This window comes from Nostoc sp. ChiQUE02, assembly GCF_034531305.2.
In the GTDB taxonomy this organism is placed as follows: Bacteria; Cyanobacteriota; Cyanobacteriia; order Cyanobacteriales; family Nostocaceae; genus Nostoc.
Window position 1 is genome coordinate 1 of record NZ_JAVRBN020000009.1, and the last position, 115343, is coordinate 115343.

General features: G+C 41.4%; 85 protein-coding genes and 4 pseudogenes. 28 read left to right on the forward strand and 61 right to left on the reverse strand.

The genetic code is table 11. The features are described 5' to 3' along the window. The 4 genes and pseudogenes from RM347_RS11750 to RM347_RS11765 form a co-directional block, all read right to left on the reverse strand. Nucleotides 1–156, reverse strand: a pseudogene (locus RM347_RS11750) (IS701 family transposase); the annotation flags it as partial. 250 nt (nt 157–406) lie between these two features. Continuing rightward, nucleotides 407–5851: a trifunctional serine/threonine-protein kinase/ATP-binding protein/sensor histidine kinase gene (locus RM347_RS11755; RefSeq protein ID WP_322716444.1), complete on the reverse strand. Its 5445-nt coding sequence runs from the start codon at nt 5849–5851 to the stop codon at nt 407–409. Between the two features lie 609 nt (nt 5852–6460). Beyond that, nucleotides 6461–7162: an SDR family NAD(P)-dependent oxidoreductase gene (locus RM347_RS11760; RefSeq protein ID WP_322716445.1), complete on the reverse strand. Its 702-nt coding sequence runs from the start codon at nt 7160–7162 to the stop codon at nt 6461–6463. A gap of 511 nt (nt 7163–7673) precedes the next feature. Then, complete coding sequence (locus tag RM347_RS11765) at nt 7674–7910, reverse strand: hypothetical protein (protein ID WP_322716446.1); 237 nt, start codon at nt 7908–7910, stop codon at nt 7674–7676. A 285-nt stretch (nt 7911–8195) separates the two neighbouring features. On the opposite strand from RM347_RS11765, the pseudogene RM347_RS11770 reads away from it, so the two are divergent. After that, nucleotides 8196–8376, forward strand: a pseudogene (locus RM347_RS11770) (hypothetical protein); the annotation flags it as partial. A gap of 272 nt (nt 8377–8648) precedes the next feature. On the opposite strand, the gene RM347_RS11775 reads toward RM347_RS11770, so the two are convergent. The 20 genes and pseudogenes from RM347_RS11775 to RM347_RS11870 form a co-directional block, all read right to left on the reverse strand. Next, on the reverse strand, nt 8649–8813 hold the full coding sequence (locus RM347_RS11775; RefSeq protein WP_322716447.1) for a CopG family transcriptional regulator: 165 nt from the start codon (nt 8811–8813) through the stop codon (nt 8649–8651). A gap of 418 nt (nt 8814–9231) precedes the next feature. Then, a complete protein-coding gene (locus tag RM347_RS11780) occupies nt 9232–10533 on the reverse strand; it encodes a DUF4910 domain-containing protein (protein WP_322716448.1) in 1302 nt (433 codons plus the stop codon). Between the two features lie 2 nt (nt 10534–10535). Further along, nucleotides 10536–11096 carry a dTDP-4-dehydrorhamnose 3,5-epimerase gene (gene rfbC, locus RM347_RS11785; protein WP_322716449.1) on the reverse strand — a complete coding sequence of 187 codons (561 nt, stop codon included), beginning with the start codon at nt 11094–11096 and terminating at the stop codon, nt 10536–10538. A gap of 39 nt (nt 11097–11135) precedes the next feature. Beyond that, on the reverse strand, nt 11136–11789 hold the full coding sequence (locus tag RM347_RS11790) for a PIG-L deacetylase family protein (protein WP_322716450.1): 654 nt from the start codon (nt 11787–11789) through the stop codon (nt 11136–11138). After that, nucleotides 11786–12583, reverse strand: a complete 798-nt coding sequence (locus RM347_RS11795) for a sugar phosphate nucleotidyltransferase (RefSeq protein WP_322716451.1) — start codon at nt 12581–12583, stop codon at nt 11786–11788. Before RM347_RS11795 ends, RM347_RS11790 begins: the two co-directional genes overlap by 4 nt. A gap of 39 nt (nt 12584–12622) precedes the next feature. Further along, entirely contained in the window at nt 12623–13888 is a 1266-nt protein-coding gene (locus RM347_RS11800; protein WP_322716452.1) for a class I SAM-dependent methyltransferase, read from the reverse strand. Nucleotides 13889–13923: 35 nt separating this feature from the next. Further along, entirely contained in the window at nt 13924–14952 is a 1029-nt protein-coding gene (locus RM347_RS11805; RefSeq protein ID WP_322716453.1) for an NAD-dependent epimerase/dehydratase family protein, read from the reverse strand. 4 nt (nt 14953–14956) lie between these two features. Then, the gene (locus tag RM347_RS11810; protein WP_322716454.1) at nt 14957–17029 is read right to left on the reverse strand and encodes a tetratricopeptide repeat protein; all 2073 of its coding nucleotides are present in this window, start codon (nt 17027–17029) and stop codon (nt 14957–14959) included. 225 nt (nt 17030–17254) lie between these two features. Next, entirely contained in the window at nt 17255–18502 is a 1248-nt protein-coding gene (locus tag RM347_RS11815; RefSeq protein WP_322716455.1) for a calcium-binding protein, read from the reverse strand. 452 nt (nt 18503–18954) lie between these two features. Further along, on the reverse strand, nt 18955–19125 hold the full coding sequence (locus RM347_RS11820) for a hypothetical protein (RefSeq protein ID WP_322716456.1): 171 nt from the start codon (nt 19123–19125) through the stop codon (nt 18955–18957). Nucleotides 19126–19128: 3 nt separating this feature from the next. Next, nucleotides 19129–19734, reverse strand: a pseudogene (locus tag RM347_RS11825) (SPASM domain-containing protein); the annotation flags it as partial. 23 nt (nt 19735–19757) lie between these two features. Further along, complete coding sequence (locus RM347_RS11830) at nt 19758–20189, reverse strand: Nif11 family protein (RefSeq protein ID WP_322716457.1); 432 nt, start codon at nt 20187–20189, stop codon at nt 19758–19760. A 66-nt stretch (nt 20190–20255) separates the two neighbouring features. Then, nucleotides 20256–20702, reverse strand: a complete 447-nt coding sequence (locus tag RM347_RS11835; RefSeq protein ID WP_322716458.1) for a nitrogen fixation protein — start codon at nt 20700–20702, stop codon at nt 20256–20258. A gap of 42 nt (nt 20703–20744) precedes the next feature. Further along, nucleotides 20745–21026: a hypothetical protein gene (locus RM347_RS11840; protein WP_322716459.1), complete on the reverse strand. Its 282-nt coding sequence runs from the start codon at nt 21024–21026 to the stop codon at nt 20745–20747. Between the two features lie 110 nt (nt 21027–21136). Next, a complete protein-coding gene (locus tag RM347_RS11845; protein WP_322716460.1) occupies nt 21137–22246 on the reverse strand; it encodes a calcium-binding protein in 1110 nt (369 codons plus the stop codon). A 185-nt stretch (nt 22247–22431) separates the two neighbouring features. Further along, on the reverse strand, nt 22432–25416 hold the full coding sequence (locus RM347_RS11850; RefSeq protein WP_322716461.1) for a tetratricopeptide repeat protein: 2985 nt from the start codon (nt 25414–25416) through the stop codon (nt 22432–22434). A gap of 523 nt (nt 25417–25939) precedes the next feature. After that, nucleotides 25940–26224 carry a hypothetical protein gene (locus tag RM347_RS11855; protein WP_322716462.1) on the reverse strand — a complete coding sequence of 95 codons (285 nt, stop codon included), beginning with the start codon at nt 26222–26224 and terminating at the stop codon, nt 25940–25942. Nucleotides 26225–26659: 435 nt separating this feature from the next. After that, on the reverse strand, nt 26660–27457 hold the full coding sequence (locus RM347_RS11860) for a peptidylprolyl isomerase (protein WP_322716463.1): 798 nt from the start codon (nt 27455–27457) through the stop codon (nt 26660–26662). A 99-nt stretch (nt 27458–27556) separates the two neighbouring features. Next, a complete protein-coding gene (locus RM347_RS11865) occupies nt 27557–29104 on the reverse strand; it encodes an HlyD family efflux transporter periplasmic adaptor subunit (RefSeq protein WP_322716464.1) in 1548 nt (515 codons plus the stop codon). An 87-nt stretch (nt 29105–29191) separates the two neighbouring features. Continuing rightward, nucleotides 29192–32293, reverse strand: coding sequence for a peptidase domain-containing ABC transporter (locus RM347_RS11870; protein WP_322716465.1), 3102 nt, complete (start codon nt 32291–32293; stop codon nt 29192–29194). A gap of 2479 nt (nt 32294–34772) precedes the next feature. On the opposite strand from RM347_RS11870, the gene RM347_RS11875 reads away from it, so the two are divergent. Then, nucleotides 34773–35972: an acyl-CoA dehydrogenase family protein gene (locus RM347_RS11875; RefSeq protein WP_322716466.1), complete on the forward strand. Its 1200-nt coding sequence runs from the start codon at nt 34773–34775 to the stop codon at nt 35970–35972. Between the two features lie 105 nt (nt 35973–36077). On the opposite strand, the gene RM347_RS11880 is transcribed toward RM347_RS11875, so the two are convergent. The 6 genes from RM347_RS11880 to ssuD all read right to left on the reverse strand — a co-directional run bounded on the left by RM347_RS11880 (nt 36078) and on the right by ssuD (nt 41952). After that, complete coding sequence (locus RM347_RS11880) at nt 36078–37028, reverse strand: D-2-hydroxyacid dehydrogenase (RefSeq protein WP_322716467.1); 951 nt, start codon at nt 37026–37028, stop codon at nt 36078–36080. Between the two features lie 106 nt (nt 37029–37134). Continuing rightward, complete coding sequence (locus RM347_RS11885) at nt 37135–38082, reverse strand: D-2-hydroxyacid dehydrogenase (RefSeq protein WP_322716468.1); 948 nt, start codon at nt 38080–38082, stop codon at nt 37135–37137. Nucleotides 38083–38203: 121 nt separating this feature from the next. Further along, entirely contained in the window at nt 38204–38707 is a 504-nt protein-coding gene (locus RM347_RS11890; protein ID WP_322716469.1) for a GNAT family N-acetyltransferase, read from the reverse strand. 267 nt (nt 38708–38974) lie between these two features. Further along, entirely contained in the window at nt 38975–39745 is a 771-nt protein-coding gene (locus tag RM347_RS11895) for an ATP-binding cassette domain-containing protein (RefSeq protein WP_322716470.1), read from the reverse strand. 125 nt (nt 39746–39870) lie between these two features. Continuing rightward, nucleotides 39871–40698: an aliphatic sulfonate ABC transporter permease SsuC gene (gene ssuC / locus RM347_RS11900; RefSeq protein ID WP_322716471.1), complete on the reverse strand. Its 828-nt coding sequence runs from the start codon at nt 40696–40698 to the stop codon at nt 39871–39873. Between the two features lie 105 nt (nt 40699–40803). Further along, nucleotides 40804–41952: an FMNH2-dependent alkanesulfonate monooxygenase gene (ssuD, locus tag RM347_RS11905; protein ID WP_322716599.1), complete on the reverse strand. Its 1149-nt coding sequence runs from the start codon at nt 41950–41952 to the stop codon at nt 40804–40806. A 659-nt stretch (nt 41953–42611) separates the two neighbouring features. Between ssuD and RM347_RS11910 the strand changes: the two genes are divergently transcribed. Together RM347_RS11910 and RM347_RS11915 are read left to right on the forward strand one after the other, a co-directional pair. Beyond that, nucleotides 42612–43322 (forward strand): TVP38/TMEM64 family protein, encoded by a 711-nt coding sequence (locus RM347_RS11910; protein WP_322716472.1) that lies wholly within the window; start codon nt 42612–42614, stop codon nt 43320–43322. A gap of 107 nt (nt 43323–43429) precedes the next feature. Next, nucleotides 43430–44446, forward strand: coding sequence for a glycosyltransferase family 2 protein (locus RM347_RS11915; RefSeq protein ID WP_322716473.1), 1017 nt, complete (start codon nt 43430–43432; stop codon nt 44444–44446). Nucleotides 44447–44546: 100 nt separating this feature from the next. Here RM347_RS11915 and RM347_RS11920 read toward each other — a convergent pair whose 3' ends face one another. Then, nucleotides 44547–46265, reverse strand: coding sequence for an iron uptake porin (locus tag RM347_RS11920; protein WP_322716474.1), 1719 nt, complete (start codon nt 46263–46265; stop codon nt 44547–44549). Between the two features lie 964 nt (nt 46266–47229). Between RM347_RS11920 and RM347_RS11925 the strand changes: the two genes are divergently transcribed. The 10 genes from RM347_RS11925 (at nt 47230) to RM347_RS11970 (ending at nt 59185) form a co-directional block, all read left to right on the forward strand. Next, a complete protein-coding gene (locus RM347_RS11925; protein ID WP_322716475.1) occupies nt 47230–48855 on the forward strand; it encodes an FAD-binding protein in 1626 nt (541 codons plus the stop codon). Beyond that, on the forward strand, nt 48852–49181 hold the full coding sequence (locus RM347_RS11930) for a 4Fe-4S dicluster domain-containing protein (RefSeq protein ID WP_179073389.1): 330 nt from the start codon (nt 48852–48854) through the stop codon (nt 49179–49181). The genes RM347_RS11925 and RM347_RS11930 overlap by 4 nt, the downstream gene beginning before the upstream one ends. Nucleotides 49182–49504: 323 nt before the next feature. Then, entirely contained in the window at nt 49505–50563 is a 1059-nt protein-coding gene (locus RM347_RS11935; RefSeq protein ID WP_322716476.1) for an ABC transporter substrate-binding protein, read from the forward strand. Nucleotides 50564–50800: 237 nt separating this feature from the next. Further along, nucleotides 50801–52285 carry an amidohydrolase family protein gene (locus RM347_RS11940; protein ID WP_322716477.1) on the forward strand — a complete coding sequence of 495 codons (1485 nt, stop codon included), beginning with the start codon at nt 50801–50803 and terminating at the stop codon, nt 52283–52285. 112 nt (nt 52286–52397) lie between these two features. Further along, nucleotides 52398–53876 carry an amidohydrolase family protein gene (locus RM347_RS11945; RefSeq protein ID WP_322716478.1) on the forward strand — a complete coding sequence of 493 codons (1479 nt, stop codon included), beginning with the start codon at nt 52398–52400 and terminating at the stop codon, nt 53874–53876. Nucleotides 53877–54220: 344 nt separating this feature from the next. Next, a complete protein-coding gene (locus RM347_RS11950) occupies nt 54221–54469 on the forward strand; it encodes an acyl-CoA dehydrogenase family protein (protein ID WP_322716479.1) in 249 nt (82 codons plus the stop codon). Between the two features lie 87 nt (nt 54470–54556). Beyond that, a complete protein-coding gene (locus tag RM347_RS11955; protein ID WP_322716480.1) occupies nt 54557–55378 on the forward strand; it encodes a class I SAM-dependent methyltransferase in 822 nt (273 codons plus the stop codon). A gap of 313 nt (nt 55379–55691) precedes the next feature. Continuing rightward, entirely contained in the window at nt 55692–56798 is a 1107-nt protein-coding gene (locus RM347_RS11960; RefSeq protein ID WP_322716481.1) for an aliphatic sulfonate ABC transporter substrate-binding protein, read from the forward strand. A gap of 32 nt (nt 56799–56830) precedes the next feature. Beyond that, the gene (locus RM347_RS11965; RefSeq protein WP_322716482.1) at nt 56831–57694 is read left to right on the forward strand and encodes a TauD/TfdA dioxygenase family protein; all 864 of its coding nucleotides are present in this window, start codon (nt 56831–56833) and stop codon (nt 57692–57694) included. Between the two features lie 402 nt (nt 57695–58096). Continuing rightward, the gene (locus RM347_RS11970) at nt 58097–59185 is read left to right on the forward strand and encodes a sulfonate ABC transporter substrate-binding protein (RefSeq protein WP_322716483.1); all 1089 of its coding nucleotides are present in this window, start codon (nt 58097–58099) and stop codon (nt 59183–59185) included. 32 nt (nt 59186–59217) lie between these two features. On the opposite strand, the gene RM347_RS11975 is transcribed toward RM347_RS11970, so the two are convergent. Both RM347_RS11975 and RM347_RS11980 read right to left on the reverse strand, forming a co-directional pair. Continuing rightward, a complete protein-coding gene (locus RM347_RS11975) occupies nt 59218–63984 on the reverse strand; it encodes a PAS domain S-box protein (RefSeq protein WP_322716484.1) in 4767 nt (1588 codons plus the stop codon). Nucleotides 63985–63996: 12 nt separating this feature from the next. Next, nucleotides 63997–64230, reverse strand: a complete 234-nt coding sequence (locus tag RM347_RS11980) for a helix-turn-helix domain-containing protein (protein WP_322716485.1) — start codon at nt 64228–64230, stop codon at nt 63997–63999. Nucleotides 64231–64402: 172 nt separating this feature from the next. Between RM347_RS11980 and RM347_RS11985 the strand changes: the two genes are divergently transcribed. Continuing rightward, nucleotides 64403–64687 (forward strand): hypothetical protein, encoded by a 285-nt coding sequence (locus RM347_RS11985; protein WP_322716486.1) that lies wholly within the window; start codon nt 64403–64405, stop codon nt 64685–64687. Between the two features lie 180 nt (nt 64688–64867). Beyond that, a complete protein-coding gene (locus RM347_RS11990) occupies nt 64868–67066 on the forward strand; it encodes a CHASE2 domain-containing protein (RefSeq protein WP_322716487.1) in 2199 nt (732 codons plus the stop codon). Nucleotides 67067–67112: 46 nt separating this feature from the next. Here RM347_RS11990 and RM347_RS11995 read toward each other — a convergent pair whose 3' ends face one another. The 4 genes from RM347_RS11995 to RM347_RS12010 form a co-directional block, all read right to left on the reverse strand. Continuing rightward, nucleotides 67113–67559 (reverse strand): hypothetical protein, encoded by a 447-nt coding sequence (locus tag RM347_RS11995; RefSeq protein WP_428850546.1) that lies wholly within the window; start codon nt 67557–67559, stop codon nt 67113–67115. 126 nt (nt 67560–67685) lie between these two features. After that, nucleotides 67686–68435 carry a hypothetical protein gene (locus RM347_RS12000; RefSeq protein ID WP_322716489.1) on the reverse strand — a complete coding sequence of 250 codons (750 nt, stop codon included), beginning with the start codon at nt 68433–68435 and terminating at the stop codon, nt 67686–67688. Nucleotides 68436–68455: 20 nt separating this feature from the next. After that, nucleotides 68456–68683: a hypothetical protein gene (locus RM347_RS12005; protein ID WP_322716490.1), complete on the reverse strand. Its 228-nt coding sequence runs from the start codon at nt 68681–68683 to the stop codon at nt 68456–68458. A gap of 119 nt (nt 68684–68802) precedes the next feature. Beyond that, nucleotides 68803–69060, reverse strand: coding sequence for a hypothetical protein (locus RM347_RS12010; RefSeq protein WP_322716491.1), 258 nt, complete (start codon nt 69058–69060; stop codon nt 68803–68805). Between the two features lie 249 nt (nt 69061–69309). Between RM347_RS12010 and RM347_RS12015 the strand changes: the two genes are divergently transcribed. From RM347_RS12015 to RM347_RS12025, 3 genes are read left to right on the forward strand one after another with little or no spacing between them, the layout of a single operon-like run. After that, on the forward strand, nt 69310–72288 hold the full coding sequence (locus RM347_RS12015) for a CHAT domain-containing protein (RefSeq protein WP_322716492.1): 2979 nt from the start codon (nt 69310–69312) through the stop codon (nt 72286–72288). A gap of 60 nt (nt 72289–72348) precedes the next feature. After that, entirely contained in the window at nt 72349–72747 is a 399-nt protein-coding gene (locus tag RM347_RS12020; protein WP_322716493.1) for a hypothetical protein, read from the forward strand. After that, a complete protein-coding gene (locus RM347_RS12025; RefSeq protein WP_322716494.1) occupies nt 72740–74140 on the forward strand; it encodes a hypothetical protein in 1401 nt (466 codons plus the stop codon). Before RM347_RS12020 ends, RM347_RS12025 begins: the two co-directional genes overlap by 8 nt. An 86-nt stretch (nt 74141–74226) precedes the next feature. On the opposite strand, the gene RM347_RS12030 is transcribed toward RM347_RS12025, so the two are convergent. The 3 genes from RM347_RS12030 to RM347_RS12040 form a co-directional block, all read right to left on the reverse strand. Then, complete coding sequence (locus RM347_RS12030) at nt 74227–75210, reverse strand: RNA polymerase sigma factor, RpoD/SigA family (protein WP_322716495.1); 984 nt, start codon at nt 75208–75210, stop codon at nt 74227–74229. A gap of 602 nt (nt 75211–75812) precedes the next feature. Further along, entirely contained in the window at nt 75813–77543 is a 1731-nt protein-coding gene (locus RM347_RS12035; protein ID WP_322716496.1) for an ATP-binding protein, read from the reverse strand. A 176-nt stretch (nt 77544–77719) separates the two neighbouring features. Further along, nucleotides 77720–78514: a glutathione S-transferase family protein gene (locus RM347_RS12040; RefSeq protein ID WP_322716497.1), complete on the reverse strand. Its 795-nt coding sequence runs from the start codon at nt 78512–78514 to the stop codon at nt 77720–77722. A gap of 737 nt (nt 78515–79251) precedes the next feature. Here RM347_RS12040 and RM347_RS12045 point away from each other — a divergent pair. After that, nucleotides 79252–80070, forward strand: a complete 819-nt coding sequence (locus RM347_RS12045) for a fasciclin domain-containing protein (RefSeq protein ID WP_322716498.1) — start codon at nt 79252–79254, stop codon at nt 80068–80070. Nucleotides 80071–80146: 76 nt separating this feature from the next. Here the strand turns inward: RM347_RS12045 and RM347_RS12050 are convergent, their stop codons facing one another. Together RM347_RS12050 and hemL are read right to left on the reverse strand one after the other, a co-directional pair. Further along, nucleotides 80147–81067, reverse strand: a complete 921-nt coding sequence (locus RM347_RS12050) for a polysaccharide deacetylase family protein (RefSeq protein ID WP_322716499.1) — start codon at nt 81065–81067, stop codon at nt 80147–80149. Nucleotides 81068–81790: 723 nt separating this feature from the next. Further along, a complete protein-coding gene (hemL, locus tag RM347_RS12055) occupies nt 81791–83089 on the reverse strand; it encodes a glutamate-1-semialdehyde 2,1-aminomutase (protein ID WP_322716500.1) in 1299 nt (432 codons plus the stop codon). A gap of 106 nt (nt 83090–83195) precedes the next feature. Here hemL and RM347_RS12060 point away from each other — a divergent pair, with 106 nt between their 5' ends. After that, nucleotides 83196–83384 (forward strand): ChaB family protein, encoded by a 189-nt coding sequence (locus tag RM347_RS12060; protein ID WP_322716501.1) that lies wholly within the window; start codon nt 83196–83198, stop codon nt 83382–83384. A gap of 101 nt (nt 83385–83485) precedes the next feature. Next, nucleotides 83486–84136 carry a bifunctional phosphoribosyl-AMP cyclohydrolase/phosphoribosyl-ATP diphosphatase HisIE gene (hisIE, locus tag RM347_RS12065; protein WP_322716502.1) on the forward strand — a complete coding sequence of 217 codons (651 nt, stop codon included), beginning with the start codon at nt 83486–83488 and terminating at the stop codon, nt 84134–84136. Nucleotides 84137–84178: 42 nt separating this feature from the next. Here the strand turns inward: hisIE and RM347_RS12070 are convergent, their stop codons facing one another. Both RM347_RS12070 and RM347_RS12075 read right to left on the reverse strand, forming a co-directional pair. Beyond that, the gene (locus RM347_RS12070) at nt 84179–85438 is read right to left on the reverse strand and encodes an MFS transporter (RefSeq protein ID WP_322716503.1); all 1260 of its coding nucleotides are present in this window, start codon (nt 85436–85438) and stop codon (nt 84179–84181) included. Nucleotides 85439–85671: 233 nt separating this feature from the next. Beyond that, the gene (locus RM347_RS12075) at nt 85672–85926 is read right to left on the reverse strand and encodes a hypothetical protein (protein ID WP_322716504.1); all 255 of its coding nucleotides are present in this window, start codon (nt 85924–85926) and stop codon (nt 85672–85674) included. Between RM347_RS12075 and RM347_RS12080 the strand changes: the two are divergent. After that, nucleotides 85925–86116 (forward strand): annotated as a pseudogene (locus RM347_RS12080) (DUF2811 domain-containing protein); the annotation flags it as partial. The gene RM347_RS12075 and the pseudogene RM347_RS12080 overlap by 2 nt on opposite strands. A 721-nt stretch (nt 86117–86837) precedes the next feature. Here RM347_RS12080 and RM347_RS12085 read toward each other — a convergent pair. After that, on the reverse strand, nt 86838–87557 hold the full coding sequence (locus RM347_RS12085) for a response regulator transcription factor (RefSeq protein ID WP_322716505.1): 720 nt from the start codon (nt 87555–87557) through the stop codon (nt 86838–86840). A gap of 646 nt (nt 87558–88203) precedes the next feature. On the opposite strand from RM347_RS12085, the gene RM347_RS12090 reads away from it, so the two are divergent. Beyond that, nucleotides 88204–88830, forward strand: coding sequence for a CPP1-like family protein (locus tag RM347_RS12090; protein WP_322716506.1), 627 nt, complete (start codon nt 88204–88206; stop codon nt 88828–88830). 336 nt (nt 88831–89166) lie between these two features. On the opposite strand, the gene RM347_RS12095 is transcribed toward RM347_RS12090, so the two are convergent. From RM347_RS12095 to RM347_RS12140, 10 genes are all read right to left on the reverse strand, one after another. Further along, nucleotides 89167–89859, reverse strand: a complete 693-nt coding sequence (locus RM347_RS12095) for an HAD family hydrolase (protein ID WP_322716507.1) — start codon at nt 89857–89859, stop codon at nt 89167–89169. Nucleotides 89860–89938: 79 nt separating this feature from the next. Further along, on the reverse strand, nt 89939–90997 hold the full coding sequence (gene hppD, locus RM347_RS12100) for a 4-hydroxyphenylpyruvate dioxygenase (protein ID WP_322716508.1): 1059 nt from the start codon (nt 90995–90997) through the stop codon (nt 89939–89941). A 106-nt stretch (nt 90998–91103) separates the two neighbouring features. Further along, entirely contained in the window at nt 91104–91808 is a 705-nt protein-coding gene (locus tag RM347_RS12105; RefSeq protein ID WP_322716509.1) for an SDR family oxidoreductase, read from the reverse strand. Nucleotides 91809–91889: 81 nt separating this feature from the next. Next, nucleotides 91890–93182 (reverse strand): IS1/IS1595 family N-terminal zinc-binding domain-containing protein, encoded by a 1293-nt coding sequence (locus tag RM347_RS12110; protein ID WP_322716510.1) that lies wholly within the window; start codon nt 93180–93182, stop codon nt 91890–91892. Between the two features lie 185 nt (nt 93183–93367). Continuing rightward, a complete protein-coding gene (gene pstB / locus RM347_RS12115; RefSeq protein ID WP_322716511.1) occupies nt 93368–94147 on the reverse strand; it encodes a phosphate ABC transporter ATP-binding protein PstB in 780 nt (259 codons plus the stop codon). A gap of 434 nt (nt 94148–94581) precedes the next feature. Then, nucleotides 94582–95361 (reverse strand): phosphate ABC transporter ATP-binding protein PstB, encoded by a 780-nt coding sequence (pstB, locus tag RM347_RS12120; RefSeq protein WP_322716512.1) that lies wholly within the window; start codon nt 95359–95361, stop codon nt 94582–94584. 32 nt (nt 95362–95393) lie between these two features. Further along, the gene (gene pstA / locus RM347_RS12125; RefSeq protein ID WP_322716513.1) at nt 95394–96275 is read right to left on the reverse strand and encodes a phosphate ABC transporter permease PstA; all 882 of its coding nucleotides are present in this window, start codon (nt 96273–96275) and stop codon (nt 95394–95396) included. Nucleotides 96276–96430: 155 nt separating this feature from the next. Beyond that, nucleotides 96431–97432: a phosphate ABC transporter permease subunit PstC gene (pstC, locus tag RM347_RS12130; protein ID WP_322716514.1), complete on the reverse strand. Its 1002-nt coding sequence runs from the start codon at nt 97430–97432 to the stop codon at nt 96431–96433. 201 nt (nt 97433–97633) lie between these two features. Then, the gene (gene pstS, locus RM347_RS12135) at nt 97634–98677 is read right to left on the reverse strand and encodes a phosphate ABC transporter substrate-binding protein PstS (RefSeq protein WP_322716515.1); all 1044 of its coding nucleotides are present in this window, start codon (nt 98675–98677) and stop codon (nt 97634–97636) included. 384 nt (nt 98678–99061) lie between these two features. Further along, nucleotides 99062–100015, reverse strand: coding sequence for a stage II sporulation protein M (locus RM347_RS12140; RefSeq protein ID WP_322716516.1), 954 nt, complete (start codon nt 100013–100015; stop codon nt 99062–99064). A gap of 80 nt (nt 100016–100095) precedes the next feature. Between RM347_RS12140 and RM347_RS12145 the strand changes: the two genes are divergently transcribed. Further along, nucleotides 100096–100932 carry a hypothetical protein gene (locus RM347_RS12145; RefSeq protein ID WP_322716517.1) on the forward strand — a complete coding sequence of 279 codons (837 nt, stop codon included), beginning with the start codon at nt 100096–100098 and terminating at the stop codon, nt 100930–100932. 45 nt (nt 100933–100977) lie between these two features. Further along, nucleotides 100978–101763: an RDD family protein gene (locus RM347_RS12150; protein ID WP_322716518.1), complete on the forward strand. Its 786-nt coding sequence runs from the start codon at nt 100978–100980 to the stop codon at nt 101761–101763. A 262-nt stretch (nt 101764–102025) separates the two neighbouring features. Here RM347_RS12150 and RM347_RS12155 read toward each other — a convergent pair whose 3' ends face one another. Further along, nucleotides 102026–102814: a DUF1868 domain-containing protein gene (locus tag RM347_RS12155; protein WP_322716519.1), complete on the reverse strand. Its 789-nt coding sequence runs from the start codon at nt 102812–102814 to the stop codon at nt 102026–102028. Nucleotides 102815–103016: 202 nt separating this feature from the next. Between RM347_RS12155 and holA the strand changes: the two genes are divergently transcribed. After that, on the forward strand, nt 103017–104006 hold the full coding sequence (gene holA, locus RM347_RS12160; protein WP_322716520.1) for a DNA polymerase III subunit delta: 990 nt from the start codon (nt 103017–103019) through the stop codon (nt 104004–104006). A 109-nt stretch (nt 104007–104115) separates the two neighbouring features. After that, nucleotides 104116–104598, forward strand: a complete 483-nt coding sequence (locus tag RM347_RS12165) for a DUF4168 domain-containing protein (protein ID WP_322716521.1) — start codon at nt 104116–104118, stop codon at nt 104596–104598. 190 nt (nt 104599–104788) lie between these two features. On the opposite strand, the gene RM347_RS12170 is transcribed toward RM347_RS12165, so the two are convergent. The 5 genes from RM347_RS12170 to RM347_RS12190 form a co-directional block, all read right to left on the reverse strand. Further along, the gene (locus RM347_RS12170) at nt 104789–105400 is read right to left on the reverse strand and encodes a helix-turn-helix transcriptional regulator (protein WP_322716600.1); all 612 of its coding nucleotides are present in this window, start codon (nt 105398–105400) and stop codon (nt 104789–104791) included. Nucleotides 105401–106339: 939 nt separating this feature from the next. Further along, a complete protein-coding gene (locus RM347_RS12175; RefSeq protein ID WP_322716522.1) occupies nt 106340–110812 on the reverse strand; it encodes a hybrid sensor histidine kinase/response regulator in 4473 nt (1490 codons plus the stop codon). Between the two features lie 245 nt (nt 110813–111057). Further along, nucleotides 111058–113430: a glycoside hydrolase family 31 protein gene (locus tag RM347_RS12180; RefSeq protein ID WP_322716523.1), complete on the reverse strand. Its 2373-nt coding sequence runs from the start codon at nt 113428–113430 to the stop codon at nt 111058–111060. An 835-nt stretch (nt 113431–114265) separates the two neighbouring features. Then, entirely contained in the window at nt 114266–114403 is a 138-nt protein-coding gene (locus RM347_RS12185) for a hypothetical protein (RefSeq protein ID WP_322716524.1), read from the reverse strand. A 64-nt stretch (nt 114404–114467) separates the two neighbouring features. Beyond that, on the reverse strand, nt 114468–115340 hold the full coding sequence (locus RM347_RS12190; protein WP_322716525.1) for a D-alanyl-D-alanine carboxypeptidase family protein: 873 nt from the start codon (nt 115338–115340) through the stop codon (nt 114468–114470). Nucleotides 115341–115343 lie beyond the last annotated feature (3 nt).

Genomic DNA, 115343 nt, shown 5'->3' on the forward strand with positions numbered 1-115343 from the left:
TATTTCCCAGTAAGTTATGGTTCTTTTTTTACCATAAATTATTTCCCTAATGTATCTAGTCTCTGATTTTTGATTGCTAAATGTTCTCTCAAATTTACACCATTTATTTGCCCTAACACTTTGCCCTGCTGGTAACCAGACTCCATGATTACTTCTAGTTTACCAGCAAGCACCGTGGATCGAAGTCGAAGCCAAACAAAAAGAAAAAGCGATACCTTCGGCGAGCTTCGCTAACGCACACTTGCGCTCTTGGTGGCTGATGAAAAATAATTGTACCTAAATTAACACGAAAGTTTTTACCTGACGAAAGTGCGAAATCAGCAAAAATATGCTGAAGTAAGTTTGTTGGGTAGATATCAACGATTTTTGAGACTGATAGATAATTTCTGCTGTAATGATTAGACATTCAGGCTTCTAGCTTTGCCTGAAGGGGGATAGAAACAATAAATTCAGCCCCTTGTCCTAAAACGGATCGACACTCCAACTGTCCTCGATGCTTATTAGTGACAATCTGGTAACTAATAGATAGCCCTAAACCAGTGCCTTTACCAATAGCTTTGGTAGTAAAAAAGGGTGTGAAGAGTTGCCGCTGCACATTTTCGCTCATCCCACAACCGTTGTCAGCAATGCGAATGACGGCGACATCGCCTTCAACAGTAGTACGAATTGTAATGATACTTGGCTGACGGGCGATCTCGGCATAAGTCCGATGTTCGTTAAATTCCTCTAAAGAGTCGATCGCATTGGCGATCAGGTTCATAAATACCTGATTCAGTTGTCCAGGGTAGCACTCTACGGGTGGCAGGTTGCCGTACTCCTGTATTACCTGAATTCGCGGAGAGTCTGGTTCGGGTTTAAGCCGATTTTGCAAAATCATCAGGGTGCTATCAATGCCCTCATGGATATTAACAGCTTTGACTTCAGCTTCGTCTAGGCGGGAAAAGTTTCGTAAAGATAATACAATTTGACGAATGCGATCGGTTCCCACTTTCATGGAAGCTAACAGCTTAGGTAAGTCTTCCATCAAAAAATCTAAGTCAACCGCATCTATTTCATTCTGAACTTTAGATGATAAATTCTGGTTTTGTTGCTGATAAAGTTGTACTACACTCATCAAGTCTTTGAAATAATTATTGACGTAAGTAAGGTTGCCGTAGATAAAGCTGACTGGATTATTGATTTCGTGAGCAACGCCTGCCACCAACTGTCCCAGGCTAGACATTTTTTCACTTTGCACCATCTGGGACTGGGTGAGCTTCAATTCATCAAGTGTGTGCTCTAGCTGCTTTGCTTTCTCACGCGCTTGTGTTTCCGAAATTTCTAACTCCTGGGAGTATGTATGCAAATTTGTGTAGAGGCGAGCATTTTCTATAGAGATGGAAACTTGCGAAGTCAATAAGTTCAGTACCTCTAATCGATCTGCGGTAAAGGCTCCGGTGGTGAGGTTATTTTCCAGGTAAAGAACTCCAGTTAGCTTACCCTGATGAGCAAAAGGCGAACACAAAACTGATTTAGGTTGATTGGCAATAATATAGTTGTCACTCACAAAACGCTCTGTGTGGCTAGCATCGTCTAAAACCAAATTTTCTTTTGTTCTTTCAACATAGTTAATCAGTAAAACTGGCAATTTATGCTTTACTTGCACCAGACTGGACGATCGCACTGTCACTTGGTCTCGATCGGTATTTCCCTCGGCTTCAATTACCCACTGGTTATCCTGTTTTACAAGTAGATAACCCATTTGGGCACCAGCATTCTCGATCGCAATTGTCATCATCTTCTCCAGCAGCCGATTTAGCTCCATCTCGCTTGACAATGCTTGGGACGCTTTAATCGCTGTGCTGATATCTAGAGCTTGGGTTTTAGCTTCAGAAATATCCTGAATCTGCTTTGTAGCCGTACTCCGCCCATTTACCTCCCCGACTATATCTGTAAAAAGTTGGGAATATTGTTCGTCCAGTTGCCGAACTTTACCCGTAGCTTCCCACTTTAGATAGCGATAGCGGGCTTCTTTAAGATAAACTTTGGCAAAGTTTTTCCTACCCTTGGCTAAGTAAAATCGAAATGCCAGTTCGTTTGCTAAGGCTTCATTTTGTAAATAACCGTTTTCGGCAGCAGAAGCGATCGCTAGGTCGTACAGTTCCATTGCCTGATAATCTTGTTTATAAATCCGAGCAATTTCAGCTTGAATCAGCAAAAATTTGTGTTGATAATTGGTTGGGCAGTGCATTGCCCATTGCTGGAATTTTTCTAAGTTGGTATTTAGTTGATGTAGATAAATCACTTGAGTTGGGGTATCTGCCTCAGCATAAGCCCCAGCCAAGGCAATACTTTGGTGAAAGTAGAAAACAGGATTAATAAAAATTCCTCGCGATCCACCAACAAATTTTTCGGCATTTTCCGCATACTCAACAGCTTTGGTATACTCTCCATACCAGTTACTGAGCGCGAGTTTATAGATGTAAACTACAAATGCACTCAACATATCCGAAGATGCCAACGCAAACTCTAGCACTTGCCGTTCATCTGCCCAAGTTCCAACAAGTTGGTCAATCTTACCTGCTGGCTTAATCAGGTTAGCGATCGCTTCCCTAGCCAGCAGATGGTAGTTCAACATGTTTTTGTCAATCTTGCGGAGGGTAGGAATAAAATCTTCGGCTATCTCTGCGGTTTTTTCTAAAGATTCATTCCCAAATAAAGATTGCCATAAAAAATTAACTGAACAATAACCCGACCATTGATAAGAGCCTGTTTCTAAACCACTATTAAATCCCTTTAATAAATAAGGTTTTGCCTGGCTTATATGGTCTTTGTAATGACAGATTAAACCTCCCCACATATTCAAAATATTCGCTTCCAATTCCTTCGTTCTTAAAATTTCGTGCAACCGCAAAGATAGCTCACCAAACTCATAACCTGAATCTACCTCACCATATTGAAACACCAGATTGAAGGAATACAGCATGTAACCAAATACCGAAATTGGTGAGTTGCCATACTGAACTGAAAGTTGAGTTATATTCATAGATGTGATATGCAACGCTTTAGATCCTAAAAAGTAGGCAATAGGCCAGACTTCTTTTAAGATGCGTTGAGCCATTAACTTCTCTTCGTCTTGCATTGGTGGTAGTTCTGCGAGACTAAAAGTTGAGCGATCGCCAATAACTTCCTTGGTATAATTAAGTTTTTCCAACAGATATGCATCATCGGGATAAGCCGGAAACTCTAAGCCTAAAAGCTCTAAGGTGTTTAACCCAATTTCATAGGCGGAGTTTAAGTCATTCTCCATGCGATAACACATAATTCGATATTCATTCACGCAACACATATCAAGAGTAGTTTTAACTTTGCTGAAAGTCTGCTCAAAAATCAGCAAAGCTTGCTCATATTCACCATTTAAAAATTCTGCTTCTCCAGATTGTAAATATAAAGTTAGGGTGAGTTGATATTTATCTTGCCAGCTATTTTCAGGTAGATAGCTCATCCCTGTTTTCAGCAATTTTAATGCAGTTACAAACGCCGAAGATGATTTTGCTCTCTGACCTGCTTTCAGATTTAATTCTGCCAGTTCATATCTTTCTGCTGGTTCAACAATCAATGACTCTCCAGCATTGAGATGGTTGACAATATCAAAAAGATGCTCTTCCAACTGGGCTTTTTCAGTATTATGTAATAGTAATTTTCCCACCTTCAGGTGTACTTGCTGTTGCTGGTCAATTGGAATTAAAGAATAGGCAGCTTGCTGAACGCGATCGTGCAAAAACTTATAGTCAACTTGTACCGCAGCCTGACAGTATGTTGCTAATTCCGACTGATTCAATAACTGAGGAATTTTGTAAGTATCGCTCAAGGGGAGAATTAATCCCGCCCGCAAAGCTGACCATAAATCAATTGCTGTTGCTGATGGAGATTTTTCGTTGACTAGAGCTAGGATTTCTAAATTAAAACGGTTACCAACACAAGCAGCTAATTGTAAAACTTGCTGTGTTGGTTCTGACAGTCTCTGAATTTTATTCACCATTAAATCGACAACATTATCGGTAATGGTTTGTTCCTGAATTTTGTCGAGTTCCCACTGCCAGAAACCTGAACGATAATCAAACGTTAAGAGATCATCTTGATGCAGTACTTTTAGTAACTGAGTCAAGAAAAAGGGATTACCTTGGGTTTTTTGAAATAGCAAATCAGCTAAAGGTTCTGCCTGAGATGATTCGCAATTGAATGTGTCAGTCAGTAGTTGAGTAATATGAGGTGCTGCTAATGGCTTCAAGAGCAACTCTTCAACGGTTGCCCCAAATGCTTGAATTGTCTCTAGCATTAGCATCAGCGGATGGGTGGCACTAACTTCGTTATCTCGGTAAGCCCCAATCAGCAATAGATACTGACTTTCTGGGTCAGTCATCAGATTCTCGACCAGGTTCACAGAAGCAGCATCTGCCCATTGGAGATCATCTAAAAACAGTACTAAAGGATGCTCGGCGGCAGTAAAGGCATGGATAAATTGCTTAAACACCCGATTAAAACGGTTTTGAGACTCAGCAACCCCCAACTGCGGTACAGGCGCTTGCTGTCCAATAATCAGTTCTACTTCCGGGATGACATCAATAATAACTTGACCGTTAACTCCCAATGCTTGTAGTAATTTATTTTTCCAAACCTCTACTCTGGCTTGGCTTTCAGTTAACAGTTGTCGCATTAATTCTCGAAATGCTTGAATCAAAGAAGCATAAGGAATATCTCGCTTGAGTTGGTCAAATTTGCCACCAATGAAGTAACCTCGTTGCCGGACAATCGGTTTGTGAACTTCGTTAACTAGTGAGGATTTGCCAATACCTGAGTATCCTCCTACCAACACAACTTCGCTCGAACCAAGGCTAACTTTTTCAAAGGCAGCCATTAAAGCTGCCACTTCTACTTCCCGACCGTAAAGTTTTTGAGCTATTTGGAATTGATGCGAAAAATCTTGCTGGCCTAGGGTAAAAAGTTCAATGCTGCCTTTTGTTTGCAGTTGTATCGCTGCTTGCTCTAGGTCAGCCTTTAACCCATAAGCACTCTGATAGCGGTCTTCAGCAGTTTTGCTCAGAAGTTTCATGGCGATCGCAGAGATTGCCAGTGGTACATTAGGATTAATCTCGTGCGGAGCTACGGGAATTTTCGCAATGTGACAATGCACCAACTCCATTGGGTCTTGAGCATTCTGGAAGGGGAGCCGACCCGTCAGCATTTCATAGAAAATGACACCTAATGAGTAAAAATCTGTACGATAATCTAAAGTTCGATTGATGCGTCCAGTTTGCTCTGGCGACATATAAGCCAGCGTTCCTTCTAGAAGGTTGAGGCTACTAATTTCTGGACTTTCTTTTGACAGCAGCGAAGCGATGCTGAAGTCAATCAGTTTTATTTTTTCGGTATTGGAGTTATAAAGAATGTTTTCGGGTTTAAGATCCTTATGGATAATGTGGTGGGTATGTAACTCTCCCAAAGTTTCAGTAATTTGACTGGCGATGTTGAGGAATTTTGTAAGTTCAAACCCTGTATTAGATATTTGATATTTTAAAGATTCTCCACCAAAGTCTTCTAAAATGATTCCTAGACCATTACTGTAGCCATTATCATAATTAATTAATTCATGGGCTTTGATTACACCTGCAATGTTCAAGTTTTGGATAATTTCGTATTCGTGCTTGAGTTGAGCAATCTCTTTGATAGTGGGATACTCTGCTTTGAGCAGCTTGATGACAACTGAGTGTCCGTTAGCCTTGGAGTATGCTCGATAAATTACTGTGGCAGTAGCTTCATAAATTAAACTTGCAATATTATAGTCAGGGATACGAGCAATTAATTTAAACATTAATACTTGCCTGAATGTTGGTTTCTAATAGATTTTGGTAGTTCCTATGATAGTTCCCAGAATTCAAGTCAAGTTAACTCTTCAAATCCTAATTAAGGAAAGATCAGCGAGGCTAATCTTTTGATTCGCTTCTTTCAATGGATTATGTAGAATAAAATCACGATCTTCCTTGAGATGACAAAGTAGTGTAGATAAAAGAAAGGGATGCACTAAGGGACTTCCAATTAAAAAAATATCCCATCGCTTTGATGGCAGGGGAGTAGGGAGCCAGGGCGAACGCACAGTATTTCTGAAACCCTTGCTGGATAAGGATATTGACAAAAAAATAGGCTAAATTTAAAAACCCTGAAACCCTTGCTATTAAAGGATTTTTATACTTTAGATGCGTTTGCCCTAAGTAGGGAGCAGGCTTGCCGTGAGCGTAGCCGAACGGGAGCAGGGGGAGGGAAAGTTGTTTTGAAAGATTGAAATTGGATAATTTATTTTTTGGAGTTCCCTAATCTAGATCGCAGAATAATTAGGATTGTTAGGGTTTCAACACATTAACAAAGTAACAGTCTTTGTAACTGGTTTATTAACCGCAGCAAACGCTCACAGTAGAAAGGCTTGTTAAAAAGGAATTACTTTGCGATCGCGCAAAAACTTGCCGCTTATATTGCGTGGAGCATCAGTAGCCAACCAGATTGCAGTGTCGGCTCCTTGTTCTGGCTCTCGCGGTGCTGATGACCCACCCATATCTGTTTTGACCCACCCCGGACAAATCGAATTGACAACGATCCCAAAGGATTGCAAAGCTTGTGCCAGCATAATCGTTGCACCATTTAATGCTAGCTTCGATAGGCAGTAACTTGGGACATCATAAGACAAGTCTTCTAATGCTCCATACCCACTTGAAACATTGATAACTCTGGCATCGGGGGATTTTTCCAACAGGGGTAAAAATGCCTGCACCATCCGAATTGCGCCAAAGGTGTTGGCATTCATTGTGGAATCAAGTAACTCACGGTCAATGGTAAGAATATTTACATTCTTGTCTGGATACACGCCTGCATTATTGATCAAAACATCTAACCGATCAATCTTCTGGTGCAGGGTTTTTACTGCTTGATTGATAGAGCGATCGTCAGTGACATCCAATTCAATGGGAATTACCTTCCCTTGAAGTTTCTGGGCCGCAAGTTTTGCGTTATCAAGCGATCGCGAAGTGATAATTATCGAGTAGCCTTTTGCCAGTAGACCTTGAGCGATCGCAAACCCAATCCCTCGGTTCCCACCTGTGACTAATGCCCGTTTGTCTTGTGTGGATTCCATCTTATGTTCTACCTTGTGTGAAGAATGATCGCTTTTGTTAAATCAGTGAACAGCAACTCGTTAGTTTGTTTACCGTGATTAATTGAACAAGAGGCAAGGGAGATAGAAAAGAATAGGGATTCGACACAACTCTTGGAGAGGCTGCGCGTAGCTTGCTTCCACGTTCGCGTAGCGTGCCGTACGACAAAGCTACAACTCTTGGAGAGGCTGCGCCAACGACTGCGCTCAGTACAAGTCAGTGACCACCCCAACTGTTGCGTTAGCTCCCCGCTCTTGACGAGAACCACGCTTATTGAAGTGGCAACGAGCGCATGGAACAAACATTTAGCTATCTGAAAATTTTTACAACAATTTTTATGCTTAAAAATACTATCTAAAGGTTGACATTTAGTCCTTTACACCCTTTAACAGCAGGAGTGCCCAATATCAATTTAAATATTTAGGAAATTGAGTAAGAGGTGTCCAGTGTTTGTCTAGTATATTTTTTCCATACACTACCTGCTTAACGCCTTCAAGAATCTACAACAGATGTAATGATGCGTTTGTAGCGTTTACGCTCTGTTGACCACTTGTGACATGCTTGTGTAACTATTTGTCTGTCTTGGTGTGATAAAAGCTCATCTGGTTGACTGCGAGCTAAAATTTGTGCTGCTTTTCGAGCTTGTTCATATTCCACACCGTATTTGACTAGTTCTGTATGAAATATTTTTTCTTTTTCCTCGATTGAGATCAAAAAATTCTGCTGCATAAACTTAGGTTTAAAAGGTTGTTGTCAAATTACATCTAACCTCTTCTACAATCTCTGTTGCTCTTTCGCCGGAGTGATTCAACAACCAGAGCAAGATAACTTTTAATTTTAAATATTACAAATATTAAAGTTTTTTATCTCTACCTTAAGGATATCTTAAGAATTTGGTAAAGATACTAACAACAGCAGCCCCACAAATTAACCCATCTATTCCACCCAATTGGGCGCAGCTGACACCAGTTTGGTTTAGAAAATCAAGCAACTACTCAGGAACATTCTGAGATGGTTCTATATAAATTTTTACACGATCGCTCGCGTCCAGCAAGCTGCCTATTCACTCATTCCAGAAGCACAAAAACAGTCAACACACCTGCAAATTGGGCGATTGTTATTGCAGAATACACCTCCAGAGCAGCAAGAGTCAGGAATTTTTGCGATCGTTAACCAATTCAATTACGGACTGGAGTCATCTGCCAAACATTAAGAAAATGTTTGAAAATTCGCGCAAAATTCAATAACTCTATCAAGATAATTGCACGAGATCCAAGGGAAAAATCAGAGCAGAGACTTCCTCTGCTCTGTTAGCGCAGTGTTAGCGGCATAAGAGAGTGTCCTTATTTAAATCCCTTAACTTTAGTTATAGGGATTCACTGTTAGCTGATAACTGTTAAGCACAATATTTCCCTCACAAATTGAGATGTGCTTACCCTAGTTTGATTTTTTATACAGTGTGATTTACTAGGTTCCAGAAGCTTGTTCATCCTTAGGAGAAAGAGAGCGAATTAGCTCCCGAATTACATCAGTTGCTGGTCTCCCCGTTATTGAACAGTATTGTTCAAGCTTCTGTGCCTCGCCTGAGGTGAGATTGATTGTAAGTCGTTTAGCAGCCCATTTTTTATTCATGTATTAGACAAGCTATGTTTTTAAACTACTTCTCTAATATCAATCATCTAAACTGCTAATACAATGGTAGAAGTAATGACATTTAGTTCAAGTAATCATGAAGTTGGATAGGATATTTTTCCAAACAATAGTGAAGAGGTTAAGTACATTCTCAAGTATAAAGTTTAGCTAATAACAGGGCAGTAATTATAAACTTAATGTAAAAATAATATCAAATAATTTAACACTAAATAAGTATTTTTACAAGAAAATTGAGAACAATAATACACAAAAATTGTGCAATGTAATACCAACTTCCTTAGAAGCTGCACATTATCAGACAGTACAAAAGCATTTACTTTAAGGTTTTTATGAATTATGTAGTCGCTACGCTCACAGGCAAAATAAAGATGAATTCAGGATTTATTTTGATTTTCCCTTAGTTATTTTTACTTGCCAACAAGTCATGCGCTAATAATATATCAGCAGCATATTTAATCACATCAAATGATATTCCCGATCTTTCTGCAATATCTAGCAGAGTATGCTGACCATCAGATAAATTTAAAATCCACAAAATTGCCATTTGATTTAGTTTACTATCTTGATGACCATTGGGTGCCTGATATATACCCCTTCTCCCCAACTGTGGCTCACATTTGGGATTTTGGTTGTAGTAAATCTGATTGTTATTGAGGATATCTAATATTGAACTACATTGAAAGAATGACTCGGCAAGATATTGTGGTTGAACAAAATTTAAATCATCAGCTGAGGTGTGATATTCGGGAAAACAGTTATGAGGCGATCGCATCAAGCAACCTACAGCTAAATTAAATCCAGGTGAGCAATATTGTCGCTCATCATAGCCATAGGGGAAAAAATCTATAATTTCATAATCCTGTTTTGACTTTTTGAGTACATAAGCAGCAATGTTATCAATTTCAGTATCACCTCTACGGCTTTTTTTGTAAGTAAAATTGCCTGCATCTCCTAAACAAGTTAATACCAAACCATGTTTAATATTATTGACTTTTGCCTCATTCAGAGCCAACCATGTAATTGAACCAATGGTTCCTGGAATCCAGAGAAATCGATAGGAATATCTTGGTGTAGTTTGACTTAAATATTTAGCGATAAAAGTAGCGATCGCAATTCCCGAAAGATTATCATTACACAGTGAAGGATGACAAACATGGCAAGAAATTAAGACTTCATCAGTACTTTCTCCTGGAATATAATACTCTCCATAGCTCAGATGACCTGGTTCGAGGGAAGAATCAATAAATACTTCATATTCTTGATCATTTAGTTCCAAATATTGATTGTGACTCAGGCAAAATCCCCAAGTTTCTTGATAGTAGGAAGTGTGGTAGGGAATCCAATCAGGATAATCAACAAGTGTAAATAGATGTGCTTTTAGTTCTTCAAGGGATAGCTTTTGATCTACTGGAATACTATAGTTAACAATATGTAAATTCGAGTTAGCCAAATCTACAACTTTCTTACCCTGTGAGTTTTTAATATAGGCATCTTTAATATTCCATTCTTTCGGAACTGTCCAATCAAAAACATGAGTGCCAGTTGGAACTTCATGAACTGATAAAGGAATATGCTGATTAATAATTTTTAGAGTTTCTCTAACACCATTACCTGTAATACTGCGACATATAGGATATAGTTCAGTTACTAGCTGATATATATTTTGGGCAATATCATTTTTTGCAAAAGTGTGAATCATAACTAATTATCCAGGCTTGATCTCACTATCTTTCTCTGTACAAATAAATTCCAAGCCTTATCTTTATCAGATATTTCACTTATTGGTAATGGCCATTCAATACCAAAAGCTGGGTCATCATAACGATAGCCATCGGCATACTCTGGGGCGTAGAAATCACCCATTTGATAAGTCACTTCAGTTTCGTCGGTGAGCGTTTGAAACCCATGAGCACAACTATCTGGGATATAGAGAGCAAGGCGATTTTCAGCAGTTAGTTCTACACCAATATGAGATAAATAGCTTGGAGATTCTGGACGCAAATCGATAATTACATCATAAATAGCCCCCCGGATGCAACGCACCAATTTTGTTTCCTGAGAAGGAGGCTTTTGATAATGCATACCTCGTAACGTTCCTTTTGTATAGTTAAAAGATAAATTGCATTGGGCAATAGTAGGTTTTAAACCATGAGCTTTAAATTCTTGAGTACAGAAACTTCGAGCAAAAAAGCCCCGAATATCTCGTTGCAACTCTAAATCAACAATAAATGCCCCTTTTATTTTAGTTTCAGTGAATATCATGAACTTGCAAATTGGAGAGATAATTAAAAATCTAATTTTTTAGAAAAATATTTTTCGGCAGTAAAATGCTTCAGCATATTTACTCGGTGAATTTGATTCAATTCCGCGAATTCTGAGGAGCGAACGAAAAGTATCTTCTGTAAACCACTGTTTATTATTTTGAGTAGAAAATGCATCCAAGATATATTGAATTTTTCGGCGACAGAGTGCCTCATCTAAATGAACAAAGAAATTAGGAATATCCAAATCACCATCATATTTGGGAATTTCATATTCCAAAATTAAATGATTTCTAAAGGTATTCCAAGTTAACTCAGAAATTAAGCGGTGATCTTGGTGGCGATCGTCTCGCTGATGAGTAAAGATTATATCTGGTGAAAAATCCTGCTTCAACTGTTCAAAGCATTCCTTCACCTCTATGCCTTGGAAAGGTAGAAAGCCATCTCGAAAATTTTTGATGAGAATTTTCTTGGCTGGGATTTCTTTTAAGAAAAGACTGGCACTTGCTGTTGCTTCTTGTGCTCTTTGCTCATTGGAACTAAAGACAACCCAATAGATAACAACATCCTGGTAATTCTCTATCAGCTTTAAGATTGTGCCTCCACAACCAATTTCGATATCATCACAATGAGAACCTAGACAAAGGATTTTGTATTCAGATTCTTCTGTTTTGTTCAAACTAAGTTGGATCATACATGGCTTACTTGTAGTTGTTGATCTCCCCATACTTCCCAAGGTCTTTCGCCTTGAGCATACATATCATCTAACTGTTGCTTCTCTTTAAAGGTATCCATTACCCCAAAAAATCCAGTGTATTTGTACGCAAAAAGTTCTTCTTTGGTAATCAGCCTTTGAAAAGGCTCAAGAACAAGTTCTTCTCCATAATTAATATAGTTGAAAATTTCTTTTTTGAAGATAAAATATCCTCCATTGATCCAAATATCGCGTTGCTTAACATCTTTGATATCTTTCACTAAACCATTCTCATTCATATCAACTAGGTGAAAACTTTGGCTTGGTCTGACACACAAAAAACTACCAATTTTATCACGCTGATAAAAATTTTTGATATATGTTGGTAGATGCAAGTCTGTCAAACCATCACTGTAGTTAGCTAAAAAAACTTCTTCTCCTTCTAGATACTTTTCTACTGCCTTGAACCTTTGTCCAATGTTGGCAGTTAACCCTGTATCTACAAATGTGATATTCCAATCTTGAATATCCCGATTAAATAACTGAATTTTGCTCCCGTTGGAAAGACTAAAGTTATTAGAAAGCCATTCATTGTAATTTAAAAAATAGCTTTTAATTAAGTCAGCTTTGTAACCAAGACATAAGATAAAATCTTTGTGTCCATAGTGAGCATAGTATTTCATTACATGCCATAATATTGGTCTATAGCCAATATTAACCATTGGCTTAGGAATACTTTCGGAATATTCTCTCATTCTAGTTCCTAAACCACCACAAAATAAAACTACTTTCATATCATTCACCCCTTTTTGATAATAAAAAATATTAAATATTTAAGAGTAAAGATTAACTTCAGGAATTGGTACAACAAATTGACCTCCCCAATCCCGAATGTAAGCTATTTGTGCCATAATTTCATTTTTCAGATTCCAGGGCAAAATTAGTACATAGTCAGGCTTTGTTTCGGCAATTTTGTCTGGATGAAAAATCGGAATATGAGTTCCTGGTAAAAATTGACCCTGTTTATAAGGGTTACGGTCTACTGTGTAGTCAAGAAAATCTGTGCGGATACCACAATAGTTTAAGAGAGTATTTCCCTTACCTGGAGCGCCATAACCAACAATCGATTTTCCCTCTCGTTTAACTTTGATCAAGAAATCTAATAACTTGCGTTTGGTTTCTTTAACCTGTTCACCAAAGTAAAAATAGTATTCTAATTGTGTAAAGCCAGCTGCTTTTTCTCTGGATTTCAATTCTGATACTTGGTGGCTAATAGGTTTAGAATAGTCTTCATTGTGGCGGGCATAAATTCTCAAAGAACCACCATGAGTAGTTAATTCTTCTACATCAAAAATTGTCAGTCCATGAGCAGCAAATATCTTTTCTACGGTGAGGAAGGAAAAATAAGAAAAATGCTCATGGTAAATAGTATCAAACTGATTTTCCTCGATTAACCGCATCAAGTGGGGAAATTCCATAGTAATTACACCATGCGGTTTGAGGATAATTTTCATCCCTTTAACAAAATCATTAAGATAGGGTGTATGAGCAAGGACATTATTTCCTAGTAATAAATCTGCCTGTTTGCCCTTAGCAACCTGTTCTTGGGCTGTCTCCTGTCCAAAAAACTTGATAACTGTAGGAATAGCTTTTTTAATTGCTACTTCTGCAACATTTGCCGCTGGCTCTATTCCCAGCGATGGGATGTTTTTGGCAACAAAGTATTGCAGCAAGTAACCATCATTACTAGCAATTTCTATTACCTGACTTTCCTGGTTTAATTGGAAACGCTCTATTACCAAATCAACGTACTTTTTGGCATGTTGCAACCAGCTATCAGAGTAGGAAGAGAAATAAGCGTAGTCGCTAAAAATATTTTCCGGGCTAATGTATTCTTGGAGTTGAACTAAAAAACACTCCTCACAAACATAGACATGTAGAGGATAAAAAGGCTCTACTTCATTGAGTTGTTTAAGACTGCGATAGCTTTCGCAGGGAGGAGACATACCTAAATCTACGAAGGTATGGTGCAACCCTGTTCCACAGAACAGACAGTTACCAGTTGTTGGTTGATTATTTGTTGGTTTTGGTAAATTCATAATTTATATTTTTTTGCAAAAATCGGATTTCTAATTTAAACAGTCCGCCAGAAGAAATCTTGATCGATTTGCTGAGTACGAATGAGGTATTCCAGTTGTTTCAGGCGAGTAAAGCCTCTAGAGTCAAATGTTTCTTTATCCATGTCGATTTGCTGGAAGACATTATAAAGTTGTTGGGCACCACGCTGGGCATCCCATTCACATTTAAATCCTGGTAAATTTTGGTTAATTTTATTAAATAAAACCCGATAGCTGCGGTTGTCAGGATCGTGTTTACCAAAGCTCAATTGACAGCCTGTAAAGACATCTGCAACTATCTGAGCAATTTGTTTGACTTGATAGTTGCTATTTGTATCACCGACATTAAAAATTTGGTTGTGAATTAGATCGCGCGGAGCTTCTAAGGTACAGATAATTGCTTTGCAGATATCCAATAGATGCACTAGGGGTCGCCAAGGTGTACCATCGCTGTTCATCTTGATTTCTTTAATTGTCCATGCCCAACCTGCTAGATTATTCAAGACAATATCAAAGCGCATCCTGGGAGAAGCTCCGTAGGCTGTGGCATTTCTTAGAAAGGTGGGAGAAAAACCATCATCAGCAAGAAGTTTCACATCTTGTTCGACAAGTGCTTTGCATTTGGCATAAGCTGTTTGGGGATTGATGTTAGACTCTTCGCTAACGTAGTCTTGAGTGGCAAAGCCATAGACACTGCATGATGAAGTATAGACAAAGCGTCGGATTCCAGATGCTTTCGCCAACTTAGCCAAATATACTGAGCCTTTGTGGTTGATATCGTAAGTGATATCAGGGGCTAACTGACCTAAGGGGTCGTTGGAGAGTTCTGCCATGTGAACTACTGCTTCTACCCCTTGCAGGTCTTCTTTTGTGATGTGGCGGATGTCTTTGTTGAGGGTTTTGGCAGTTATCTTGGTGCCGTTATATAGCCAACCGACTTTATAAAAGCCAGTATCCAAACCAATAACTTCATGACCTTGTTGGATTAAGAGGGGAGCTAATAACGAGCCGATATAACCTTCAGTTCCAGTTACAAGTACTTTCATAATCCTAAGCTGCGATCGCAGTTGGTGAGGGTTTTAATTCAGTCGGAATATTGTCTACAGGTACAGATAGCAATTTCGCAATGATTTCTTCTCGTAGGGGAGCAGCTTCAGTTTGAGTCAACCAAGCAAATAACTTTACCGCCGCTTCAGGAGAGCGATCGAGTTTGAGGGTTTCTTGGATGATACGAAATGCACCAAAAATATCCCCAGCTTTGAGGGGAATTAAAGCGCTTTCTAGACATCCATCAAAGTATTGGCTACGAGCTTGTGCCGTGATTTCTGAACAAAATTCAGATGGAAGATAGCTCTCGGCTATTTCTATTGCTTGGCGAAAGGCTGTCGGTTGCTTGCTAGAACCCCAATATTCAGTTGATAGTCTTTGAAAATGCAAACGGTAACGAGCCAAAATTCCTGGCTCATACCACCAATCATAAAAAGAGGCAATACGTTTATTCATTTCCCAGTCGGCAATTTCAGGCAACTGTGGGTAATAACCCCCCAGTCGTTCAAATGTTTCCCGACGAATGACTACAGCTGGCAGCATCACTATACAAATCGTTCCTATCTTCCACAACCAATCGTGAGGGATGCCTCTCTGCTCTCCATATCCATATTCTTGCGAAGAAAGTACTTCCCCTTTCCCATTGATATATTCAAAACCTGTAAAACCTGCCCCAATAGAATCTGAACAATCTTCTAGACTTTGCTTAAGTCGGGCATAAAAACCAGGTAGAACACAGTCATCATCATGAAGTATATGAATCCACTTACCACGGCTGAGGGCAATACCTGCATTCATATTATTTACAGGTCCAATATTCTCTGGATTACGGTAACAGCGCACCACCCCTTTACCAATCCTGTTTACCATCTCTAATACGGGTGTCTCACTAGCATTGTCCATGAGCAGAATTTCCATCTCCTCTTCTCCTGGCCATTGTGCTAGTAGGCTAGTAAGACATTCGAGTAGATAATCTGTGCGGTTATATACAGTTACTACTACACTCCAGAAAGGTCGTGCCTTCTCGCTGTCTGGTACAAGTCCAATAGCGGGAAACTGATACGCTCCGACAGTGACATTTCCTTGAGAAATCTGCGGTGTTACTGACACTTCTTGGGCTATCTCAGAAGTTTGCTCAGATTCTATCACCTTGGTATAGTGGGGATTAATCAGCTTTAATCCTTGTCGATAGGCAGAAATCGCCTCTGTTAAATTGTTCTGCTCTTGGTAAATTTTGCCTAAGTTGAGGTAAATTTCTCCGTAGTTGGGATTAATTTTCAAGAGTTTTTTAGAAGATGCGTAGTTTACCGCCGTAGGTATCGCTTCTTCTAACTCGCTTTGTTCTTGCAGCGCCAGCCCCAAGTTATAATGAGCTTCTAGAAAATCTGGCTGTAGTGCGATCGCTTGCTTGTAATAAGTAACAGCAGTTTTCAAATCCCCTGCTTTTTTTCGGGCAACACCCAATTTATTATTCAATTGTGCATAGTGCAATTGTTGTTCGCTGGAGAGCTTACCTTGAGCGTGTAGTGCATTGCCCAAATTCGCCTCGGCTTCGATAAAGTCTGGCTTTAACTTTAGAGCTTTTTGATAGTACTTAATTGCTTCTTCAAATAGTCTTTGTTGTTGCAAAGCATAGCCCAAGTTGTTATAAATTGGCAATGAGTCAGGTACTAGGACTAGAGCTTGACGGTAAGCTTTCTCCGCTTCCAAAAACTGTTCTTGAACTAAACGCAAATTACCTAAACTAAACCAAGTTTTAGCAGAATCAGGTTGAATTTGTAAAGCCGCATTTAGCCACTGTTCAGCAGTTTGGGGTTGCCCCATCTGTTGCGCCAACATCCCTAAACTATATAAAGCTTCGTGATGGCCAGGTTGTTTTTCTAAAACTTGAGTATATAGTAGTTCAGCCTCCACTAAACGATTAGCTCGTTGATGTTGAAATGCTAGTTGGAAGATTTCAACCACTTCTGTTTTATATAGCAATTCAGCTTTATTCCCTTGGACTGACTGATGCTTCTGCACCGCGATTTGAGTGCGAGATTTAACTTTACATTCTGAAACTTTTGTAGGATTCATAGCTATATTAAGTTGATATTAAATTGTGACGGATTAGTATAGCCTTAGAGGATAGATGATAACTCCCAAGAAAATATTTTGCCTGTTTATGGCTCTGAAAAAGCAGGGCTATTTTATTCTATAAGAGAGGGATTTTATCAACGTCTTTTAGGGAATTCAACAGATCTGCTTTTTCAGGTGGAAATCATCCGAGATAAGAGTAGTTTGCCTGAAGAGTAATTAGCCCTAAGTAAAAAATATTGATTGAGAGTTAATCTGACTGGCACTCACACCTGAAACTAGTATTGTTTCTTGATTCAATAAAGAATTTAATGTGAGGACAGCACCATCTTGCGTATCTGTTATGCTACCTAGTTTTCCCCAGTCATCTAATACAATCTTATCAATACCAACCTGGAAATCTTGAATGACATCAAAGTCATTTCTAAATAAGGTATCACCACGTTTGAAAATAAATGTGTCATTACCATTGTCACCAACCAAGACATCATTACCACTACCACCAATCAGGACATCATTGCCGAAACCGCCATAGAGTGTATCATTGCCATCGCCACCATTTAGCAAATCATTACCTTGGCCTGCGTCGAGGATATCATTACCTTTGTTTGCATATAATTTGTCATCCCCCAAGCTGGCATAAATTTTGTCCGCACCCTTGGTTCCCGTCAGATTATCCTTCCAAATCGTGCCATAGATAACATCTTTACCCAAGTTGCCGATTAAAGTATCTCCTGCCAATTCAACGGTACTAGTATTAATTTCGACTATAGTTATGTTGGTATTGCGATTAAAATTCCGTTGATAAGTCCCAACAGCATTACCATTGAGGAAGTCACTACCATTGTTGCCATTAATATCAGAACTTTTATTACGACTGTTAATCGTAATATTGCGACTACGACCAAGGGTCAGTTTGCCGATTTTATCAGAGGAGATTAAGTTAACCTGGATGCCAAAATAATCTATAACTTTAGCCTTATTGGGATTTGTCGTGTCTAACACTAAAAAAGCAGTTTTAGACTGAGCTTTGTTATATTCAACTTTAGGATTTTCAATTTCTTTAGCTGTCAGTGCTAAATCTGCTGAAAACTCAAAAGAGAAGCTTTGATTAGCGCCAACTGTAAAACTAGCGAGTACCTTTGTTTCGCTATCGGAACTACTTGTAAACTGACCATCTAATCCAATTACACTAGTATCAGTGAAGAGTGATGAAAAAGTTGGGTCATCGTTAAAAAAAATCGCTTGAGCCTCAGCAATAGCAACACCCACGCCACCTTGAACTAATGTGTCTGTTTGGCTATCAGTCAAAGTTCCTGAAGGACTTTGATTATAGTTGAAATAAATAGTATTCCCTTGAGCGGTAGCGAAATTAGGTTTAGGATCGGGATTAGGATTGGGATTGAAATTGGGCTTGGGCTTGGGTTTTGGCTTGGAAATAATTAAGTCTGAAAGTATAGCTTTTGATGACATAAATCCTCTCTTGATGTTGGTAATTAATATTTTTCTGCCATCCCTATTAAAGGTTGTTTGAAAAGTGTTTTGCTGTGACTTTAGGCACTTTTAGATCCCCCCTAACCCACGCCAGTCGCTCCACTTGGTGAGGTAGTTCAAGTCTTCTCTGCGAGACGCTCCGCGAAGGCGGTTTCCGTCGAGTTGAAACTACCGAACCCGAAGGGGGAGACCCCAACTCTTGGAGACGCTACGCGAACGCGGAGCGTTCCGAAGGAAAGGCGCTAGCCTCTCACGAATGGGAGAAGACCGCGCTGGCTCCCCTTTTTAAGGGAGGAACCGGAATCAAATTCCCCCAATCGGGGAGCCACTGCGGTCTTGGGGGTTTCCCCCATAAGCAAGTGGCGTGGATTTAGAGGGATCTAGAACTTTTGATCCCGACAAGAGGACTTTTCAAACATCCTCTTAAACTCTCAGCTTTTATCTAAGACTTGTTTTGCTTTTAACAGCACTTTCAAATAGGTTAATTGACTATTCCAAGCTGAACGTGGAAGCAGAGGGATTTTCTTTAATTCTTCAGATGGTGATAACTCAAGGTCAGTTGTTTTCTCTGAAACTGTGGTAATTTGTGAATTTTCTGCCATAATTTATAACCTTGCTAGGGAGTGAGAAACTTCCAGTTCTTGCTGCCAACTTTCTGACCACTGAATGCTGTCAGCAGTAAAGTGTAATGGGTCGTTTGCTGGCAAAAGACTGTCTGTAGGCTCGACAATTAGCTCAAATTCACCATTATCAAAGGGTAAACCTTGTGCCTTCACTTTGAGAACTACACGCTCTCTCATACATTGTTCTGCATAAGTAAGAGCGCGATGATGGCAGTAAGGATTATTACCTCTTTTGTCAAAGAAAACATGGGCAGTCCAACTGCAACCCCCGCGACAAAGTTCAGCGTATTCGCAGGTTTTACAGAAACCCCACAGGTGTTTTGTGCCTCCAGGTGTTCCTGCTCCTAGATTGAAACGTAATTCTTCTGCATTTTCAATAATGTCATGCAGGGCATGGTCTCGAATATTACCACCTGTATAGGCAGTAGTCGGCAGTGAGGGACAACCTTTAATCGCTCCGTCAGCTTCAATTCCCAAGGTGGAGAGTCCTGCACCGCAACCTTGCCAAAATGAGAATTCATGCTCGTTTCCCCGTCCCCGCAACAGGCGTTCATAAGGGCCGTAGTAACCAATATTATTTCCCGTTTGACTTTTAAATTCTTAGGATTAAGCTATTGTAGTTCTTGTGGAATAACTACTCCGTACATTGCTTGTACAGGTGGATCAAGTGGGCCAATTACTATGCCATACATGGGCTGTGGATCAATAGGCCTTGGTTTCGGCCATGGTTTTGGATACTTTTCAGGAGGCCAGTAGATTACACCGTATAGTGGCTGAACAATTCTATCATTGTTCCTGATCAGACCACCAAAAGCTCCGACTAATTCCTCTTCGCTGAGATCCTGAAATTTGCCTAGTTCTTTCAATTCCAATATTTTGATAGCGGCTGTTTCAAATTCTGCTTGAGAAAAGTTATAGCCACCATTTTCTAAAGCTGTTTTCACTTCTTCAACTTTCTCGCTCATCAGTTGGCTGCGAAAAGTTTCGTCTTTGACTATTCTGATGAGGAACTCTTTAACTTTCTCGAAAATTGTTAAGGACATATTTTTTACTGTCTCCTTTGATATCGCTTTTGTGGTGTAAAAGTCAGCCAGTGTTTATAGTAATAATCAAGTCTGCAAATATATAGAAGGATCTGCTGCTTGACGTAACTGCTCAGATGAAGAATAGTTATCTGTGATGATTTGCGGACATCGCATACAAGCTGCCTTGTCTTCTTGCTGCCACCAACGACAATCTCGGCGGATAGAACAAGCTGGTAGTTGCTCCACTACTGCGGGTAATTTCTCAACAATTCCGATTGCTAAACGACAGTCTTTGCCATCAAAATGTTGACAACCCGATTCCGCGCAGGATGCTGCCGTCCGAAAAATTTCGGCAGGTGTAACTGGGCTAGCCTTTGCCAACAGTTCATCTGTGATGGGCAGAGGCTGTTTGAGATAAGCTATACGAGGTGCTGCTACCGTTCCACCAACTACGCCGAAGACAACAGCATCTACAGATTCGGGTCTAGCACTAGGGCAAAGGGTAGTCTGAGCATCGGTTATATCTTTCATGAATGGGCCCTCCACCGAAAGAATATCTTTAATACTTGAAGACTAGCTGGTAAGTTTACGGTCATCCGGTAGTGCAATTAGACCAACTATCAGCGGTGGGCAAATTGGCTTAATCGGCTGAATTGGCTTGAAACCTGCGATAATTTCTGGCTTAATGCTCACTGGAACTTTTGTTGCTTCCGCAGTCAGACCACCTGCAACTCTTGCCGCTTCCTCATCAGACAAAGTTTCTACTAACTCTCTGCGTGTTACTGCATTGACAATGGCATCATCAATAAGGTCATTGATTTCCATCTGGTGATTGTATTTTTTGTTTGCTGACATGTTTCAGTTCCTCTAAGATAAAATTCTCTAAAAATTCTGGTCTCGACTCGATTCAAATTCAATAATCTAACCCTTGAAATCTGGCAAAAGTTATGGCTGTGTGGCAAAAACTAAACAAACTGTATGGTAGGTGCAACTTCTGCTGCTGTTGCTCCAATTACAACCCCTATGATGTCTATATCAAGACCAAACGGAGTGAGATCAGCCGCAATTATGGTATCAGTTACCCCAGTCCCAAAAATATCTGCCTCGAAAAAATTATAATCAATCCCGTCTTCCAACTGGATGACATCGCCAGATGCAGGGTCAAAGTCGCGTTGCAACACGCCGTTATTATCCACGCCAATTAAAGCCGCATCACCAAGGGTAAAACCGGAGCCGAGGTAGTAGAATTGGTCATTACCTCCAAGTACAAACTTGTCTGCCCCAACTCCCCCACTCAAGATATCGGTTTCCCCAAAACCTAAGTCAGAATCTCCAAAAGAATTCTGGCTACCCCGACCCACACCGACGAGGATATCATTACCAGCACGTCCCAGGAGAACATCATCATTGCCGCCCCCTTCGAGAATGTCATTGCCGGTGTTGCCATCTACAGTATCCTGTCCAAGATCGCCGAACAACAAGTCATTGCCGATGTCTCCATCAAGCAAGTCGTTCCCATCGCCTCCTTCAAGGCGATCGTTTCCACCATCGCCGTCAAGGGTGTCATTGCCAATGCCGCCATAGAGTAAATCATTCTGACCAAACCCAAATATCTGATCGTTCCCATCACCCCCAAAAAGCGTATCTACGCCTCCCCCTGTGAAGTTACTACCACTGGCTCCTTGGATGAAGTCATTGCCAGTCCCCCCCTCAATCCGATTATTGCCACTGATGCCCAGAAGGCGATCGTTGCCAGCTCCGCCTTGAATTATGTCGTCACCTTGGCCGCCTTGAATAATATCATCACCATCGCCACCATCAAGACTGTCGTTGTCACTTCCTCCATCCAGGAAGTCATTACCTGCACCTCCCAATAAGATGTCACTACCAAGGCCACCGAAGAGGCGATCGCTGCCATCACCAGCATTTAAGAAATCGTCACCCTGGTCGCCCTGAAGAAAATCATCTCCCCCTAGCCCAAGTAGAGTATCGTTACCGAAACTTCCAAAGATTTGATCGGCTAAAGCAGTTCCTGTAAGTGAGTCATTACCGCTGGTTCCTTGTTTTAAAGCCATAAATACCTCTTTAATTTTAAAGTTTAAGTTTAGATTGATCGCAGTTGGCAATTTGGTGAGACGACCCGTTTAACGACAGATTTTTAGTGAGTCAAATTGTGTAAATTCGTGGTGTTGGGTTTGGTAAATCTGTCCTAAATTTATGTGGGCATTGAAATCCAAAGCTTTTCGATAGCAACCGATGTCTACGACGGGCTATTGAGCGTTGCTTCTACGATCTGTCCTTGTTCTTGCAGTACCACCCCCAAGTTATAATGAGCTTCTAGCAAATCGGGCTGTAGTGCGATCGCAGCTCGATAGTAAACAACAGCAGTTTGCCAATCAGCCGCTTGTTTGCGAACCATGCCCAGCGGGTAATTCAATTCAGCATAATAGGCTTGTTTCTCTGTTGAGAGCTTTCCTTGGGCAAAAAGCACATTCCCTAAACTGACTTCCGCTTCTGTGCAGTTGGGTTGAAATTCCAAAGCTTTTTGATAAGATGCGATCGCTTCTGACCACTTACCTTGTTGTTGCAAGGTGTAGCCCAAATTGTTGTAAATTGTCCCTGCATCGGGTCGCAAAGCAATAGCTTTTTTATAAGCGTCTTCAGCTTCTGGTAACTGTCCTTGGGCTTGACACAAATTGCCTAAACTAAACCAAATTTTCACAGAGTTAGGCTGAACTTGCGAAGCTGCATTCAAATACTTCTGGGCTTCCTGTAATGCACCTTTCTGCTGTGCCAGCATCCCGAAGCCGTATAATGCTTCTGAATAGTCTGGTTGTTTTTCTATCACCTGACGATATAGCTGTTCAGCTTCGTCTAGGCGATTAGCTCGATGATGTTGAACTGCAAGTTGAAAGAGTTCAGCAACTTCTTGGACATTAAATTGCCTTGGTTTATTAACCAGTTGCAAAAGAAAATCTTCCAGTGCTCTGACTGGTTTTAAATCGCCATATAATTTATGTTTATTTTCTGCCACTTGCTGGGAGATATATTGGCGATATTCAGCATTTTTTCCTAGACGAATGGCGATTTGCACGTATTCTGCTTTATTTGAGGCGATCGTCTCTTCTATACCCATCATCTTCAAAATTGCCAGAGAATGCCGTCCCCGCATCAATTCTCCTGGTAAAGTGACAACCGGAATATTATGGGCAATAGATTCTAAAGTAGAGTTACATCCAGACCAACCAATGCTATCCAAGAAGACATCTGCTAAGGCTGTAGTTCCAGCAAACTTTCTGTCATTCATCGGAGATAAAAATAAACAGTGCTTTTGATAATCCAACCCTAATGCTGCAAAAACATGGTTTAAGCGCTGGCGAAATATTTCTGTAATATCTTCACTTTCGTGTTTAATAAATACAAATTTAGAATTTTCTAACTCTTTAGCAATGGAAGGAAAAACATCATCATGATTGGGCAAATATTTATATAATGACTGGCAACACCAAAAGAAAATTTCATCCTCTATTAAACCTATATCTGGCTTCTTAATTTCTTCAGGTTGAACTGCTAAAGGTGTGTAGTGAATAGATAGATTTGGTAATCTAACTAATTTTTCTGTATAATGTTCTTGAGCATTTTCTGGTTCCATTAAGTCACTGCTCAAGTAATAGTCAATTGTCGGTAGTCCACTGGTATCGGGGTGTCCCCAAGATGTCATTTGAATTGGCGCTAATTTGAGACAACCCAGTTTGACTGTGATTGAGTCCATTCCAAATTCGGGGAAAATTAGGATGTGTAATTTATCTTCTGTTATTGCCTCACACCATTGTTCAATTGAGCGAACACCTTGAACAAATTTATCAAAAGCTTTGGCGGCACTTGTTGTTGAAGAATCTTTTGTCACCCCAGTGTGATAACCAAATAATTCAAATTCACTTCGATCGATATTTTCTACCCAACCTTTAATTGGAATTTTCCAATTAGAATGATTATAAAAAAATCTAGAAACAATACCAACCCGAATCTTTTCATTTTTATCTAAATTCGGAAGGACAAGCGGCTGGCAAGCTTGGGGATAGCGATCCGACATAATTTGGCAAATCATTTCCCCATAAGTTCGCTGCAAATTTCGGTCATTTAAGCCTTGATATGTCAAATAGAAAGGCTGTAATGTTCCCACAGCCTCAGCTGCTTTTGCCCGTTCTTCTTGATTAGTTAATTCATAACTTTTAGCTAAGTTTTGCAAATGCTGTTGATACTGATTTCGTCTGAATTCAATTTCATCAACACTAGAATAGATAATTGGCAGTTGGCTGATACAAATACCCAATTTAGCAGGAGCATAGTTTGGCGTAACTTTGACAGCTTGTTCAAATGCCTGTACTGCTGCTTCTATTCTGTTATGATCTTTAAGTATTGTTCCTAAGTTGTAATAAATGTAATCAATATCAGGTCGAATTTTGATAGCTTCCTGATAAGATTCTCTAGCGGCATCAAACTTATTTAATGCCTTCAGACTATTTCCCAAGTTGTTATGGGTGTCTGCCAAATCAGGTTTAATCTTTAAAGCTTTTTTGTAAGCTTCTATTGCTTCCTCAAATTTGCTTGTTTGATGTAAAAAATGCCCTAAGTTATGATAACTATAAGGATAGTCTGGTTTAATTTTTATAGCTTGTTGGTAAGACTTGAGGGCATCATTCAATCGCCCTTGCTTTTGGAATATCTCTCCTAAATTATTATAAGCCTGTACCAAATCTGGCTGCAATGCAATAGCCTGACGATAATATAACTCTGCAATCTTGAAATCGCCTACCTGTTGCCTACCTAAAGCAAACTTCTGATTTAAGTCTGCATAGTGGACTTGTTCTTCTGGTGACAGCTTTCCTTGGATGTGGAGAGCATTACCGAGATTAACTTGCACTTCTATGCAGTCGGGTAGAATTTTCAGTGCTTTTTCATAGCAGGCGATCGCTTCTTCTAGTTTACCCTGTTGTTGCAGAGTCAAGCCCAAGCTGTTGTGTATTGCCGCTGCTTCTGGCTGTAATTGCAAGGCTGATTGAAAAAATTGTTCTGCATTTTGATATTGTCCCTGCTGCTGCGCCAGCATACCTAACCCATATAGTGCCTCTAGCTGCTTAGGATTTACGTCTATAATTTGACGATAAACCTCTTCGGCTTGGATAAAGCGCTTGGCTCGGTAATGTTGAACAGCGAGTTGGAGAGCCTCAGGAATTGTGGTCATGTCGCTTCGCTCCGAATGCAAAATTCACGCATTACAATCCCCATAAATAAATTTAGGAGCTTGTATCCTTTTGTTTTTCGCTCACAATTTATACAATTATTTTTTAATATGTCTTTTATTCCGATATCTGCGAGGAACTCAAGTTTCTGAAACCTCTAACTGAATTCGGTTAAAATCGACTACGATGCTAATTTTAAATTTGTTAAAACGAATTTTACCCTTCTCTACCTTTCGAGGATCTAGGAGAAGCCTACAGCTACCGAAAAGTGTTTCACTTATGACTGTTAGCCCAGAGTTTTAATTCAGAGCGGGCAAACAGCACAAAACTGTAGCTAGGGTTTAGGACTAAATTTTGTAAAAATTTGTTGCGGAAACAGTTATTTGAGTTAAAATTATGTAATTTTTGTAAAAGCCGAAGGCTCAAATGAGCAAAGAGCCTTCAGCGATTTATGAATCTACTAGGCTTTCGAGCCGCTGACTCTACTTGCAGGAGTTAATACTCTTCGTAAGTAGAGTTTAATTATTAGCTACTAGCAGCTACGGCGAATGCGTTAGAGGAAGAAGAATAAGGATCGGCGTTCGCGAAACCGAAGGATTCAGCTAGGGTGTTGTTACCGAATGCAGTAGCGCCCGATTCAGCAGTAGCTACGTTGCCGGTGAGGCTAACGTAAGAGGTTATGTTTTTAGTGATGTTGATCTTTTCGTTAACGTTAACAACGATGTTTACGTTCTTATTAGCAGTAAAAGTAGCACCACCAATAACTTCTTCAGAGGTGTTTTCCAAGTAGTTCAGATCAGAAATAATCATTTGAGTTTCTCCCGAAGGTTGTAACTTTTTTTGGGCGTGTTTTGCGTAACCAACTTGTTTTAGTTGGCTATGTAATTACTATAGTTTATTCCTCAGAAAAGTCAATAGTTTTTTAAAAAGTTTTTGATTAAATAAACTAATATATTTGCACACCAAAAACATCATATATAGCAATAAGTAAAACCTTAAAAAACACATGTCAAATTTAGACAAAAATCAAAGTTATTCCTGCCCAGCATGGTTTATAAGAATTTAAATTACTTTTTATAGCGCCCCAAAATAGCATTTTGCGGATATATTTACAAAATACTAAAAACAAAGAACTATTAAATTTTTAAGCAAAAAAGCAAAACCCTTGTTATCTTTGAAACCTAAAAACATCTACCCTAAATAAAGGGAGATAGCTAGTTACAAAAATATTTGGATTTTAACAATCTATTTGTTTTTGGTGAATGACATATCTAGCAATTCCTCGTGCGATCGCACATTTGCATCTGAGTCTATCTGAGTAACTATTTTCATAGCGTTGATTTGTTGTTTTAACCAATCAGAAAATGATTCTGTAATGATTTTTTGGCGCAACTGTTCATCTAATTGGGGTTGAATCACTTCTTCCACCCAAATTAAATGCACTCCCTTAGGAGTCGTAATCGGTTTGAGAGCTTCTGGTGGTGCAGCAGCAAATACAGCCGCTGCAATCTCCGGACGAAAATCTTTGCGGTATCGAAGTCCTTGATATCCGTAAGCACGGCGGAGTTCTGGTTCTGGGATATATAGACGAGCAATTTCTGGAAAATTGATTTCGCCCTCTTCTAGAGCATAAAAAAGCTCTAAAGCCAAGTCTCGATCCTCGAAGACGACTTCGTAGGTGACGGCGGCGACATAATCTAGTTGGTGTTCATAAAAGTGCTTTTCGAGTTGGGTGGAAAATAGATGATTCGCTAACTTCTGCGAAAGGATATTGTTGTAGGCTAATTCTTCAAACTCATTCACAGACAGGTGGTGTTTTTCTAGCCATGTCCAGGTGTCTTTAGCTTTAACTAGTTTCTTGGCGAACCGTAAGTCATCTCCTTCTTGCTGTAGTTCTTCTGGTGTGACTGTAATTCCTGCCTCTTGAGCTGCTTCGGTAATGATGCTTTGCGATGCGATCGCCTCGACTACATCAGGTATCTGACAGGAGAGTTTGAGGCTGTGAATGATATCTGAACTGGAAATTGTCAGACTGTGGGGCATAACACGATATCTCCAATAACTAAGAGAATTGAGGATTGGAAAAGATTGATGACTGGGAAAGAGTTTTTCTGATCTCTAATTCCAGTGCGATCGCTCTGACTAAATCTCTAAACCGCCTTTTTGCAGTTTCTTGAACGGATCTAGAACAAAGTCAATCACTCGCCGTTGACGAATGATGACTTCAGCATCTGCTGTCTGACCGGCACTTAATGGAATACGTTTGTTGCCATTTTCGACATACTGCTGGTCTAAGGTGATTTCTAACTCATAGCTTTCAGTGTTTCCTTGGGGTGTTTGGCTAACTTTCGAGTCAGGAGAGATCCAAGTAACTTTCCCTTGCACGATGCCATACTCTTGGAAGGGATAAGCATCAAACTTGACTTTAACTGGCATTCCTAGCTTCAAGAAACCACTATCTTGATTAGGCATATTGGCTCTGAGTATGAAGTCTGCGTTATTGGGTGCAATTTGGGCAACCCTTTGACCGGCTTGTACTACTGCTCCTGGCTTAGTGGTGGGTAATTCAAAAATCACGCCATTAATTGGCGATCGCACCACTCGTTGCTGAATTTGAAGTCTTGTAGATATAATCTGGCTCTTAGTCTGAGCCACTTCTGATTGCACTGCTGTTATTTGTGTCTGTAGGTCTTTTAGCTGTTCCTGATTTTTCATTACAGCCAGTTCTCCGGCTTGCATGGCACTTTTATAGCTACTTTGTTCCTCTTGCAGCCGGAGTTTTGCTTGTTTGATATCCGACTCCAACATCTTGATAGTTACTTGATAACGATTTAGCTCTTCCGTTAAACGCAATTGAGCTTGTTTAATATCCGATACAGTCCTGTTATAGAGTCGTTTGCTTTCTTGTTGTTCTTTTTTGAGTTGATCGATTTGGGTTGCAGAAACCGCACCATCCTCAACGAGTTTGCTAAAGCGTCCAATTTGCCTAGAATCTATACCCAAAACGGTTTTAGCCGATTCCCGATCGTCGCGAGTCGTGTAAATCTGCTGCTCTGCTTGCTTAACTAATGCTTGTTTTTCTAACTTTTGCAGGTTATAGCTACTCAGTTTGGCATCCAGGTTTTGCTGCGCCTGGTTAACTTGAGCCATTTTTTCTAATTCTTGGGATTTATTTTGTTGCTCTAAAAGGCTAGTTGACATTAGAAGTTGATTTTTGAGCACTTCTAGTTGGGATTGCCGATTTTGTAACCCTTGCAATTTGCTCTGGACTTGTTGCAGTTCTGTTTGTAGTAGATCAGAGTCCAGTTCTAGTAGAACCTGACCGGCTCTGACTGTATCTCCTTCTTTGACCGTAACTGTTTTGACACTCCCACTAGCTTGAGAATCTAATTTTTGAGTTGCGCCTTTAGGTTCTATACGCCCTCTGGCGCTGCCAGTCTCATCTACTCGTGAGAGAGTTGCCCAAGGCAAGAATAGACCAGCAAAGCCGATGAGTACATACAACAAACTACGAGTCCAAATTCGAGGTAAGGCATTGAGCAATCCTTCAGTACCGTAGTACAAATCTTGACTGTCATTTTCTGCTTCGGTCTGCTCGTTAAACTCTCCAGATTCTTCTTGCTGTGTGTAACTTTGGTACTCATCCGGCTCATCTTGAGGAAATGGGGATGATCTATTGGGATTTGGCATGGTTTTATTTCCGATAAAGGTACATATATAGATGAGAGAGTAGGGGAAGAAAAACTATTAATTATTGCTCAATGCCCCATACCAATCTCAACTGACTTGAGCCAGTTGTTGTTGATTCAGGTAGTAATAATGACCTTTTTTAGCGATTAATTCGTCGTGGGTACCGCTTTCTACCAAAACGCCTTGATCTAAAACCAGGATCAAGTCAGCGTTGCGGACTGTAGAGAGGCGATGGGCAATAATTACACTTGTGCGCCCTTGAAGAATTGTTTTGAGGTTGTTTTGAATAATTCGTTCTGATTCTGAATCTAAGTGACTGGTGGCTTCATCAAACAGTAATAACCGAGGATTTCCGAGTAAAGCACGAGCGATCGCTAGGCGTTGGCGCTGTCCACCAGAGAGCATACCGCCGCCTTCACCAATTTGGGATTCGTAACCCATCGGTAGTTTTTGAATAAAATCATCGGCTCCGGCATATTTTGCTGCTTGGATAATTTCTTCTGAAGAAGCATCTGGATGAGCGATCGCAATGTTTTCCCGAATAGTGCCACCAAACAGAAAAGTATCTTGGTCTACAACGCCGATTTGAGAACGGAGCGATCGCATGGAAACACTAGTGATGTCGCGGCCATCAATGAGTATTTTGCCATCTGTCGGTGGGTATAAACCCAAAATCAACTTACTGAGGGTTGTTTTTCCAGAACCGCTGCGTCCTACTACTGCAACCATCTGTTCTGGCTGAATTTCAAAGTTGAGATTTTCTAAGACGTTAGTCTCACTTTCTAAGTGATAGCGAAAAGTGACATTATCAAAGCGAATGTTACCGTGGAGTTTACCCAACGGCTTCCGAGGTTTAGTTTCTAAGTCTTCTTCTGGTTCCGCCTCCAACACATCATTAATGCGTTCGGTAGAAATCACGATTTCCTGTAATTCATTCCACAGCATAGATAGCCGCTGGAAAGGACTCAAGACGTTACCCACCAGCATATTGAAAGCAACTAATTGTCCAATAGTCAGTTCGCCATTAATTACCTGGGAGGCTCCATACCACAGCAACGAAGTATTTACAAAGGTTTGGATAACGCCACTGATAACTTGCAGGCGATTACCAATTATTTGAGCATTAAAGGCTTTTTTGATTAAATCATTCAGCAGTTCCTCCCAACGCCAGCGCACTGTCTGTTCAATTGCTAATGAGCGGACGGTACGAATTCCGCTGATGGATTCTATGAGATAGCTTTGTTCTTTGGTACCTGCATTAAAAATCTCTCTGGAAATGCGGCGCAAAATATTTGTGCTAGCCAGCGCCAAGATAAAAAATGGCGGTACAGTACATAGTACGAATAATGCCATCCGCCAGCTATAGGAGAACATCAAGGCCAGATAAACCACCAATGTCAGCATATCCAACACGATGGAGAGTGTCTGACCGGTAAGGAAGTGCTGAATTTTCTGGTTTTCTTGGATGCGCGAGACTATATCCCCAACGTAACGCGACTCAAAATAAGAAAGGGGTAAGCGGAAGGTATGTTTGATAAAGCCTACGAGTAGAGCGATGCTAATGCGGTTAGCAGTATGAAATAGGAGATATTGGCGTACAGCGTTGACAGCGACACCAAACAACCCAAAAACAATCATTCCCAAACCAATGGCGTTTAAGGTTGTCACACTACGTTGCACAAGTACTCTGTCGAGCAACAACTGGGTGAATACTGGCGTTACTAGTCCAAATAATTGGATGACTACAGAAGCTATAAAGATTTCTAGCAGTGTCCGATAGTGAGGTTTGATTAACTCAAAAAATTTCCAGAAGCTTCGACTTTCGTCTTTATTATTTTTTAGTAGGGCTGTAGGTTGCAATAACAATGCATAACCACTCCAACCTGCTTGAAATTCAGCTTTTGTCAGGCTGCGTTGACCAATACCAGGGTCACATACAATCACCCGTTTTTTCGTGATTTCATAGACAACAATAAAGTGTTTGCCTTCCCAGTGGACAATTGCAGGTAAAGGTTGTTCTGCTAATTTATCAAGAGTCGCTTTCACCGGACGGGTGGCAAAACCCAGGTTTTCTGCTGTTGCTGCCATTGCCTTCAGGGATGCACCGTTGCGGCTAACGTTGGTCATATCCCGCAGGCGATTGATACTAAAATGCTTGCCCCAATAGTTACCAATCATTACCAAGCAAGCAGAGCCACAATCGGCAGCGCTTTGTTGGGCATAGAAGGGATAGCTCTTGGTGAGGCGTTTCCACCAATGCCCTATTTGCACTTTCGGACTGGGAAAGTAAAAACGTGATTTTTTGGGCTGTTGTTGTGACTGCTTCTCTCTTTGGGGAAAAGGAATAATTTTGGCTTTTGGAGATTGGAAAGTTTTTTCTCTAGTCCCCAGTCCCCAATCCTCAGCGATACACTGAGCTTGTCGTTCGCGGAGTGTCTCCAAGAGTTGTGTCCCCAATCCCCAGTTCCCCAACTCTGGGAAATATTCTAGTGCTGTTTGCATCTGCTCGTTTTTCAGAATGTAAGCAATCGTTGGTTGCGTTGCTTGCCAATCACCTTGTTCTGGTTGAGCAAAGATAGTGCCTGGTGTCAAAGAATGGCCTTGAGAATGCCGCAGTTGACCTCTGTACAATAGCCACAATTGCGAATCTTGAAATATTTGTGGACTTACAGAGCCAGTTTCTAACTGGTGTCGCTCAAACAGAGATAAAACTCTGAGCATTCCTGGAACTTGTGATGTATGGCACGGAAATTGTGAGATTTGGCGACATAACAATAGCAAATCCCAAAGTTCTGCACTGGCACATAGGCGATCGCGAATGGTAGGATACTTGTCTATTAACGTTTGCAATGCTTCTTGCCTGAAATAGCCAAGTTTTAAGCTTGTCGAAGCTCTGACTACATAAGGACTAAAGTTAGCTTCGGGAAACAGAGTCAATTCACCGAAAAAACACCATGCACCAAAGGTAGTGATTAAATTCTCAGAGCTATCTAACAGTCGGACTTTACCTGTAAGAATAATATAGATACCAGGATTCGTCTGTGCAGATTGCCAGAACTGCTTTGCTAGTGGTGGCTCCACAATCTCCATTTCTGCCAAGAAGTTTTGTAATTCTTTTTCTGAAAGCTTTGCACCCAAGGCGTACAACAGCCTTTCGCCCAGATGTTGCTCAGAAAGCACTGGTGGCATTTTCTCATCTCCACAACAGATTTTAGTTATCAGTCTGAATCAGATTCAAAAATTAATTAAAAATTTTCTGGAATCCCGTATTTTCACCGAGGAAATTCTAAGCCTCCTTATAGTAGTCTTGGGAAGAAAGAGCATGATAAAAACCATCTTTTGACATGCTATGTATTTTTGTTTGCTGGACAGCCCTACTCGTTGCACCAGATTATTGATATGACAATCACTAATGTGGAATGCCAAAATATCGAGCTAGAGGTTGATTTAGCCAGATTTAGGCTAAACATCAAACAATTGCATCAACAGAATCGACACGAATATGGCTCGCTCATTTTGATAATCAGCGACGTCCGTAATTGATGATTAAGAGTAATTATTTTCAGATCAAAATTTGGTAGATGCAGCGATGACTAAGCAAATTCTTCCAATTCTCAATCACCAACTCTCAAAATTTTTCCAGCTATTAATTGTCAAGAAGGTGTCCCGACTGAAAATTAGCTTTCAGGCTCTTGAATAAGATATAACTCGGAAGTAGCCTTAAAAGAATGATTTCAGACATCCCTAACTTTTTAACTGCCTTGTCTTGACTAAAATGGTGTGACATAATTGTATACAGTTGCGCTAAGTCGTAAATGATGGGCAAACGTAATCCATTGCAGTTGTGTGATCAAAGCCTGACAGCAAAAAGACCACAACTGCACATCAGATTAACCTTGCAGGGTTAATCTGAGGTTTAGACGATGTGCAATTAACGCCCGGTGTTATTCCCCTAGTGTTTTGCGAATCTAGGGGAGAGCCTCCGGGATAGCCTCAGTTTCAAGCGTGTAACCTCGATCGCTAAAAGGCTAGCTTTGGGTAGGCTACAGGAAGTAGAGGACTATTAAGAACTATAAAGCACATCATAAATTTTTGTTTAAGTGGGATTTTACTAATACAGCAAAATTCCACTTAAACAAATATTGCTTAAGTTTGCTTGAAAGGTTTCCCAGTGAATCCTTTGCCAGCAATGTTTAGTATCTTTAAGGGAACATCTAGCAAGCCATTTAACGTTTGTATTATACCTCCTATATTGTAATCAATGCAAGTCATTAAAAAAGATTTGTGCTCATGGTATTTACATAATTAGCTTACACTGCTCAACTTTAAATTTGAAGATTTTAGGACTTTCTTAATATAATTGTTTTCATAAATCACCTAATAGATAATTTTTAGCAAAAAAAATATATTTTAAAAGCATTTATATATTAAATCTTTAAACAGTTAAGGGACGTAGCATGGTGGAGTCATAACTGTATCTATATGTTTATTTAAGACGTATACTAAGTTGTTTGAATTAGCAGTGAGGTTAAACACGTTAATAGTGTGATCAAGCACACACCCTAGTAAATTCCCCCAACCATACTATTTTCACTATGCAAGGCTATGGTCGCAATACATATTACAGCTTGCTATTAAGTTGAGAAAGATCCGTCAGATAATGAGACTATAGTAAAAAAAATGACAAGAAGTCGCAAGTTCATTTTTTAAAACTCTAGGATTGCGATGTGAGCAAGTAAAATATTAGATGTATAAATTAATTAGTAGTTCTAGAGCCAGCGCACTGACCAAAATGTCACACCATAGATTTGGTTAAATGTGCGAAATCATCTAAAAGCAAACAGAGTTACTTTAATCTCGATCGGTAATGCTGTTGCTGCACATTTATCCCCAAAAACATCTATCTTGAGGTGAATATTATCTCTCTCTTATGTAGGAAATTTGGCGACTCGTTAAGCTGTGGAGCGATCGCTGAATCCTCTGGTTCGCTTGCTATCTGGAAGGTTTTTGTGTCATACTTGCAAAGCTTACTAATTACTATAACCCGATCGACTTTAAGTAGTATTTTTAACGACTACCAGAAATTCTGAGTTCGAGGTCAACAACTGACAAACAAAAGAAAGGAGGATTTAAGTTACAAGTAGTTGCGATCGCTCAACTGCGATGAAAGAATCTTAAGTTTGCAGGAACATCAATTTTTCGCGGGAGCAGATTAAGTAATAACCAAAGTAGCGGCTTATCAAACTCTGGGTGCATTATACACAGAAGTTAACATAATTATTTTGACTCCCTTGAATGCGTTGCACATATACACTAGGGAATCTAAAGAGATTCTGATTGTGAACTTTACCAATGATTTATATAACTCTCGATTGACTGTGTAATCAATAAGTTAAATTACAGCTTCTCCACAGGATAAGCAAGGATTTATACAAAACATCCTACTTTTCCCACTTTTCCCACCAACTTAATTTTTGTTTACTGGCGGTATCTAATTTCTTTCATCCTGAATTTGACCCCATTTGTCCCGCCAATTCCTCGTAAAGCCCCAAATTTAGAATTGCTGAGATTTTATTCTTTGCGTGACTATGCATGATATCTCAATGCGAAGCGCTAAGGTGACTAGCAATTTGGGTTAATAGTAAAGTCAGTTTTGAAGGAGTATTTTATGTCACAGTTGGAGCAAGCAGTGCCAGACACCTTTGTAGCCAAAGGCTTAGAAACTCTTCCCAATATTTTCGACCAAGTTGAGGCTCTGGCCAAAGACTTTGCCACCCGTGCAGGGGCACACGACAAAGATGGTTCCTTTCCATTCGAGAATTTTACAGCTTTACATGAGGCAGGATTACTCAGCCTCACCATTCCACGTGAATTCGGTGGTCAGGGTTTGGGGCTGCCAACTATCTGCCGAGTTATTGAAGGGATAGCGCGTGGCGACGCTTCGACCGCGCTAGTGCTGACAATGCACTATCTCCAACATGCTCATGCGGCTCGTGGCCGTCGCTGGCATCCAGAAGTATATAAGCGACTGTGTCGTGAATCAATCGAAGGCATTGCCCTACTCAATGCTGCCCGTGTTGAACCAGAGTTAGGAACGCCAGCTAGAGGCGGATTGCCTGCTACAATTGCTGAACGAACAATAGAGGGTTGGCGTTTAACAGGACATAAGCAGTACACCACAGGCAGTCCCATCCTCAGCTACTTTGTTGTTTGGGCACGGACAACTGAGGATGAACCACAAGTTGGAAGTTTTCTGGTTCCGCGCAATCTGCCCGGTTTGCGAATTGTCGAAACCTGGGATCACCTGGGGATGAGAGCTACGGGCAGCCACGACCTCATTTTAGAGAATGTATTAATTCCCTCAGAGTATGCTCTAAATATCAGCCCCATATCTGCTGCACCATCTTTTGATCCGCTGATTTCCACTTGGGGCAGTTTGACAGTAAGTGCTTTATATCTGGGTGTTGCTACTAGTGCGCGAGACTGGCTTGTTAAATATCTTTGGGAGCGATCGCCTTCTAATCTCAAAGAGCCACTGGCAACTCTGCCACGCTTCCAAACTGCTGTGGGTGAGATAGAAGCACTGCTGTTTGCTAACAATAGATTGATTTATAGCTTGGCTGAAGATATTGATAAGGGCGAGTATGAGCCTGACATAGGATTACAGGCACAAGCTGTTAAATACCTCACCACAAATAACTCGATTCGTGCTGTAGAGATTGCCTTAGAACTGACAGGTAATCCTGGTCTGTTAAAAAGGAATCCTCTAGAACGACACTACCGTGACGTTCTGTGCAGCCGTATCCATACACCGCAAAACGATGTTATTTGCCAGTCTTTAGGGAAGTCGGTGCTGAAAGTCAAGTGATTATGGACTGGGGACTCGTAAGAGCAGGGAGCAAGGGAGAAGAGTTTTCCCCTCTGCACCCTGCCCCCCTGCCTCTTCTGCCCAATGCCCAATATTTGGAATTGCTCAGTATCCTGCTTGCTTGTCTACGACATTCCGCAAGGGTTGACCAGTTTGGTAGCGTTTGAGATTGTCGATAAATAGTTGTGCTATACGCTCTCTCAGCCGTGGCGAAAGGGCTGAACAATGGGGTGTGATAAAAGCGTTTGGCAACGACCATAAGGGACTTTCTGGCGGCAGAGGTTCGGTAGCTACTGTATCTAATCCAGCACCCGCAATCCATCCCTCACGTAGTGCAGTGAGTAATGCGGCTTCATCCACGATCGCACCACGAGCAATGTTAATTAGGTAAGCAGACTGGCGCATAGAGCGCAATGCAGCTTCATCGATTAAGCCTTTCGTTTCTGGGGTTAGTGGTGTGGCAATAACTACATAGTCGGCTGCTGGTAGGAGCGATCGCCACTCATCAGCACCCACAATTTTGTCAAAATTCGGTAGGGGTTCGGGATGGCGGCGACTACCCCAAACTTTGACTCCAAAGGCTTTGGCGCGAGATGCGATCGCTTGACCAATATTCCCAGTGCCGAGAATTAGTAAAGTCGCATCTGCCAACTCTTCGAGAAACACTCCTCTTACCCAAGTGTGTTTATCCTGCAAAGTTTGCAATTTCCGCAGATTCTTGGCGTGATAGAGCATGAATGCCAGTACAAATTCCGAAATTGGAATTGCGTGAACCCCTGCGCCATTAGTAAGGATAATGTCCTTTTGCAAAAAAGTTGGCGTGAGGATGTGATTCACCCCAGCACTCGGTGACTGTTGCCAACGCAGCCTGGGTGCAGCTGTCAGCACTTTGTCAAGGGTAGAAGTTTTCAGGTAAAATCCGTTGACATAAACTTCTGCATCACTAACATCACCATCGAGATTGCCTTCACTATCCACCTCCACAACATCTATATCAGATGGTAGGTGTGGCTCAATATCAGCAATGAGATGATCGGGTAAAATTAGTTTCACCATTTGCTAGTCTCCCATTCCATTTTGAATTTTCAAAGGGACTGAGTATTAGGGCAAAAAGGCAGAAGATTAAAAGTTAAATTCTTTACCTATTCCCAATGCCCAATATTTAGTATCCTGCTTTTTTGTCTACTACATTTCGTAACGGCTGACCAGCTTGGTAACGCTTCAGATTGTCGATAAATAGTGCTATTGAACGCTGTTTACTTTTTGGTGAATGACCGGAAGTATGAGGTGTGATAAAGATGTTAGGAAGTGACCACAAAGGACTTTCTGGTGGTAGTGGTTCTGAGTTAACTGTGTCTAATGCTGCACCTGCAATCCAACCTTCTGTGAGTGCTTTGATTAATGCTGATTCATCAACTACACCACCACGAGCAATATTAATTAGGTATGCATGGTTTGGGAGCGATCGCAATACAGATTCATCAATAAATTCTTTGGTTTCTGGAGTTAGGGGTGTGGCAATAACTAGATAATCAACCCCTGGTAGGAGCGATCGCCATTCATCAGCACCCACTACTTTATCAAAATTTGGTAGCTCTTGGGGATGACGCCGACTGCCAAGAATTTTTAAACCAAAGGGTTTGGCACGAGCGGCAATTTCTTGACCAATACCACCAGCGCCAATAATTAGCAAGGTTGCATCTGTCAACTCTTCGATGGCAAAGCCTCTTTTCCAGTGATGTTCTGCCTGTAAAGCATATAATTCTGGCAGGTGTTTGGCATGAGCTAGTATATAAGTTATTACAAATTCTGCGATCGGAATTCCATGCACTCCGGCCCCATTTGTGAGAATAATATCTCTTTTCAAATAAGTTGGTGTCAGGATGTGATTCACCCCTGCATTTGGTGCATGATGCCAACGCAGTGCTGGTGCTGCTTCTAGTATTTTGTGCAGCGTCGGACTCCTGGATAAAAACCAACTGAAATAAACTTCAGCATCAGTAGCATCCCCATCTAAATTTCCTTCAACATCTACCGTGACAACCTCTGTATCAGGCGGTAGATAAGGCACAATGTCAGCAACGAGATCGAGCGGTAAAATCAGCTTCATTGTAGATTACCTCTTAATTTCTTTACAAAGTTATCTTTAGAAATTGTCTCTGTTTGATTAAAAAATAAATGCCTTTTTTCCTTAGTCAAAATTATGATATTTAAGAAGAATTAAGATATTTTTATTTAATCTGTAAACGCATCAACTCCAGATCAAAATATTGATGATTATATTTATATGCCATTTCCTCTATTCCATATATTTGAAAACCCAATGATAAATAAAGTTGTTTTGCTAAAAAATTATTTTTAACAATATCAAGTAATAATATTTCTACCTCATTAATAGCTTTTGCTTTTTCAATTAATTCATTTAGTAATAATTTACCTATGCCTTTTCCTCGATATTCTTGTTCAACATACATACTACTAATATATGCTTTATGCCTGAGTTTTATTCTTGATTCTTGTTGAAACGCGACTATTCCAATTAACTTTTTATCCTCAAAACAGCCCAAAATAAAGTTATTGTTATTTACTGGTATTCTATCCCGAAATTGTTCTATCGTCTTAATTGTTTCTTCATGATACGATGTACCAAATGAATCTGGATTTTTATATAAAGCTTCTAATCTGATCTGTCTATAATCTTCTGCATCATACTTTGTTAAATTTCTGATTATCATTAGATTAAATATAAATAATAGATATTGATGTTTATTTTCAATAAAGCTATATAAGTTAATAATTACTATCTTTTATTTTGTCTAGTTTGTGAATATGAAAAAATCACCCAGAACCGCAGAGAGGAGAGTTGAGAGTTATTTTAAGTATTCATAAATAATTTTCGATTCCTATAACTGCTTTTTAAGAGGAAGTTTTAATTCTCGAAGTAGCCTATTTTACCGCAGCTACCTCAAGTATTGTATTAATCAACTAACGAAAGCTAAATCTCAACTACTCAACTGCAACAATTGGTTATTTGGCTGACTACCTTCATTGCTCATTACTCGGTGGAGAACTGCTTCTCTGATATTGACAAACACTTCGCTACTTCTATCTCGCGGGCGTGAAAGTCTCACAGGTAGATCCAGAGAAATCTGTCCTTCTTCAATCACTATCACTCGGTCTGCCAACGCCACAGCCTCTTCCACATCATGAGTAACCAAAAACGCAGTAAATCTCCGCTCTTGCCATAAGTTTTCAATCAAATTCTGCATCTCTTGGCGAGTTAGAGCATCCAATGCTCCCAAAGGTTCATCTAGCAACAACAAACGGGGCTGACTGACTAATGCTCTTGCCAATGATACCCGTTGCCGTTGTCCACCAGATAAGACATACGGCCACTCATCAGCCCGATCTTTGAGTCCAACTTTATCGAGTGCCCACAAAGCTTTTTCACGCCAATTACCTTCCAATCCCAACCCCACATTCTGAACAACGCGCTTCCACGGCAGCAAACGGGGGTCTTGAAACATTACTGTTACGGAGCGACTGAGTCTACGCAGTGGTTCTCCATCCAATAGTATTCCGCCTGAAGTTGCTTTATCTAATCCTGACACAAGACGCAATAAGGTACTCTTACCACAACCACTTCGCCCGACAATAGCGACAAACTCACCTGCTTCAACTTCTAAATTCAGCGAGTTTAAAACAGTTTTCTTGCCAAAAGCCTTCGTCAAATCCAAAATACTTAGTTGCGTACCCTGTACATTTGAACTCACTTGCAAAACCTCCTTATTCTAGAACAATCGGGATTTAATTATTTGATGAGACGTTGAAGAAAACAAATCACACTCAAAAGTTTAAATCAATAATTTTCAACTTTTGACTTTGGTAACTTTGGCATTTATGACTTTTGATAATTGGGGTTCCAAGCCAAGAATTTTGTTTCTAATCCTCTGGCAACAGCATCTGCTAATTTACCCAGCAATGCATAGATCACAATACTCAAGACCACAACATCAGTTTGCATAAACTCACGGGCATTCATTGCCATATAACCAAGACCAGAATCTGCTGCGATCGTTTCTGCTACGATTAGTGTCAACCACATAATTCCCAAAGAAAAACGCACACCAACGAGAATCGAAGACAAAGCTCCTGGAAAAATAATTTCCCACAGAAGTTGTGGTGTTTTTAATCCATAGACTTTTCCCATTTCAATTAGTCCAGGGTCAACACTACGGATGCCATGAAATGTATTGAGATATAACGGGAAAAATACCCCCATAGACACCAGAAATAATCTAGCTTGGTCGCCGATACCAAACCAGAGAATCACTAGCGGAATTAATGCCAAATTAGGGATAGTACGGAGCATTTGTAAGGAACTATCCAATAACTTTTCTGCTATACGGGAAAAGCCATTGAGCAATCCTAAACCGAACCCAATACTGCCACCAACGATAAAACCAGATATCGCCCGCCCAGCACTAATTCCTATATGTTGAAACAGTTCTCCGGTGGAGGCTAGTTTAATGGCTGTAGCGATTACGCCACTGGGGGCTGGTAAAATTCTGGTTGAGAGTAAACCAGTTCTGGAAGAAAGTTCCCAAAGTACTAGTACTAGAACAGGCACAATCCAAGGAACTATTTTCTCGATTTGCGGGTTGTCTAACACCTCGCTCAGAGATATATTATTGTTGCTTTTGGTGCGTTTTAAGGTAATAGTCATGGAATTCTGGATTTTAGATTGTTCCAAAGGATGAATCTAGAAGCTTCGTAAACATAATTCGTAATTTGCTCTTTAATTACGAATTACGAATTACGAATTATTCGGTCATGAAGCACTCGTTAGTTGTTTAGCAAATTTTTCACTGGCCACTATTTCGCTAACAGTACTCAAGACTGGTGGCGTTAGTGGTGCAGTTTCCCTCTGCAAAGGTAGCCGTGGAAATAATAATTCGGCGGTGCGATATGCTTCTTCTAAATGGGGATATCCAGAGAACACGAAGGTTTCTATGCCCAAATTGTGATATTCCATCATCCTAGCGGCAACGGTATCGGGATCTCCAACTAGGGCCGTACCAGCACCGCCCCGCACCAATCCAATTCCTGTCCAGAGGTTGGGGCTAATCTCTAGGGTTTCTCGACTACCACTATGTAGTTGACTCATGCGCCGCTGTCCTTCAGAATCAGAACTAGCCAAGTCTTTCTGAGCTTTTGCGATCGCATCCTCATCTACATACTTAATTAGCTCATTGGCAGCATCCCAAGCAGCAGATTCGGTTTCTCGCACAATCACGTGCAAGCGAATCCCAAAACGAACTGTTCTACCTTGTTCAGCCGCCAATCTTCTAACTTCGGCAATCTTTTGGGCAACTTGTTGTGGTGGTTCACCCCAAGTCAGGTAAACATCTATATGTTTAGCAGCAACCCGCTTGGCAGCAGCAGATGAGCCACCAAACCACAAGGGTGGATAGGGTTTTTGAACTGGTGGGAATAAGAGTTTACCGCCTTTGATATCCAGATAGTTTCCCTGGAAATCGACTGTTTCCCCGCTGACGATACCCCGCCAAACTGTAAGAAATTCATCGGTTAAATCATAGCGATCGTCATGACTAAGATGCAAGCCATCCCCAGCGAGTTGTACCGGATCTCCACCTGTCACCACATTAATCAACAATCTTCCTTTAGAAATCCGGTCAAATGTTGCTGCCATCCGTGCAGCAGCACCTGGGGAAGTAATTCCAGGACGAATTGCTACGAGAAATTTCATTTGCTTGGTGACAGAGATGAAAGCGGCAGCGGTTATCCAAGCATCTTCACAAGAACTCCCTGTGGGTAACAATGCGCCTGTGTAGCCTAAACTATCCACAGCTTGGGCAATTTGCTGCAAATAATCAGGTGTGGCAACACGAGAGCCAATATCTGTGCCTAAATAGCGTCCGTCATGAGATCCAGTAGGAATAAACCAGAGAATTTCCATGTTTGTCAGGGTATGAGGTCTTAAATCTACGACAAGTCGACACAATTACCGTAGATTTTAATCAGCATTTTACAGGAAATTATTTAAAAAGCGAGTATTAGATTAACGATTCATAAAGAAGAACAGCCCACAAAATTTACTCTTTTGTGGATAATCCTGGTAATCATGACACTTTTGCCGCAACAATGGCTGTCGTGAAGAATACAAGTTTTGTGTTAATTACCCACATTTTTGCAACTCTAAACTGTGAGCTTCCAGTTTCATCGACAGAACCCTTGCTAGCTTGCGGTTTGTTGGTCTGTGCCTAAATAAAGGTTATGATCGCTGATAACTAGACTCTTTAATACAATATTTACTCTAGTACACTGTGACGAAAGGTTACCTACCTTTAACCAGTTGCTCAAGCCTCAAGTCTTGTTAATTGAGATGGTAGCTGGATTTCCGTCAAGCTGTACTAGTAGTCTGCCAAGCCAAAATTGCTGGGTTTAGATTGGGTAAAGGGGAAAGGTTAAAGGGTAAAGAGCCAAAAACCTTTTCCCTTTACCCCGTCAAGGGAACTTGGCGAACTACTAGTTTCCAGAAGCGAAGTTTTCAAGAATTAATTAAGGGAGAAATTTGAGAAAGATGGGTTGGGTTACAAAAAAAGTAGGAGTATTCTAGTGTGGAACTTGAAAGCTGGTATTTTGCTACTCACACTAAGTTGCATAATTGCGACCAGTATAGCAGTATATCTTCTTGGTGGCATTGAACCAGCACAAATTCAAGCTTTGCTGAAATCTTCTGGTATCTGGGCACCTATTATTTATATTGCTTTATACGTTGTGGCAACTATGTTAGTTTTGCCCTCAACGGTGCTAAATTTGACTGGAGGTGCAATTTTTGGGCCTTGGCTGGGTACTGTCTGGACTAGTGTTGGAGCAGTCATTGCGGCAATAATTGCCTTTATTTTTACTCGGACTATTGGACGCCAAACAGTTGCAAAACGATTAGCAGGACGCTGGCAAGCGATGGATGCTGAGGTGCGTCGTGGAGGGCTTTTTTATATGTTTGCCATCCGACTAGTACCAATCATGCCCTATGGCTTGGTCAATTTTGTCGCTGGACTGACTTCGATCAGCTTTAAAGATTATGTTCTAGGTACAACACTTGGTACTGTTCCTAGTGTCTTACCTTTTGTATTACTAGGTAGTTCTGGTCTGAAGGCAGTCAATACAGGCGATTTCTTGCCGCTAGTACTCGCCTTAGGCTTAACTGGAACGCTGGTAGGAGGGTCTACTTGGTATCGCCATCGTCGGACTTTTCCCAAAAAAGCTATAGAAAGACTTAAAGAATCAGACTCTTCAGATAACATCAACCCGAAGAATAAATAAATTATGAAAATCTAACTTGAGTCTTGCTAGGTATACTGAGAACCAAAACTTTACGATCGCAAGCAATCTGTCAGCTTGGCTGTTCAAAAATTAAACAAGATTCCTCGATGCTACCAAAGTATTCATTGATTGTTCCAATTTATAACGAAGAAGAAATTATTCCTGAACTATACCGCAGACTCTGTGCAGTAATGGATCGGATGGACGGTCTTGTCGAATTAATTTTAATCAATGATGGTAGCCGCGATCGCTCCTTACAACTACTACGAGACCTCCATCAAAAAGACCCGCGCATTTGCTATCTGAGTTTTGCTCGTAACTTTGGTCACCAAATTGCCGTTACTGCTGGTCTCAATTTTGTCCGGGGTCAAGTTATCATCATCCTTGATGCTGACTTACAAGATCCACCAGAACTAATCCCCGACATGGTTGAGAAATGGCGACAGGGCTATCAAGTCGTCTACGCTCAACGCACTCAACGCCTCAAAGAAGGATGGTTTAAGCGTTCTACTGCCTACTTCTTTTATCGCATCCTTAAGAAGCTTGCAGATGTAGACATTCCTACTGATACTGGTGATTTTTGTTTAATGGATCGGCAGATCGTAGATATTCTTAACTCTATGCCAGAACGCACCCGTTATATTCGTGGTCTGCGTTCTTGGGTTGGCTTTCGGCAAACAGCAATTCGGTTCGAGCGCAACCCCCGCTTTGCTGGGGAAGTTAAATACACTTTCAGCAAATCCTTGGCACTTGCCATCAATGGTCTAGTGTCTTTTTCAATAGTACCACTGCGGTTATCAACTTACTTAGGGTTAATAGCAGCGGCGGCAGCCATCTTCATGGCTTTATTAGTCTTGTATTGGCGTATTTTTGTCCCTCATTCGCCTTTAACGGGATTTACGATTATTTTGATGGCAATTTTCTTTCTCGGATCTGTGCAGTTAGTCAGTGTGGGCATCTTAGGCGAATATATCGGGCGCATATACGAAGAAGTTAAAGCCAGACCCCTCTATACTTTGGCAGAGGTAGGTGGTTTCTATGACAAATCCTCCAACTCAACCAATAATTCTGACAAACTAGATAATTTAGAAGATGTTAGTATTCAAAATCTAGATAAGTATTGACAGAAGAAAGGCAGGAGGTTTTAGAAAAAAAGAAAACAGGAAAACTCTTCGGCTTTGCTCATTTTGTGTTGGATCTTTCTTAAAGAAAAAAGTCTGTGGGTTAGAAAGTAAAGGTAGTGCGGAGAGCACCTACCCAAATCGGATCGTTGTTATCGTTATGTTCTGGTTTGGTAATCACATAAAAATCTGGAGTTACAGTGATGTTATCATTCACCCGATAAGTGTAGAAAGCCTCAATGTGTAAAGAGGTACTTGGATCTTCTCGAAGAATTCCAGCCCCATTTCTATAATCACTACTCGTGACTTTAGGCGGTATCCCAACGATAATCCCACCCACATTGCCTTTCTTCAACAAGTCTGGAAAACCAACAGTGAGGGCAGTATTAATGATCGTCGCGTCACTATCACCGCCTCTGTTTTGATGGGCGCGTGTATAGCCAAACCAACCACCCAAAGTTAAGCTCCGAGTGGTTCTCCAGTTAAATTGAAATCCGAAGTTATCGGTTGTAGTGGAGTTTTGTTCAAAAGGATTTCTGGCGAAAGCGCTACCTGTACCACCAGTAACGTTAAAAGCCGGGTCAGCACCAGTAGTGTTATCAGTATAGTATTTGCGGGTGTAAGTTAGACCAATATCTAGCTGGCGCGTGGGCGATATGGTTAACTGAGCAAGTGCCAAATTAGTACCATTGAAAAGTCCACGGGTAGGGTTAGGAGCCTGATTATTATCTGCTATGTAACCTAAGCTTAATTGCAACTTATCGCTAAACTTATACCCAAAAGCTAAACCCGCACCATCAAAACCTGGTCGATAAACAGTATGGTTGAATGTGGCAAACCGGGAAACAGCACCGTTTAGTCCACCAATCGCACCATTTAAGGTGGGAGTAAATACAGCTGGTTGAAGTGCTCTAGGACCTACCCACACAGTAGCTTTTGAGCCTAATGGGAAACGATATGTTAACTGACTCAGATACGTATCACCTCTCCCATCACCATCAATGGTAAAACGGGTCATCTGGGTTCCTGTAGTCGTCCCTAAGTTAGGAATGTTATTTCCTGCTGTTAAAAGAGTGGTTAGTTGATCTCTACCTGTAAAGCTCGTTTGAAAGTTAAGTCTGGCACGGTAAGCAAAGATGGTTTGAGTCCCATCATTTGTATCATCAGCAGCTGTATTATTGGCGCGATCGCCAAATGTATCTGCTACTAGAAATGTTGCGTCACCAACTAGTTTGGTAGTTGTAGAAAACTGATTGGCTTCCACCTTAGCTTGACGCGTCTCTAGAGCATCTACCCGTCCGCGCAGTGCGGCGAGTTCAGAGGCAAATTGTTCTTGCAGTTTTTGCAGAGTCGCTAAGTCTTCCTTTCGTACCAACTCTCCAGTGCTAGTAGCAATCAATTCGTTGAGGCGATCGAGGGCTGCATTCAAGCCAGCAGCAAATTCATAACGAGTCAGCCCCCGATTACCTTTAAATGTGCCATCTGGATATCCCGCAATCACACCATAGCGCTCAACTAGAGACTGCAACGCCTGAAAGGCCCAATCTGTAGGTTGAACATCAGAGAGTTGTGATACAGATGTAACTTGCTCTATGCGATCGCTACGATTACCCAAGGGTTCTGCATTCACAGGTGCTGGAGATGATTCAGATGAAGTCTTCTGAGCAATGCCAGTTGGGATAATCTTGTCAATTGGTACTACTTGCTGTGTCGGCTGTGCTGTCTTTTCCACTTCAGCAGCAAGTGCAGCTGAAGACAGGACTACGAGTCCACCGAACAAAGCTGGAATCACTAGCAAATAATTCCACAAAACTTTAGACATGGGTTGTTTGTTCCTCACACAATATCAACTAAATTCCGCTGCTCAATCTTTTTTGGTAGCTACAAGACCTTGTGGAAGAGCGAACATCCGTATATATAATTCTTGGAATTTCTTCGGCTTCAAGTATGGGCATACATCTGCACGCCCCGCAAAGATTTAGCGCTTCACCGCTACACATTTACTTTCAAAAAAGTAATTTTCACAGAAGACTTTTGGCAAAAACTTTTGAGATATCATACAATTCAGCTATAGAATTAGTCACTGAAGTCAGTTAAAACAGGCTAAATAACTAAAAACCCAGTCGGCTGTAACTAACTGTGAGCTTTAGTTATGGGCATTTTGTAACTTTCAGTCTTCTCTAGATTTTTGCCATGAGGCTATTCCCAGAAACCAGATATTTCCGATTCCTTCTGTGCCAATGCACCTCACCAATTTGTTACCCTCGCCAAGAACAGCTAGGATTTCGGAATTTGTAAACTTTAGACGCTAGACAGCCTATTAGCTACTTTCACTCTTGCTCGAACTCTAAAAAACATTGGTAGGTAAATGCCTTGAGCCGGAATAGGATTCCTTGCTCTTGTTTGGAAAAATTTATTAAACCACGGTAAGTCTATCGAAATTAAGTACTTTCTGTATTAACATTGGATATTTGCACAAAACACTATAAAAAGCAAGTCTCTGAAGAGAGATAATAAAGTTTATTTTACATAACTTTACGTTTGAATTTATTTGCTAAAATGCTTGCTTTTTGTCGAAAACTGTGAAAAGCTTTGTTATATTGCAAACTACGGTTTATCGATCAAGATAAAGTAGTTGTTTGTTGATCTGGTGGGAAAAAGAGCCAAAATTTATTAAGGCTACTAGTAAGCTGCCAAGTAGACAGGCAAGCAACTTTCTAAATATTTTGCAGCATCGATGGGGTGAAGACTTGATGCTTAAGACTTTATCGATGGGGAAATTATAGATGCTAAAGACGTTAACAACCGATTTTGAACTCGACTTAGAAGCGGATGTGCTGGTGATTGGGGGTGGCCCGGCTGGAACTTGGGCGGCATGGAGTGCTGCATCAAGTGGAGCTAAAGTTGTCCTGGTAGATAAAGGGTATTGTGGCACAACTGGATGCGCCGCTGCATCTGGTAATGGTGTGTGGTACGTGCCACCCGATCCAGAAGCACGGGAAACAGCGAAGGCAAGTCGGGAATCGTTGGGTGGGTTTTTATCCGATCGCAATTGGATGGATCGAGTACTTGATCAGACCTATGCAAACGTCAATCAGTTAGCAGAGTGGGGTTATCCCTTCCCTACCGACGATGAAGGCAAACCCTACCGGCGATCGCTGCAAGGGCCGGAGTATATGCGGCTGATGCGGCGGCAAATTCAACGCGCTGGAGTGAAGATTTTAGACAATAGCCCCGCCTTAGAACTACTGGTAGATGACGATGGTGCTGTTGCTGGTGCAACAGGTGTGAACCGTCAAACTGGTAGTAAATGGCTAGTGCGATCGCAGTCCACGATCATTGCTACAGGCGGCTGTGCGTTTCTAAGTAAAGCGTTAGGATGCAACGTCCTGACAGGGGATGGTTATCTAATGGCGGCAGAAGCAGGTGCCGAGATGTCGGGTATGGAATTTTCCAATGCCTATGGCATCTCCCCCGCCTTTTCTTCAGTCACCAAAACCCTGTTTTATAATTGGGCAACCTTCACCTACGAAGACGGTACTGTGATTCCGGGGGCCAGTTCTCATAGACGTTCAGTAATTGCCCAAACATTACTGCAACAGCCAGTTTACGCCATCATAGACAAAGCGGCTGAATCGATGCGGCCATCTATGCGTTTAGCACAGCCCAACTTCTTTTTACCCTTTGACCGTGCAGGTATCGATCCATTTACTCAACGTTTCCCTGTGACTCTGCGTTTAGAGGGAACTGTGCGCGGTACGGGAGGAATTCGGATTGTAGATGAGAGTTGTGCTAGTTCTGTGCGGGGACTTTACGCGGCTGGAGATGCCGCTACACGCGAACTGATTTGTGGTGGATTTACTGGCGGTGGTAGTCACAACGCGGCATGGGCAATATCTTCTGGCTATTGGTCGGGAAAATCGGCTGCCGAATATAGCCGTAGTTTGGGAGAATACAAAACTCAACGCCACGTTCATGGTGTTGGAGAGGTAGGATTACAGAGTGGGAGCGATCGCTCTCAAACCTTGGCAACTGATGAAATTATTCAAGCAGTCCAAGCCGAAGTATTCCCTTACGAAAAGAACTATTTCCGTACAGAACAAGGCTTAACCGAGTCTTTGGGTAAGCTAAATCATCTTTGGCAAGAACTCCGCAGTAGCCAGGTAACATCAGATAAAGAGCTAATCCGGGCGCGAGAAGCTACGGCAATGGTAGCCACAGCGCGATGGATGTACAGCAGTGCCATTGAACGCAAAGAAACTCGTGGTATGCACAAACATCAAGACTATCCAGAACTTGATGCTAACCAGCAACATCACCTGATTAGTGGCGGATTAGATCATGTTTGGGTGAAAAGTCAGCCTTTACATAGTACAGAAAAGTCACAATCCAAAATAGGAGCGTTAGTGTGATTGAGTTGGTCAGCGAGTCGCGGTGCATAAAATGTAATATCTGCGTGAACATTTGTCCAACCAACGTGTTTGACCGTGTACCTGATGCGCCGCCAACCATTGCTCGACAGAGTGACTGCCAAACCTGTTATATGTGCGAATTGTATTGTCCAGTTGATGCTCTTTATGTAGCACCAGAAAGCGATGTGACGGCTTCAGTCAATGAGGCAGAATTGGCAGAAGTTGGGCTACTGGGTAGTTATCGAGAAAACATCGGTTGGGGGCATAAACGCACTTCAACAGCAAAAGCGGATCAAACATTCCAAATCCTGAAGCAGATGAAATAGTAACGCGATGTGCAACTTATTCTTAGAACCCCGCTTCCATTCCTCTCCCCTACAGGGCTACGGTGTTACACAACTCGAATTACCCCCCTTAATCCCCCCTTGGAAAGGGGGGAAAGAATATCTAGTTCCCTCCCCTTTCCAAGGGGAGGGTTAGGGTGGGGTAAAATCCAGATTCATCAGGTATTTCAGACTTGTGTATACACCGCAGTCCCCACAGGTAGAGAGGCTTTGATTCCTGCTCCCCTTCCCTTGTAGGGAAGGGGTTGGGGGTTAGGTCTAAGAGAAAGTTACACACGGCGTATAATACGGCGGAGAAAAAAGTGATGCTGTCGTTACCAGTAGTAACAGGTTCTATCAGTAAAAATAAATTTACTTCCAGATTATCAACCTCGGTTGCTTGCGTCCTACTGCTACTAACTACAGCATGTAGCCAAGGCGAAACTAAATCTGCACAATCCGTTGAGGCTGTTAATGTTAATAATGCTGTCGCTGCATCTAATAACATTTCTACCCTGCGTATAGGTTATGTAGGTAGTTCAGAACCTACAGGATCGCTTGGTTGGGCAAAGAAAAAGGGAATATTAGAGCGCGAGTTGCAAAAAGCAGGATTTAAAAACATTACTTTTGCAAGATTTCCTAACGGGCCGGATCTAAATGAGGCGCTTGTCGCCGGACAATTAGATGTTGGTTCTTTAGGCGATACACCAGCCATAGTTTTGAAAGCTAGGGGTCAGGAAACTCGACTGTTGCGGATCAGCCAATTTAATACAACCGCCTGGTTAGTAGCGAAAAAGAATGGCCCGCGATCGCTTGCTGAACTTAAGGGTCAAAAAATAGCTACCCAGAAAGGCTCTTATATGCATAGATACCTGTTGGGTCTATTAGCTGAAGCTAAAATTGCCAAAGATGTAAAAGTTGTCCACTTGATGACTACTGAGGCAAAAGCAGCTTTAGAACGTGGTGATGTAGGAGCTTATGCAACCTCAAGCGATCTGGGGCCTTTTCTGAAATCACAAGGATTTCCAGTGATTGATTCTTCGGCAAATCATCAGGGTTTATCGGGGACATCATTAGTTGTAGCAACCGAAAGCTTTCTAGCGAAACAGCCTAATTTTCCCCAGAAATTTAATGCAATTCTCACAGAAGCAGCGAAGGATTTAAAAGCTAATTCTGAAGAATATTATCAGTATCATGCTCAAACTACTAAATATCCCATCGATATAATTAAAGTATCGTTCCCACTCAAACAGGTATCAGAAGAACCATTACCAGCCGAGGGTGTGAAGCTTTTAGAGGGAACAAAGAATTTTTTAGTCTCGCAGGGTTTAGCAAAGTCTGACTTTAAATTAACAGATTGGGCTGTTAATGAACAGCCGCGTTAATTTTATTGTTCTTGTTGATTAAAGATATGAAAAACTCACGCAGAGGCGCAGAGGTAATTTATGGAGAAGGAAATTATCAGTGAAGCTGATTTTCGAGATTTTATCTTTACTAGTCACGCCACATATAAAGAAAAATCCCAACTTCTTCAAAAGAATTGCTGTTGAGAAGAGAGTAAACAACCTTCTGAATCGGCATTGACTATCTACCCAATCAAATTGAAAAATCAGGTAGAACCTATGACTATTGCACTAGACCGTCCAAAAAAAACCAAGTCTGCTCAAATTCGGGAAAAATTGGGCTATCCTATCATTGATACTGATGTACATACCCAAGAGTTTCCCCCAGCATTCTTAGACTATTTAGAGCAAGTTGCTGGAACTGCGATTGCAGAGCGTTTTCAAGAACACTTACCTGGTGCATCTCGCTCTAAATGGTTTAAGCAATCTTGGGATGAACGCCGCACTTACCGCACTGCCCGCCCTCCTTTCTGGACTCGTCCTACGAACGACGCTTTAAATTTAGCCACAGTTAGTTTGCCAAAACTATTACACGAACGCTTGCAAGAAGCTGGTACAGACTTTGCCGTTGTGTACCCCAACTTGGCAACGATGGCTCCACACATCGGCAATGAAGAAATGCGGCGGGCTGTTTGTCGTGCAACTAACACGTACCACGCTGATATTTTCCGACCTTATAGCGATCGCCTAACACCCATTGCCGCTATTCCCATGCATACGCCCGAAGAGGCGATCGCAGAATTGGAATATGCGGTGAAAGTGCTGGGACTCAAAGCTATTCAAATCCCCGGACATATCCGCCGCCCGATTCCCGCCTTTGAGAAGTATGGCGAAGAAGTAGCCAACGAAGCCATCTGGATTGATACTTTTGGCTTGGATAGTAAATATGACTACGATCCCTTCTGGGCTAAGTGCGTAGAACTGAAAGTTGTACCCACCACCCATTCTTCCGGTATGGGCTGGATCAATCGGCGTTCGATTAGCAATTACCAATACAATCATATTGGTCACTTTGCATCGGCTGCGGAAGCACTATGTAAATCTCTATTTTTTGGTGGTGTAACTCACCGCTTCCCCACTCTCAAGTTTGCTTTCCTGGAAGGAGGTGCAGCTTGGGGTGCTAGTTTATACACTGATTTGATCTGGCACTGGGATACCCGCAATAAAGATCATTTGGTGGAAAATAACAATCCCGCCAATATCGATCGCGAAGAATTGCTAGAACTCTATACGCGCTATGGTGGTGAATTAGTACACGGTCGTTTGGATCAACTAGGTAGCGGTTTAGGTTTCCACGCCGAGTTATTATCTCCCCTAGAACCAGGTGATTTGGATGAATTCGCCGTTGCAGGAGTTAGCAAGCCAGAAGATATCCGCGATCGCTTCTTGAATCACTTCTACTTCGGGACAGAATCAGATGATACCCGTGTAGCTCAAGCCTTTAACCGCAAAGCTAATCCCTATGGAGATCGCGTTAAAGCATTTTTGGGTTCTGATTCTGGTCATTGGGATGTACCTGATATTACTGCGATCGCAGCTAATACCTATTCAATGGTAGAACGCAAGATTATCACCGAAGAAGATTTGCAATATTTCCTGTCAATTCATCCCTTGGAGTTGTATACCAGCCTGAATCGTGACTTTTTTAAGGGTACGGCTGTGGAGAAAACAGCAGATGAATTTTTGGCTGGGAAATTAAGGTAAGAGACGCGATAAATCAGGTAAGAGACGCGATAAATCGCCGTCTCTACAAAGGATTGATTCTGCGTCTTTGCCAATCCCCATAAACAATTTGAATAATTTAGGGTAAATTATCATGACGATTGCTCTAGACCGTCCACAAAAAACCAGGTCTGCTCAAATTCGGGAAAAACTTGGTTATCCGATTATTGACACTGATGTACATACCCAAGAATTTGAACCAGCAGTCTTGGATTATTTAGAGCAAGTTGGTGGAACTGCACTTGTCGAACGTTTCAAAGAAAATTTACTAGGATCTTCCCGCTTTAAGTGGTACAAGCAAACTTGGGAAGAACGTTTTGCTTATCGCTCCAATCGCCCTAACTGGTGGGGTCGTCCAACAAAAAATACTTTGAATTTAGCTACTATTAGCTTGCCCAAGTTGCTGCACGAACGCTTGCAAGAAGCAGGTACAGACTTTGCGGTTGTGTACCCCAACTTGGCAACAATGGCTCCGAATATCGGCAACGAAGAAATGCGGCGTGCTGTTTGTCGAGCAGTTAACACCTACCATGCTGATATTTTCCGCCCTTATTCTGACCGATTAACACCCATCGCCGCCATCCCCCTGCACACTCCCGAAGAAGGGATTGAAGAGTTGGAATATGCAGTGAATGTTCTGGGACTCAAAGCAATTCAAATTCCTGGTTACGTCCGTCGTCCAATTCCTGCCTTTGAAAAATACGGCAAAGAAGTGGCTAACGAAGTGGTTTGGATTGATAACTTTGGCTTAGATAGCCAGTATGATTACGATCCATTCTGGGCTAAGTGCGTAGAACTGAAAGTTGTACCCACAACTCATGCTTCTAGCCAAGGTTGGACAACACAGCGTTCTGTCACCAACGCCCAGTACAATCACATTAATCACTTTGCCTTTGCAGCAGAAGCATTATGCAAATCGCTGTTCTTTGGCGGAGTTACCCGTCGTTTCCCGCAATTAAAGTTTGCCTTCCTAGAAGGTGGTTCAGCTTGGGGTGCTAGTTTATACGCTGATATTATTTGGCACTGGGAAACCCGTAACAAACAACATTTGTTGTCAAATAACAATCCTGCCATTATCGATAAGGAAGCACTAGTAGAGTTGTATACCCGCTACGGTGGCGAACTGGTAGATGGACGCTTAGATAAAATTGGTGACGGTTTAGGATTCCACCATCAACTATTGGCTCCTGAAGATCCAGGCCAACTCGACGAATTTGAACTAGCAGGAATTGAGAAGCCAGAAGATGTGCGCGATCGCTTCTTGAATCATTTTTACTTCGGTACAGAATCAGACGATACCCGTGTAAGCCAAGCTTTTAATCGTGCAGCTAATCCTTTTGGCGATCGCGTTAAAGCCTTCTTAGGTTCAGATTCCGGTCACTGGGATGTGCCTGATATCACTGCCGTTACAGCCAACGCCTACTCAATGGCAGAACGTGAAATCATTACCGAAGAAGACCTCCGCTACTTCCTCTCAATCCATCCCTTGGAGTTGTACACCAGTCTCAATCAAGACTTCTTCAAGGGTACAGGTGTTGAGAAAGCTGCCAACGAATATCTAGCTGGGAAATAGGGAATGGGGAATGGGGAATAAGGAAAGAATGACTATACCCCATGCCCAATGACCAATGCCCATCTTTACAACGTTCCATGTTCCATTTCCTCTGTTCACTTGTAGAGTGGGCAAGGCTCACTCTACATTTCTTCTAAATTCTGTGTCTGATACCAACAATCTGCACGTTTATTGCATCAACTTGCACCTTTATTGCATCGATTTGTACCTTTGATGCATCGGTTTGTACCTTTATCGCATTGATTTGTACCTTTATTGCATCGGTTTGCAAAAACTAACCTACACAAAAAGCAGCATGGGAAAAGGATGTAGCGCTGACTCATCAAGAGAGGGGAGAAGTTGCGATGCCTGCGGCGAGCTTCGCTAACGTAGTTTCCGCGTCCAAGGCATTAGCTACCCGTGTAGGTATAGATATTACCAATCGCATCTTTGAAGTTACCGGAACTCGCGCCACAGCAACAAAATATGGATTTGACCGTTACTGGCGAGATTTGCGAACCTTTACCCTCCACGATCCTGTGGATTACAAATTGCGTGCGATCGGCGATTGGGTACTCAACGATCAGCTACCCGTTATCACGCAATATTCTTAGGGCATTGGTTATTTCCCCCTGCTCCCTCATTTCGACAGAGAGACGCGATGAATCGCGTCTCTACAAAATCCAAAATCCAAAATTGATATGACTCAACTAAAAACACTTCCTACCTACGACCCAAGTTTATTTGAGGGAGCCGCAGAAGGCTACGCTCAATATAGAACCAAATACCCACCTGTTGTATTCGACAAACTAGCCGAAATATTTAATCTCAATGGTCAAGGACGACTCCTTGATTTAGGTACTGGCCCAGGATTAATTTCAATTCCTCTGCGAACCAAATTTGAAGAAGTTGTGGCGATCGATCCCGATCCCGACATGATTGCGGAAGCTAAACGGCAAGCAGCAGCAGTTGGAGCCAATAATATCACTTGGTTACAACAAGGAGCAGAATTTATCGACTCTAGTTTAGGGAAATTTAAATTAACCACCATTGGTAGAGCCTTCCATTGGATGGAACGCGAATTAGTCCTTGAACGCCTTTATGAATTGCTGAATGATGATGGTGGAATAGCACTGCTTCAGACTGGTGATAACCCTTGGGAAAGCAATCTACCTTGGAAACAAGCTGCTGTTGGAGTAGTGAAGAAATGGTTAGGTGATGAGCGGCGGACTGGACAACGAGGACAAGGGACTCGTAAGCCAGTCGATCCTCCCCATGAAGTTGTAATTGCAAATTCGGCTTTTGCTCGTCAGGAAAGCTATGAAGTGCCATTTGAAAAGTCTTGGACTGTCGATAGCTATCTTGGCTACTTATACACTACAGCCTTCTCTCTTAAAATTTTCTATGGCGATAACGCCCCAGCATTTGAAAAGGATCTTAGAGAAGCGCTACTAGCAGTTGAGCCGTCTGGACATTTTACAGAAGAACTCAAAGCTACAATCCTAGTCGCTTGGAAGCATTAGCAAAACTGAACACGAACAAGACAGAGTTTTACTCACAAGTTTCAATCTTCCACGAGCACAACATTGGAGTGGGATCTTCTCACTCCACTTCCTAAATTTTTCCCTCCTAACTATTAAATTTTCAGTTCCTCGAGTCGTTGCAGGGTGGGTAATACCCACTCTCTTCCCTAATTTCATTAATAAAGTTTTTAAATTTATAAAAAATATTTATTTTAGTTTTTAAATAAATTAATAAATAAGATTTTTTGTTTTTTTACATTGCAATTAATCATCATTGTTCTAACCACCTAGAGGGAAATTAATAAAACAACCCATGCCAGCTTTAAAAGGAAAGTTTGAATTCAGAAAAAGCCAGAGAACAACACGTCGTTCCTTGTTGTTTGCTCTGGGCTACTGCTTAATGCTATCAACAGCCCTATCGAGTTGTAGCAAAGCAAAAAATAACACTCAACAGTCGGCAACTTCGCCTGAATCGGTGGTTTCATCTAGCACTATAGAGAAGCCAACAGAAAAGCAAGTAGTACGGATTGTACGTTCAAAACAACTTACCGCTTTAGCAATTTTAGAAAAACAGGGTTCCTTAGAAAAGCGATTAGAGCCTCTGGGTTTTAAAGTACAGTGGGCTGAGTTTGCAGCTGGGCCACAACAGCTAGAAGCTCTGAATGCAAATGGACTAGATATCGCATCTACAGCCGAATCGCCTCCTGTATTTTCACAAGCAGCAGGAGCGCCTCTTGTTTATCTAGCGACTACACGTCCTAGTGGTAAAGCTATTTCACTTTTAGTTCCTGTCAACTCACCGATTAGAAGCGTTACCGATTTGAAGGGCAAAAAAGTAGCTTTCCAGAAAGCCTCCATTGGACACTACCTATTAGTTAAGGCATTGGAAGATGCGGGGCTGAAACTGAGCGATGTCCAATCAGTTTTTTTAGCGCCGCCAGACGCAAATGCGGCATTCAGTCAGAACAAGGTGGATGCTTGGTATATTTGGGAGCCATTCGCTACCAGAAATGTACAAAAGAAAATAGCTCGTGTTTTAACAGATGGCGATAAGTTGCGGGATACTGGAAACTTTTACTCAACCTCACGCCAGTTTTATCAGGCTCATCCTGACGTAATTAAAGTGTTTCTAGAGGAGTTAGAAAAGGCAGAAATTTGGACTAAGGATCATCCCAAAGAAGTAGCACAACTGCTTGCTCCTGTAACTCAGCTAGATCCACCTACTTTAGAAGTCATGCATGATAAATATGACTATGGGCTGCTACCGATTACTGAGAAAACCATTACCAAGCAACAAGAGGTTGCAGATAAGTGGTACAGCTTAGGACTTATCCCCAAAAAAGTGAATGTTAGAGATGGGTTTTTGACACCTGAAGAGTATGCCAAAATTACTCCCTCAGAGGTTTTAGCTAATAAGTAGTTATCCCCAAGAATAAAACACAGGAGAATGTTATGCCTTCCTCGACTTTGACAAAAGTTAAAATTAGGCCTATTGATGCTCCTTTGGGAGCCATAGTTACTGATCTTGATGCCAGTCAACCTATTGCACCTGAAGTCATATTACAACTTAAGCAAGCTCTGCGCGATCGCCATATCTTGATTTTCAAAGACCAAAGGCTTTCTGATCAAGAACTTTTGAACTTCGCTCTATACTTTGGCGCACTCTTTGTACCATCTGATGAAACTCCAGTATTGGCTTCTAAACCAGGAGAAACTCCGGTGGTGATTCCGATTTCTAATGTCGATGGCGGCTATGCCGGTACTGGAGAACTAACTTTCCATTCTGACCACAAATGGACTCCCACCCCATCTAGTGGTTCACTTCTTTATGCTTTGGAAATACCTTCTCAAGGCGGAAATACTTATTGGTTAAATACTAATTTAGCCTATGAGGCATTAGATGAAACCACCAAAGAACGGATTGCAGATTTACAGTTAATTACCTATAACCCATTTTTGCAAGACCGGAATGCACCCCGCCCTCTGTATCGTTTAGATAAGAATATTCCTTTAATAAGTCCTATCTTTCCCCATCCTTTAGTTAGGACACATCCTGAGAGTGGCAAAAAGCATCTTTACTTAGATGCTGCTACTGAAGTAGAGATTGTAGGGTTACAGCCTGAAGAAGGATCTAAACTAATTGAACAGTTGCGTCAGCATTTGAATCAGCCCCGATTCTACTACCAACATAAATGGTCTGTAGGCGATATTGTCTACTGGGATAATCAAGCTACCTTGCATTACCGTCAAGCATTTGATCCAAACGAGCGAAGGGTCTTGAAACGGGTTAGCCTTGCAGGTAGTCGTCCATTTTAATCTCTATATCTGAAGTAGAGATGCAATAAATTGTGTCTCTACTAAACTAGAATAATAGGTGAAAAGTATTTACCATAGTTCCTAAATTAAACAGGCAAAAATTGAGCTAATAGGTTAATTTTTTTTAAATAAATCACCCTAAATAATGTGTTTTTTTATTAAAAGCCTATAAAAATATTTGTCATTATTACCCTAAAAAACTCTATAAAAACTGTATAGTGTATATCAGTTTTATAAAAAATAGTGTTTATAAACACTCTAATTTAATCAAAAAATAGATAAGCTTTTAGACGGGTTTAATACTAATAAAATGCTCACAAGTAGATTAAAAAGCGTCAATTAAACTAGTTGAAATTTGATTAGCTTTCTTTCTATAAGAGATTAGAAGCTGGAGTTTTAAAAATGTTTAGCAATCCTGTGAAAATTAATTCAACAATAATCAGTAAAATAGTATTATTTGTAACGCCTGGTTTTTTGGCTTTATCTACCACATTAATAAGTTGTACGTCAACCAGCAATATTACAAATACTGCAACCGACCCGAAAGCAGATGCAGCAGCGACAAGAAACATTACTTTTAAAACAAAAGTGCTGCGAATTGGATATCAAAGCTCTGGTGATTTAGTTAGAGTGACAGGAGTTTTAGAAAAGCGTTTAGAACCCTTGGGTGTCAAAGTTGAATGGGCACAATTTGCTCAAGGGCCGCAACTCATGGAAGCGATGAATGTCGGCAAAATTGATATTGGTTCAGTTGGAGAAACTCCTCCAATTTTTGCTCAAGCTGCTGGAGCCAGAATCGTCTATCTTGCTGGAAGACGAATTACTGCCACTTCAGGTAAAGGGAGTGCAATCGCTGTTCCTAAAGGTTCTCCAATTAAGACTTTAGCCCAAATAAAAGGACAAAAAGTCGTCTTTCAAAAAGGTTCTGCTTCTCACTATTTTATCATTAAAGCTTTAGAAGAAGTGGGTTTAAAATACAGTGATATTAAAGTCTTGAGTATGCCCAATGTCGAAGCCCGTGGTGCATTTATTCAAGGCACTATTCCAGTTTGGGTAACTGGCGATCCTCACTTAGCTTTGGTAGAAAAACTCCACGGTGCGCGTGTGCTCCGAGATGCTACAAATATTGGAACTCCAGGCGGATACTATGTAGGAACACGCGAGTTTGCTAGAGAAAATCCAGAATTACTTCGGATTATCCTGGAAGAGATTGATAAAAACGGTCAATGGGCAGAAGCAAATCGTCAAGAGGTGGCTAAACTTATAGCACCTGTACTCAAAATCGATCTACCGATTCAAGAAATAATTTCTGGACGCGCTAATTATCGACTCAAAGGAATTACTCCAGAGTTGATGAAAGCTCAACAAAGTGTTGCTGATTTATTTTATAACGAAAAAATCCTGCCCAAGAAGATTGATGTTCAGGAAGCTTTGCTTACACCCAAAGAATATGCAGCTATTACTCCACCAACACTCATCAGTGAAAAATAAAAACTAAATAAAGGATGAAGGTAGAAGCAGGTTTATTCAGCTATTAAGTTGGCGATCGCATCTACTAACTCGGCTGGCTCTACTGGTTTGGCAAGATGCTTGTGAAATCCGGCTGCAAGTACCTGCTTGGCGTTCATTTCTCCAGCATAGGCGGTAAGTGCGATCGCTCGAATTTTCCCTCCTTGCTCTGCTGGCAATGTTCTCAACTGTCGCATGAACATACATCCATCCACTTCTGGCATCCCAATGTCGCTTAAAAGTATATCTGGCAAGGATTGGCTTAAAGCAGCTAGTGCTTCATTTGCTGATGCTACTGCTGTCACATTTGCCCCATACTGCTCTAGCAAGAAGGCAATAAATTCTCGCGTATCTGCATCATCATCCACTACTAAAATATTGACACCATTTAAATTTGAGGATGTCTCTGAGTTGCTACTATCCTGTTTAATCTCTAATTGATTTTGGATCAGTGGGAGTCTCACGGTAAAAGTTGCTCCCCGATCTTCGCCTCCGCTTTCTGCCTGGACTGTGCCGCCATGCAGTTCGACTAAGTGACGGACGATCGCTAACCCTAATCCCAATCCACCAAACTTTCTGGTGGTGCTGCTGTTCTCTTGGCGAAAATATTCAAACACGTAAGGCAGAAAATTGGGATCGATGCCTTTGCCAGTGTCGCTGACTTGAATTAGTGCTGAGTTGGAATTAGAACATGATGATAGTCGGATGTCAACTCGTCCCCCCGCAGGTGTAAACTTAACTGCGTTTGAGAGCAGGTTCCAGACGATTTGCTGCAATCGGCTGGAGTCACCCAAAACCTGCCCCAGATTTGGTTGCAGGCTGATGTGCACCTCAATTGACTTCGCTTCTGCCGATAGCCGCACTGTTTCCATTGCTGCTGAAATTACAGATGTTAGATCAACTGGGTAGATATTCAGGCTAAGTTTACCCTGTAAAATCCGGGAGATATCCAGCAAGTCTTCAATCAGTTGAGCCTGTAACCTAGCATTTCGCTCAATAGTCTTCAGCGCTTGAGGAACTGTCTTTTCATCAAGTTTTTTGGTTTGGAGTAGCTTTGACCATCCTAAAATTGGGTTGAGTGGCGATCGCAATTCATGAGAAAGGACTGCAAGAAACTCGTCTTTAATCCGGTTAGCATTTTCTGCTGCTTCCCGTGCCGTTTGCTCTGCCTCGTATAGGCGGGCACGTTCCATCGCTTGAGCGCACTGCTGTGTTAGTGCCAGCATGAAAGCTTGGTCATCCTGATTAAACTCCTGAATCTCGGCAAAAGCTAGAGACATGCCACCTATGGCTCGTCCTTCGATGATCAATGGAATTGAAATCCAAGCACCGTAGTCAACCTGGGCGTATTCTTTAGCAAGATGTGAGTAACGGGCAATCCTCGCTGTTGTTGACTGTTGCCAGATGGGCTGCTTGTTTCTCACTGCTTCTGCAAGTGGTACGGATGCATTAATAGAAAATTGACGCCATAAATCTATTGTTTCTTGTCGATAACCAACAGTTCGGACAATTTCTAATTCAGTGCCGCTTTTAGTGACTAGTGCTACTAAAGCAGAACTAGCTCCCATAGCTGCCATACCTTGCTCGACAATTACTTCAGCAACCTGTGCCGGAGTCAGAGATTCAGAAAGCGCAGCGGTAATGGTTTGCAGACGCGCGGTGCGAGATGCTGCTCGTAAAGCCGCTTGTTGAGATTGCTGTGCTTCTGTGTAGAGTCGGGCATTATCAACAGCGATCGCCGCACGACAAGCCAATTCCTCAGCCAACATCAAGCTTTTGCTGTCGTAGCAACGACCTGAAGAAGATACCAAAGTTATAGCTCCCAGTACCCGTCCCCGAACTATCAGCGGTACACTCATGCCAGATGTAGGATTTAGCTCTTGCAAGATTTTTAGGTGACCGGCATTGTGGGTTGCCACTTGTATCTGTTCATCAGAAATAAAATGAATAATTTGTGATTTACCTGCCCGTATTACCTCAGCAACACCTTCTTTTCGTGTCAAATCAGGCGGATAATTTTGTAACTGTTCTACTAATTCTTGTTTCCCTGGATCGGTATGGGCTGCTGCAACCCGGCGGACTAATTGATTCTCACAAATAATATCAACTAAGCACCAATCAGCTATTTCAGGCACTGCCAAACGCGCTAAATTGACTAAGGTTGTCTCGTAGTCCAATGATGCAGCCAAAATCCCACTAGCCTCAGCGATAAAAAGCTGCTCTTCCTCCACCTGTTTGCGCTCAGTAATATCTCGCGAAGACGCTTGCATTTCTAAAATTTCTTTAGTTTGGCGATCGCGAATAGCTCGAATAGTTGTTTCCAACCAGATATAATGTCCGTCTTTGTGACGAGCACGGTGAGTAATGGTATAAATATCTGGTAAATCGGCATTGACTGGGTAATTCTTGGCAATCTCTGCCAAATCCTCTGGATGAACTAACTCCTGGCTGTGATGACCTACTAGTTCCTCTGGTTGATACCCCAGTACTGTGTAGCAAGCTGGTGAAACGTACAGAAGAATTCCATCTACTGTATGGCGTGAAATAATATCAGTTGAATTCTCAGCCATCAGCCGAAAACACGCCTCACTCTCGCGCAGTTTTGCCTCTGCCTGCTTGCGTACATTAATGTTACGGAAATAAACTGATAACCCTGTGGCTGAAGGATAGGCGCGAACCGCAAACCATGCATCAAAGGGTGGGTAATAATCTTCAAGTTCAAGCGGCATTCCTAGAGCAACTGCGCTTTGATAAAGTTGACCAAAGCTGGTACCAGCCAGTTCTGGAAACTCTGACCACAAATTTTTTCCGAGCAGATCCTCGCAGGAACGCCCCAGAGTTCTGCTTCCCTCATGATTGAGGTAGGTGAAGCGCCACTCACTGTCAAAGGCAAGAAAGCCGTCAGTAATACTCTCTAAAATTTGGGTAACTTGCTCTTTGGCAGTTTCAGCCTCAACACGAGCCGCTTGCTCTCGCTCAAATAGCTGTTCCCGCTCGACTTCTGCTTGCTTGCGATCGGTGATTTCCTCGCAGATTGCACCCACCCAAGTAATATCACCTGGCAGTTTAATCGGATAGTAATTTACCGACCAGTGCCGCTGCTTTCCAGGCGCAGCGGGTGTCTCTCCACTGGTCTCTTGGGCAATAGATTCTCCTGTATCGATCACATGGCGGAAAGCTTCCATGACCGCAGAATCTAACCCAGGTAGCACTTGGACGAGGGTCTTACCGATATGCACCTCTTGGGGAAAACCATTAATCTCAGCTAAAGCGTCATTCAATCGAACGTATCTCAATTTCTCATCCCATAGGCCAATACCTACAGGTGCGTTATTGAAGAGGGTATCAAGCAGAACGTTAGCTTCAACCAAGCGAGTCTGTTCTGTTTTCAGTAGCGCCAGCAGTTGCTCATGTTCTGCCTCAGCTTGCTTGCGTTCGCTGATATCCATGCACATTCCTACCCATTCCTGGATTTCGCCTATTTCGTCAAGTATAGGCACACCGCGTATAGCCATGTCACGGTATTCGCCGTCATGCCGCAGAACACGATACTCGGCAACTGCAACGCTGCGTCCAAAAAAGGCCTGTCTCCAAATAGCAGCTACAGATGTCCGGTCATCTGGGTGCAGTGCTTCAATCCAGCCCCATCCTTTGTATTCTTCGAGACTTTGCCCAGTGAACGCCTCCCAAGTCGGAATCTCGTCAACAACGTTGCCCCAAGGCCCTGCGCTCCAAACGATGGATGCGCTTGCTTCTGCCAGTGAGCGGTAGCGTGCTTCACTATGACGCAGATTTTCTTCTACTTGCTGCTGTTCACCCAAATATTGCCGCAAATCTGTAACCTCTTGAGCTTTTAGATTATCAATTAAATCTTTAACAAGGGGAAAATTTTCTTCCCCAATCGAGACACCTGAGGTTTCAAAAATCCGACGATATTTTTCCTCACTTTCTTGCAATAACGACGAACTTCGCTGCTGCTCGATGAACTGACCAATTTGAGTGGCGATCGCACTCATCATTTGCAGTAAATTGGTGTCAGGCTCTAAAATTTGATCGCTGAAAAATTCGATCGCACCTAAGATTTTATTATCCAGCCGAATCGGAAATCCGATGGCGGCTGCAAAAAAATTCTCGTTTTGGGCGGGTTCTGAAATCCAAACAGGTTGACCACTTGCCCAAATCTGACCAGTTAAACCTTCACTCAAAGCAATTGTGTGCAGGTTGAATGGTTCTTTCTCTAAGTCAGATGAATACCAAGTACTCATGCGGTGTAGAACATTAGCTTCATCGTCTACACTCCAGAAAATACCAGCTTGCCATCCTAAACTTTCGCACAAGGATTGTAGAATAGCTGGAACCGCATTTACAAGCGTAGTTGCCTCAGAGAGGACGTGAGCGATCGCATACTGTGCAGTTAGAAGCTGTTGGCTGCGTTTGCGCTCAGTAATATCTGTAATTAAGATTGATACGCCAGTTTCTGAGGGATAAACGCGGTTTTCCAACCAGCGCTGCCATTTGGGATAAAAATACTCAAAATTTACTGGAACTTGTTCGGCAACAGCCCGGTGCAGTTCAGTGTAGAGTCGGCTATTAACTGTGTCAGGAAACTCCCAAATACTCTTGCCTAAGAAGTCTTCCTGATTCATCCCGGCTAGTTCGGCTAGCTTGTCATTAACGTAGGTGTAGTGCCATTCCCGATCCAATATGATAAAAGCATCGCTGATCCTAGCTAAGACCTGTTCAACATCTTGGGTAATAGTTACTGTCACTTCAGCAGTCACAGTCTCTGCTCCTTATTTTTGAAAGTATCTGGCTAAAAGCGCTTCACCGGGTTCTCCCATTTGGTATAGTAGCTTTTCAATTTGTTGCATAGCCAGTGGCGAAGGTCGTGTCCGTCCATTTTCCCATCGGTTTATAGTGTGGAACGAAACCCCTAGCATCGTTGCCAGTTTTACCTGTGAAAGTTTGAGGCACTGCCGAGTCTCACGAACCAACTGTGCAATCCTTGGCTGTTCGATTGCTGGCATAAGCTAAATATTTTATTTTTCTAGTAGATATTGGAATATAGCAGATGCTATAACTCTCACTACATCTATCTAGAGTTATAGAGGTTGTAAGTTGGTGATTATGTACTACATCAACTATTATGCAAGCTATTTAAGCTAGTAATAGAGTTGTTTGAATCTGGGGAATGAAAATATGAGGGTTTGGCTTGCCTGCTTTTTTGTGCTATTTGCCTTGGCAGAACTGTTTGACTGGTTGCAAGAATTTAATCTGCCATTACCTATCTATATTTTGGGTGGCGCTTTTTTAGCTGTTGCTTCTAACTATGATAAAATCGTTGGCTCCTATTTTGATGATTCGAGTATCGAAGCATCACTCGAACAAACCCAGTTAGACTCACTAACCCCATCTACTAATCCTATTTCTTTCCCAATTGCAAGTTCTGTTGAAGATGCTCACACATCTCAAGCAGAGAATTAGCCGCTTCTGTGGTTGACACTGCGCCTAAGCTTTAAAAGTAGGAATACGCTAAGGTCTCTAACCAGCAAGTAAATTGCTACATTAATAGGAGCTTCAGGTTAACTAGCTTTTAACCTAGATTCCGAAAATTAACTTCTGCGCCAGCAACATCTACCCAATTCAGGCTACCGCCGCAACGCCGTGATTAGTGGACTATTAGAAAAACTCCGTGTCCCCTTTGTCAAAGTTCAGGATTCCCGTGAAACTTCCAAGAGTAAAAGCTGGTTGCAAATTATTTTAGTTACCAGTGTGGGAGTCACCGCTTTTATTTGGGGAGTTCGGGAACTCAAATGGTTACAGCCTTGGGAGTTAAGAGTTTATGACCAGATGTTGCGATCGCGTCCAGCACAAGCGCCCGATCGGCGGATTTTGCTAGTAAAAATCACTGATGAGGATCTCAAAAAAGAGAAATGGACTCTATCAGATCGTACAATCAATCAGCTATTAAAGAAAATAGAGTCTTATCAACCGCGAATCGTTGGTTTATATCTTTTCCAACCAGAACACAACAATTTGGCGGCTAATCTCCAAAATCAAGATAACATTATCAGCACCTGTCTATTCAGCAGTTTGGGTAGAGATGAAATGCCACCGCCACCCAATTTTCCTATAGATAATGTTGGGTTTAGTGATGTGGTTGCTGACAATGAAAATGACCAAATCCTCCGCCGCAGTTTGCTATTTGCCAAATCTACAGACAAGAAATGTACAACATCATTTGCATTTGGTGCGTTAATAGCAATTAATTATCTGGAAAAACAAGGCATTGAATACCAGTTCACTAATAAAGGAGATTTTCAGTTAGGTAAAACCCTATTTCCACGTTTACAAGCTAATTCCGGTAGCTACCAACATCTGGATGCAGATGGCTATCAAATATTATTAAATTACCGTCACCCCAACAGCCTCGCCGACCAAGTAACCCTCACAGATGTTCTTAATGGCCAAGTCAATTCCAGTTTATTTAAAGACCGTCTTGTAATTATCGGCACTACTGCGGCTAATCTACCTCCAGGTGGCTTTTATACACCCTACAGCGCTTTGCCAGATCAACCAGCTAGAATGCCTGCTCTGTTTATTCATGCACAGATAGCTAGTCAACTCATCAGTACAGTGTTGGATGGGCGATCGCTAATTTGGTACTGGCCAGACTGGGTGGAACTTATTTGGGTCTGGGGCTGGTCGCTTTTAGGTAGTGTTTTAGCATGGCGGTGGCAAAATCCGTTGCTGTTGCTAGTGGTAGTAGGGACAACTCTACTTGGCTTAGTAGTAATCTGCGTTGCTTTGTTTTTGCAAGCCGGATGGGTGCCGTTAATCCCTTCTGCTCTTGCTTTAGTGATTAGTAGTATCTGTGTGATTGCTTATACTAACTACCAAAATCAGCGACAAACTCAGGTGATCATTCTGCAAGTTGAAAAACAACAAGAAGTGATCGCCCAATTAAATGTACTCTTAGAAGACAAAACAGCAATCCCCGACTCGTCTGTTGATTTTCTTCCCCCAATTGATTCACGAGAAACAAAATCAGGTGATTTGCTTTTGGGTGGACGCTACAAAATCTCTCAAGTTCTCGGTGCTGGTGGATTTGGTCGCACTTATTTAGCACAGGATACTCAACGACCGGGAAATCCGATTTGTGTAGTTAAAAAGTTAATGCCAGCCCGTCAAGATACAAGATTTTTGCAAGTTGCTCGCAGGTTGTTTAATAGTGAAGCTGAAATTTTAGAATCTTTGGGGAAACATCATCAGATTCCCGAACTACTTGCTTATTTTGAAGATGACCAAGAATTTTATTTAATTCAACAATATATTGAGGGACATACTCTCAGTGAAGAATTACCACCTGTGCAGAATGTGCAGAATGAATCATTTGTGATCGAGATGCTCAAACAAGTTTTAGAAGTTCTAGAATTTGTTCACCAGCATCGAGTGATTCATCGTGATATCAAACCGACTAATATTATTAGATGCGCTCAAGATAATCGGCTGGTGTTGATTGACTTTGGTGCTGTGAAATTGATGCAACCGCCGAGTAGTGAGCAAACAGAATTAGCCACAGTAGCCATCGGGACGCGGGGTTATGCACCTCCAGAACAATTTGCCGGTCATCCCCGTTTATGCAGTGATATTTATGCTTTAGGAATGATTGGCATTCAAGCCATAACTGGGATACCACCGCAAGAACTTCACCCAGATCCAGAAACGGGGAATGTGATGTGGCGGCAAACGGTGCAAGTGAGTGAAGAATTAGCGGCAATTTTAGATAAGATGGTTTGCTATCATTTTAGCGATCGCTATCAATCAGCCACCGAAGTTTTACAAGATTTGAAACGGATATAGCTTTGGTGTAGGGTGTTGATTTTGTGAGAAATCAGCCTAAAATTTTTCATGCAATTTCTGTGTCGTCACTTGAGGAAGAAAACACGGTTCTCCTCTTTGAGAGCATAGACTGACCAAAAACTTGAAGCGACCAAGCTTCGAGATCAAGATATCGGACTGTTTCTAAGGCTTGCAATACATTCGATGCTGTCAAATTCATAGTAGATAAAGAAATGCTCAAAATCATTTGACCTATCTGTTTAAAAGGAGATCGAGAAGAAAACTGCTTATATTTCCCAAAAAGAGATTCAATTACATCAGAAGTGGCTAAAAAAGTCTGTTCTGCCCGAATTTGAGAACTTTCACTTTTCAAATAATCTAGAATTTTTATTTGGAAATTAACTAGATAATTGGTTTTTATTGTTAACTGATGTGACTGAAATATAGTGATTGATTCCTGATTAAGCCCACAAATTTTAAGTTGAGTCTCTATAGTTCGAGTCATCTTAACCATTTGGCTCCAATTACTAAGTGAATCTTGGTAATTGATTAACCATCCCAATTTGGATTCTAATTTTTGCTTTAAAATGTTATACTCAATATTTGGTAAAAGTTCTACTATTGTGTCTACTGGAGATTCTCAAATCTTAGTAGCCCAATTAATCAACCTTTCAATATTAAAATAACGACATTGTGAACGTTGAGATGGGGGAGATAAAAAAGATAACTCTGTTTGTTGTAGTTGTTGACGACATCGTGTACATTGCTGGATAAAACACTGATATTTCTCATCAGCTACTAACTCATGTTTGAGCAGTAAAGCCATTGCATGAGTTACATCATAGGTGTAAATTACTTCGGGATATTGTTGTTGATACAGTTTGATTCCTCTTTGGATATCACTACCGTGGTCAGCGATTATTTGTACTGGACGACCAACTTTTTTCGTTAGCTCAGAGAGTTTCTGCTCTATGTACTCGACTAAAGGAGAGTACATAATTTCTAACGCCAGAAGTTCTACATCTTGATGTCCTAATCCTCGCTTTAAAGGGAAAACTTGTTCTTCAAGGAGTTGTTGTGAAACTCCCAACACTACTAAAGCTTTTTCTGTTCCAAGTTCTACAGTCAAATCAACGATAAAGATCCAATCACTTCGATATTCTTTTTCTCTGTTGAGTTCGTACAATCCAATTCGCCCTAACCATTTTCTAATACTACTAAAGCTTGGAGTTCCGTGTTTGGAAAAATCAACGTACAACTCAAATGTTTTCTCAACTCCTCGCAAACTATTGCCACAATTGATAACTTGTTGTAACGATATTTGAATTGTTTCGACTGAATAATGATGCCCCTTTGCTATCTGAGCAAGAGCCTGCCCACTTGTTTCCAAGTTAGCTAGAGTGCTTATAATTATCTCTTTTTTTTTTCGTCGCCTATCTCAATATTCTGTTTGAGTAGCTTTGATTCCGCAATTTTCGCTCTGCTTTTCCAATAGTCTCGTGAGGCTGATAAATCTCTGACTTTTATTTCTAATGCTCTAAGTTTTTTCTGTTTTTCCAAAGCTCTCTCTTTCCAATTGTCTCGACCATTGCGAAACAATCTTGCTAATCGGCTGGTTGGGCTTTTAAACTCTTGCATTATTTATGCAGCTACATACTTCTTGTATGAAAATTTTCCACCTTAAAACCCTCAGAGTCAACACCCTAGCTTTGGTGATTAGAAATCGCGGCTATACAAACGTAGTCGGACTGCGCGGACTAATGGACAATTAATGCTTTCCAACCGGCAAAGGCGAGTTTTGTCTGTGTAGCCGGGACTTCCAGTCGCCTGGTGCTATTTAAATGCAACCTTCTGCATTGCCATTGCATTGACTTGCATAGTGATTGCATTGCTATTGCATTGAGTTGCATTGCCATTACATCGACTTGCATTGTGATTGCATTGACTTGCATTGCCATTGCATTGAGTTGCATTGTGATTGCATTGAGTTGCATTGCTATTGCATCGACTTGCATTGCTATTGCATTGAGGGCGTGTTTTCAGATTACTTGTTTAGCCTCCTAACTTTTTAGATCCCCCTAAATCCCCCTTAAAAAGGGGGACTTTGATAAGTTTTTGCCCCCCTTAAAAAGGGGGGTTGGGGGGATCTAAGACTTTGAAAACACACCCTAACCCCCAATTAAAAAAACTATACTTTCGCGCCCAACTTTGCTTACCGTCAAACTGCTAAAATACACTACAAAAGCAATACATGGTTGCAGCAAATGCTCAAGCAGCTTTGGCGGTGGCTCAAGAGGTCTTTTCAGCGCTTATTTAGCAACAAGCAAACTCCTCCGCTAGAAAAACCGAGGAAAGTAGAACCACCAAAACAGCTAACAGATGCGGAGTATGAATCGTTATTTCTTAAGTTGTTGGCAGAAGTCAATGATGGCTTGAGTAGAGGAGGAGCAAAAGGTTTCTTGGCTGCAAAGCGCATCAATGAAGCTCATTTAGTGGAGTGGTTGCGGGGTTTTGGCGAAAGATTGTTAGCTTTACCTACACGAAATGATGAGTTAGCAACGCGAATGGTGCGGCTGGGTGAGTTGAGTATTGGGGAAGTTAGTGTTGTTGCTTATGATATTGGGAGGCGGTTGGGAAAAGGAGAAACGAACCACAGAGGCCCAAAGGACGCGGAGGAAGAAGCGCAAGCTTGGTTTAACCAAGGCTATAAACAATTGATAGTAGGGGATTTTGTAGGTGCGATCGCATCTTACGACAGATTTATAAAAATCAAACCCCACTACGACGAAGCTTGGAACAACCGGGGTGTGGCACTGAAGAAATTAAGGCGATTTGAAGAAGCAATCGCATCTTACAATAGAGCCATAGAAATCAAACCTGACGACGACTCAGCTTGGTACAACCGGGGTGTGGCGCTGAAGAATTTAGGGCGATTTGAAGAAGCGATCGCATCTTACGACAGAGCCATAGAAATTAAACCCCACTACAACTCAGCTTGGAACAACCGAGGTATGGCGCTGGATAATTTAGGGCGATTTGAAGAAGCGATCGCATCTTACGACAGAGCCATAGAAATCAAACCCCACTACGACGAAGCTTGGAACAACCGAGGTATGGCGCTGAATAATTTAGGGCGATTTAAAGAAGCGATCGCATCTTACGACAGAGCCATAGAAATCAAACCCGACTACAACTCAGCTTGGAACAACCGGGGTGTGGCGCTGAGTAAATTAGGGCTATTTGAAGAAGCGATCACATCCTACGACAAAGCCCTCAAAATCAAACCCGACTTCTACCAAACTTGGTACAACTGGGGTAATGCGCTATTTAGCTTAAGGCAATATGAAGAAGCGATCACATACTACGAGAAAGTCCTCGATATTAAACCAGACTTACACTTAGGTTGGATTGCCCGAGGAAATGCAACTGGAGAAAGGATGATAAATTTATTTAATGCAGAAGCACCCAACCATGCTCAAAAATTTAACAATCCCAATTTAAACAAGCCTGGCTATGAAGGTAAATTGGCAAACTATGAAGAAGGGTTGAAGCATTGCCCCCAAGACACGCACCCACAATACTGGGGAGAATTGCATCAGGTAATAGGTAAGGCTCATTATTTGCGAGGGCGAGATGATTCTAGATACCTCCATCACCATTCTTTTTGGGACAAAGCCATCGACAGTTACAACACGGCACTGCAAACTCTCACAGCAACAAATTTTCCTGAGTTGCATCTAGAGGTTTTGCAAAACTTAATTCACGTCCAGTTAGATTTAAAAGAAACAGCCGAAGTTACAGAACTCCAGCGACAGGGTACTGATTTGTTGCGGCGCTTATTAAACGAACCAAATCGCTCTGATAAAAATAAAAAACAACTAGCTTTTAAATTGGCATGGTTTCAGCAGTTAACTGTTGACTTAGCTGTGCAGTCTGGGGATTTGCAACAAGCGATTGAATTAGCAGAAGAGGGCAAAAATACGTGTTTGAGTTGGCTTTTGGATGGATGGAGTCATGAAAGTTCATCTCCCAATTATTCAGAAATTCAACAACTGCTTAATCCCTCAACTGCTATTATTTACTGGCATCTCAGTTCTTACGCCCTACACACCTTCATCCTCAAACACAACGCGCCATTACCGATTGTTTTGGTAGAAACCGAGTTTGTGACTCAGGCGCAACGCTTACAAGATTTTGAAAGCTGGGTGAAAAATTGGAATGAACAATACGCCGATTATCGAGACAAGGCAAAAGACGAACAAAGCCCCAAAAATAAACCTTGGCGACAGTTGATGCCAGATAAACTTGAGGAGTTGAAAAATATCCTCAATATTTCTGCTATTCAAGAGGAATTAAACGGCATCACAAACTTAATTCTCATTCCTCATCGTGATTTGCACCGCTTACCACTCCATGCAATATTTACAGATAACTTCATCATCACTTATTTACCTAGCGCCCAAATAGGTATTACCTTACAAAGCTTAAAGCAAACAAATCTCAGAGCAATTGGTGAATTACCCCTATTGAGTGTAGAACATCCAGACAGTGAAGGTTTTTCTATTTTGCCTCATGCAGAAATCGAATCTGCCGCTATTACCCAGCTATTCCAAAACCCTACCCCAAAGCGAATTGCTGGAGAAGCCGCGACGAATACCACAGTTAAAGCAGCCCTAAAAGATAGTTACAGTATTTTTAACTTTACAGGACATAGCACCTATAACTTCGATAATCCTAAAAAATCTGCTTTGGCTCTTAGCCGTAAAGAGTTTCTGACTTTAGAGGAAATTTGCAATATTGAGAGCCTCAGAAGATATCAACTAGTTAGCCTTTCATCTTGTGAAACTGCCATCACTAGCAACCAAACTATCACTGCTGAATATGTTGGTTTAGTCAGTGCCTTTCTCTATCAGGGTGTTACCGATGTTGTTAGCACATTGTGGACTGTGACTGACGATGCTAGTTGTTTTTTGATGATTTACTTTTACTGGCAAATAAAGAAAAGCAAATCACCAGCAGTTGCCCTCAATAAAGCAACAAAATGGTTACGTAGTTTAACATTTAGTCAACTTGAAAGAATTTATCGAGTAATCTTGCCTAAGTTACCATCAAATGAAACAACTCTCCGCCCTTTTATCAGAAGAAAACTCAATCAAATTAGTCAAATGGAGTTGTCAGAGAAGAAACAGCAACGTTTTCAACATCCTTACTATTGGGCAGCTTTCACAATTACTGGTGGATAAAATTTCTTATTTGTTTGCTCCTTTGCATGAGACATTAATAGATGACTCTAAAAAATCTCTATGAAACCTAATAACATAATTACTCTGACAGCCTTCCTCACGGCTCTCACACAATTGGATGAACCTTTGCCAGACAATATCCAAACTCAGCTTAATGACATCAGCAAAGCCCTAATAGCCAATCCTGATAATATCGGAAATTTAGATGCGATCGCAGAAAGTTACCCACCCTTAGATAAAGTTTATCAAATAGAACTTACTAGAATCGAAAAAACTGGCGAACGTACTAAAGGTTTACCACCTCTGCCTTTACCAACTGAACCAACTGCGGAATTGACGAACGCAGCATTTAATGCTTTTAGTAACAATAATTCGGTAGCTGCTGCAAAGATAGCTGTAAAACCAAATCTTCTGCAAAGGGTTCGGGACTTCATTAATGGCAGAATAGGAAATGACTGAGAAGATTATTTATCCCAGTATTGATTTATTCCTCTACGATTTAAAAGATGGTTTAGGAGAAGATGAGACAAAAATCAACCAGAACTGTCAAGATTTTTGTCTAAAAATATATGCCAAAAACGAAGTAAGCTTTCAGGAAAAGCAGCAAGAATTCCTGAAGCAGAAAAATAATGGTGGAGATGTAATTGAGTTGCTCGGAAAAGCCCAAACTAGAGACTTTCCCTCACCTCTAGATGGCTATTACTATCCGCTGCAAATTGGTGATACTTACGCGCTGCAAGTTGACTATTCTGGTAAATTAGATGCTAACAGTAAACCTAATTATGCTCCTCAAGATATCGACGATGCGCCTTTTAAAAAGCTTAAAGAAGAAATTACTAATCGCTTATCTCAACAAACAGGCACAATTGGCCAAACTTGGTTACTTTGGGGCAAGCTAACCAATACTAAAACAGAAACAGAAGTTGAAAAGATAGCCAAAGAATGTTACACCCAAATTGCCAGCGATTACAAATGGCAACGAGATTTTATTGGTAAGGGTAAGTTACAAGAAGGAACGATTTTTGAATTGTGGTATTGTCCACAAAATTTAGGCGTAGATGGAAAAGAATTTTGGGATGAATTTAGAAAATCAAGCTATCACATCTTAATTTGGTTGTTTCCCGAACATATTTCACCAGATGAGATGAGGGAAAAAGTACAAAATGTATATTATGATTTTTTGCGTTTATGGCAATACCGTCATAAAGTAGTTTGGTCATATTATCAAAGTCGCTATCAAAAACAGATTCTCAAAAAAGAATATATCGAAATTCAACCATCGATTCAGCAGACAAGCGAGTTACCCAAGCTACTGCAAAGCAATAAGCTAAAATTAAGCCACTTACAAGACACTCTCACAAATAATTTAATCAACTTATCAGACTACACGATCGCCTTAAACTATCTAGAAAATCAAAGCCAGACAATTCAATTAAACTTAGAAAATTATAAATCTCATTTAGCAGACATCCAGCAAAAATACCCAAGTAGCGACTTAAAATGTCTCCAAGAGTTTAGCGAAAGTGAATTTTATGGCAAAAAATATCAGCGACAAGTAGAAGTCGATTATGCGATTCTCAGCCCTGGATTAACCTTGCTGCAAAATCTTAATAACACCATTCAAGGTATTATCGACCTAGAGCAAACTAAAAGCGATCGCACTCTCAATACAACTATAGCGATCGCAGGTGTTGGACTCGCAACCAGCCAAATAGCCTCTGCCGTAATTCTCGCCCAGCCCAATGATTATCAACAACATCTCCGCTTTCGGGCTGAAGTTTTTGGGTGGAGTGTAGGCATTGGTGTCTTCTTTGCTGTGCTAATCTTTATTAGCCTCCGCTTTCGCCGCTAAGTTTTCAGCAAAAAAAAATCGCCCCCTGAATTCAGGAGGCGCATCACCAAGGTGGTGTAGAGACGCGGAATTCCGCGTCTCTTGTTTTAACTAGCAACGTATTCTTTGACATTGGCACGACGGCGACGCAGATGAGCCAAAGCTTGATGCTCTAACTGGCGCACACGTTCACGACTGAGATTCAATCTCTCACCCACTTTCGCCAATGACATTTCATTACCATCTTCTAAACCAAAACGTAAAGCTACAACTTCTCGCTGTTGTGGGGTTAGTTCTGCTAGCAGGTTGTTCAAGTCTTGGCGTAAGAATTCCTGGTTGGTGTAATACTCTGGTGATGGGCCATTATCTTCGAGCATCTCTTGCAACTCAGTATCCTGGTTATCGCCAACTTTAACATCCAAAGACACTGGTTGACGTGCCATGTTCAGATACTCGCGGATCTGAGCAGGTTCTATTTCCAGTTCTTTAGCAATTTCGGCTGGAGTCGGCGATCGCCCCAAGGTTTGAGCCAACTCGCGCTGTACTTTTTTGATTTTGTTCAGTTTTTCGGTAATGTGGATCGGTAAGCGGATAGTACGACCTTGTTGAGCGATCGCGCGGGTAATTGCTTGGCGAATCCACCAGTAAGCATAAGTCGAGAACTTATAACCCCTCATTGGGTCAAATTTCTCCACACCTCGCTCTAATCCTAGTGTTCCTTCCTGGATTAAATCCAGAAACTCCATATTCCGCTTTTGGTACTTTTTGGCAATAGCAACGACCAAGCGCAAATTCGCTTCGATCATTTTTTGCTTTGCCCGCTTACCTTGCGCCACCGTTTGTTGTACCTCGGTTTCCGATTGTTGAACGTGGTCAGCCCACTCTGACATATTCGGTTCGCGATGCAGCTTCTTCGTCAAAGCTTCCTTGGCATCGATAAGCGTCATCATTTGTTGTACCTGCTTCCCGAAGACAATTTCTTGTTCACGGGTTAGCAGTGGTACACGACCAATTTCTCGCAGATAGGTTCGCACCATATCAGCCGTGAATTTGGTGTTGAGGTTTTCCGTTTGGGTATTGACAGTAGGCATTGGTGCGATGTCCTCTACTCCGTAAACACAATGTATATTTTCTTGCTAAAAAGGGTTGGAAAGATAGTACATCTATCACGAAATATTGGAAGCTACCAAAAGTAATTAATCAATTGATACAGCCGTTGTTAAGACGGTAAGCTCCCAATGATAGGTTCCCCTACCTTTCCTAAATTTTCAATCTTTTATAAGCACGTTGGTTGTTTTTGAGAATTCTTCTCTTGAGCAGTTGCTGATAGCAACTGGCAAATCCGAAGTCGATATGAGTTTTACTTAGCTTTATAATACGATAAATCAGGCAGATAGTAAAGTATCTTAAGATAAAACCCCTAATTATAATTCAAAATTGCCCGTTTGCAAAAAAAAATTAAACTTCCTTGAAATTACTGACTATATCTATAGTGACGCCAAAAACCCCTCTTCTGTTGCCAAAAAGTAGCCGGATAACCGAACTTAATTTGCTGTGAGAATGGAGGGATGTTACGAATTAGTCATTAGTCATTAGTCGTTGGTCATTTGCAAAGGACATAGACGCGTCAGCGGCTACTCTACGAGAACGCCCAAGGCGAACCCGCAGGGTAGGACAACTGACAAATGACTATCTAGAATCCCAAGTCAGCTTTGGCTAGTTCAGCAGCGGCGAACACTTCTGCGTCAGGTTTTTCTTCCCAGGCTGGCTCACCAATTTCTTCGTAAAAAGTTGCGTCGTAAGGACGGGTACGCACTACTACTGGCATAGGAACAGCGTGACCCAATATTAAAGCTTGTTGCTTCGAGTCTAACTTTGCTAACACCGATCGCAGTCCACTACCACCAGATACACCCGTGAAAATTGCGTCAATGTCTTTTTCATCATTAAGCAAAGCGGTAATCCGAGTCCCGATCTGGGACATAACCTCATTATCTATGCCTGACGGACGTTGATCAACTACCAAAAGTGTGACAAAGTATTTCCGCAGTTCACGGGCAATAGTCCCAAAGATTGTACTTTGTACGATAGCCGGGTCAAGGAAACGGTGCGCCTCTTCAATGGTAATCATCAATGGCGTGGGGCGATCGCTAGGATTTTTGCTTTGCAGGAATTTATCTGCTTTCTTGACGTAATGCTCGTGAATACGTCTGGTGATCATATTCGTCACCAACATATAAGAAAGCATATTAGACTGGGAACCAAATTCTATCACAACATTCTTCCCAGATTCCAGGCATTGCACAATTTTACTAATGTAATTCTGGGGGCAAACCGCTCGCATATACTTCAAGCTATCCATCCGCAAGAGTTTGCGCTGCAATGCCATAATCGAGCCTTTGTGTCCGCGCTTCTCGTCGCAGAACATCTCGATTTCTTCGTTAGTCATATTCAGCAACTGGACAATCCAAGACTTGCCAAACTCGCTATACAGGATATTGGCGTTATCCAGGGCTGCGTCAGAGAGTCCTAAATCTCGGCTACATAACTTAATATCTTCAACTTCTATTTGCTCGTAGCTCAAATAGAGTTCTTGAGCATCACGCACACCCCGGCGCTTGGTCGATTCTGGGTCGAGGGTGTAGACTTCCACCTTACTAGGAAAAAGTTGCTTTAAGCCTTTAACGGTATTGACATTCTTACCTTCTGCAACAGCTTCCCAGCCATACTCAGAGTGCATATCAAAAATCAAGTTTACTGCCGCATTTTTACGGATAACGCCAGCTAAAAGTAGCCGTGTTAAAAAGGATTTACCAGTACCAGATTTCCCAAAAACCCCATTACTCCGTTCCACAAAGCGGTTTAAATCGATGCAAACGGGCACATCCATATCCAAAGGTTTACCGATGGAAAAGTTACGCCTTTGGGGGTCATCTTCCCAACCAAAGACTCGCCGAAAATCGTCAACACTTGCTTCATAAACTTGACTAAAGTGGCTAGGAATAGTTTTAACAGGCAACAATTCCATCGTAGTACTGGTTTGTGGCACAAATGAAGCTAAACCCGTCACCGATGGAAGGAAGGGATTTGCCGATTTGCCATTTGTTGGGGAAAAAGATTCTTCAGATTCCGGAGTGAACATCAACATCGGCGCGAGGTTGATAGTACCATAAGTGCCACTTCCGGCTAAAACATCTCGTAAGAAAGTGTCTTCCCAACTAGGGGGATTAGCAATAATTCGGGCATTAGCAGCTCCCAATGCCACATCTGTCAGCATACAAAAAAAACGCGATCGCATCCCTTGCACAACGAGAAACTTACCTACCCGCATATCTTCTACAGAAATGTCAGGATGCAATCGTACTTCTAAACCTTCAGTTAGAGAACCTTGAATGACTGAACCTAATGGCTGTGCCGAATTCATCTAATTAATTACATGATTGTTGGTGCGCTATCTTATGTTGAATTTTAATTGCATAGGGCAAATGTTGCGAATTAGTCATGCGGATTAGTCATTAGTCATTGGTCATTTATCATTAGTCTTGAGTTATTCTCTCCCAATGCCCGATGCCCCATACCCAATTTTCCATGCCCAATTACCTAATCAATCTGAATCGAAGTTGGCGCACTTCCCGTTGGTGAAGTGGTACTGATTAAAGGTTTACGGAATTGAGTGTAAAGGCGATCGCGCCAGGTGAAGAATGGTTCATAATCTATATTCTCTGCAAAGATTGGCAATCCTTTACCTCTGATAGAAGCTGGTAAATCCAGATAGGGGCCAGAGGGGAACTTGAGTAATATCGATAAGCCAGCTACTGCCAAGTCAGCTAAAGTCGGCTCGTCTCCTGTTAAATAAGGACTATCTGCCAATAATAATGTCAGCGCTTCTAAGTCTTGTTTTAAGGATGCGATCGCTGACTTTATGATATCTGGGCTGTAACCTACGCCAAAACCCAGCGCTGTAAGTAAGTCAGTGGGTACTCCTTCAACCAGACTTTTAAATATATCTGGTGTCGACGTGGGTAATAAAGACTTGCGGAAATTTTGATCTTGACTTATGGCAGCAAATAGTGCTTTGCGACCTTTGATGCCTATGGACTCATCCGCCCATTCTTCTATTAATAAAGTTAAACCCCGCTTTTTAGGATCTTGCGGTATTATTGGGCGATCGGGATACTCTAAGTCTAAATACTTAGCTATTTCCGTAGAATCCGCAATATATCTATTACGATCCTTTAATACCGGGACTTGTTTCTGACCAGTCAGCCGGAACAGTTCTACCTGTCCAATCCCAGGTGTAACCTCTATTTTGCGATAATCTAGTCCTTTAAAATCTAGAATTAGGCGCACTTTCTCTGAGTATTGAGAGAGTTCCCATTGGTATAATTCCAGCATGTTTTGTATACCTTGTAACTGGTCAACTTCTTAACTTTACAATTGTATCTTTAGTTAAAGTAATTTTTCTTGACATTAGTTGCTTAATTATCTATTGAATTGAGATCAGCGTTGAACTGATGGCTGATTTTTAGCAAAATTATCGATTAAAAATATTATTTTCTAATTGATTAAAATATCAAATAATTAAATTACAGTATACATAAATAAACCTGATCACGCAGTTGTGAGTCTTCAGCCGTTAGTTTAATTTCTATCACCATCAGCCTCTTGAGATATTTAGGTAATTAATTTTTGTGCTTTTGCTGAATAATCAATGGTGAATTTAGAGATACAGCTTTCTTCCCTATGGAATTCAGGATTTTTAAATCAACTATGATTTACGTACGAGTTTGTATATAAATTAGCTTTTAAGTAGAATTTTTATCTGAGGTTATTGTAAATTATAACTTGTAAACGTGGGATTCTTATACTTTCTTAGAGTTCATACTACATCAAGTAAGGCTTTTTAACTCTTTTTGGTGTAATGGAAAAAATTTGCTCATTTGCTCAATTTACATAGAATATATGCTAGATATATTTCATACTTGTCAGCATGAGTCAAAGTCAGATATTTTACCTTGCCAGCAGAAACTCTTCTAGGAAAAAATCTTACTTCCCTCTTCCGTTAGATTTTGTGCATAGCAAAATGTTATAAATCTTTATGTAATGTGTGGACAAAAAGACAAACAAAATTTATGAAGACAAATTACAGCAAATTGCTGACCACGTTGACAGGCATAGCAGGATTTACTAGTTTTAGCCTCCTCATTACTTTACCATCTGAAGCGAAACAGGCACTAAATCCTAACCCCAGTATTTTCAATGAAGCCCCCTATAACAAGGGCCAACGTCTTCAAGTAAACGCTCAATACACACCTGCTGAGGCTGCTTCTGAAATAGAAAAGGGCAATACCAAACGCCAACAAGTAGCACAGAAAAGTGGTAGAACAAATCCCAGACCAAGTATTTTCAACGAGCCTCCTTATAATCGTGGTGGTAGCGCTACACCTAGTGAAACTGCACCCGTCACCCCAGGAACTCAACCCACTGAGACACCGACTACAACTCCACCAAGTCCAGGGGCAAGTGAAAATCAAGGCAAAAACTTGTTAGCCTTGGCAGAGTCAAACCCTTCCTTTACCACCTTGACCAAAGCTTTAAAAGCAGCAGGATTGACCGGAGCTTTGCAAGGCAAAGATAACTTAACTATTTTTGCACCCACAGATGCAGCTTTTGCTAAGTTGCCAGCAGATGCTTTGCAAGAATTGTTAAAGCCAGATAACAAAGAAGTATTGCTCAAGATTTTAACTTACCATGTGGTACCTGGTAAGGTATTGTCCACTGATTTGAAGTCTGGCGAAGTTAAAAGCCTTGAAGGTGGAGCAATCAACGTTAAAGTCGATCCTGCGACTGGTGTCACTGTCAACGAAGCTAAAGTTACTCAGGCAGATATCACAGGTAGCAACGGTGTAATCCACGCAATCGATCAGGTGATTTTACCTCCTGACTTGTAGTTGTACTGTATCAGCAGAACTGGCAACATAACTAGATTGGCACAAAGTATTAATACGTTAAAATTCCGTTCAGATGTTAATTTTGGACGGTTTTTTTGTTTGCAATCAGCTTTTGATCTTTATCTTGCATTTCTAAAAGTTCAGGAATAGTAACAAAGCTATAGCCCTGTTTCCGAAAGTTGGCAATAATTTCTGGTAAAGCTTGCACAGTTTTAGAGCGATTACCACCACCATCATGCATTAGCACAATTCCACCTGGCTTGGCCTTTCTAAACACATTATTAATTAATTTTGGTACAGCAGGACGTGAGTAGTCTACAGAGTCAGATGACCAGAGAATGATGGCATATTTGCTATTTCTCGCGTAACTAGCCACCCCATTGTGCATAATTCCCCCTGGTGGTCGAAATAAATTTGTTTTAATCCCTGTCACTTGATAAATCAAGTCTGCTGTGTGGTCAATTTCATAGGCAGCTGCTTGTGGATTCAAGAATTGATACCAATGATGCCAAGTGTGATTACCAATTACGTGACCTTCAGCAATCTCCCGCTTCACTAAGCCTGGATAATTCTTCACGTTTTGCCCAATAAGAAAAAATGTCCCTTTGATCTGATTTTTTTTGAGAATATCCAGTACTTGCCCGGTACTCTCAGACCATGGGCCATCATCAAAGGTGAGCGCAATTACTTTCTGTGCAGGAGTAAGTTTTGCCGCATTAACTATTGCACCTTGAAAACGCTGTGGCACAGTATATGAAAAACCTTTTGTTTGTACTTGTTGCTGCCAACTTTTAAGCATTGTCGCTTTTAGTTCTTCAATCTGCTGCTGAATTCCAACTTTGCTTGGTAGATTGTTTACATTTATATTCTCTGTACTTTGAGCATCAGAGGAGCTTGACTTAATAAGCATCATCGCGCTAACACTCAAACTGCCACTCAAGACAAGCAACGTAATTAATATTTTTTGCGGATCAAAAAATGACTTATTGTCGTCCACTTCATAGCTCCTTCAAGGTCTAACCATCTTTTTTTCACAATACTTATGGCAGCTTTTTATAGTCTGGTAAGCCTTGCCATACAAGCTACAGTTACGATCGGTATATTTTTTAAAGTTAGCTCCAATCCTGACTCTGGAAAATACCTTACCCGATGGATAATCTAATATCTATAAGCAAAACCCTCACCATGAAGGTGAGAACCTTCTTACGCGTTAATTTTTATAACCTATGGGGCATAAGCGGAATTTCGAAAACTGTAAAAGGCAAGTAAAATAATTCGTAATTAAATTTTGTAACGGAGATAAAGACAAGAGCTACAAAACTTGCCACTTCTTAGTTGCGAGGGACTTAACCCCCGATAATTTATTAATCCTGCCTTATTAACTATAAATCTTAATGTAGGCTAAATATTGCATATCCTATTGACGAAGCCATTGCGAAATTATGACAAAGATGTGACCTTCCTTGAGTAATGACGGTAGAGAGCAAACCTGTTAAAAAATCTCTTCGATCCCCAACCACGTAAGGCGATTGAACACCATTAGCTGCTGAAAACTCTGCAAATAAGGCTTTATAGTGAGTCCGAAAATTCCGCAAGCTTGTTTCTGTCTTACTCACTTAAAAAAGGGACTTCCTATAAATCATCCATTTTGTGGGGCAAGATGACCACCCCACAAGAGTTAACAGGATACTTTTTATTTGGAAATCCCTTAACAAACAGGTTATAGGCTCGACATTACATCCCGTGCAACTGCTAAAGTCTGCTCAATGTCTTCTTCAGTGTGAGCAAAAGACGTAAACCCAGCTTCAAATTGAGAGGGTGCTAAGTAAACACCGCGCTCTAACATCCCTCGATGAAAGCGTCCGAATTTGGCTGTATCAGACTTTTTCGCATCTTCGTAGTTATGAACTGGGCCAGAGGTAAAGAATAAGCCGAACATCGCGCTGATTTGACCACCGCAAACCGGATGACCAGTTTCTTTGGCGATTTGCAGCAAACCATCTGCTAGCTTTTTAGTAATCCGGTCAAGATACTCATAAGTACCTGGCTTTTGCAGCAATTCTAAAGTCTTAATCCCAGCAGTCATCGCCAAGGGATTACCAGAAAGAGTCCCAGCTTGATATACAGGGCCGGCGGGCGCAACCATTGACATAATATCTCGGCGACCGCCATAAGCTCCTACTGGCAAACCACCACCAATCACCTTGCCCAAGGTTGTTAAATCGGGAGTGATGCCAAATTTTTCCTGAGCGCCACCGTAAGCAATGCGGAAGCCTGTCATCACTTCGTCAAATACCAATAATGCTCCATACTCGTGAGTCAATTCCCGTAATCCTTCTAGGAAGCCAGCATCAGGTGCAATAAATCCAGCATTGCCGACGACAGGCTCAAGAATGACGCCAGCAATCTCGTCGCGGTTTTCTTCAAACAAGGCTTTGACAGATTCTAGGTCATTGAAAGGCGCGGTTAGAGTGGTGCTAGTTGCCGATTTAGGTACTCCTGGTGAGTCTGGCAAACCAAGTGTGGCAACTCCAGAACCGGCCTTGACTAGAAAGGTATCGGCGTGTCCGTGGTAGCAGCCTTCAAACTTGATGATTTTGTCTCGGTTGGTGAAAGCCCGCATCAGCCGCAAAACTCCCATACAGGCTTCAGTTCCAGAGTTGACAAATCTGACCATTTCGATGCTAGGAACGGCATCGATGACCATTTCTGCCAAAACATTTTCTAAAACTGAGGGAGCACCAAAACTGGTACCTTTTTCTAAAGCTTCATGCAACGCTGCAATTACTTCTGGATGAGCATGACCGCAAATAGCTGGGCCCCAAGTCCCTACATAGTCTATGTATTGATTGCCATCTACATCCCAAATATATGCGCCTTTAACACGATCAAAAACTATAGGTTGTCCGCCTACAGATTTAAAGGCACGAACTGGAGAACTGACTCCTCCTGGCATGAGGTTTTGAGCAGCGGCGAAGACTTCTTGTGATTTTGTTGTTTTAATTGTGGTATTTACCAAGGTTCTCTCCTAACAGTGGGCAATAAAAAGCTCTATCTTAGGATAGGGTCAAACACTGCTTAGAATTTCTATCCTATAGAATTAGCTGAACCATAAAAATAACAATATGTTATACAAGTCGAATCAAGACTTGCCTCTAGATATTCAAACTCGATTATCTGAAGCATACCAGGATCTTTACCGAGCAGCTTTTAACTCGGCAATTCATTGGTATGGTGAAGCCTCAAAAGCTCACAAAGTCGCGTTGAGTGCTGTAAAGATGCAGTCTGCTATGGAACGAAATGCTCTTGTTTAGACCTAGATAAGATAGTCCAATTAAAAAAAACATGCCAGCTGCTCTATTCAGAATGGTATCGTGAATCCATAAATTATTCTCATTAGAGCAAACTAGCTGGTATGTCTTCTAACGATTCGCGCTCACTGCATTACACCATCCCTGTTGAGGAAATTCGCTACGATGAACGGGGTCTGGTGCCTGCAATTGTCCAAGACTATCTGGATGGTACTGTCCTGATGATGGCGTGGATGAATCAGGAGTCGTTACAAAAGACTTTGGAAACTGAAGAAACTTGGTTTTGGAGCCGTTCCCGGCAAGAATTGTGGCACAAGGGAGCAACTTCTGGACATATTCAAAAAGTGCAGAGTATCCGTTACGACTGTGATAGTGATGCGCTACTCGTAGGGGTAGAGCAATTAGGAGACATTGCCTGTCATACTGGAGAGCGCAGTTGCTTTCACCAAATAGAAGGGAAAATTGCCCCACCACCGGGGGATACATTGTCACAATTATTTGAAGTAATATGCGATCGCCGCGATAATCCTACTGAGAGTTCTTATACCTGTAAATTGTTTGCTGGTGGTGATAACAAAATTTTGAAAAAGATTGGTGAGGAAACCGCTGAGGTGGTAATGGCTTTTAAGGATGATGAAGCAGATGCGATCGCAGGTGAAGTGGCTGATTTGCTATATCATACTTTGGTTGCCCTAGCTCATCATCAAGTTGATTTAAAATCGGTGTATCGTAAGCTCCAAGAACGTCGTCAATAGAGGCAATAACAAGTCATCTTATCTGTGGGTAGAATGAGGCTTTTACTCAGCTAAAACTCGATTGAGGTACTGTAAAATTGCCACAGCGATCGCTACACTCAAGATAAAGCCTAGCCAGAAACTATCGGTAATGATTTGCGGTTGATCTAATGCCCATCCACCCAAGGGATGACCAATAAAAGAGCCAATAGCCCAGCACAAAGCGTTGATGGAAAAATAAACGCCGCGTTGATTTTCTGGGGCTAACTCTGTGACTAAAGAGGCAGCAGATGGGTTATAAGAGACAATCGCCACAGCAAATACTCCCAATGCCAATGTTACCCAAACCAGATGATGAGATGGGGCAGTACCGCTTACCCAAATGAGGACAAAACCAATTGCCCAGAGAATGGCAGAAACAGTGAGTGCGAGTGTGTGAGAACAGCGTTTTAAGATGCTAGTAACAGGTAACTGACAGATGATTGCGAATACCAGATGCCAAGCAAATAGTCCGCTAATCGTAGTTTCAGCAAATCCCTTGGCAGTACTTTCGACAAGGACAAAGTTTTTGAAGTAAAGCGGCAGAGTGCTATGGATTTGAGAAATATAGATTGTGAAGAATATATTAACTGCTATGTAGACCAGGAAACGGCGATCGCTTAATACTGCCATCCAAGAAGCAAAATGTTCTATCTTTTCAGATTTCTCTATCTGCTGTTGTTCAGTTTCACTAATTCCCACATAGACAACCCCAAAAAATACCATAAAGGAGATGGCATCAATGATAAATAGCCATCGATAACTCCCAATTATCGCAATCAAAAACCCTGCTAGCACAATTCCGATTGCTAACCCAAGATTATCAGCTAGTCGGGCGATCGCAAAAGTTTCCCGGCGATTGTCAATCTGGCTGGCGTCAGCAACAACAGCTTCAGCCGCCGGCCAATAGAAACCTATCCCTAAACCGCTAATCAAGCTACCGATTACCAAAGTAGTGAAATTATTGGTTGCAGCTAAAACTAGAGAAGCGATTGCTGAAATCGCCGTCGCTAGCAACAAGGTGCGGCGGCGTCCCCAATATCCAGAATCAGCTAAAGAACCACCTGTAATCCGCCCCACGATGCCGGAAATCGAGGCGCTACCCAAGGCTACCCCAACACTGGTTGCAGATAAACCAAGTTGATTGACAAAAAAGATGGGGGCGTAAAACAGGGTACAGCCGGTACCAACTTCCGAGAGAAATCTACCAATTGCGAAAATCCAGACCTGGGGATGTATCGAGGGCAACCAGGATGATAACTGAGATTGAGAAGCTAATTTCATGAGCTTAAATGTCATGGTTTGGTGACATTTTTGTAATTCTTATCATTGGCTACTATTTTCCTCACTAATTCCACAGGGTTTCCACAGGGATTTTAGCAGTTTTCCACAGGTGCTTTACGAGCTAATGGGCTTCTTACAGTCTTACTGGGGATTGTTAACTAACAGTGGAAAGGAACTTCAAGGACTGAGTTTTTGTAAAGTAAAGTAACGGAAAATTGGCTTTAAGCCTGATTCTATCGTTCGCATTTATTTTTTATACAATCGTTTTTAACATTTCGCAGCATTGACAAACCTACCCCCTCTTGGCGCACAATGATGCGGCTTGCTTTTGTAGTCCGTTCAACTGTTGGCATCAAATGTGTAAGATATATTACCGCTAGATGTAAGTGCAGATTGTCGGACTGGCGAAAGAGCGTGTGAGGTAGCCCTGGCGAATCACCGCAAGCAACTTGTCCCTCTTGATTATCCTCATAGGAGGAAAATCTCATGAAAGCAACGGTTAGCATCTTTACAGAAATTCCCGAAACACTCCACGAATCCTTAAAAAACTACTTAGAAACCCATCCTGATTGGGATGAAAACAGAGTATTGACGGCGGCGCTATCATTGTTTTTACTCCAAAATGGAGATAGCGATCGCCGTGCTGCCCGAGTCTATCTGGAAACTTTGTTCCACCACTCCTCAGTAGAAATACCCTGTACTGACTCACCAGCAACAGCTAATTTACTAGACACCCCATAGGTACTGGTATGAAAGGCATTATTCTGGTTCATGCCTTAATATGGGCACGGCGTACCGTGTCCCATCAAGCGATCAGCAATATTACAACAAAAAAGATCAGAATCTACTGTTCTTAAAAAGGTTCCAATAGTTTCTCCTGTTACCAAAACTAGTTGGTAATAGCGCAAGATTTAGAATTGAGGTAAGACTTGAGTATATTAGCTGACCGTTAATACTTGTTATCTAGCAGTTTTCTTTTGGATACAAACACATTTGTAGAGGTGCATAGCTAGCTATACACCTCTACGAACTCCAACTTAAGTACTGTATATATTTATGAAAACGGTCATGCAAAGAAATATTTTCCAGTGGACTCTCCCCCCTGTCCACTGTCTTAAACCGATAAATAAATATCTCAAATAACTGCCTGGTATGTATTTGAGGAATATCTACCTATTTTGATTGTCTAAATTTGTCTTTTACTGAAGCCAAAGAAATTCACTAATATCATGTCCGGCTGATTAGTTATGATTCCTGCATCTGTGCAAAAAACTGAAAACTCTTTCTCCCCCAGCTAAGTGCCCCCTTGCGGTCTTAATGATAAGTCTTTAACCGGACACGATATAATCCCTCCCCCAAGAGTCAACAGTCAAGAGTTAAAAAACTCTAGACTATAAACTCAGGACTTGGCTTCCAAATGCTGGGGATGAGCAGGAGATTCAAACTTATACCCTACACCACGTACAGTTTGAATTAATGCTGGCTGGCTAGCATCAATTTCAATCTTCTTGCGAATTTGGCCGATATGAACATCTACAACCCGCTGGTCGCCGACATATTCATAGTCCCACACCTCTTGGATTAGTTCTGCCCGTCGCCAAACTCGACCTGGATGACTAGCTAAAAAATGCAACAAGTCAAATTCCAGAGCAGTTAAGGGTACTGGTTGGTTATTAAGTGCTACCTCCCGTCGCACTGGATCAATCATCAGTTTTTCAAATACCAAGCGTTTCTGCTCGGCCGTAGTTATCACTCGCTGACGCCTCAAAATAGCTCCGACTCTGACTTCTAGCTCTCCCAGCCCAAAAGGCTTGGTGAGATAGTCGTCAGCACCTTTAGAAAAGCCGCGAATTTTGTCAGCTTCGTCAGCACGGCTAGTCAACATCAGAACAAAAACACCATTACGACTTTGCATCTCTTGGCAGAGGTTAAACCCTGTTACATCTGGTAGATTCACATCTAGAATCACCAAATCAGGGTTAAATTGCTCAAATAGAGTTAAGGCTGTCTTTCCATCTTCGGCAGCCTCTACCTGATAGTTCTGCTTAATTAAAAAGCGTTGGATTAAATTCCGAACCGCAGGGTCGTCGTCAACTACAAGAATCTTGGCAGGAGCCATGACCATTACTTTGCACAAAAATTCGTAAGATTAACAAGAGAGTTGCGTAAAAACGCAGTTGCCACTTTGGCACTAACTAAGAATCTACATGGCTACGGTATAAGAATCCTGATCGTTCAAAAATAAATACTCTAATCAGGATTGTGGGCGATGAGAACGCGAAACTTGTGTTAGCCACAGTATATGAGCGCTCTGATTTTAGCCGCAACAGTTCTTGACACCAAGACACCTTCTCGATCTCAGTTAGGTGGTAACTCAAAACGTTTCAATTTTAAATCGATATGTGGATAGATACCACAAGCGATTATTCAGTATAATTAAAAAAACTCTATTAGGGCACAGTAAGTTGCCAAATTTGAAACAGTAAAGTTAATTTTTTCATAAAAACTATGCATTTTAGGTACTCTCCGTTCCAATTCTAGATTAGAGCCAGAACTAGGCAACGACATGAGGGTATACACGGAGTTATAGCGATATGTTAAAGTGACTATAGTTGAAATTACAAAGTCGATCAAACTAACCCGTGCTACTATCCTGGTAGGTCATAAAATAGATTGAGGCTTTAGTTTCGATCAAAATAAAACCTAAAGCTGTTTTTCCTTCGACAAAAGACTGCCGCTGATTGAGGCTGAAGTAACAAACTCCCATGAGCGATCAAAATCCCTACGAAAAACTTGGGGTATCAGAAGAGGCTAGCTTCGATGAGATTCAGGATGCTCGTAATCGCCTATTCGAGCAACACAATGGCGATGCCAAGCATTTAGAAGTAATCGAAGCGGCTTACGATGCGATTTTAATGGATCGCTTACGGATGCGCCAGGAAGGTAAAATCAAAGTCCCTGAGCGTATCCGCTTTCCAGAGTTGCGAGTGCAATCGCCTCCTAAAGAAAGTCCAACCCCTCGTGAGCAGTCACCTGCATGGCTGCAACGGATGCTGGATCAGCCAACGCCTGCGGATATACTCTTACCAGGAGCTTGGTTTGTTGGTTTGAGTTCTATTAGCCTGTTTTATCCAGAGGGAGGCGATCAGGTTTTGCAGTTAGCATTGGTGGTTGGGGTAGGCACCAGTATTTACTTTCTCAATCGCAAGGAAGGCAAATTTGGCCGAGCAGTTTTGTTCACCCTGGTCAGTTTAATAATTGGCTTAATTGTTGGGGGACTAGTTGCTATCTGGCTCTTACCACAAATATCATTCCTTAACCTGTCATCAAATCAGTTCTCTACTGTACTGACGTTTATATTGTTGTGGTTAGCTAGTAGCTTTCTGCGCTAAATCGATAGCCGTAAGGAAACTGCTAAAAAGAAGACTCGATTGATGTGTGTTATTTATTTGGATGTAACACGGGGTAAGGGTACGCATCAGTGTGCCCCTACTAGAGACATAGGAGTATATCAATTAAAAGACAATAAATATATACTTATTGATATCATCTCCGCTTGATTACTTATTTAAACCCCAACAACTCCACCTCGCTAAAGCTACGCTTCGTCTCCCCAGGTAATTAAGAGGAGAAGCAACTGGTGTGTGGGGTTCAATGACTTTGGTGGGAATCATAACTAATTATTTGGACATGATATCATTCAAGCTGTTGCAGCTTAAAGAGTCGTTCTAGGCAAGGCGTTTTGATTTTAGAACTAAATCTACAGCAGCGCTAAAATCCTTAACAATTAAGTCGGGGTGGTAAAGTTCCAATTGGGTGCGATCGCGGATGCCAGATTCCACAGCCATCACCTTAACACCATAATTTTTAGCAGCGGTGATGTCGGCTTCTGTATCTCCCACCATCCAGGTATCAGCGGCGGGGGGCAGTTCTTCTAAAGCCCTAGCCATCAACAAGGGCTTATCTTCAATATCGCGAGTTTTAACGTAGTCGTTACTTAGGCAATAACAACGATTTTCTGGGAAAAATCTCCCTAAATCGTGTTTTTTAAACGCATAATCTAGTTCTTGAACTCGGCGCATGGTCATAACTGCCAAATCAATTCCAGCTTGTTGAATCTTTAACAGTGCATCCACAGCACCTGGTGCGAGAGTATCATAGTTGAAATAAGGTTCTGTATGCACAGTTTTTCGTCGCAACTGAGCGAATTCTTGAGCTTGGGCTTCGTCTAACCCTGAATTTAAGGCGATTTGTTTTTCAGGAACGCGCGATCGCTTTAACTGCCAAAATTCCGCTTTCGGAAGTTCTTGCACTACTTGGTCTGGGCGACGGGTTTTCTCCAAGCAGAATTGATAAACCCTGTAATACCGTTCGGAAACATCAATAATTGGGCCGTCGAAGTCAGTAATAAGTCTTAGCATCGGCGGAAAATGTTAATTTTTATTAAAATTATCTCAGATATATGGCTATTTTTTGAGAGATAAATTTAGTATAAGCATTTTATTGCAGAGTACCGCGTTTGATTTGTTCGCTTTCAATAGCTTCAAATAAGGCACGAAAGTTACCTTCGCCAAAACCTTGAGCTTGGAAACGGCGTTCAATAAATTCAAAGAAAAATGTCGGCTGTTTAAAAATGGGCTGGGTGAAAATTTGCAGTAGTAGGGGCGCAGTTTGTCGTGCTCCTACAGGAGTATATTCTTGCCAGTCAACAAGAATTTCTTGTTGGGCGATCGCTTCCAGTTCTAAGGGTGATAGGGTCAGTCCTGGACGTTGTTTTAGTTGCGAGTAGTAACTTTGAGGAACTGAGAGTAAAGATAAGCCACTGGCACGAAATTTAGCGATCGCACTCACAAGGTTAGTTGTCCGCAGGGCAATATGTTGAATTCCTGGTCCCTGGTTGACATCGAGAAACTCCTGAATTTGAGAATTGCTGGAAGCTGGTTCATTAATGGGTAGTTGGACGCTTGCGTTACGTGAAACCATAACTTGGCTATGTAAAGCAGAGCGATCTGTTTTAATTTTAAAGGCCTGTTGGGGTTGAAAATCTAAGATATTTTCGTACCAAGTAACAGCATTTTCCAATTCACCAACAGCCACGTTTAACACTATGTGGTCTATGGCGGTAATTGAAGAAGAGGAGAAGTTAAGGCTTTCCCCCATTTCTCCATAGTGCCTTTCTATCAACGTATGAGTCAGTCCACCCCAGGCGGCAATTTTGCCACACTTGAGGAATGCCGTACCTACCTGGCGTTCCTGGATGGGTTGTAGGATTGTAGCACCGTGTTTTTGAGCGAGTGCGATCGCGCTTTCTACATCTTCGACAGCAAAAGCGATATCTGCCACACCAGGTGGATATTGACGCAGAAACTCAGCTACTGGACTTGTAGGTAAGAGTGGTGAAGACAGAAAAAAGCAGACAGCACCACTTTTTACCACTTCTGTACAAGTGTGAAATGAACTGATGCGATCGGCTACTGGTTGAAAACCAAGATGGTGTACAAACCAATCCCGCCACACTTTGGCGTCTTCTACATAGAAATGAACGTGATCAATTTTCATAGATACTGAAAATCCAGCATAACAGCTTATATCTCTGTAAATTTTGCCTTTTTTGCTAAATTTTCAGGTCTTTCCCAGGCAAGAATTATGTAGGCGTACTCCCACTTTAAAAGAACAAATGACTATCAGGTTGAATATTAATTTCCATTGGCACAGCTTGCGGTTCGGCAGAAAGGGCAAAGAAAATCGCATTGGCAGCAGTTTCAGGACTGAGCATTTTTTTTCGGTCTACTTTTAGGTTGACGTTATCCCAGAAAGGAGAATCTACCCCACCAAAGTAGAATAGCGTGAACTTGATACCAAAACGCTTGAGTTCCTCTGCCATGCATTTGCTGAAACCGACAACACCAAACTTAGAAGCAGAATAAGCCGCCGCCATCCCCATCGAATGCTTGCCCAAAATTCCTACCACGTTACAGATGTGACCAGACTTGCGCTTTTGCATCTCTTCAGCAGCCGCCTGAGTAGTGTAAAAGCTGCCTTTTAAGTTGACATCTAGCATTTTGTCTAAATCAGCGGGTTCCAGGCTGTTGTAGGGCTTGAGTATACCAGCACCAGCTGCATTCACTAAAATATCGATTTGACCAAACTCAGCGATGGTCTTTTTGATCAAAGTATCTACCTGTTGGGGGTCAGTAATATCGGTGGGAACGCTCAAAACTTGCCCTGGCAAATCATTTGCCAGTGTTGTTAAACGAACCGCATCTCTAGCAGCCAGTACCAAACGGACTCCGGTAGGCGCAAGTTTTTGTGTTAAAGCTGAACCAATACCACCAGTAGCACCGACAACAACAACGACTTTATCCTGCATCGTATTATTTACATTTCTTTACATCTTTTTACATAATACTGAATTACAGGCTCAGGTTGTACGTAGACATCCAGAAAGTATTTATTCGCAGAGTAGTGCTGTTACCTCGTATTCCTTGCCATTTGCCTTTAATGTAAATGTGGGAGACGATTTTAGATATTTAAGAAAACTAGAACCTAAGTTTAATTCTTGAATAATTGAATTGGGTGATTCTCCGGTGATTTTCCGTATCTCTGTACCTAATTTGGACACAGATAATTTAGTTTTAGGAGACGCTGTTTGTATATCTTGAATAATTTTTAATAGTAATTTATCTAATTCTTTTCCATTAGGGACTTTTGCAAAATCTTCTTTTTTTGCTTCTTGAATACATTCTGTAAAAGAGTTATCTAAGATAGGAATTGCTTTCTCATTTTCTGGTTTATTTGAATTATCTTGAATATTAATATCACATTTTTCTTGAAATAAGGTTGCAACATAAACTAACCTGTTTAATCGGGCATTGCTCGATTCATGTTCACTTTTAATTAAATCTTGAATTGTATCAACCACTTTTACTTTTTCAAAGGATGTAACTTCTGTTGCCACTGCTAAGGAATAATGAGTTAATTTGCCAGTATTCCGATTTTCTATATTCAAACTCTGCCCTTGTCTACGTACCCAATAGACAATTAATCCCTGGTTTTGGAGTTCGTTACAGAGGTGGAGCAAAATTCCATCGCTAGAACAGACTAATATTTCTTTAACTGTTGGATAAGAGCGTAAGATACAAGCACCAAATGCGATCATTTTTGCATCAGCACTATTTTTACCTTCAGGCACATGGACAAGTTGATAGCCACGGTTATATAGTTCAATATCTTGCTTGCCAATACTGGGGTTTTTCCAGTTAGCAAATGCTATTTTAACTTGGAGAGGATACTCACAAACACTGGCTAAAAATAATTCTGAATTAATATCTAATTTTAAGTTCTCTGCATCTAAAAGTAGAAGAGAGATTCCTCTTTCTAACTTATGTTTAATTTCTTTTTTTTGCTGAATTTTCAGGAGCAATTGGCTGAACACAGCAGATTCTAGCCAATCAGGCGATAATATAGTTTGCAGCAGTTCTTCAGATAATATAAAATTAAAAGAGCCAAGGACTTTCTCTGTGATTTCTTCTTCTGGCAGGTTTTTTACTAAAGAAAGTTCCACCGCATCAGTCATAGACACTTTAGTATGGCCATTGCTGTTAGCAAGCAAGTCACTTTCCAGGGAACGAGGTAATGCAGGCTCAAGGAATTGTTTACCACAATTTTTGCAGAGGTAATTCTGCTGGTCATTGTGATGACCATTTTTATAATATGAAGTAGATTCGCACAGAGGACATTTCATCTTGTGATTCAGGTGGTCTAGAGCAGATACTTTTCTTTAAGTATATAGTATAAAAAAATACTGTCAATACCAGTTTGTATTGCTGAACACAAGGAAAGCTCAAAGCAAGCAGAAATTACATTTAATCTCTAATTTCTGCAAGACTATCTAATAAGCCTTTGAATAGCTAGAATTTTAGAAACACTTCAACTGACGCGGGCAAAAACATAGTCACGGGTGCGAGAATCTACGGGGTTAGTAAAGATTTTATTTGTAGTACCAAATTCAACCATTTGAGTAATACGATTTTCATTACTATAAAAGAAAGCCGTAAAATCAGATAGGCGAGTAACTTGTTGCATGTTGTGAGTAACAATCACAATTGTCAACTCAGAGCGCAAGTTATGGATCAAATTCTCAATTTTCATGCTACCCATAGGATCAAGTCCTGAACAAGGCTCATCCATCAACAGAACATTCGGTTTGACTGCTAAAGCACGGGCAATACATAATCTTTGTTGTTGACCGCCAGAAAGCTCTAAAGCAGATTTGTGCAACTTATTTTTCACTTCATCCCAAAGTTCAGCAGCTTTGATGGCAGATTCAACAATCCCATCTAATTCTACTTTTGGATGCCATCCAATTAATTTCACCCCATAGGCAACATTATCGTAAACGCTCATGGGAAAAAGATTTGGTTTGGGAAAAACCATACTAACTTGGCGACGTAAGCGATTGATATTGACACGACGCTCATAAATACTCTGTCCAAAAAATTCTACTCTTCCTTCAACCCTCACTTCTGCTTCTAATTCACTCATGCGATTTAACGATTTAAGAAAAGTAGACTTGCCACAACCACTAGAACCAATAATTGCCGTGACTTGGTTTTGGTAAATATCCATTGACACGCCTTCAACTATCTTTTGAGTGTCGTAATAGAAGCTGAAGTTTTTGACTCTGATGGCTGGAATTAGTTTACTCATATTCCCAAAACGTGTGAAATAAAACTTGATTAAGTAAAACAGTACAAATCACCGCCGCTGTTTCACTATGTTACTCCCAAAAGGATATCTTCATGGAAATTACGTAGCTATCCAGTAGTTATGCAGCAGATAAACTGTTAATAGTTACTTATATTAAGATAGTGTCCTAAAATTTATCTTTTATAGACTTTTTATACCTACCTTTGGCAGCTTAACCTACTATGCCATCCTTTCCAATTAAAAAGGATTTGGGCTGATTTTAATTAAAATAGCTATGTAGAAATAAAAATATTAATATCATATACCCCTCATGGGTAGTGAGCAGCTAGTTGATCTATGAAAATGAATTAGTAATGTTTTGTAAAGTACACTTTATAAATATTGTCTGACACCAGATGGTTCGACAAAACCATTAAGTCACGTTAGAACATAGCTTAACCAAAACGCCCTGAAATGTAGTCGCGGGTGCGGGGGTCTAGTGGGTTGTTAAAGATTTGCTCTGTAGCGCCAAATTCAACCATTTGACCAATCCGACTTTCATCGGTGCTAAAGAAAGCCGTAAAATCAGAAACGCGAGCGGCTTGCTGCATATTGTGGGTAACGATCGCAATTGTCAACTCAGACTGTAAGCTATGGAGCAGTTCCTCAACTTTCATGGTAGCGATGGGGTCAAGAGCCGAGCAAGGCTCATCCATTAGCAGAACTTTCGGCTTGACTGCTAAAGCACGGGCAATACATAATCTTTGTTGTTGACCGCCAGAAAGCCCTAAAGCTGATTTATCCAGCTTATCTTTCACTTCATCCCAAAGAGCGGCGCTGTGAAGTGCAGATTCCACAATCTCATCTAATTCTAATTTTGAATACCTGCCTGCTATCCTTATACCGTAGGCAACATTTTCGTAAATGCTGATCGGAAAAGGATTCGGTTTTTGGAACACCATACCAATTTGGCGGCGTAACCGATTGATGTTGACACGAGGAGCATAAATATTTTGGCCAAAAAATTCTACATCTCCTTCAACTTTCACGGGCCCTTCTAATTCGCTAATGCGATTAAGAATTTTGATGAAGGTAGATTTACCACAACCACTAGGGCCAATAATTGCGGTTACTTGATTCTGATAAATATCTATTGACACCCCTTCGATCGCCTTTATTGTGCCATAGTAAAAGCTGATATTTTTAACTTTTATAGCTGGAATTAGATTATTCATACTTGCCCAATATGCGAAACAAAAAAATATTTTTACTTTATTTTTCTCTGACTAATAACTAAGCGAGAGAGAATACTGACACATAAAATTAAGCTGAGTAGAACTATAGAAGTAGTCCATACTAATTGGCTTTTTTGCGGATCGGGGTCGTTGTAGAGGTTAAAAATCAATACTGGTAAGGAAGCTGTTGGACTTAACAATCCTTCTGACCAATCTAGACTAAATAAAGCAGTAAAAATTAAGGGTGCTGTTTCCCCAGCAGCACGAGCTACAGCTAATAAAATGCCTGTAGTAATTCCGGGAATTGCAGCAGTGACAACAATGCGAAAAGTAGTTTGAAAGCGAGTTCCTCCTAAAGCAGCAGAGGCAAGGCGTTGAGATGTGGGAATAAGTTTTAAAGATTCTTCTGTTGTCAATATAATCACAGGTAGCATAATCACAGCTAAAGCAAAACCACCTGCGATCGCACTAAATCCTTTAGTTACCAAAACTATCACACCGTAAGCAAATACGCCTACAACAATTGAAGGCACGCCTGTCAGAATACTGCTGATAAAACGAACAAGTCCAGTGATTGGATTGGTTTGACCAAATTCCGCCAAGAAAATTCCTGTCATTATTCCTGTGGGAATACTAAAAAACGCACCAATTACCACCATGATTATGGTTCCCAGAATGGCATTGCCAAAGCCATTGTCAATCACTGCTTTGATAAACATTTCCGATTTAAGTCCAGATATCCCTCGAACGAGAATTTCCCACAAAATTGATAATAAAGGAACAAGTGCTAGACCTGTCAAACCAAAGGCGATCGCATTCATTGCATAAGTAAATATTACTCGTTCTGTTGGCAGAGGACTGCATAATTCTGCCGCCAGAGATTCATCATTTTTTGACTTGATGTAGCCACTCATATTTGTTAAAACTTTGATTAATAAACGTCTTGGTACATTTAGATAAAAAATCCTATCTTAGTTATAAAATACGCAAATATAAGAAAAATATAATTAAAAAATAATGCTGCTATTTCTTCTATTTATATTTCTAGCAACCTTAAACTTTAATAGGATTATTTATTTTTTCTAACAACCCACTTCACTAATAGTACAGCGCCAATATTTACAGCTAGAGTCAACCCAAACAAAATCAATGCCAAATAGCTTAAAGCACCTATATGCAATCCCGGTTCAGCTTCGGCAAATTCATTAGCTAATACAGAGGGAATTGTGTAAGCTGGATCGAGTAAAGAAGCGCTGATTTGAGCAGAGTTACCAATCACCATAGTGACAGCCATTGTTTCACCCAGGGCACGTCCTAAAGCTAGCATTGCTGCACTCACCATTCCAGAAAATCCAGATGGTAGCAATACTCGAAAAATTGTTTCCCAACGAGTGCTACCCAAAGCCATAGATGCGCTACGTAATTCTTTAGGGATAGCCATTAAGACATCACGAGTAATTGCTGCCATTGTGGGCAAAATCATGATCGCTAGAATAATTCCAGCGGTTAACATATTTGTCCCAGAAGGGTCTTCTGTATTAAAAATTGGTATCCATTTAAAAGTGCTAGCTAACCACTTTTGTAGAGGTTCTAGAACTGGAATAAAGACAAAAATCGCCCACAAACCAATAATGACACTGGGAATTGCTGCAATTAATTCAACAACAAATGCTAAGGTAGTTCGCAGGGATAAAGGTAAGAAATTTTCACTCGTGACTAAGGCTACTGCTATTCCCACTGGGACAGCGAATAAAATAGCGATCGCACTACTTACCAAAGTTCCATAAATATAGGGTAATGCACCAAAAAGCTGATTACCTGTATCCCAATCTTGGCCCCACAAAAACCCTAGTCCAAACTGCTTAATGGCTGGTAAAGCTTCGTGTAAAATTACCCAACTCATCAAAAATAGCACTGCAACGGTAATCACTGCAAAAAAGTATATTAGCCGTGTAAAACCTTGGTCAAACCAGAAATTTGTGCCGTCAATAGCTATCAGATTGAAATCTTCATTGCCTTGATTTGAATCATCTGATGAATTTCTGTCGGCTGGTTCCGATGAATTTGCCATTACAAATCAATAAAATAGATTTTTTTATTGCTAGTAGAGTCAGTTATTAACTCATCCGATTAGGAGAGGAAAGTATAGCGCTTCTCGTTTGTATGTAATACACTCTGACCTTAACTTCCATTCTTCTCTCCTAAAAGGAGAGAGGCTGGGGGTTAGGTCTATATTCCATGCAATTGAGAACCGCTATAGTAAGATTGCAAATTAAGGCTTGACAGTGCTATTTACTGTCTGAAGCACCCGATTTGCCACATCAGATGGAATTTTGGTGTAGTTAAGGTCATCGTTATATTGCTGACCGTCTTTTAATACCCAATTAATCCATTTTTTAATAGCATCAGCTTTAGAATTATTAGCATACTGTTTGTAAACCATAATCCAGGTAAGACCTACAATCGGATAACCTTGTCCTGGATCTCCTACAAAAACGCGGTAGTTATCTGGAAAAGTGACAGTTGATAAAGCCGCATTTGCAGATTGTAAAGAAGGAGCAACAAATTCTCCTTTTTTGTTTTGTACCAGTGCTGATTTCAGATTATTTTTGAGAGCATAGGCATATTCAACATAACCTATAGAACCAGGAGTACGAGATACTATGGCAGCTACGCCAGGATTACCTTTACCTTTGAGGACGTTTGGTAGATTCCATTTGGGAGCAGTATTAGCTCCAACTCTGCCTTTAAAATAACCATTGATCGCACTCAAGTGGTTAGTGAAAATGAAAGTTGTACCGCTACCATCAGCGCGAACAGCAAATTTAATTGCTTGATTTGGTAGATTGACACCCGGATTATCAGCTTTAATTTTCTCGTCATTCCAATTGGTAATTCGACCTGAGAAAATTCCTGGTAGTACACTGCGGGACAATTTCAAATTGTTAACGCCTGGAAGATTATAAACCACAGAAACGGCACCGCCTGCTGTAGGTACCAAGATTACACCGTTCTTGACTTTACCGATTTCATCATCTTTCATTGCAGCATCACTACCACCAAAGTCAACAGTTCCAGTAATGACTTGACGAATACCGCCGCCACTACCAATTCCTTGGTAGTTAATTTTTAAATCTGGATATTTCTTCTTAACTTCACGAGCATACCGTTCGTAAAGCGGAGCCGGAAAAGTTGCTCCCGCACCGTTGAGCGTTTCAGCTTGTGCGATCGCACCAAAAAATGGACTAAGTGCAACAGAAGTTGTCACCATTGAAGTAGCAACGACACGATTCAAGATGGTGGTCGAAAAAATCATATTACCTCTGATTAAAGGAATATTTCCCTGCTGTAATTCCAGCCTTAAACTAGGCTACATTTCTTATGGTTAAACTTTATTTAACAATTGATAAATAAAAAATTAAGATACGTTTAAATCTTATTTTTAAATATTTTTGTTTTTTGATGTTTAATCAAGTAGATTAATTTAATAAAAATATGTATATGGGAAAATTTAGTTTAATTTAAATAATTAAAAAACAGTAATTAACATAACTTCAAAATTATTAATTCAGCAAGAAAGAGATAAAAAGTATGTATTTATCGGTGAGTCACTGGAATACAGAATTTTTCTATACAAGAGGTTAGTGCAGCTATTGTACAGATTTTTTCAATTTAACAATCTGTTGCCACCTAAATTATTTCATGTTTGCTTGCGGCTACAATACATTACCAAAAGTATAAATAATCCTATTCCTGCCAAATATTTAATTGCATCAGGTACACTGGGATTAGGTGAAACAAAGCCTTCGATCGCACCAGCAATAATCAACATTGGTACAATCCCAAATACTAGCTGCACCGCCTGAGAACCGTAGAATTTAAGTGCATCTCCACGGCGATATTTACCAGGAAATAAAATTGCTCTTGTTAATAAAAATCCCGCACCCCCAGCAAAAAAGATGGCGGGTAATTCCAAGGAACCATGCGGAAACACAAAGGCCCAAAAAGGATAAGCCAGATTATTTTGACCCACCAAAGTACCAACAGCACCAATCAATAAGCCATTAAATACCATCAAATAAGCTGTGTATGCCCCAGCCGTGATGCCACCAGCAACAGCCCCAAAAGACACTGACAGGTTATTAATCATAATACCGCTGGATGCCAGAGGTTCAACGCCGACAATTGACCCCATCCATAATTTATGCTCATCTCGCACCTTGGTAATCAAGCTTTCAGGTACGATCAAAGACATAAAGCTGGGGTTTTGCCACGAATACCACCAAGCCACTAGTGCCCCCAGTAGAAACAACACCGTTGCAGCAGCAATGTATACAAATGTTTTCTGGACTACAGATGGTAATCCCCAGCGGTAAAATTCTAGAATTGCTTGCCATTCTTGTCGCCGCGAACCTTGGTAAATCTGCGTATAGGCACGAGTTGTTAAAGATTGTAAACTTTGGATCAAAGTATTGCCGATTTGCTGAGTGCGGGCACGAGCCAAATCTGCCGCTACTGAACGATACAAACTTGCTAACTCTCTAATTTCTGCTGCCCGTAGGGACTTTAGCCCTTTTTTTTCTATCTGCTTTAATAGGGCATCCAAACGCTGCCAATTCGGTTCTCGTCGCGCAATCCAACGTTGAATATTCATGAATTTTGGGAACACTGAGTTTAACTTAGCTTAAGATAGCCTCAAATTCATCTCCGTAGTTTCAAGGTAAATTTGCCATTATGTCTGAAAATTTTGGATCTTCCAGTCAGATACAACCACTGAGTATCGGTAACGTTGTCAGTGCTGCGGTGCGATTGTATCGTTCTCATTTAAAGACTTATCTTAATCTGGCTGCGATCGCTCACTTGTGGATTCTAGTTCCGATTTATGGCTGGGCAAAATATGCAGCCATTTCTGGACTAATTTCACGCTTGGCTTTTGGAGAATTGATTTACCAACCTGAAAGTGTCCAAACTGCCAGGAGCCATGTTAATCCACGTCTCTGGTCTTTTTTAAGAGTTGCTTTCCAAGTAGGAATATTTTTGTTTGTAATTTATTTTGGACTAGCGATCGTGGGCGGGGTGCTAGGTAGCTTAATCGGAATAGTATTAGGAGGATTATTAGGTACTATAGTTGCAACCACATTGGCAATAATTCTAACGGTAATTATTGTGCTGTTGGGGCTAACATGGTTCTACTCACGTTGGATAGTAGCTGAAGTGCCCTTAGCAGTTGAGGAAAATATTAATGGTGGTGAAAGTGTTGCCAGAAGTTGGGAGTTAACTAAAGCCTCGGTATTTCGCATTCAGGGCGTTGTTTTAGTTGCTTTTGTGGTTACATTTCCGTTGCTGTTTGTATTAAATTATATACCTAGCTTATTTCTAATCAGGCTTGAGCAAGGTTCTGCTATCTACTCTATTGTGTATTTGATTTCTTGGATTGGAAGCTTGATAGGTGGAGTTTTAGTTATGCCCTTCTGGCAAGCACTAAAAGCTGTTTTATACTTGGACTTGCGTAGTCGGCGTGAAGGTCTAGGTTTGCAATTAAGAGAACCTCCCTCGCAAGATTTTCGTTAACTCAACATCTGAATTCAACTCAATTAATTTTGAATAAGTTAAGATATGCGCTTTTTTAATCGCATCACATTCCAGACTCCAGAAAGTGTAGAGCTGGAATTTACTTTAGCAGGAATCGGTAATCGAGCTTTGGCGCTGCTGATTGACTATACAGTTTTGGCTGTAACCTTGCTTATATTTTTCCTTACTTGGACTGTCTTTTCGACGCAACTGTTCAATTTTTTTGAGGACTTGATTACAAATGCTCAGAATTTAGGACTTTGGTTAATAGCAATATTCTTACTGAGTGCTTTTGCAATTTACATCAGCTATTTTGTATTTTTTGAAACCTTATGGTTTGGGCAAACTCCTGGTAAACGGGTTGCTAAAATTCGTGTAGTTCGAGATGATGGTAGACTCATCGGGCTACAACAAGCAACCCTACGTGCTTTACTGCGACCCTTTGATGAAACTTTGTTTATTGGCGCTTTTTTAATTATGTTGGGTAGCCGCGAAAAGCGCTTGGGTGATTTGGCTGCTGGCACAATTGTAATTCAAGCCCAAACACCTACCGCATCTGCAACATTGACAATTTCAGAACAGGCAAAGATACTCCATGAACAGTTAGTACAAATTGCCGATTTATCATCATTGATGCCCGATGACTTTGCTATTATTCGTGAGTATTTGCAGCGACGTGGTGCAATGTCATTAAAGGCAAGAGCTTCACTATCTCTAAAGTTAGCCGAGCAAGTTGTAGCGATTATTAATTTAGAAAAATTGCCAGAAGTTGTTACACCTGATATTTTTTTAGAAGCAATTTACCTCGGTTATCAAAAACCGGAATTTTAGATGGTAAAAAACCATAGCTCTTTTCCTTATCATAACTAATCAGCCGGACATGATATAAAAGGAGGAGCCACTGCGTTGGGCGGCTCTGCCGACTTGTACTCCTATAAAGAAGCACATGGCATCACAGGGTGGCATCACAGGCTTTGAATCTTACTCCCCTTCCCTTATAGGGAAGGGGCTGGGGGTTAGGTCTGTATTGGACTCAACTGAGAACCGCTATATTAGTAAACCCAAAATGTTGTTTAGATGATCCGGTTTCAGGTCAAAAATCTAAAATCGGCCAGTCTGGTTCACGATAATAGCGTGTCATATTGTCAAACTTTCGCAATTCGACGCGATCAATCAAAAATTCTGGCAAATTCAACAGCCATTGTTCATTCAATTGAGAAAGCATCGTGCTGAAGCCTGTGCGGTCTAAGTCAGATGAAACCTCCCCAAAATAGGCTAATGTAACATGGGCTGTGAAATGATAATGCTGCTCAATACCCAAGGCAATTAACTTGGGATTTTGATAAATTGTTCGGCGAAATTTAATAATTTCTTCATAGCAGCGTTCATCTTGGGGTACTAAACAAACTGCTACAGCTCTTGGCATCAGTATCAGTCCCAGCATTTGCCATTTAATCGGATGACTCCTATTTGTCATCAATTGTTGATATTGCTGAAACATTTCGGCTAAACAAGAGTGTAACTCCTCGTCAAATTTGGGATTTTTTTCATAGGCGTCAAGGTAAGCATTGTCCCAAATTAAATCTGCTAAAGTCAGATGGAAGCTAGCAGTAGGTACAGGTACAATCAAATTACCTTTTAAAGGCAACTGCAAAAGTTCCTGTTGGTAAGTCTGTAATTTGGCATAAAAAGCAGAGTTTTGTGATTCTTCTTCTGCCGGCGGGGTAATTAGGGTATAGCCAGGAAAGGACGCTGCTTGTCTCAACCCAGAATGCGGCTGAAATTTAGAAGATTCCTGAATATGCTGAACTTGGGATCTGTAGGCTTCTGGCAGCGTCAGTCGTGCTAACCGATTTAAGTAAGTTTGATAGTTGTCGTCCAATCTTTATAGCCTCACGCTCTCACTTGATAGATTTTAGGGAAAATTACCCCGATTAACAGAGTCATTTAAAAAGTATTTAGTTTTTGGGTGTGATAAAAGCTGATTAGGACAGATGGGAGATAAAGGCGATAAGAAGAATAATTGTTTGCTTGCTCCCCCTGCTCCCTCTGTTCCCCCTGCTCTTCCTCCACGAGGTTTATCTATGCCAATCTATTTTTACTGGGGTGAAGATGACTTTGCCATAGAAAAGGCGATCGCTATGCTGCGCGATCGCATCCTCGATCCCCAATGGATAAGTTTTAATTACACTTCATTCCCCCCAGAACAAGCTGATGCTGCTATCCAGGGGTTAAATCAGGTCATGACACCCTCTTTTGGCGCTGGTGGGCGCTTGGTATGGTTGATAAATACAACTCTGTGCCAGCACTGTCCAGAGAATGTATTAGCAGAATTGGTGCGATCGCTACCAGTCATTCCCGAAAACTCATTTTTATTGCTCACCAGCCGCAACAAGCCAGATGAACGCCTCAAATCCACGAAATTGTTAAAACAATTTGCGACTGAATTCCGAGAATTTCCGCTCATTCCCCCTTGGAAAACAGAATTATTGGTGCAATCTGTTAATCAAGCAGCTCAGACTGTGGGCGTGAAACTGACTGCCAATACTGCCCATCTGTTGGCAGAATCCGTAGGAAATGATACACGGCTTCTCTACAATGAGTTAGAGAAATTGCGGCTATATGCCCAAGGAAGCAATAAGCCTTTAGATATAGATACTGTTACGAAGTTAGTAAGAAATACTACTCAAAATAGCTTACAATTAGCAGCAGCAATCAGAACAGGAGATACAGCTAAAGCTTTGACAACCTTGGCAGATTTGAGCAATGCTTCCGAGCCGGGATTACGGATAGTTGCCACACTGATTGGACAATTTCGCACCTGGCTGTGGGTGAAGATTATGATAGAAAGTGGTGAGCGCAATCAACAAGCGATCGCTATTGCTGCTGATATCGGTAATCCCAAACGGATCTACTTCTTACAGCAAGAAATCAAGCTGCTTTCTGTGCAACAGTTAATCTCTTGCTTCCCCCTACTACTGGAGTTAGAAGTTAGCCTCAAGCAAGGAGCATCAGAAATGTCAACACTCCAGACTAAAATAATCGAACTTTGTCAAGTATGCCGAGGAAATTGACAATCAAATATAAAAGCTTGATGTATTGAGCAGTTGCTGGAACTTCCAACTCCGAAAATAATTCAAAGTCCTTATAATATCCCTGATGTAGTTCTGTGTCACACACTATATGAAGAAAACTTACCATTTATTTTCCCGATCTAGCCGAAAGCGAATTCTTTCCCAATCATTCTTTTTCGGCGCGATCGCCACTGCGGGTGTGATTTCTCATGCTTTTTCATTAAGTTCAAAAGCTTACGCTCAAACTCCAGCACCAATAGTTAACAATACTGAAATCGACAGCTATGCTCAAGCCGTACTTGCAATGGAGCCAGCCCGTCAAAATGCCTTTGAAGAAATTAAAAAACTTATTGGCAATGGAGAAATTCCCAAGATTGTTTGTAACGATTCTAACAGCATAAATGGACTTCCCAGGAAGGCTCAAGATATCGCAGTAAATTATTGTACCCGCTCTCAAAAAATTGTCCAAGATAATGGTTTAAGCATTGATCAGTTCAACAAAATTACTATAGAACTACAAAATAACAATATCTTAAAACGGCAGGTTTACAATACCTTATTGCGCCTACAACAAACTCCTGAGCCTCGATAGTTAAAACTCGCAGAAAAATTAGAGATGATCGCATTAAAAATAACGACCCCCGCATGAAAGCGAGGGCTAGTAGTGCTTTTCTATGAAACGCTGCCAGTATTAGTTCATGAAATGATTGTTTGTAGTTACTTGGTTAATCACCAATAACCTATTGCATTTTAAAAATCAATTTTGATTTCGATAGTAACATTCAATTATAAGACATGCTTGCTTGCCGCTTGGTGTGAATATTTTTCATGTGCTTCTTCACGGTGTTTATTGTAATGTAAAGTTTACTAGCAATTTCTTTGTAGCTGTAGTTGCTTCTATAGAGAAACCAAATTTCCGCTTCTCGTGGTGTTAGGTCAAATTTTTTAACTTCAGTGATTGCTACATTTTTTAGAGACTCATATCGATTTTCTATAGTTACTAATAAACAAGGCATCTCAAACCCATCTAAATCTAGCAGTCTCACCCTAATCTGAAAAATATTTGACTTATCAAGCACAATCTCATCCGATAAAATCATGAGTTTATCAGAAAACAAATACCGACTACTAAGTAACGACTCACAAATATTCCAGATGACTGACGGTACTAAATTTTGGTTGAAATTACCCTGATTAAATTGACAACAAAGGCGATGAGCAGATGCATTAGTATGAACTACTTCACCAGTTTGACTTAAAATTAATATACCGTCTTCTAAACCTTCTATTACTTCTTGTAAAAAATCAGCTCGCTTCGAGTCATGTAGGTCAATATTATCTAGTTGTTGTGATTCAGCTACTGTTTTTATTAATGTTTTCGTTAGAGCGATCATTTCAGGCATCTTATGTATAAAATAATGCTTATTTGTTAGATTCATGAGAGTTGGAATATATACTATCTTTTTTTACATACTTATCTAAGTAAATTTAATCAGCAATCTGGTAAAGAGGTTAAAAAGTCTACGAAAATTGTCTTAACGACTGTGCGTAGCGTTACATAAAGGGTCAATACTACAGACTAATCATGCTAATTAAGGGAAAAAAGTTTTATTTTTAACATTAATTTAATAAAATACTGAATTTACAGTTTACATCGTCTGGTTGGATTATCTAAGGTTGCATAATTTAAATACAACACTTAAATTGCCTATTTCGGAAGCCACTCTCAATATGTTTCGGATAACACATTCAACTGCCTGTGACGACCCCCTTTTTAAGGGAGTAAAGCAGGAAAAGAGTAAGCTTTTTAAGAAAGGTTGGGGGAATCTTCCCTTAATCAACAAGCTAACCGAACCGTATTTATAGCGGTTTATATCCTGGTGAGGTAAGTTTTCAAAGCTATTACCTTGGTCAAAAAGATTTAGGTATACCTCGTACCTCAGTTGCTTAGGAACCGCTATAAATCGCTTCTCTAAGTAGCAATCGCATCAAAAGACAATAATTATTTATATTGCAATAAAAATATACACGTAATTTTTTTATAATGACAGGTATTCACCAACTACGGTAAATTGCAAAGAAAAAAACTGCTTTTTGGTAATTTGTAATTTTGTATAAATTTTGATAGATATTAGGAAAAAAGGGAATGGGGCATTGGGCACGGGGAAGAGGCAGAGGGGCAGGGGGAAAGAGGACAAGGAGCAGGGGGCAGGGAGAAAAGGGGAAAAAGAACCTGTTATCAAGCTTTTCACTTTCCCATCGCACCCTGCACCCTGCTCCCTACTCCCTTGCCTCTTCCTGCTCCCTTACTTCTTCCCCACTCCCCATTTTCTCTAAGTCCGTCCAACAAGACTGGCAACTACTGTAGCTAACTCAGCGGCCTCAACAGGTTTAGGTAAATGCAGCTGATAACCTTCTTGTATAGCTCGCATCCGATCCTCTGCACTAGCATAAGCTGTCAACGCTGCGGCGGGAATATTTCCCCCTAGTTCTGGGGGTTGCGATCGCACTTTGCGAATCAAAGAGTAACCATCTTCCTGGGGCATACCGATGTCGCTGACTAAAACATCTGGTTTCCACTGCGTAATTACCTGCAATGCTTCTGGAACTGATCCCACTGCCTTAACTTCGGCTTGGCACTGTTCGAGGACTGTGGTGATGAATTCACGCGTATCGGCTTGGTCATCTACGACCAGCACGCGCACGCCAAGGAGGGAGAGGGGCAGAGGGGAAGAGGGAGAGACAGGCACAGGGGCAAAGGGGTGAAGGGGCGGACTCTTGAGAAGTGGTAGTTTGACGGTAAACGTTGCTCCTTGTTCTTTACCCGGACTATCTGCGTGGACAGTACCGCCATGTAATTCTACTAAATGACGCACGATCGCTAACCCTAACCCTAATCCGCCATAGGTTCTAGTGCTAGAACTATCAGCTTGACGAAAGCGATCAAAGACGTAAAGAAGAAAGTCAGGACTGATACCAATGCCTGTATCAATCACCTGAATTTGGGCATATTTATCGGTTGTCTGTTGTTTTTCTTGACCACTGACTACTGACAATTGCACCTCTACCCTTCCTCCGACAGGTGTGAATTTGATCGCATTGGATAGCAGATTCCAGATGATTTGCTGCAAGCGCTCAAAATCGCCGGAAACTAAGAATTGAGAATTTTCGCCAAGCTTGCTATCTTCTGAGTGTTGACTGGTTTGGGATTGTGCATTTGGAGATTCTAGATTTTCGCGGTTGATTCCTAATCCCCAATCTGAATTTGGCGTTTCTTTTGAGGGAATCAGGGAAAATCTCAAATCGATTTCTTTGGACTGGGCGGCTAGACTAACAGTCTTGATAGCTGACTCAATTATGGGAACCAAATTACAAGTACGGACATTGAGGCGTAACTTGCCTCTAATCATCCGCGATATATCCAGTAGGTCTTCAATTAGCTGGGTTTGCGCTTTGGCATTGCGCTCAATTGTCTCCGTAGCCCTAGCCATTTGGGTTTCACTGAGCTTGCTTCGTTGCAGTAATTGCGCCCAGCCAAGGATGGCATTGAGGGGCGATCGCAACTCGTGGGACAATATCCCTAAGAATTCATCCTTCATGCGGTTAGCCTCTTGCAACTGCTCAGTTTGTTGTTGCAAAGAAGCAATTAAACTAGCCCGTTCCATTGCGATTGCTATTTGGTCGCATACTGCTTGCATCATCCCCTTTTGATTATCGGTGAAGCTTAACCGAGTACGGCTGCCAAAGGAAAGAGTACCCAACAGCCGTCCTTGGGCGATCAATGGGTATGTATAATAAGCAGTAATGCCTAAAAAGCGAATCAATTCTGTTTGCGGGTCAGTGGATTGCTGCACATTCTCTAAAGCTATGGAATGGCGTGAGAGCGCTACAGTACCGGAAACCCCTTGACCAAATGGCAAGTACTCAATTTCCTTTGCCACCTCTGGGAAAATGCCACTGTAAGACCCCAACCGCATTACTTGAGAGTTATCCTCAACCAAATAGTTCAAATAAACATCTAAACCAATTTGGTCTGAGAGTTTTCGGTAGACGCTATCGATTAGTAGTACTGGTTCTTGGCTTGATAGTAAATCGTTGGCTGTGTCGAATAGTAGCTTTAGCCTTTTGTAACTTAACGAGAGTGCTTTTTGGGCATCCTTCAGGTTGCTAATTTCTTGGAACACCAAGATACAGGTAGCTGGATGACCGTGCATTGCTGGTAAGGTATCAGCAAATATCAGTAGAGAGCGCACACCAGCGGGAGTGTGCCAGTCTACCTCCAATCCATTCAGGCGTTCGCCAAGGGCAACCCGTACTCCTGGCATTTGCTCATTGGGAATGCGATCGCCAGCCGCATTTGTGTAGTGATAAACTGTGTGATACTCTGCTGCTGGTACACCTTTGGGAAATTCGCCCCCAGCTAATTCGTCAGCAGAGCGATTGGCAAAAGTTACCCGCGCGGTTCCTGGTTCGATAAACAACAACGGTCTTGGCATCAGATTTAGCACATCCTCCAGCCATTTTTGCTGATTTAGGAGTACTTCCTCTGCCTGCTTGCGCTCCGTAATATCTAAAAATGCACCAACGCTTCCTCTGGTTTTACCCTCTTCGTCAAACAGGGGTGCAACGTACTCCAACAAGTTGACGATTTTTCCATTTTCATGGACGACATCGAGTTCACAATCCAGAACTTCGACACCATGAGTAGCAGAGTATTGCATTGGGAGTTCCTCTGCTGACAGTTCCCTGCCTTCTCGGTAGAATTTAAAGCTTGTTGATTTTTCGTCTAAGGCGGTGTTGAGGGAGGCACTTGTATCTGAGGATATTCCCAACTGCTTGGCAAAAGAAGGGTTGGCCTTGATATTTTGGCATTCTGGATCTTCGGCAATGCCAATTCCAATGGGAATTACCTCCAACAAAGTTTGTAATTCAGAAATGCGGCGCTGTAGATCCTTGTTTAGTTGTAGGATTTTTTCCTTAGCCAGCTTTTGCTCGCTGATGTTGCGAGTCACTGTTGCTAAGGCAATTGGCTGACCTGTGTTGTTGTCTGTAACAGTAAAGATGTTGTAATCAACTGGTATCGGTTGACCTGTTTGGAGGTTGCAAAAGCAAAATTCTCCCTGCCAGCGCCCTTGTAATAGCACAGTCGGCAGTATATATTCTTGAAAATAGGCTTTGTCTTTGGGCATGACGTAATCTAATAATGCTTTTTGCCTCACTTCATCAAGGCTGGCAAGCCCTACCAGCTTTTGACCTGCATCATTTATGTAGAGTAATTGACCTTCAAGGGTGGCGATACTGATAAAGTCAGAGCTATTTTCTACCAACAGTACTAATTTTTGTTGCTCTGCTTCTGCTTGCTTGCGATCGCTTAAGTCGAGGATAAATGCTACTGACTCTTCCCGATTTTCTCCTAGCAGCACGTAACCAACTAAAACCGGGATGCGGCTACCATCTTTGCGGATATATTCTTTCTCATAGGGCGTACAAGCAGCGTTGGCGTTATCTTGTGCTTCGCTGACACCTCGTTCATCCAAGTGTAAATACTCTGGTGGTGTGATAGTGTTCCAACTTAACCTACCTGCTAACAAATCCTCCCGCGTGTAACCAATCATCCTGAGAAATTCGTCGTTTGCCTGCTGGATACCGCCATGCACATCGCCAAACAGAATGCCGATAACGTTAGCATCTACAAAACTTCCCAGCTTATCTTTGTAGGTTCTCAGTGTTTCTTGGGCGCGGTCGCGTTGATGGCTGAGGCGTTCAATAACCCTGGCACTTTGCCAAACCAAAATAGTAAAAGTCACAATCAGGACGATCGCAAACACCGATACTGCAAACGCCGGATCGTATTGTCCTGCCCGTTGACCTTCAACAATCACCCACCCCAGTATAAAAGGCACTGCGATCGCGGCAACTAATAAACGCCGTGCAAGTAAGCCGCCGTAAGTATCACTTGTAACTACCCTCATTAACCCCTGTTCTGCCCGCATCCACAGAAGGCCTATACTTAGTAAGGTGAACAACGCCGCTGTGTGTAAGGCCATTGATGTTGTATAGGGGGCAAGTCCATAGAGAACTTTTACTTTGTAGGCATAGCCCATGAGCGCCTGAAAGGAAATTAAAGTAGCGATTAGAACGATACTTTGGGCATACCAATAACTGCGGTGGGTTTTTGGATGAATCAGAATCTGTAGGGCTACGCTGACCAGCATAAAGTTTAGTGCTGTGTTCACCCCCATTCGTCCTGGATACGATGTCGCCAAACTGGTTGGTGAGTCAGAGAATAGCAGTTCGTCAATACCAAGATTCCAGCCAAACACATATTCACAGAGGGTGAGCGCAGCAATTGTGGTGACAGCTATTGCACAGACTCTGGAAATTAGCAGAGTGAGTCGGGCCAAGCGGCCCCCTCTGGAGTTGGAAACTGTGGAACTATGGGGGTAATTTTGAATTATTCTTTCTTCCCTACTCCCTCCGTTCGCGCTTCTCTGCGAGACGCTTTGCGAACGCGTCTCTCCTTCGGAGGAGCTCCCAGCGGAGGCTTCCTCGACTTCTCTCTGCTCTCTTCCTGTTAAAAATAGCCACAGCGATACACCACACAGCACAAAACACAGCGCTGTATTAACTTTCATTGTGGCAGGGCTACCGGTAAAGCCACGTTTGAAAACTTCAATGCCTAGCCACCAGCCAACTACTACCAAACTGCCAACCAAAATGGGAATTGCACTTGCGACTTTTGCCACAAGTGAATTTCCAGGGATTTTCAATATATCTTGCAGCCGCAAGCGGTTAACATTTAACATTGAGTGTTCTCTAACCGCATCTATCTAGCGTAGTAAATTTACGTATTTCTTACGGTTTAACTATTTATATCCTTTGTATTGTATGTTACCCTTTGACTTGGTTTTCATCTACCTCTATGCATATTTTTTCTTGCACAATTTAGAGTAGGAAATAATCTTGGTTGAACTGGGGACTGGGGACTAGGGAAAAGTTTTCCAATGTCCATCTTTAGTAAGTACCCAATACCCAGTACCTAGTCCGTATTTCAAAATTGCAGAGTATGCCGCTTACCATCATCTTGGAAACGTTGCTCTCCGACACCAACAAGTTCTACAATCACTTCACGCGGTGGAGGTGTCCATTCTCCCATTCTCGCTCCAATTTCAACTACTGTTTGATTAGACTCAGTAAATACGCTGATACTTGCTAGCGAAAACTTTTTATCTTGATACTTGTTTGTATGCCCATCATCTTCAAATAGCTGATATTCGCTATTACCAGGCCAAATCCGTAATCGGATCTCGTCGAGTGGGGCTTGATCAACGTATTGCCTGACAGGCTGCATGGGAACGATCGCACCGCCACGGACATACAGTGGCATTCTTTCTAGTGGTGCATGAGCAAGAATATGAATCGGGCCTTCATAGCGATCGCCATTCCACCAATCATACCAAGTGCCGGCGGGTAAATAGACAGCTCGATGCTCAACTCCAGGGCGGTAAATTGGTGCAGCCATCAGCGATGCACCTAGCAATACTTGATCGTAGAGAGTGTAGGTTTTGGGATCGTTGGGGAAATGGTACAATAATGGTCTTAAAATCGGTGCGCCTGTTGTTGCCGCTTCCCAAACAAGAGTGTAGATATAGGGAAGTAGTTGGTAACGTAAATTAATATATTCTCGACAGATATTTTCAACGCGATCGCCAAATACCCAAGGTTCATGACGAGCAGTAGACATTGCCGAGTGACCGCGCATCAATGGGTAAAGCATTCCCACCTGCATCCACCGAGCGAATAATTCAGCTGTAGCGTTACCAGCAAACCCGCCAATATCGCAACCTACAAACGCCACACCCGAAAGTCCCATGTTGCAAAGCATCGGCAGAGACATTTCTAAATGCTCCCACAACGATTGGTTATCCCCCATCCACACAGAAGACCAGCGCTGCACACCAGCATAACCCGATCGCGTTAACACAAATGATCGCTCTGAACTTCGATGCCGTTGCAATCCTTCATAGCAAGCTTTAGCCATCATCAACCCATACAAGTTATGCACTTCCGTATGAGTCACATCAATTCTTAATTTTGAATTTTGAATTTTGAATTTTGAATTCTCTTCCCCCCCCTGCGGTGCATCTAGCGGAAACCAAATCTTTTCACCATCATCGCCGAAGGGGCGATCGTTTATGGCAGGTTCATTCATATCATTCCAAATTCCTGCCACCCCAATATCAGTTAGGCTTTTGTGTAAATCAGCCCACCAGTTACACACATCAGGACGTAAAAAGTCAGGAAAAACAGCTTTCTCAGGCCAAACGTAGCCGTGGAACAACGCACCATCAGCTTTACGCACAAAATAGTCATTTTCTATTCCTTGGTCAAAAACATGATAATTGGCTTCTGGTTCATACTTCACACCAGGATCAATGATTGTGACTGTTTTGAAACCATCCTCTGCTAAATCACTGATAAGTTTTGCCGCGTTGGGGAAGCGTTGAGGACTCCAGCTAAACACCCGATAGCCCCGCATATAGTCAATATCAAGGTGAATGACATCACAGGGAATGCAGCGCTGGCGAAATTCCTTTGCTAATTCCCGCACAACGGTTTCTGAATCGTAACTCCAGCGGCATTGATGATAACCTAGCGCCCATTTCGGCGGTAATGGCATTCTCCCAGTTAGCTGAGTGTAAGTTTCCAGAATTTGAGCAGGTTCGGGGCCGTAGATAATGTAATAATCCAATTCACCGCCACGAGTTTCCATCTTCCAAATACCTGGTTGTTCAGCACCGATATCGAACTGACTCCAAAAAGTGGTGTTAAAAAAGATGCCATAGCTTACCTGCGGACGCAAAGCCATAAAAAATGGAATTGCTTGGTACATTTCATCAGTAAGTGCATCATAATCTAAAGCATCCGTTGTCCAGTTGGTTTTTACTTCGCTGAGTTTATCCAGAAAGCCTGTGCGTTCACCAAAACCATAGAAATGTTCATCGGCTGTAATTCGTTTCCATCCTGCAACTGCGCCCATCCGCCAACCCATCCCCATATCTGCATCTTGGGCAAAAGGGCGATTAGCTTTGTCGAAACAGGTAATACGACACTTTTCTCGCTGGACGCACACACGAATCTTTTCTGTTTCAATTTCTACCGTTGCTTCAGTTTCCCGTACTGCAAAAGGTGTTGTTGCCCATTGTGCATCATCCAGCGTCACTGCCCAAGAACGACGAGGCATAAATTCCCCAGTTGGTGCGAAACGCACGCGGATTAAATTGGGAGCAAGTACGCTGATGGTAAAGCGTGAGTCGCCACAGTCAAAATTAATAATATTATTGTCCCACCTTACAGCTTTTACATTGCTAACTGTTGTCCAAGGTTGGTTCGTGGTGGGTAGTTTTCCGAAATATTGCGGCATATCAGTTATTCAGCAGGTTAACACTTGTCCGCATTCATGATTACAGAGATACTCAGCCTCAAACTCTTTCTTTCGCTAGAAGTTGGGTGAAAAATCAGCAGATATTTTTTTAGCAAGAGTAGTTCTTAAATAATGCACAAAATGTTGTCATTACAAAAATATTGGTCGAAACTCCTGATTGCAGGCTGGTTGCAGTTAATCTTGACTGATACCATCTTCATGCGCTCATTATAGATAGGACTTACGCAAGAGACTTCATGAGCTGCGCTCACAAGGAACAATGAAAATGTCTTTCCCTCCTACCTCCTGCCTTCTGCCTTATTTTCAAGGCAGTTATTGAATAACGAACCACAGACAGAGGGCACGGAGAAATCAGAGTTTGAGAGATATTTTGCGTAAGTCCTAATGAATTTTATCCGTTCTTTAACGGTCCCTTTCTCCACTCTTTTCAATTTGCCCTTTTTTGAGCATGTGCTTGAAGAAGGCAGGAGGCAGAGGGCAGAAGGCAGAAGGAACTTTTTCGTCGGGGATTCAGACACCGCACGCCAGTTCCTTTATGCCGGGAAGCCCGTCCACCGAACTGGCTCCCAATGTTGTTTGCGCCGTGTAGACGGCGGGGTTTTAGACCCAAGTTCGGTTCGGTCACAGCCAGAGGACTGTTGCAGTATTCCCTTCTGCCTCCTGCCCTCTGCCTTTCTTGATAATTTCGTAACTCTTTATCGTTACGTCCTAATACAGGCTTGTAGGGCTATATTAGTAGCATTGGTGGGTTTTTTAGAAAAGCGATGTCTGACGACAAGTTGCTACGCGTCTACGCTGACCCATTTTCGCAACATTAAAGCATTAAAGCTAAGTTATCATTGAGTTTGCTTAAGTTACGTTGCAGAATTGAAGATACTTTCTGACTTTGATAAGTTGCTCTTAATAAATCGATTAAGAAGGTTTGCTCCTGGTTAGCAGCTTCGTTTGGCATAGCTAAATCCCTGAGAATACATATTTTAAATTATTATTACCAAGTTTTCATTGCTATCTAACTATTAAAGTGGCGTAATCCAATAAGTAATGCCTCGGACAACTTGTTTATTAAAACCAAATAGAGGTAAATTATCTTCAGTTAAACCTACATAAGTCCAATGTGGAACATCATTTTCTACAGTTTGAAACCAACCATTTTGATTAAGAGCTTTTCTTTGTTCTTTACTGCCTACGCGTAAATCAATTGCTAATCCCCAGAGATGTTGTGAAGTTCCGGGAGGTGCAACCAAACCGAGGATTTTTGTTTCTTTACCCTGTTGAACTTTTGTCAAAATTTGATTATTGGCATATTTGTGCCAAAATCTTAAATTCGTGTTGAAAGTCCGAGTACAATCACCAGAACCATAACCAGATTTTAGCGGGATCTGTTGCTGAATTCGTGCTTTATTTAAAGCATTAGCAGCTGATTTTTGTAAGTAACAGTCGTTAGTGCCATCCACATGACCCATTGTTAAAGTAGCTTGAAACTCTTGGGTCTCTTGTTCATTCGCAAAGATATCTTTCTGCGGTAGTTTAATTTCGACATCTTGATTTACAAAGACCGCGCCATACGTCCGCAGCAAAGTATATTCATAAGTACCAGGCTGGGGAATTGTGGATAACTTTCTAGCGATCGCAGATAAAAAGCGCTGTTGAGCATTTAATTCTGGATTGGGAAGAAATGCTTTTGATGTTGGCTCTTTAGGAATATCTGTACAAGGAAATGAATCAGTACTCAAGCATACATTTAATGGTTGGGCAGTTCTAGCCAATTTGTGGTGGGTAATCTCATTACTAGCTACTAAGACAAAAATCATCAAGATAACTATACTAATGAAAGTTGCCTTTTTGATAATTCTATTAATTATTCTTTTCTTTTTGATGGGGAGTTTCATTTT

What these genes read in the sequence shown, in the direction of transcription:
- RM347_RS11780 (WP_322716448.1), bottom strand. Translation starts at nt 10,533, where the DNA reads ATGATTCACACTTTTGCAAAAAATGATATTGCCCAAAATATATATCAG.
- RM347_RS12005 (WP_322716490.1), bottom strand. Translation starts at nt 68,683, where the DNA reads ATGCAAGAGTTTAAAAGCCCAACCAGCCGATTAGCAAGATTGTTTCGC.
- pstB (WP_322716512.1), bottom strand. Translation starts at nt 95,361, where the DNA reads ATGAATAATCTAATTCCAGCTATAAAAGTTAAAAATATCAGCTTTTAC.
- RM347_RS11985 (WP_322716486.1), top strand. Translation starts at nt 64,403, where the DNA reads ATGAGGGTTTGGCTTGCCTGCTTTTTTGTGCTATTTGCCTTGGCAGAA.
- rfbC (WP_322716449.1), bottom strand. Translation starts at nt 11,096, where the DNA reads ATGATATTCACTGAAACTAAAATAAAAGGGGCATTTATTGTTGATTTA.
- RM347_RS11800 (WP_322716452.1), bottom strand. Translation starts at nt 13,888, where the DNA reads ATGAATTTACCAAAACCAACAAATAATCAACCAACAACTGGTAACTGT.
- RM347_RS11855 (WP_322716462.1), bottom strand. Translation starts at nt 26,224, where the DNA reads ATGATTATTTCTGATCTGAACTACTTGGAAAACACCTCTGAAGAAGTT.
- RM347_RS11760 (WP_322716445.1), bottom strand. Translation starts at nt 7,162, where the DNA reads ATGGAATCCACACAAGACAAACGGGCATTAGTCACAGGTGGGAACCGA.
- RM347_RS11860 (WP_322716463.1), bottom strand. Translation starts at nt 27,457, where the DNA reads ATGCCCCACAGTCTGACAATTTCCAGTTCAGATATCATTCACAGCCTC.
- RM347_RS12070 (WP_322716503.1), bottom strand. Translation starts at nt 85,438, where the DNA reads ATGAAATTAGCTTCTCAATCTCAGTTATCATCCTGGTTGCCCTCGATA.
- RM347_RS12185 (WP_322716524.1), bottom strand. Translation starts at nt 114,403, where the DNA reads ATGCCAAACGAAGCTGCTAACCAGGAGCAAACCTTCTTAATCGATTTA.
- RM347_RS12150 (WP_322716518.1), top strand. Translation starts at nt 100,978, where the DNA reads ATGCGCTTTTTTAATCGCATCACATTCCAGACTCCAGAAAGTGTAGAG.
- RM347_RS11795 (WP_322716451.1), bottom strand. Translation starts at nt 12,583, where the DNA reads ATGAAAGTAGTTTTATTTTGTGGTGGTTTAGGAACTAGAATGAGAGAA.
- RM347_RS12170 (WP_322716600.1), bottom strand. Translation starts at nt 105,400, where the DNA reads ATGATCGCTCTAACGAAAACATTAATAAAAACAGTAGCTGAATCACAA.
- holA (WP_322716520.1), top strand. Translation starts at nt 103,017, where the DNA reads ATGCCAATCTATTTTTACTGGGGTGAAGATGACTTTGCCATAGAAAAG.
- RM347_RS11805 (WP_322716453.1), bottom strand. Translation starts at nt 14,952, where the DNA reads ATGAAAGTACTTGTAACTGGAACTGAAGGTTATATCGGCTCGTTATTA.
- RM347_RS12175 (WP_322716522.1), bottom strand. Translation starts at nt 110,812, where the DNA reads ATGTTAAATGTTAACCGCTTGCGGCTGCAAGATATATTGAAAATCCCT.
- ssuC (WP_322716471.1), bottom strand. Translation starts at nt 40,698, where the DNA reads ATGACTATTACCTTAAAACGCACCAAAAGCAACAATAATATATCTCTG.
- RM347_RS12035 (WP_322716496.1), bottom strand. Translation starts at nt 77,543, where the DNA reads ATGAATTCGGCACAGCCATTAGGTTCAGTCATTCAAGGTTCTCTAACT.
- RM347_RS11875 (WP_322716466.1), top strand. Translation starts at nt 34,773, where the DNA reads ATGTCACAGTTGGAGCAAGCAGTGCCAGACACCTTTGTAGCCAAAGGC.
- RM347_RS11890 (WP_322716469.1), bottom strand. Translation starts at nt 38,707, where the DNA reads ATGATAATCAGAAATTTAACAAAGTATGATGCAGAAGATTATAGACAG.
- pstB (WP_322716511.1), bottom strand. Translation starts at nt 94,147, where the DNA reads ATGAGTAAACTAATTCCAGCCATCAGAGTCAAAAACTTCAGCTTCTAT.
- RM347_RS12180 (WP_322716523.1), bottom strand. Translation starts at nt 113,430, where the DNA reads ATGCCGCAATATTTCGGAAAACTACCCACCACGAACCAACCTTGGACA.
- RM347_RS11950 (WP_322716479.1), top strand. Translation starts at nt 54,221, where the DNA reads ATGCCTGCGGCGAGCTTCGCTAACGTAGTTTCCGCGTCCAAGGCATTA.
- pstS (WP_322716515.1), bottom strand. Translation starts at nt 98,677, where the DNA reads ATGATTTTTTCGACCACCATCTTGAATCGTGTCGTTGCTACTTCAATG.
- RM347_RS11965 (WP_322716482.1), top strand. Translation starts at nt 56,831, where the DNA reads ATGCCTTCCTCGACTTTGACAAAAGTTAAAATTAGGCCTATTGATGCT.
- RM347_RS12090 (WP_322716506.1), top strand. Translation starts at nt 88,204, where the DNA reads ATGAGCGATCAAAATCCCTACGAAAAACTTGGGGTATCAGAAGAGGCT.
- RM347_RS11940 (WP_322716477.1), top strand. Translation starts at nt 50,801, where the DNA reads ATGACTATTGCACTAGACCGTCCAAAAAAAACCAAGTCTGCTCAAATT.
- RM347_RS11960 (WP_322716481.1), top strand. Translation starts at nt 55,692, where the DNA reads ATGCCAGCTTTAAAAGGAAAGTTTGAATTCAGAAAAAGCCAGAGAACA.
- RM347_RS11765 (WP_322716446.1), bottom strand. Translation starts at nt 7,910, where the DNA reads ATGCAGCAGAATTTTTTGATCTCAATCGAGGAAAAAGAAAAAATATTT.
- RM347_RS12165 (WP_322716521.1), top strand. Translation starts at nt 104,116, where the DNA reads ATGAAGAAAACTTACCATTTATTTTCCCGATCTAGCCGAAAGCGAATT.
- RM347_RS11775 (WP_322716447.1), bottom strand. Translation starts at nt 8,813, where the DNA reads ATGAATAAAAAATGGGCTGCTAAACGACTTACAATCAATCTCACCTCA.
- RM347_RS11970 (WP_322716483.1), top strand. Translation starts at nt 58,097, where the DNA reads ATGTTTAGCAATCCTGTGAAAATTAATTCAACAATAATCAGTAAAATA.
- RM347_RS12010 (WP_322716491.1), bottom strand. Translation starts at nt 69,060, where the DNA reads ATGCAAGTCGATGCAATAGCAATGCAACTCAATGCAATCACAATGCAA.
- RM347_RS11885 (WP_322716468.1), bottom strand. Translation starts at nt 38,082, where the DNA reads ATGAAGCTGATTTTACCGCTCGATCTCGTTGCTGACATTGTGCCTTAT.
- RM347_RS11810 (WP_322716454.1), bottom strand. Translation starts at nt 17,029, where the DNA reads ATGAATCCTACAAAAGTTTCAGAATGTAAAGTTAAATCTCGCACTCAA.
- RM347_RS11850 (WP_322716461.1), bottom strand. Translation starts at nt 25,416, where the DNA reads ATGACCACAATTCCTGAGGCTCTCCAACTCGCTGTTCAACATTACCGA.
- RM347_RS12140 (WP_322716516.1), bottom strand. Translation starts at nt 100,015, where the DNA reads ATGAATATTCAACGTTGGATTGCGCGACGAGAACCGAATTGGCAGCGT.
- RM347_RS11995 (WP_428850546.1), bottom strand. Translation starts at nt 67,559, where the DNA reads ATGGTTAAGATGACTCGAACTATAGAGACTCAACTTAAAATTTGTGGG.
- RM347_RS11935 (WP_322716476.1), top strand. Translation starts at nt 49,505, where the DNA reads ATGCTGTCGTTACCAGTAGTAACAGGTTCTATCAGTAAAAATAAATTT.
- RM347_RS11915 (WP_322716473.1), top strand. Translation starts at nt 43,430, where the DNA reads ATGCTACCAAAGTATTCATTGATTGTTCCAATTTATAACGAAGAAGAA.
- RM347_RS12085 (WP_322716505.1), bottom strand. Translation starts at nt 87,557, where the DNA reads ATGGCTCCTGCCAAGATTCTTGTAGTTGACGACGACCCTGCGGTTCGG.
- pstC (WP_322716514.1), bottom strand. Translation starts at nt 97,432, where the DNA reads ATGGCAAATTCATCGGAACCAGCCGACAGAAATTCATCAGATGATTCA.
- RM347_RS12045 (WP_322716498.1), top strand. Translation starts at nt 79,252, where the DNA reads ATGAAGACAAATTACAGCAAATTGCTGACCACGTTGACAGGCATAGCA.
- RM347_RS11790 (WP_322716450.1), bottom strand. Translation starts at nt 11,789, where the DNA reads ATGATCCAACTTAGTTTGAACAAAACAGAAGAATCTGAATACAAAATC.
- RM347_RS11755 (WP_322716444.1), bottom strand. Translation starts at nt 5,851, where the DNA reads ATGTTTAAATTAATTGCTCGTATCCCTGACTATAATATTGCAAGTTTA.
- RM347_RS11845 (WP_322716460.1), bottom strand. Translation starts at nt 22,246, where the DNA reads ATGGCTTTAAAACAAGGAACCAGCGGTAATGACTCACTTACAGGAACT.
- RM347_RS12040 (WP_322716497.1), bottom strand. Translation starts at nt 78,514, where the DNA reads ATGCTGGAATTATACCAATGGGAACTCTCTCAATACTCAGAGAAAGTG.
- RM347_RS11955 (WP_322716480.1), top strand. Translation starts at nt 54,557, where the DNA reads ATGACTCAACTAAAAACACTTCCTACCTACGACCCAAGTTTATTTGAG.
- ssuD (WP_322716599.1), bottom strand. Translation starts at nt 41,952, where the DNA reads ATGGAAATTCTCTGGTTTATTCCTACTGGATCTCATGACGGACGCTAT.
- RM347_RS12020 (WP_322716493.1), top strand. Translation starts at nt 72,349, where the DNA reads ATGAAACCTAATAACATAATTACTCTGACAGCCTTCCTCACGGCTCTC.
- RM347_RS11815 (WP_322716455.1), bottom strand. Translation starts at nt 18,502, where the DNA reads ATGTCATCAAAAGCTATACTTTCAGACTTAATTATTTCCAAGCCAAAA.
- RM347_RS12095 (WP_322716507.1), bottom strand. Translation starts at nt 89,859, where the DNA reads ATGCTAAGACTTATTACTGACTTCGACGGCCCAATTATTGATGTTTCC.
- RM347_RS11840 (WP_322716459.1), bottom strand. Translation starts at nt 21,026, where the DNA reads ATGTCAGCAAACAAAAAATACAATCACCAGATGGAAATCAATGACCTT.
- RM347_RS11980 (WP_322716485.1), bottom strand. Translation starts at nt 64,230, where the DNA reads ATGCCAGCAATCGAACAGCCAAGGATTGCACAGTTGGTTCGTGAGACT.
- RM347_RS11945 (WP_322716478.1), top strand. Translation starts at nt 52,398, where the DNA reads ATGACGATTGCTCTAGACCGTCCACAAAAAACCAGGTCTGCTCAAATT.
- RM347_RS12190 (WP_322716525.1), bottom strand. Translation starts at nt 115,340, where the DNA reads ATGAAACTCCCCATCAAAAAGAAAAGAATAATTAATAGAATTATCAAA.
- RM347_RS11920 (WP_322716474.1), bottom strand. Translation starts at nt 46,265, where the DNA reads ATGTCTAAAGTTTTGTGGAATTATTTGCTAGTGATTCCAGCTTTGTTC.
- RM347_RS11870 (WP_322716465.1), bottom strand. Translation starts at nt 32,293, where the DNA reads ATGCCACCAGTGCTTTCTGAGCAACATCTGGGCGAAAGGCTGTTGTAC.
- pstA (WP_322716513.1), bottom strand. Translation starts at nt 96,275, where the DNA reads ATGAGTGGCTACATCAAGTCAAAAAATGATGAATCTCTGGCGGCAGAA.
- hisIE (WP_322716502.1), top strand. Translation starts at nt 83,486, where the DNA reads ATGTCTTCTAACGATTCGCGCTCACTGCATTACACCATCCCTGTTGAG.
- RM347_RS12105 (WP_322716509.1), bottom strand. Translation starts at nt 91,808, where the DNA reads ATGCAGGATAAAGTCGTTGTTGTTGTCGGTGCTACTGGTGGTATTGGT.
- RM347_RS11865 (WP_322716464.1), bottom strand. Translation starts at nt 29,104, where the DNA reads ATGCCAAATCCCAATAGATCATCCCCATTTCCTCAAGATGAGCCGGAT.
- RM347_RS11830 (WP_322716457.1), bottom strand. Translation starts at nt 20,189, where the DNA reads ATGTCCTTAACAATTTTCGAGAAAGTTAAAGAGTTCCTCATCAGAATA.
- RM347_RS12025 (WP_322716494.1), top strand. Translation starts at nt 72,740, where the DNA reads ATGACTGAGAAGATTATTTATCCCAGTATTGATTTATTCCTCTACGAT.
- RM347_RS12075 (WP_322716504.1), bottom strand. Translation starts at nt 85,926, where the DNA reads ATGAGATTTTCCTCCTATGAGGATAATCAAGAGGGACAAGTTGCTTGC.
- hppD (WP_322716508.1), bottom strand. Translation starts at nt 90,997, where the DNA reads ATGAAAATTGATCACGTTCATTTCTATGTAGAAGACGCCAAAGTGTGG.
- RM347_RS11835 (WP_322716458.1), bottom strand. Translation starts at nt 20,702, where the DNA reads ATGAAAGATATAACCGATGCTCAGACTACCCTTTGCCCTAGTGCTAGA.
- RM347_RS12110 (WP_322716510.1), bottom strand. Translation starts at nt 93,182, where the DNA reads ATGAAATGTCCTCTGTGCGAATCTACTTCATATTATAAAAATGGTCAT.
- RM347_RS11925 (WP_322716475.1), top strand. Translation starts at nt 47,230, where the DNA reads ATGCTAAAGACGTTAACAACCGATTTTGAACTCGACTTAGAAGCGGAT.
- RM347_RS11820 (WP_322716456.1), bottom strand. Translation starts at nt 19,125, where the DNA reads ATGGCAGAAAATTCACAAATTACCACAGTTTCAGAGAAAACAACTGAC.
- RM347_RS11880 (WP_322716467.1), bottom strand. Translation starts at nt 37,028, where the DNA reads ATGGTGAAACTAATTTTACCCGATCATCTCATTGCTGATATTGAGCCA.
- RM347_RS12030 (WP_322716495.1), bottom strand. Translation starts at nt 75,210, where the DNA reads ATGCCTACTGTCAATACCCAAACGGAAAACCTCAACACCAAATTCACG.
- RM347_RS12015 (WP_322716492.1), top strand. Translation starts at nt 69,310, where the DNA reads ATGCTCAAGCAGCTTTGGCGGTGGCTCAAGAGGTCTTTTCAGCGCTTA.
- RM347_RS12060 (WP_322716501.1), top strand. Translation starts at nt 83,196, where the DNA reads ATGTTATACAAGTCGAATCAAGACTTGCCTCTAGATATTCAAACTCGA.
- RM347_RS12145 (WP_322716517.1), top strand. Translation starts at nt 100,096, where the DNA reads ATGTCTGAAAATTTTGGATCTTCCAGTCAGATACAACCACTGAGTATC.